This is a genomic window from Burkholderia sp. lig30 (genome assembly GCF_000687455.2).
In the GTDB taxonomy this organism is placed as follows: domain Bacteria; phylum Pseudomonadota; class Gammaproteobacteria; order Burkholderiales; family Burkholderiaceae; genus Burkholderia.
This window is the reverse complement of the sequence record NZ_JGVW01000109.1, coordinates 1-100,420: the sequence shown is the minus strand read 5'-3', so window position 1 is coordinate 100,420 and position 100,420 is coordinate 1. Positions and strand designations below refer to the sequence as shown.

Annotated in this window: 98 protein-coding genes and 2 pseudogenes; 50 read left to right on the top strand and 50 right to left on the bottom strand. The window is 65.0% G+C overall.

All coding sequences use genetic code 11. The features are described from left to right. The first annotated feature begins 135 nt into the window (after positions 1-135). Positions 136-795, top strand: coding sequence for a phosphorylase (locus LIG30_RS21935; protein ID WP_051995131.1), 660 nt, complete (start codon positions 136-138; stop codon positions 793-795). Positions 796-1,162: 367 nt separating this feature from the next. Here LIG30_RS21935 and LIG30_RS21930 read toward each other — a convergent pair whose 3' ends face one another. From LIG30_RS21930 to LIG30_RS21885, 10 genes are all read right to left on the bottom strand, one after another. Further along, on the bottom strand, positions 1,163-1,531 hold the full coding sequence (locus LIG30_RS21930) for a cupin domain-containing protein (protein WP_038715407.1): 369 nt from the start codon (positions 1,529-1,531) through the stop codon (positions 1,163-1,165). 35 nt (positions 1,532-1,566) lie between these two features. Next, on the bottom strand, positions 1,567-2,868 hold the full coding sequence (locus tag LIG30_RS21925) for an NAD(P)/FAD-dependent oxidoreductase (protein ID WP_038715406.1): 1,302 nt from the start codon (positions 2,866-2,868) through the stop codon (positions 1,567-1,569). Positions 2,869-3,063: 195 nt separating this feature from the next. Next, on the bottom strand, positions 3,064-4,290 hold the full coding sequence (locus LIG30_RS21920; protein WP_051995129.1) for a porin: 1,227 nt from the start codon (positions 4,288-4,290) through the stop codon (positions 3,064-3,066). 138 nt (positions 4,291-4,428) lie between these two features. After that, a complete protein-coding gene (locus LIG30_RS21915) occupies positions 4,429-5,877 on the bottom strand; it encodes an APC family permease (protein WP_038715402.1) in 1,449 nt (482 codons plus the stop codon). Positions 5,878-6,127: 250 nt separating this feature from the next. Then, complete coding sequence (locus LIG30_RS21910; RefSeq protein WP_038715400.1) at positions 6,128-7,069, bottom strand: helix-turn-helix domain-containing protein; 942 nt, start codon at positions 7,067-7,069, stop codon at positions 6,128-6,130. Between the two features lie 123 nt (positions 7,070-7,192). Then, entirely contained in the window at positions 7,193-8,698 is a 1,506-nt protein-coding gene (locus LIG30_RS21905) for an aldehyde dehydrogenase family protein (protein WP_038715399.1), read from the bottom strand. A gap of 161 nt (positions 8,699-8,859) precedes the next feature. Next, the gene (locus tag LIG30_RS21900; protein ID WP_051995128.1) at positions 8,860-9,300 is read right to left on the bottom strand and encodes a hypothetical protein; all 441 of its coding nucleotides are present in this window, start codon (positions 9,298-9,300) and stop codon (positions 8,860-8,862) included. 153 nt (positions 9,301-9,453) lie between these two features. Beyond that, positions 9,454-9,642, bottom strand: a complete 189-nt coding sequence (locus LIG30_RS21895; RefSeq protein WP_038715398.1) for a DUF2783 domain-containing protein — start codon at positions 9,640-9,642, stop codon at positions 9,454-9,456. Further along, positions 9,636-11,288 carry an FAD-dependent oxidoreductase gene (locus LIG30_RS21890; protein WP_038715397.1) on the bottom strand — a complete coding sequence of 551 codons (1,653 nt, stop codon included), beginning with the start codon at positions 11,286-11,288 and terminating at the stop codon, positions 9,636-9,638. Before LIG30_RS21890 ends, LIG30_RS21895 begins: the two co-directional genes overlap by 7 nt. 13 nt (positions 11,289-11,301) lie before the next feature. Next, on the bottom strand, positions 11,302-11,853 hold the full coding sequence (locus LIG30_RS21885) for a VOC family protein (protein WP_038715395.1): 552 nt from the start codon (positions 11,851-11,853) through the stop codon (positions 11,302-11,304). 177 nt (positions 11,854-12,030) lie between these two features. Between LIG30_RS21885 and LIG30_RS21880 the strand changes: the two genes are divergently transcribed. Both LIG30_RS21880 and LIG30_RS25635 read left to right on the top strand, forming a co-directional pair. Beyond that, positions 12,031-12,471, top strand: coding sequence for a MarR family winged helix-turn-helix transcriptional regulator (locus tag LIG30_RS21880; RefSeq protein WP_038715393.1), 441 nt, complete (start codon positions 12,031-12,033; stop codon positions 12,469-12,471). 330 nt (positions 12,472-12,801) lie between these two features. Continuing rightward, complete coding sequence (locus LIG30_RS25635) at positions 12,802-13,170, top strand: septal ring lytic transglycosylase RlpA family protein (protein ID WP_235510361.1); 369 nt, start codon at positions 12,802-12,804, stop codon at positions 13,168-13,170. 292 nt (positions 13,171-13,462) lie between these two features. Here LIG30_RS25635 and LIG30_RS21875 read toward each other — a convergent pair whose 3' ends face one another. Both LIG30_RS21875 and LIG30_RS21870 read right to left on the bottom strand, forming a co-directional pair. Then, positions 13,463-14,434 (bottom strand): MlaA family lipoprotein, encoded by a 972-nt coding sequence (locus LIG30_RS21875; protein WP_038715392.1) that lies wholly within the window; start codon positions 14,432-14,434, stop codon positions 13,463-13,465. Then, positions 14,427-17,060 (bottom strand): MMPL family transporter, encoded by a 2,634-nt coding sequence (locus LIG30_RS21870; RefSeq protein ID WP_038715391.1) that lies wholly within the window; start codon positions 17,058-17,060, stop codon positions 14,427-14,429. The genes LIG30_RS21875 and LIG30_RS21870 overlap by 8 nt, the downstream gene beginning before the upstream one ends. Before the next feature lie 390 nt (positions 17,061-17,450). On the opposite strand from LIG30_RS21870, the gene LIG30_RS21865 reads away from it, so the two are divergent. Beyond that, positions 17,451-18,059 (top strand): MlaC/ttg2D family ABC transporter substrate-binding protein, encoded by a 609-nt coding sequence (locus LIG30_RS21865; protein WP_038715389.1) that lies wholly within the window; start codon positions 17,451-17,453, stop codon positions 18,057-18,059. 65 nt (positions 18,060-18,124) lie between these two features. Here LIG30_RS21865 and LIG30_RS21860 read toward each other — a convergent pair whose 3' ends face one another. Beyond that, positions 18,125-18,772 carry a response regulator gene (locus LIG30_RS21860; RefSeq protein ID WP_038715388.1) on the bottom strand — a complete coding sequence of 216 codons (648 nt, stop codon included), beginning with the start codon at positions 18,770-18,772 and terminating at the stop codon, positions 18,125-18,127. Positions 18,773-18,789: 17 nt separating this feature from the next. Continuing rightward, positions 18,790-20,172, bottom strand: a complete 1,383-nt coding sequence (locus tag LIG30_RS21855; RefSeq protein WP_038715386.1) for a cache domain-containing protein — start codon at positions 20,170-20,172, stop codon at positions 18,790-18,792. Between the two features lie 604 nt (positions 20,173-20,776). Here LIG30_RS21855 and LIG30_RS21850 point away from each other — a divergent pair. The 9 genes from LIG30_RS21850 to LIG30_RS21810 all read left to right on the top strand — a co-directional run bounded on the left by LIG30_RS21850 (position 20,777) and on the right by LIG30_RS21810 (position 32,281). Then, complete coding sequence (locus LIG30_RS21850) at positions 20,777-22,180, top strand: undecaprenyl-phosphate glucose phosphotransferase (protein WP_152986186.1); 1,404 nt, start codon at positions 20,777-20,779, stop codon at positions 22,178-22,180. A gap of 207 nt (positions 22,181-22,387) precedes the next feature. Then, on the top strand, positions 22,388-23,434 hold the full coding sequence (locus LIG30_RS21845; protein ID WP_038715431.1) for a polysaccharide biosynthesis/export family protein: 1,047 nt from the start codon (positions 22,388-22,390) through the stop codon (positions 23,432-23,434). Positions 23,435-23,481: 47 nt separating this feature from the next. Further along, a complete protein-coding gene (locus LIG30_RS21840) occupies positions 23,482-23,919 on the top strand; it encodes a low molecular weight protein-tyrosine-phosphatase (RefSeq protein ID WP_038715384.1) in 438 nt (145 codons plus the stop codon). A gap of 10 nt (positions 23,920-23,929) precedes the next feature. After that, the gene (locus tag LIG30_RS21835) at positions 23,930-26,215 is read left to right on the top strand and encodes a polysaccharide biosynthesis tyrosine autokinase (RefSeq protein WP_038715429.1); all 2,286 of its coding nucleotides are present in this window, start codon (positions 23,930-23,932) and stop codon (positions 26,213-26,215) included. After that, on the top strand, positions 26,212-27,273 hold the full coding sequence (locus LIG30_RS21830) for a glycosyltransferase family 4 protein (protein WP_038715382.1): 1,062 nt from the start codon (positions 26,212-26,214) through the stop codon (positions 27,271-27,273). The genes LIG30_RS21835 and LIG30_RS21830 overlap by 4 nt, the downstream gene beginning before the upstream one ends. Then, positions 27,260-28,354, top strand: coding sequence for a polysaccharide pyruvyl transferase family protein (locus LIG30_RS21825; protein WP_038715381.1), 1,095 nt, complete (start codon positions 27,260-27,262; stop codon positions 28,352-28,354). Before LIG30_RS21830 ends, LIG30_RS21825 begins: the two co-directional genes overlap by 14 nt. Then, entirely contained in the window at positions 28,314-29,492 is a 1,179-nt protein-coding gene (locus LIG30_RS21820; RefSeq protein ID WP_235510360.1) for a glycosyltransferase, read from the top strand. Before LIG30_RS21825 ends, LIG30_RS21820 begins: the two co-directional genes overlap by 41 nt. Then, positions 29,480-30,769 carry a hypothetical protein gene (locus LIG30_RS21815; protein ID WP_051995126.1) on the top strand — a complete coding sequence of 430 codons (1,290 nt, stop codon included), beginning with the start codon at positions 29,480-29,482 and terminating at the stop codon, positions 30,767-30,769. The genes LIG30_RS21820 and LIG30_RS21815 overlap by 13 nt, the downstream gene beginning before the upstream one ends. 12 nt (positions 30,770-30,781) lie before the next feature. Beyond that, positions 30,782-32,281: a hypothetical protein gene (locus LIG30_RS21810; RefSeq protein WP_235510359.1), complete on the top strand. Its 1,500-nt coding sequence runs from the start codon at positions 30,782-30,784 to the stop codon at positions 32,279-32,281. Between the two features lie 93 nt (positions 32,282-32,374). Here the strand turns inward: LIG30_RS21810 and LIG30_RS21805 are convergent, their stop codons facing one another. From LIG30_RS21805 to glcD, 6 genes are all read right to left on the bottom strand, one after another. Next, positions 32,375-33,931 (bottom strand): sensor domain-containing diguanylate cyclase, encoded by a 1,557-nt coding sequence (locus tag LIG30_RS21805; protein ID WP_038715378.1) that lies wholly within the window; start codon positions 33,929-33,931, stop codon positions 32,375-32,377. A 212-nt stretch (positions 33,932-34,143) separates the two neighbouring features. Further along, positions 34,144-36,318, bottom strand: a complete 2,175-nt coding sequence (locus tag LIG30_RS21800) for a malate synthase G (RefSeq protein WP_038715377.1) — start codon at positions 36,316-36,318, stop codon at positions 34,144-34,146. 40 nt (positions 36,319-36,358) lie between these two features. After that, positions 36,359-36,763 carry a heme-binding protein gene (locus LIG30_RS21795; RefSeq protein ID WP_038715375.1) on the bottom strand — a complete coding sequence of 135 codons (405 nt, stop codon included), beginning with the start codon at positions 36,761-36,763 and terminating at the stop codon, positions 36,359-36,361. A 16-nt stretch (positions 36,764-36,779) separates the two neighbouring features. After that, complete coding sequence (gene glcF / locus LIG30_RS21790) at positions 36,780-38,000, bottom strand: glycolate oxidase subunit GlcF (protein WP_038715373.1); 1,221 nt, start codon at positions 37,998-38,000, stop codon at positions 36,780-36,782. Between the two features lie 13 nt (positions 38,001-38,013). Next, the gene (gene glcE / locus LIG30_RS21785) at positions 38,014-39,081 is read right to left on the bottom strand and encodes a glycolate oxidase subunit GlcE (protein ID WP_038715371.1); all 1,068 of its coding nucleotides are present in this window, start codon (positions 39,079-39,081) and stop codon (positions 38,014-38,016) included. Continuing rightward, positions 39,081-40,580: a glycolate oxidase subunit GlcD gene (glcD, locus tag LIG30_RS21780; RefSeq protein ID WP_038715369.1), complete on the bottom strand. Its 1,500-nt coding sequence runs from the start codon at positions 40,578-40,580 to the stop codon at positions 39,081-39,083. The genes glcE and glcD overlap by 1 nt, the downstream gene beginning before the upstream one ends. Before the next feature lie 218 nt (positions 40,581-40,798). Here glcD and glcC point away from each other — a divergent pair, with 218 nt between their 5' ends. After that, a complete protein-coding gene (gene glcC, locus LIG30_RS21775) occupies positions 40,799-41,569 on the top strand; it encodes a transcriptional regulator GlcC (protein WP_038715368.1) in 771 nt (256 codons plus the stop codon). 154 nt (positions 41,570-41,723) lie between these two features. Here the strand turns inward: glcC and LIG30_RS25630 are convergent. Beyond that, positions 41,724-42,436, bottom strand: a pseudogene (locus tag LIG30_RS25630) (IS5 family transposase). A gap of 241 nt (positions 42,437-42,677) precedes the next feature. Then, positions 42,678-43,172: a hypothetical protein gene (locus tag LIG30_RS21770; protein ID WP_051995125.1), complete on the bottom strand. Its 495-nt coding sequence runs from the start codon at positions 43,170-43,172 to the stop codon at positions 42,678-42,680. Between the two features lie 716 nt (positions 43,173-43,888). On the opposite strand from LIG30_RS21770, the gene LIG30_RS25625 reads away from it, so the two are divergent. After that, positions 43,889-44,641: a LuxR family transcriptional regulator gene (locus tag LIG30_RS25625; protein ID WP_152986185.1), complete on the top strand. Its 753-nt coding sequence runs from the start codon at positions 43,889-43,891 to the stop codon at positions 44,639-44,641. 49 nt (positions 44,642-44,690) lie between these two features. After that, positions 44,691-45,206, top strand: a complete 516-nt coding sequence (locus LIG30_RS21765) for a 3-hydroxyacyl-ACP dehydratase FabZ family protein (protein ID WP_051995123.1) — start codon at positions 44,691-44,693, stop codon at positions 45,204-45,206. 84 nt (positions 45,207-45,290) lie between these two features. Here the strand turns inward: LIG30_RS21765 and fabF are convergent, their stop codons facing one another. After that, positions 45,291-46,532 carry a beta-ketoacyl-ACP synthase II gene (fabF, locus tag LIG30_RS21760; RefSeq protein WP_038715366.1) on the bottom strand — a complete coding sequence of 414 codons (1,242 nt, stop codon included), beginning with the start codon at positions 46,530-46,532 and terminating at the stop codon, positions 45,291-45,293. 239 nt (positions 46,533-46,771) lie between these two features. On the opposite strand from fabF, the gene LIG30_RS21755 reads away from it, so the two are divergent. The 12 genes from LIG30_RS21755 to fabD all read left to right on the top strand — a co-directional run bounded on the left by LIG30_RS21755 (position 46,772) and on the right by fabD (position 57,067). Further along, a complete protein-coding gene (locus LIG30_RS21755) occupies positions 46,772-47,293 on the top strand; it encodes a 3-hydroxyacyl-ACP dehydratase FabZ family protein (RefSeq protein ID WP_083494131.1) in 522 nt (173 codons plus the stop codon). Then, a complete protein-coding gene (locus LIG30_RS21750) occupies positions 47,286-48,584 on the top strand; it encodes a beta-ketoacyl-[acyl-carrier-protein] synthase family protein (protein ID WP_326973057.1) in 1,299 nt (432 codons plus the stop codon). The genes LIG30_RS21755 and LIG30_RS21750 overlap by 8 nt, the downstream gene beginning before the upstream one ends. Continuing rightward, positions 48,539-49,321 (top strand): SDR family oxidoreductase, encoded by a 783-nt coding sequence (locus LIG30_RS21745; protein ID WP_152986184.1) that lies wholly within the window; start codon positions 48,539-48,541, stop codon positions 49,319-49,321. Before LIG30_RS21750 ends, LIG30_RS21745 begins: the two co-directional genes overlap by 46 nt. Continuing rightward, the gene (locus LIG30_RS21740) at positions 49,275-50,159 is read left to right on the top strand and encodes an SDR family oxidoreductase (RefSeq protein WP_083494130.1); all 885 of its coding nucleotides are present in this window, start codon (positions 49,275-49,277) and stop codon (positions 50,157-50,159) included. Before LIG30_RS21745 ends, LIG30_RS21740 begins: the two co-directional genes overlap by 47 nt. 11 nt (positions 50,160-50,170) lie before the next feature. After that, a complete protein-coding gene (locus LIG30_RS21735) occupies positions 50,171-50,431 on the top strand; it encodes a phosphopantetheine-binding protein (RefSeq protein WP_038715358.1) in 261 nt (86 codons plus the stop codon). 42 nt (positions 50,432-50,473) lie between these two features. Continuing rightward, the gene (locus tag LIG30_RS21730) at positions 50,474-51,367 is read left to right on the top strand and encodes a diiron oxygenase (RefSeq protein WP_038715356.1); all 894 of its coding nucleotides are present in this window, start codon (positions 50,474-50,476) and stop codon (positions 51,365-51,367) included. A 102-nt stretch (positions 51,368-51,469) separates the two neighbouring features. Then, positions 51,470-52,051, top strand: a complete 582-nt coding sequence (locus LIG30_RS21725; RefSeq protein WP_160326718.1) for a methyltransferase family protein — start codon at positions 51,470-51,472, stop codon at positions 52,049-52,051. Between the two features lie 2 nt (positions 52,052-52,053). Continuing rightward, positions 52,054-53,034, top strand: a complete 981-nt coding sequence (locus LIG30_RS21720) for a 3-oxoacyl-[acyl-carrier-protein] synthase III C-terminal domain-containing protein (protein ID WP_038715353.1) — start codon at positions 52,054-52,056, stop codon at positions 53,032-53,034. A 24-nt stretch (positions 53,035-53,058) separates the two neighbouring features. Beyond that, positions 53,059-54,204 (top strand): SDR family oxidoreductase, encoded by a 1,146-nt coding sequence (locus LIG30_RS21715; RefSeq protein WP_083494129.1) that lies wholly within the window; start codon positions 53,059-53,061, stop codon positions 54,202-54,204. 3 nt (positions 54,205-54,207) lie between these two features. Then, on the top strand, positions 54,208-54,468 hold the full coding sequence (locus LIG30_RS21710; RefSeq protein WP_038715350.1) for an acyl carrier protein: 261 nt from the start codon (positions 54,208-54,210) through the stop codon (positions 54,466-54,468). Between the two features lie 58 nt (positions 54,469-54,526). Continuing rightward, the gene (locus LIG30_RS21705) at positions 54,527-56,167 is read left to right on the top strand and encodes an amino acid adenylation domain-containing protein (protein ID WP_038715348.1); all 1,641 of its coding nucleotides are present in this window, start codon (positions 54,527-54,529) and stop codon (positions 56,165-56,167) included. A 45-nt stretch (positions 56,168-56,212) separates the two neighbouring features. Then, on the top strand, positions 56,213-57,067 hold the full coding sequence (gene fabD / locus LIG30_RS21700) for an ACP S-malonyltransferase (RefSeq protein ID WP_038715346.1): 855 nt from the start codon (positions 56,213-56,215) through the stop codon (positions 57,065-57,067). Here fabD and LIG30_RS25620 read toward each other — a convergent pair. Then, positions 56,968-57,819 carry a 4'-phosphopantetheinyl transferase family protein gene (locus LIG30_RS25620; protein WP_083494128.1) on the bottom strand — a complete coding sequence of 284 codons (852 nt, stop codon included), beginning with the start codon at positions 57,817-57,819 and terminating at the stop codon, positions 56,968-56,970. The genes fabD and LIG30_RS25620 overlap by 100 nt on opposite strands. Before the next feature lie 298 nt (positions 57,820-58,117). Here LIG30_RS25620 and LIG30_RS21695 point away from each other — a divergent pair, with 298 nt between their 5' ends. Continuing rightward, positions 58,118-58,432, top strand: a complete 315-nt coding sequence (locus tag LIG30_RS21695) for a helix-turn-helix domain-containing protein (RefSeq protein ID WP_083494133.1) — start codon at positions 58,118-58,120, stop codon at positions 58,430-58,432. Between the two features lie 240 nt (positions 58,433-58,672). Here the strand turns inward: LIG30_RS21695 and LIG30_RS21690 are convergent, their stop codons facing one another. Then, a complete protein-coding gene (locus tag LIG30_RS21690; protein ID WP_038715344.1) occupies positions 58,673-60,031 on the bottom strand; it encodes an aspartate aminotransferase family protein in 1,359 nt (452 codons plus the stop codon). A 352-nt stretch (positions 60,032-60,383) separates the two neighbouring features. Further along, positions 60,384-61,034: a glycine zipper 2TM domain-containing protein gene (locus LIG30_RS21685; protein WP_038715343.1), complete on the bottom strand. Its 651-nt coding sequence runs from the start codon at positions 61,032-61,034 to the stop codon at positions 60,384-60,386. 372 nt (positions 61,035-61,406) lie between these two features. Between LIG30_RS21685 and LIG30_RS21680 the strand changes: the two genes are divergently transcribed. From LIG30_RS21680 to LIG30_RS25615, 4 genes and pseudogenes are all read left to right on the top strand, one after another. After that, positions 61,407-61,754 (top strand): DUF4148 domain-containing protein, encoded by a 348-nt coding sequence (locus LIG30_RS21680; protein WP_038715341.1) that lies wholly within the window; start codon positions 61,407-61,409, stop codon positions 61,752-61,754. Positions 61,755-62,236: 482 nt separating this feature from the next. Next, on the top strand, positions 62,237-63,004 hold the full coding sequence (locus LIG30_RS21675; RefSeq protein WP_038715339.1) for an SDR family oxidoreductase: 768 nt from the start codon (positions 62,237-62,239) through the stop codon (positions 63,002-63,004). A gap of 126 nt (positions 63,005-63,130) precedes the next feature. Continuing rightward, positions 63,131-63,583 (top strand): hypothetical protein, encoded by a 453-nt coding sequence (locus LIG30_RS21670; RefSeq protein WP_038715338.1) that lies wholly within the window; start codon positions 63,131-63,133, stop codon positions 63,581-63,583. A 52-nt stretch (positions 63,584-63,635) separates the two neighbouring features. Next, a pseudogene (locus LIG30_RS25615) lies at positions 63,636-63,877 on the top strand (IS256 family transposase); the annotation flags it as partial. Between the two features lie 21 nt (positions 63,878-63,898). Here the strand turns inward: LIG30_RS25615 and LIG30_RS21665 are convergent. From LIG30_RS21665 to LIG30_RS21630, 8 genes are all read right to left on the bottom strand, one after another. Then, on the bottom strand, positions 63,899-64,990 hold the full coding sequence (locus LIG30_RS21665; RefSeq protein ID WP_152986183.1) for an iron-containing redox enzyme family protein: 1,092 nt from the start codon (positions 64,988-64,990) through the stop codon (positions 63,899-63,901). Positions 64,991-65,125: 135 nt separating this feature from the next. Further along, positions 65,126-65,692, bottom strand: a complete 567-nt coding sequence (locus LIG30_RS21660) for a TetR/AcrR family transcriptional regulator (RefSeq protein WP_038715336.1) — start codon at positions 65,690-65,692, stop codon at positions 65,126-65,128. A gap of 469 nt (positions 65,693-66,161) precedes the next feature. Further along, a complete protein-coding gene (locus LIG30_RS21655; RefSeq protein WP_038715334.1) occupies positions 66,162-66,425 on the bottom strand; it encodes a hypothetical protein in 264 nt (87 codons plus the stop codon). Further along, positions 66,415-67,164: a DNA/RNA non-specific endonuclease gene (locus LIG30_RS21650; RefSeq protein ID WP_038715332.1), complete on the bottom strand. Its 750-nt coding sequence runs from the start codon at positions 67,162-67,164 to the stop codon at positions 66,415-66,417. Before LIG30_RS21650 ends, LIG30_RS21655 begins: the two co-directional genes overlap by 11 nt. A 140-nt stretch (positions 67,165-67,304) precedes the next feature. Next, on the bottom strand, positions 67,305-67,982 hold the full coding sequence (locus tag LIG30_RS21645) for a DUF2894 domain-containing protein (RefSeq protein WP_038715416.1): 678 nt from the start codon (positions 67,980-67,982) through the stop codon (positions 67,305-67,307). Next, positions 67,975-68,622, bottom strand: a complete 648-nt coding sequence (locus tag LIG30_RS21640) for an OmpA family protein (RefSeq protein WP_038715330.1) — start codon at positions 68,620-68,622, stop codon at positions 67,975-67,977. Before LIG30_RS21640 ends, LIG30_RS21645 begins: the two co-directional genes overlap by 8 nt. A 4-nt stretch (positions 68,623-68,626) precedes the next feature. Continuing rightward, positions 68,627-71,302, bottom strand: coding sequence for a DUF802 domain-containing protein (locus LIG30_RS21635; RefSeq protein WP_038715329.1), 2,676 nt, complete (start codon positions 71,300-71,302; stop codon positions 68,627-68,629). 10 nt (positions 71,303-71,312) lie between these two features. Then, positions 71,313-72,272, bottom strand: a complete 960-nt coding sequence (locus tag LIG30_RS21630) for a DUF3348 domain-containing protein (RefSeq protein WP_235510357.1) — start codon at positions 72,270-72,272, stop codon at positions 71,313-71,315. Between the two features lie 76 nt (positions 72,273-72,348). Here LIG30_RS21630 and LIG30_RS21625 point away from each other — a divergent pair, with 76 nt between their 5' ends. Then, positions 72,349-73,053, top strand: coding sequence for a YceH family protein (locus LIG30_RS21625; protein ID WP_038715325.1), 705 nt, complete (start codon positions 72,349-72,351; stop codon positions 73,051-73,053). 134 nt (positions 73,054-73,187) lie between these two features. Further along, positions 73,188-74,318 carry a 3-deoxy-7-phosphoheptulonate synthase gene (locus LIG30_RS21620; RefSeq protein WP_038715324.1) on the top strand — a complete coding sequence of 377 codons (1,131 nt, stop codon included), beginning with the start codon at positions 73,188-73,190 and terminating at the stop codon, positions 74,316-74,318. Between the two features lie 18 nt (positions 74,319-74,336). Here the strand turns inward: LIG30_RS21620 and LIG30_RS21615 are convergent, their stop codons facing one another. Beyond that, complete coding sequence (locus LIG30_RS21615; protein ID WP_038715322.1) at positions 74,337-75,068, bottom strand: YoaK family protein; 732 nt, start codon at positions 75,066-75,068, stop codon at positions 74,337-74,339. Positions 75,069-75,290: 222 nt separating this feature from the next. Here LIG30_RS21615 and LIG30_RS21610 point away from each other — a divergent pair, with 222 nt between their 5' ends. The 3 genes from LIG30_RS21610 to LIG30_RS21600 all read left to right on the top strand — a co-directional run bounded on the left by LIG30_RS21610 (position 75,291) and on the right by LIG30_RS21600 (position 78,756). After that, a complete protein-coding gene (locus LIG30_RS21610; protein ID WP_038715414.1) occupies positions 75,291-76,112 on the top strand; it encodes a cytochrome c in 822 nt (273 codons plus the stop codon). A gap of 346 nt (positions 76,113-76,458) precedes the next feature. Continuing rightward, positions 76,459-78,537 carry a carbon starvation CstA family protein gene (locus LIG30_RS21605; RefSeq protein WP_038715320.1) on the top strand — a complete coding sequence of 693 codons (2,079 nt, stop codon included), beginning with the start codon at positions 76,459-76,461 and terminating at the stop codon, positions 78,535-78,537. A 12-nt stretch (positions 78,538-78,549) separates the two neighbouring features. Next, positions 78,550-78,756 carry a YbdD/YjiX family protein gene (locus LIG30_RS21600; protein ID WP_038715319.1) on the top strand — a complete coding sequence of 69 codons (207 nt, stop codon included), beginning with the start codon at positions 78,550-78,552 and terminating at the stop codon, positions 78,754-78,756. 85 nt (positions 78,757-78,841) lie between these two features. On the opposite strand, the gene LIG30_RS21595 is transcribed toward LIG30_RS21600, so the two are convergent. Further along, entirely contained in the window at positions 78,842-79,195 is a 354-nt protein-coding gene (locus LIG30_RS21595) for a DOPA 4,5-dioxygenase family protein (RefSeq protein WP_038715317.1), read from the bottom strand. A gap of 53 nt (positions 79,196-79,248) precedes the next feature. Between LIG30_RS21595 and LIG30_RS27480 the strand changes: the two genes are divergently transcribed. Beyond that, positions 79,249-79,371, top strand: coding sequence for a hypothetical protein (locus tag LIG30_RS27480; protein ID WP_268760723.1), 123 nt, complete (start codon positions 79,249-79,251; stop codon positions 79,369-79,371). Between the two features lie 47 nt (positions 79,372-79,418). Here LIG30_RS27480 and hpnH read toward each other — a convergent pair whose 3' ends face one another. Next, positions 79,419-80,579, bottom strand: a complete 1,161-nt coding sequence (gene hpnH, locus LIG30_RS21590; RefSeq protein ID WP_038715316.1) for an adenosyl-hopene transferase HpnH — start codon at positions 80,577-80,579, stop codon at positions 79,419-79,421. 12 nt (positions 80,580-80,591) lie between these two features. Beyond that, the gene (ispH, locus tag LIG30_RS21585) at positions 80,592-81,533 is read right to left on the bottom strand and encodes a 4-hydroxy-3-methylbut-2-enyl diphosphate reductase (protein WP_038715313.1); all 942 of its coding nucleotides are present in this window, start codon (positions 81,531-81,533) and stop codon (positions 80,592-80,594) included. A 443-nt stretch (positions 81,534-81,976) separates the two neighbouring features. On the opposite strand from ispH, the gene LIG30_RS21580 reads away from it, so the two are divergent. Next, positions 81,977-83,167: a glycosyltransferase gene (locus tag LIG30_RS21580; RefSeq protein ID WP_038715312.1), complete on the top strand. Its 1,191-nt coding sequence runs from the start codon at positions 81,977-81,979 to the stop codon at positions 83,165-83,167. Between the two features lie 216 nt (positions 83,168-83,383). On the opposite strand, the gene LIG30_RS21575 is transcribed toward LIG30_RS21580, so the two are convergent. From LIG30_RS21575 to LIG30_RS21565, 3 genes are all read right to left on the bottom strand, one after another. Beyond that, positions 83,384-83,908, bottom strand: coding sequence for an SRPBCC family protein (locus tag LIG30_RS21575; RefSeq protein WP_038715310.1), 525 nt, complete (start codon positions 83,906-83,908; stop codon positions 83,384-83,386). Further along, positions 83,901-84,185, bottom strand: coding sequence for an ArsR/SmtB family transcription factor (locus LIG30_RS21570; protein ID WP_200929717.1), 285 nt, complete (start codon positions 84,183-84,185; stop codon positions 83,901-83,903). The genes LIG30_RS21575 and LIG30_RS21570 overlap by 8 nt, the downstream gene beginning before the upstream one ends. A 184-nt stretch (positions 84,186-84,369) precedes the next feature. Further along, entirely contained in the window at positions 84,370-85,416 is a 1,047-nt protein-coding gene (locus LIG30_RS21565) for a phage tail protein (protein WP_235510356.1), read from the bottom strand. Positions 85,417-85,425: 9 nt separating this feature from the next. On the opposite strand from LIG30_RS21565, the gene LIG30_RS27365 reads away from it, so the two are divergent. Next, positions 85,426-85,662 carry a hypothetical protein gene (locus tag LIG30_RS27365; protein WP_235510355.1) on the top strand — a complete coding sequence of 79 codons (237 nt, stop codon included), beginning with the start codon at positions 85,426-85,428 and terminating at the stop codon, positions 85,660-85,662. A 92-nt stretch (positions 85,663-85,754) separates the two neighbouring features. On the opposite strand, the gene hpnA is transcribed toward LIG30_RS27365, so the two are convergent. Then, a complete protein-coding gene (hpnA, locus tag LIG30_RS21560; protein WP_038715307.1) occupies positions 85,755-86,762 on the bottom strand; it encodes a hopanoid-associated sugar epimerase in 1,008 nt (335 codons plus the stop codon). Between the two features lie 145 nt (positions 86,763-86,907). Here hpnA and LIG30_RS21555 point away from each other — a divergent pair, with 145 nt between their 5' ends. Both LIG30_RS21555 and rarD read left to right on the top strand, forming a co-directional pair. After that, positions 86,908-87,204 (top strand): acylphosphatase, encoded by a 297-nt coding sequence (locus LIG30_RS21555; protein ID WP_038715305.1) that lies wholly within the window; start codon positions 86,908-86,910, stop codon positions 87,202-87,204. 7 nt (positions 87,205-87,211) lie between these two features. After that, positions 87,212-88,108, top strand: a complete 897-nt coding sequence (rarD, locus tag LIG30_RS21550; protein WP_038715303.1) for an EamA family transporter RarD — start codon at positions 87,212-87,214, stop codon at positions 88,106-88,108. Positions 88,109-88,137: 29 nt separating this feature from the next. Here the strand turns inward: rarD and LIG30_RS21545 are convergent, their stop codons facing one another. The 4 genes from LIG30_RS21545 to LIG30_RS21530 all read right to left on the bottom strand — a co-directional run bounded on the left by LIG30_RS21545 (position 88,138) and on the right by LIG30_RS21530 (position 90,592). Next, on the bottom strand, positions 88,138-88,344 hold the full coding sequence (locus LIG30_RS21545) for a hypothetical protein (protein ID WP_038715301.1): 207 nt from the start codon (positions 88,342-88,344) through the stop codon (positions 88,138-88,140). Positions 88,345-88,591: 247 nt separating this feature from the next. Further along, on the bottom strand, positions 88,592-89,584 hold the full coding sequence (locus LIG30_RS21540; RefSeq protein WP_051995120.1) for a DedA family protein/thiosulfate sulfurtransferase GlpE: 993 nt from the start codon (positions 89,582-89,584) through the stop codon (positions 88,592-88,594). A gap of 133 nt (positions 89,585-89,717) precedes the next feature. Continuing rightward, entirely contained in the window at positions 89,718-89,987 is a 270-nt protein-coding gene (locus tag LIG30_RS21535; RefSeq protein WP_038715300.1) for a hypothetical protein, read from the bottom strand. A gap of 257 nt (positions 89,988-90,244) precedes the next feature. After that, the gene (locus LIG30_RS21530; protein ID WP_038715298.1) at positions 90,245-90,592 is read right to left on the bottom strand and encodes a hypothetical protein; all 348 of its coding nucleotides are present in this window, start codon (positions 90,590-90,592) and stop codon (positions 90,245-90,247) included. Between the two features lie 167 nt (positions 90,593-90,759). Here LIG30_RS21530 and LIG30_RS21525 point away from each other — a divergent pair, with 167 nt between their 5' ends. Beyond that, positions 90,760-91,035: a hypothetical protein gene (locus LIG30_RS21525; protein WP_152986182.1), complete on the top strand. Its 276-nt coding sequence runs from the start codon at positions 90,760-90,762 to the stop codon at positions 91,033-91,035. On the opposite strand, the gene LIG30_RS21520 is transcribed toward LIG30_RS21525, so the two are convergent. Continuing rightward, a complete protein-coding gene (locus LIG30_RS21520; protein WP_038715296.1) occupies positions 91,016-91,504 on the bottom strand; it encodes a hypothetical protein in 489 nt (162 codons plus the stop codon). The two genes, LIG30_RS21525 and LIG30_RS21520, sit on opposite strands and share 20 nt — an antisense overlap. 126 nt (positions 91,505-91,630) lie before the next feature. Then, positions 91,631-91,993 carry a hypothetical protein gene (locus tag LIG30_RS21515; protein WP_038715293.1) on the bottom strand — a complete coding sequence of 121 codons (363 nt, stop codon included), beginning with the start codon at positions 91,991-91,993 and terminating at the stop codon, positions 91,631-91,633. Positions 91,994-92,191: 198 nt separating this feature from the next. On the opposite strand from LIG30_RS21515, the gene LIG30_RS26620 reads away from it, so the two are divergent. The 3 genes from LIG30_RS26620 to LIG30_RS21505 all read left to right on the top strand — a co-directional run bounded on the left by LIG30_RS26620 (position 92,192) and on the right by LIG30_RS21505 (position 94,813). Beyond that, positions 92,192-92,446, top strand: coding sequence for a hypothetical protein (locus LIG30_RS26620; RefSeq protein ID WP_152986181.1), 255 nt, complete (start codon positions 92,192-92,194; stop codon positions 92,444-92,446). A 132-nt stretch (positions 92,447-92,578) separates the two neighbouring features. After that, on the top strand, positions 92,579-94,333 hold the full coding sequence (locus LIG30_RS27560; protein WP_038715291.1) for a methyl-accepting chemotaxis protein: 1,755 nt from the start codon (positions 92,579-92,581) through the stop codon (positions 94,331-94,333). Between the two features lie 39 nt (positions 94,334-94,372). Further along, positions 94,373-94,813, top strand: a complete 441-nt coding sequence (locus LIG30_RS21505; protein WP_038715289.1) for an MCP four helix bundle domain-containing protein — start codon at positions 94,373-94,375, stop codon at positions 94,811-94,813. Here LIG30_RS21505 and LIG30_RS21500 read toward each other — a convergent pair. Both LIG30_RS21500 and LIG30_RS21495 read right to left on the bottom strand, forming a co-directional pair. After that, entirely contained in the window at positions 94,771-95,916 is a 1,146-nt protein-coding gene (locus tag LIG30_RS21500) for a GGDEF domain-containing protein (protein ID WP_038715287.1), read from the bottom strand. The genes LIG30_RS21505 and LIG30_RS21500 overlap by 43 nt on opposite strands. Before the next feature lie 345 nt (positions 95,917-96,261). Next, positions 96,262-97,665: a GntP family permease gene (locus LIG30_RS21495; protein ID WP_038715286.1), complete on the bottom strand. Its 1,404-nt coding sequence runs from the start codon at positions 97,663-97,665 to the stop codon at positions 96,262-96,264. Positions 97,666-97,986: 321 nt separating this feature from the next. On the opposite strand from LIG30_RS21495, the gene LIG30_RS21490 reads away from it, so the two are divergent. The 3 genes from LIG30_RS21490 (at position 97,987) to LIG30_RS21480 (ending at position 100,318) form a co-directional block, all read left to right on the top strand. Continuing rightward, positions 97,987-99,444 carry a sigma-54 interaction domain-containing protein gene (locus tag LIG30_RS21490; RefSeq protein WP_038715283.1) on the top strand — a complete coding sequence of 486 codons (1,458 nt, stop codon included), beginning with the start codon at positions 97,987-97,989 and terminating at the stop codon, positions 99,442-99,444. 188 nt (positions 99,445-99,632) lie between these two features. Next, on the top strand, positions 99,633-99,920 hold the full coding sequence (locus tag LIG30_RS21485; RefSeq protein WP_200929715.1) for a hypothetical protein: 288 nt from the start codon (positions 99,633-99,635) through the stop codon (positions 99,918-99,920). 104 nt (positions 99,921-100,024) lie between these two features. After that, positions 100,025-100,318 (top strand): H-NS histone family protein, encoded by a 294-nt coding sequence (locus LIG30_RS21480; protein WP_038715282.1) that lies wholly within the window; start codon positions 100,025-100,027, stop codon positions 100,316-100,318. Positions 100,319-100,420: the final 102 nt, after the last annotated feature.

Below are 100,420 nucleotides of genomic sequence, written 5' to 3'. Positions count from 1 at the left end.
CGCAAGTTCTTCCCGCTGTGGGCGTTGGCGCGCTATCGCAACCTGAAGCGCGCGAATTCGACGCGCGTGACGGTCGGGATCTGACGCGTGGTGCAGACGCTCAACGGCACGCTGCCCGTCATTGCGGTGACGGGCATGGCGTTCGAAGCACGCATCGCGCGGGGCGAAGGCGTCGAGGCGGTTTTTGCGGCGCGGGCGGATCGTCTGGAGCGGGCGTTGTCCGAGGCGACGGCGCGTGGTTGCGCGGGCATCGTGAGCTTTGGCACGGCGGGTGGTCTTGCGCCGGATCTCGCGCCGGGTGCGCTGGTGATTGCCGATGCGATCGACGGGCCGTTCGGGCGCGTACCGACTGATGCTGCGTGGAGCGCGCGGCTCGCTGCCGCGCTGCACGGTACGCCGGTAGAGGCGCGCGTGACGCGCGGCGTGATGGCGGCGGTGGGTGCGCCGGTGGTCAGCGCGCAGGAAAAGGACGTGCTGTTTCGCACCAGGGGCGCGCTGGCCGTCGATATGGAGTCGCATATTGCTGCGGCGTTTGCGGCGGCGCGTGGCGTGCCGTTTGCGGTGTGCCGCGCGATCGTCGATCCGGCGTGGCGGACCCTGCCGCGCGCGGCGACGGCGGGGCTGCGGGATGACGGCAGTACGGCGATCCTGCCGATTCTGCGTGAGTTGATCAAAGAGCCGTCGCAACTGGGGCCGCTGCTGCAGGTGGCCGGCGATGCGCGCGCGGCGCGTACGACGCTCGTTCAGGCGCGGCATGCGTTCGAACGTGCGGGGGCGTTGCGGGTCGCGGCGTAGTGTTTTCTCCCCTCCCCCGCTGATCTTCGGGAACGGCGAAAGCCGTCCTGGCCTGTTGGCATCCCGGCGATGCCGTTTCTACCGGCGGCCGCGAAGTTCGTGCCGGTTTCGGCTGAAACCGGGCTGGTTGCCGCCTCGGCGATTCTCGATCGGTTGAATCCGGAAAGTCCGGAAAGTCAGGCGGACGTCCATCTGGCAGGCTGTTGAAAAACGTTTTCGAAGGATGTCCGTATGCCGAATTTTATGGTGACCTATACGTTGCCCATGTCGCGATGGCGCGCATTCGGATGATTTCAAGAAATCCGAAATATTCGGCGTGCATACATCGCAACGTCTTCCAACACCCTGCCAGACATCCGTTCTCGTCTTAAGCGAATGCCAGGTAGTGCTTTACGACACCGTTATCGGGCACTTCCCAAACGGTGGACGTTCCCTTCGTCACAAACCATGAATCGCCGGCCTTGAAAGTCCGGGCTTCGCCGGTGGACTCATCGGTGATCTTCACCTCGCCATTGACGATCGTTGCCTGCTCGCTGAACGGATAGACGAGCCTGAACTTGCCCTTCGACGCGCCAAAGTAGCCTGCCGAAACGGGGTCCGTCGGTGCTCCATGCGTGAGCTTGCCGTACGCCTGTACATCGCCGTCGCTGAGAATCTGGCTTCCCAACGCGCTGACGCTTCCCCAGGCGTCGAGTTCCGAAATGGACGTGCCGAGCTTGATTGCAGTGAGACCCATAGAGATATTCTCCTTAAAGCATCGTGAATGAAAATTCACCGCCGCCCGTGCCAGTAGCCGGACGTCTGGTGCATGACTTTTCCGAGCGTGACAAGCACGTTCCTGTACTTGTCCTTGCCCTGAATGCTGGCCCGCGGGATCGAACTCACCAGCCGGTAACGCTCCGAGCCGCCCAGAATGCCCTCCGCGAGAATCTTGCAAATGATCTGGCTCGGCGTCACGCCAAAGCCGGAATAACCCTGCACGAAAAATACGTTCGGGCGGTCGGCCAGCGTGCCGATCTGCGGAAAAAGGTTAAGGGTTGACGCCATCGGCCCGCCCCAGGCCAGATCGATCCTGACGTTCTCGAGATAGGGGAAAACTTCGACCATCAGGCGCCGGTTCCACTCTTTCAGATCGCCCGGAATGTGCTCGACCAGGGACGTCGACGAACCGAACAGCAGCCGGTTCTCGTTCGTCACCCGGTAGTAATTGATGACCGGCCGAATATCGCTATACGCGCCGCGAATCGGGCTGATGCGCCTGATCAACTCGTCGCTCAACGGCTCGGTCATCGAGTTGAATGCGTACACGTTGATCGTGCTGCGATGCAGTTCAGGCTCGATATTGTTGTTGAAGCCATCGCATGCCCATACCAGCTTCCTGGCCGTCACACTGCCTTTTGCCGTGCGCACGCGGATGCGCTCGCCGTAGGCGATCTCCAGCGCGGGGCTGTATTCGAAGATGCGGACGCCATAGATCTCCGACACGGCCTTCGCTTCTCCGAGCAACAGGTTGAGCGAGTGAACGTGTCCTCCGCCCATATGCAGCAGGCCGGCGTGATAGACCTCCGAGCCGATGATCTGCCGGACGTCATTTCCTTCGACGTAGCGGATCTCATGCGGCGACCCGAGGGACTTGAAGTCCTTCTCCCAGCTACGCAGCGTCTTCGCCTGACGCGCGTTGTACGCCATGTAGCCGTAGCCACTGCAGAAGTCGGCATCGATGTTGTACTTCGCGATCCGCTCGCGCATGATCTGCGGCCCGAGGTCGCTGAGCGCAAAGATCGCCCGCACGCCGTCGTCGCCCACATCTTTCTTGATCGCGTCCAGGTCGTGCCCGATGCCGGCCATCACCTGCCCGCCATTGCGACCGGTGCCGCCGTATCCGAGGTAGCGCGCCTCGAGGACCACCACGTCCGTCACGCCGTTTTCCGCAAGCTCCAGCGCGGTGTGGATTCCCGAGAATCCGCCGCCGATGACGACCACGTCGGCCTGCACGTCGTTCTCGAGGGAAGGAAAGCTCAAATCGTATTTCTTCGTGGCCGTGTAGTACGTAGCCGTTTCATCTGCATGCATCGTCGTTCCTTTGTCTCCGGTTGCAACCGAGGCTGATGGCGCTGCCGCAGGGGGCGCTCGGAGTCGGGTGTTGACCGGTTGCCGTACTTTCATTCTGGATCTGCCGATTTGTTTGGGTGAGCACAAATCGGCAAAGGCACGCCGGGCTGGCCTGACCGTCGTCCGTCCGTTCGGCAGGCGCATGGCTCATCGGCGTCAGAAATTCACTCTGACGCCCGCGAGGACCGCGAGCTGGCGGTCCGAGTTGCTGTTCACCAGATTGGGAATCTGCGCATAGTTGGCGCTCGCGCTGCCCGACGCGTTGGTGCCCAAGCCGGTCCCGCCCGCTTGCTGCGCGATGGCGACGGCATACAGCGCCGTGCGCTTCGACAACTGGTAGTTGGTCCCGAGGTTCACCTGATGGAAGTGCGTGGAACTCCCGCCGCCGGGCTTCGCGTTGTTGAAGATGTACGCGACACCGAGATTCCAGAACGGCGTGACCGCGTAGTTCAGGTTGACTTCAGCGATGTCGAACGACACGTCCTGTCCGCCGGGCGACGCCGCGCTCGCGAAGTACTGGCTGCCTTCCAGCCGGGTATGCGTGTACACGGCGGCCACGGTCGCATCCCCCAATACGATCGAACCGCCCGCGCCGTATGCCTTGATCGTGCGTGCGTTTTGCAGCTGGCAGTAGCTGGCCACGGCGTTGGCGCAGGAAAAGTCGCCGATATAGCCATCGGCGCCACCCAGCGCGGCGTTGAATGGATCGTTGAGCGTCATGTAGCCCACGCTGATCGATACGGGGCCGCGTGCGTAGCCGCCGGCCACGGCATAGCCGCGCCGCGCGGAGAAGTTGCCGGCCTGGCCGCCGAGGCTGAACGTGCCGCCGAAGGTGAAGCCGTTGAAATCCACGCTCGTGAACTTCACCGCGTTGTTCATGTTGAAGGCTTCGTTCAGGTTGTCCACGTCGCCGAAGTGCGAGCCGTACAGCGTCGCCCAGTTATTGCTCGATGCATAGACACCCAGGAAGTCGGAGTACGAATCGTATTGGCGGCCGAGTCCCAGCGTACCGATGCGCTCGTCGCGCAAGCCGACCCATGCCTGCCGGCTGAAGAGCGCGCCGCTTTGCAGCATCGAGCCGGTTCCCGTCAGGAACTGATTTTCCAGAGAGAAGGTCGCCTTCAGCGGGCCGCCGAGGTCTTCGGTTCCGGTCAGTCCCCAACGCGACGGGACGAGGTTGCCGCCACTCATCTGCACCGCATGGCCGCTTGTGATGGAGCCGTCTGCCTGGGTGACCTGTTGATTCGTCGAATAGACGACCCCCGCATCGACGGTTCCATAGAACGTCAGGCTGCTTTGGGCATCGGCGTGATTCGTCCATGCGCCGCATAGCGCCAGCGCTGTAGCCATCCAGGTCGACTTGATTGCTTGAGTGTTTTTCATGAATGTGTGTTTCGATCGACGTGCGTCGCCCCGCGCGGTCATGCGGAGCATGCTGCGCAACGTGTGTTCATTAAGGAAGAGTGCGTTCGCGGAAGAACGCGGAGTCAACAGCTAAGCGTGCGTCGCGTAGCGTTCTGATCAGAGGCGCGAGCTTCCGAGGCGCTCGTAGCAGGCCTGGTCGCGTCGCTTGAGACTTCGCGCCGCGATGACGCCCGCGATGGCGAAGATCGGCAACAGCGCTGTCAGCGAATACGACAGCGTGGCGCCCGCTCCCGTCAGCAGCGGGAAGTTCGCGATGGCGAGAACCAGCACGGTGGCAAGCGCGAGACCCGACACGACCGGAAACACGGCCACGCGCAATGCGCTTTCCTTGCTGGAGGGCAGGCGCTTGAAGAACAGGAAGACCGCCGCGGAGGACAGCACCATCAGCGCGATGATGCACAGCGTGGCGACATTGGTGAGCCAGGAAAAGAGCGTCAGCACCGGATCGGCGCGCATGACGATGAACGCGGTCACGACGATCAATGCCACGGCCGATTGCACGAGCGATCCGATGTGCGGGCTGCTGTGCAGCGGATGGGTACGGCCCAGCGTCGTCGGCAGCAGCCCTTCTCGGCCGCTCGCGAAGAAATAGCGCGACGCCGAATTGTGAAACGCGAGCAGGCCGGCATAGACGCTCGTGATGAAGAGCACGCTCATGGCATTGGTCAGCGCATGGTTCGCGTAATGATCCGACAGCGAATAGAGGAACGTCGTCGGATCGGCGAGCGCGGTCAGCGTTTTGACGATGTCGTCCACGCCGGCGCCGACGATCATGCACCAGACCGAGAAGCAATAGAACGCGCCGATCAGCAGCACCGAGATGTACGTGGCGAGCGGCACCGTGCGCTGCGGGTCTTTGGCTTCCTCGCTATAGATCGTCGTGGCCTCGAAGCCGATGAAGGTCGCGAAGCAGAACAGGAAGCCGATGGCGGGCGTTCCGCTCATGAACGTGTGCGGTGTGAAAGACGCCAGATTGACGCCGTGCGCGCCACCGCTGTGGAGGATCGCGATATCGAGCACCAGCACGACGACGTACTCGCCGATGACGAGCAGCGACAGCACCTTCGCGGAAAGATCGATCTGCCGGTAGCCAAGCACGGCGATGCTCGCGAGTGCCGCAAGCGAATAGACCCACCAGGGCGCGCCGATACCGAAATGGGATGACCCGAAGCCCGCCGCGACCGCGCCGAACATGCCGTACAGGCCGATTTGCATCGTGTTGTACCCGAGCAGGGCGAGCAGCGCCGCCGCGCCACCCGCCGTTCCGCCCAGGCCACGCGCGGTGAACGCATAGAAGCCGCCTGCGTTGGTGACGTGACGCGCCATTGCGGTATAGCCGGCCGCGAAGAGCAGCAGGATCACGACGGTCGCGATGAGCAACGAAGGCGTGCCTGCACCATTGCCGAGCATGATGCCGATCGGAAAGCCGCCGGCGATCGCCACGAGCGGGCCCGCCGCCGAAATGACGAAGAAGACGATGAACCCCAGTCCCAGCGCGCCTTTGCGCAGCTCGGTCGAGGGTGTAGGTTCCATAGCGACGCTCATTGGTTCTCTCCAGGTGGTCAGGCATGGGTTGACCCGCATCGGTGAGCGCTCATGCGATTCACGTGCGGTCATGTGTTGCTGGAGAATTTAGAAAACCAAAATACGCCACCGGCAGCACAAATTGGCAATGCGCAAGCGCGTTAGGGTTTTTGCCTAGGCAATGCATGGGTTCGTCGCGACATCGCGTGAGCGAAACAACGCAGGACGGTCCCCAAAGGGTGTGAATCGAAAGGATGGCGAAAGGTCTGTCTCAGAACCGGCGCTGTGTCTGCGACGGAAGCTCGCCGAAGAGGTCGCGGTATTCGCGGGCGAAGTAGCTCAAATGCGAGAAGCCGTAACGCGCGGCGGCATCGCCGATGAGCAGTTCTTCCGCACTGGTGGAGCGCAGCAGGCGACGCACCGCGTTCAGCCGCATCGCACGCAGATATTCGACGGGCGTGACGTTCGCGACTCGCTGAAAGCTGGTTTGCAAGGTCCGGCGGCTGCACCGCAACGCACGGCACAGATCGAGCGCGGTGACGGGCTCGGGCGCATTCTCGCTGGCGATGCGTTCGCAACGCCGGACGATATCGCTGTAGGTGGCGTGAGTCAGGTCGCGCTTCGACACCCCGCTCGCGCTTTCGAGCAGGCCGAGCAGCACGCCCAGCACTTCGTCCTGAAAGAGTTTGACCGATGCGGGATGCGTGAGCGCGGCAGGATTGGCTTCGGCCGCGTCGAGGACGGGAACGAGCCGCTGCTGCAGCACTTGCGCGGCATCGTCGGAGACCGGCAGAACGTTGCGCTTCCACTGCCGCGCCACATCGTCCCCAACGGTAACCGCAACCAGTTCGTTCATCTGTTCGACGGGCAGGCTCACGCCGGCATAGTGCATCGCTTCCGGCGTATAGAAGCGAAACTCCTCGCCGGGGCTCAGCAGCATCAGCGCGAATCCGTTGATCCTTTGCCCCTGGAAGGTGCCGGCGAGCGGAGCCGAAAGCGGCACGGCGATCGACGCGTAGCCGGCAGGAGACACCCCCGCCTGCACGATGCGCCGATTGGTCGACTCGCGAAAAAAATGAAACGCCGACGACGTGGCCTCGACGACCTTGCTTTCGAATCGGCCGGGCGTCATCTGCCGGTAGACCTGCTCCCAGCCGCTGACGGCAAGCGAATGGTCGTGCACATCGACGAGCGAGCTGACTTTGAAGTCCATCGCCTCCTCTCCTTGATGTTGCTATCTTAAAGCAGGAGCATGCTGTCGGATCGCTCGTCAAAAATACGCGTCATTGCCTGCGTGGGCGCTTGCTGCCGGACACGCCACGTCGTCTGCGCATGCTCAATGCGCGATGCAGACGGACTTCGTTTCGGTACAGGCTTCGACCGCGTACTTGCCGAACTCGCGACCGATGCCCGACTGCTTGTATCCGCCAAAGGGCATCGAAGGGTCGAGCGGCACGTGACAGTTCACCCACACGGTGCCCGCCTCGATCTTCTGGGTGAGATTCATCGCCGCGCGCAAGTCGTTCGTCCAGAGGCTCGCGGCGAGCCCGTAGGGGGAGTCGTTGGCGAGCCGCAAGGCCTCTTGCGGATCGTCGAACGGGACGAGCGCCAGCACCGGTCCGAACACTTCCTCGCGGACGATCGCGGCGTCGGCGGGAACGTCCGCGATCACCGTGGGCCGCACATAGTACCCGGGCCGGTCCACGGGCGTGCCGCCCGCGAGAAAGCGCAAGCCATCCGCCTTCGCCCGCGCGATATGCGCTTCGACGCACGCCCGATGATGCGAAGAAACCAGCGGATTGATCTGGGCGGCAGGATCGATGCCCGGGCCGAGGGTCATGGAACGCGCGATATCGGCGAGCCCGTCGGCGATCTGCCGGTATTTGCTGCGATGCACGTAGATGCGCGAAACCGCGGCGCAGACCTGCCCCTGATTCAGGAAGCCGCCCGCCAGCGCGCCTTGCACGGCCTGGTCGACGTCCACGTCGGCCAGCATGATCGCCGGATTCTTGCCGCCGAGCTCCAGCGAGAAACGGGTCATGTTCTGCAGGGCGGCGGCGCCGATCAACTTTCCTGTCGGCGTCGAGCCGGTGAACGTGATTTTCGCGATGCCGGGATGCGATGCTAGCGCCGCACCGCATTCCCGGCCGCCCGTCACGACATTGAAGACGCCCGCGGGCACGCCGGCTTCCGTGGCGAGTTCCGCGAGGCGAAGCGCCGTCAGCGGCGTCTCCGGCGACGGCTTGATGACGATGGTGCAGCCTGCCGCGAGCGCGGGAATCAGCTTCCATACGGCGATCATCAACGGGAAGTTCCACGGCACGATGCCGGCCACCACGCCCACCGGTTCCTTGCGCGTGAAGGCCGTATAACGCGCGCCCGGCGGGAACGGAATCGACACGTCGAGCGTTTCACCGGTGATCTTCGTCGCCCAGCCGGCCATGTAGCGCACGTATTCCACCGTCGCGCCGACTTCGATGGCGCGTGCGATGTTGATCGACTTGCCCTGGTTGAGCGTTTCCAGTTGCGCCAGCTCTTCGGCATGGGTCTCGATCACGTCCGCAAGACGCAGAAGAATGCGCTCGCGGTCGGCGGGACGCAGGCCGCTCCAGACGCGGTTGTCGAACGCTTCACGTGCGTTCGACACCGCGCGATCGACGTCGGCGGCGTCTGCGTCGGGCACGGTCGTCAATACTTCGGCGGTCGAAGGATCGAAGACGTCGAGCCGCCGCGTGGAATGCGCCGGACACGACGCGCCGTTGATGAACAGACCGGGTTCCCGTCCGAGAAATGCGCGGACGCGCGCGTCGATGACGATCTTCGTCTCATTAGTCGCTGTCATGTTTTCTGTCTCGCCTGGTTCGTGACCGGACCGGTGGATGCGCGCAAACCGCGCGTGGCCCGGCTCCTTCGGGCGACTTTAGGCGCGGCGGTTCGGGAGCGTTAGCGCAAATCGGCAGCGGCTGGTGATACGCGGGTAAACGTTCATGATCGGCCGCACCGCTATCGATCTGTTCGCGAACCAAATACGCAATGCTCGAACGGCTGGCCCTTCCGGAAAAAACGCTCCTGCATGAGCGCGGCCTCGGCGGCGTTGATCAGCATGAGCATCGCGAAGCGCTCGCCGTCGGCATGCGCGACGATGGCGAAGCTTCGCGGATCGAAGCCCTGATTGAAACGCGGATCGCTCGTGACGATGTCCTCGTCGTCATGCAAGCCTTTGCAGCGTGCGTCGTCGACGATATTCCAGCTCTGCGGCAATCGCAGCAGCACATCGGAAACGTCTTCCTCGCGAGAAATGACGCTCGCGCACGTATGCATGCGACGCTGAAACCATCCCGGTGCGCCGGCCGGCTCGACGGGCATCGCGGCCAGTGCAAACAGCAACATGCCAGAGTCGGCTGTGTCCGATTCGAGATTCGCAACGGTCAGGAAGTCGATCATGCTGAATAGCTCCTCCAGGGGCCGCGCGCGACGACGCGGCTTACGATGAAGAAAGCTTAGGTGCCGGGCGCCATGAGCCGATAGCATGAATCGGCAAGAAAAGCACATCGCCCCGCGCGGACCTCGGCGTCGCGCGGGGCCGCCGGACACGGTCTATAGATTGGACCGGGCGACCTCGAGTGCCTCGCGCAGGATGTTTCGATCGACGATCTGGTTGGCGAGTATGAGCAACAGCTTTGCGTTCATCAATTCGGCCTGTGCCTCGCTGAGATCGCGCTGAGCCGCGATCAGCTCCTCGTAAAATGCATCGGGTTCGGCCAGATTCAGTTCGTGGTTCAGCATCGCTCGTACTCCGCTTCAGGTTGACGGGCGAGGCAGCGCCCAATGGCCGCCTCTATTTTCTCGACATCGAACTCGCGCCACCGTGCAGCGACATATTGATCCGGGCGGATCAGGTAAACGGTGCCGGGACGTGCGTCGTAGCGCTGCGCGACGAGTCCTTCGGCATCGACGATGTCAGCCGCCGAACCCGGTTGACCAATGTTCAGCACCTTCACGGATGCACCCGATGCGGCAATCTGGCCGGGCGTGGCGGCCGCTCCGAACGTCAGGACCGTAAAGCCATCGCCGAGCTGGTTGAGCAGCCATTCCGTGCGGCCGTTGCGCAGGACGGGCGCGTCGGCGCAATTCGTGCCCGGACGCATCGTCCTTGCGAACGCCGACTCGTCGGGTGTGTTCAACGGGGACTCCACATAGGGTGTAGGCGTGGACAGCCGGCCGCTATTGACGAGTGCCCGCGCAAACGGTTCGGTTTCCGCAAGCGACAGGACTGCGTCGCGAAGCACGCGGCTCGTGCGGCTTTTGGGCGTGATGAAATCGGTCGATCGCGTCGAGTTGCGCAGATTGTCGTCGGCGGCAAATGCACGCTCGGCGTGGTAGCTGTCGATCAGCGCTTCAGGCGCGCGCCCATCGAGCACCAGCTTGAGCTTCCAGACGAGATTGTCGATATCCTGCACACCGGTATTGGCACCGCGGGCACCGAATGGCGAGACCTGGTGCGCGGCGTCACCGGCAAACAGCACGCGTCCGTAACGGAAGTTATCGATGCGGCGGCACGCAAACTGATAGACCGACACCCACTCGAGTTCGAAGTCCACGCCCTTGCCGAGCATGGCCTGGATTCTCGGGATGACGTTTTCCGGCTTCTTTTCCTCGGCAGGGTCGGCATCCCAGCCGAGCTGGAAATCGATGCGCCAGACGTTATCCGACTGCTTGTGCAGCAGCACGCTCTGCCCGCGATGGAACGGCGGGTCGAACCAGAACCAGCGCTCGGTCGGGAACTCGGCGTTCATGACCACGTCGGCGATGAGGAAGCGATCCTGGAAGAACTGTCCCGTGAACCCCGCGCCCAGCATCTTGCGGGTGTCGCTGTTCGCGCCGTCGCAGGCGATGACCCAGTCCGCTTCCATCTTGAAGATGCCGTCCGGCGTCTCGACGTTCAATGTCGCGTGATCCGGGCCCTGTGAAAGGCTGACGAGCTTGTGCTTCCAGCGCAGATCGACGAGCGGATGCTTGTCGCATGCATCGACCATGTATTCTTCAAGGTAGTACTGCTGAAGATTGATCATGGCCGGCATCTTGTGTCTGGGCTCGGGCAGCAGGTCGAACGCGTAGACCGGCTTGTCCTCGAAAAAAACCCGTCCGACCTTCCAGCTCACACCTTTCTCGACCATGCGTTCGCCGACGCCCAGTCGATCCCAGACCTCGAGCGCGCGCTTCGCATAGCAGACTGCACGGGAACCGATGCTCACGGTGTTGTTGTCGTCGAGCACGACGGCGGGGATGCCGCGCGCGGCGCAATCGAGCGCGGCCGTGAGGCCGATGGGCCCGGCGCCGACGATGACGACCGGGTGTCGCTTGACGGTGCCTTCCTTTTGCTCGGCGGACTGGCGGTAGACAAACTCGGGATACGTGTAGGTCTTCAACATGGGGCGTCTCCGCTCAGTCCTGATGGGCACGCGTTGCGAGCTCGCCTGCATGCATCCAGGCTGCATGCTTGGGCGCGCGTTTGGTTTGCGACCACTCTTCGAGCATCACCCATTTCACGTCGTCGAGCCGCTTCATCTGCTCAGCCGTGGCGCAATCCGCGGCCAGCTCGACCCGGTGGCCGTTGGGGTCGAAAAAGTAGATCGACTTGAAGATCGTGTGGTCGGTCACGCCGACCACCTTGATGCCCGCCGCCGTCAGGCGCGCCTTCGTTTCGACGAGCGTCGCTTCGCTGTCGACTTTGAACGCGATGTGCTGGACCCAGTCGGGCGTGTTGCTGTCGCGCCCCATCGGAGGCGAATTCGGGATCTCGAAGAAGGCCAGCACGTTGCCGCCGCCGGCATCGAGGAACACGTGCATGTAGGGATCGGACGCCTTCGTTGACGGAACGCGGTCTTCAGCGATAGCGAGCACGAACTCCATGTTGAGGTGCTTGCGATACCATTCGACGGTTTCCTTGGCATCTTTGCAGCGGTACGCGACGTGATGGATACGTTCGATTTTCACCGGGCTTCTCCTTGGGGATGGTGGGTGCCAGTTAGTAACTATGGTTACGAAGTGGATGTGTGAAGAGTAGAGCGTCGGCTCACGGATGGTCATCGGTGAAATCCCGTACTGAGCTGATCTATGTCAAGTTTTTGAGGCGTGGCGTCGAGTGCCAATAACATCTGTTACGATAAAGACATGAACCTGCTGAAGTTCTTCCCCTATCGCGTCGCCAGGCTTGCGGATGCCGTCAGCCGTGCGGTCGCACCGGTGTACGCGGAGCGTTTCGGCTTGTCGCGCGACGAGTGGCGCGTGCTGGCGGCGCTCGCCGAAGAGAACCAGATGAAGACGACGGATCTGATCGCGCACACCACGCTCGACAAGATGCAGGTGAGCCGCGCATTGGCGCGCATGGAGAGTGCGGCGCTGATCGAGCGCGCCCCGGACCCGGAAGACGGGCGTGCGCGCATCGTGCGCCCGACGGGCGCTGCGCGAAAGCTCTATCAGAAGATCGTGCCGATGGTTCAGGCGCGGGAGGCTTTTCTGCTTGAAGCGCTTACGCCGCAAGAGCGCGAGGTGCTGCTTGGCGCGATGGACAAGGTCATGGAACGTGCGCTGCAGTTGGAGCGGCAGGGGTGATGGGTGAGGTACTGGCGGATATCGACTGCGGATTCAACCCGTCGATGCAATACACTTGAAGCTGCATGGCAGCAAGGCGTGTTGCAATGAAATCAGGGTCGGACTGACAGGCCCACTGCACGAGACCTAAAAAATTGTCACGATGTTATGTTGCCCGGGCGCGCGGCTTGCGTGAGCTTTTTGGGACGTCAAAGCCACACCTCATTAACTGACATGTGCTCTATGGTGCTATCACTCCGCTATTTGGGAGTTTTGGGAATCTGCGCTTTGTTCGCGGCTTGCGGACAGATTGCACCCGAACATGCTGCGTGCAGGGTTGATTCCTGTCGCATGCGACACGATGTGCTGCAATCCGGCGAGGCGTCATGGTATTCGGCAACGTTCCAGGGGCATCTGACCGCGAACGGAGAACGCTATGATGGCGGCGCATTAACGGCTGCCCATCGAACATTGCCGCTCGGCAGCTATGTGCGCGTCAGTTCGTTGGCAACAGGAAAGTCGGTCGTCGTGCGTATCAACGATCGCGGACCCTACATCAAACGCCGAATTATCGATCTCTCTTATGCCGCGGCGAAGACCTTGGGTTTGACGGACGCACGGTCGATGCATGTGCGCATTGAACGTGTAGAGAGCACCGCGAACGCACAGACGGAGTCGGACGACGGCGGAATCTTGATGACGGGAAACGGCAGTCGGTAAAAAACACGCGGGACGTCAACGGGTTGACTCCGCAGTGTAGAACGGACGTCCGAGTGTCCAGCCGGGGCGATTCGCACATGGCTTGAGATGGCCGAACGAGGACATCAACGGTCACTCGGCGTGATCAAGCACCCGCAACGGTTCGTTCTGAACCTGGCGGTATCCCCCGGCAATCCGCGACGAACCAGAAAAAAACCCGACCGGCATTCAAGCCGATCGGGTCTTTCGCGTCTGGCCGGCTTACCGGCCGCCATCGCATAACGCAGCGCGTCTCAAGCGCAGCATCCGCGCATCAATTCGCAGCCGGGCTGCTGGCCGGCATCGCAGGAGCCGCATCCGTGGCACTGGCCGCAGCAGGCACCGCGGCCGAAGGCGTTTCACTCGCCGGCACGCCCGGCACAGCACTCGCCCCCCCGCTCGCCGGCACCGCCACTCCCGACGCCCCCGCCGGCATCGAAGCCCCCGGCGCTCCCGCACCCGGATCCTCATTTTTCGGTGCCCCCGGCACCGTCGGCGCATTCTCCTGCCCCGGCGCGCCATCCACATCCCCCGGATCGCCATAATTCGGCAGCGTGCTCGGCGCTTCCTCACCCTTGTACGTCAGCGACTTGCGCTGCTGCATATACGCGTCCCGCACGAACGAATACTTGTCGAGCGCCGCCTGCTGTAACAGATCCGTCGCACCCAGCAGATCCGACCGCGCGCTCACGAACTGCACGATATACATCGGATTGCGCGCAGCCGGCTCGATGTAGTTCAGCAGGTTGAAGCGCACATCGACCGCGCGCCCGACGCCGTCACGGAACGAGCTCGGCCCGAAGATCGGCAGCACGAGATACGGACCCGACGGCACCCCCCAGCGCGCGAGCGTCAGCCCGAAGTCCTGATGGTGCTTCGGCAGCCCCGCAGGCGTTGCGATATCGAACAGCCCCGCCACCCCGAACAGCGAGTTCATTGCCATCCGCATCACGTCCTGGGTTGCATCGGTGATGCGCAACTGCAGCAGGTTGTTCGCGATGTTGCCGAGATCGGCAATGTTCGAGAAGAAGTTGCTGATCGCCGTGCGGATCGGCGACGGCGTGACCTTCTGATACCCCTTCGCGATCGGCACCGCGATGTTCGTGTCGATCGTGTCGTTGACCGTGAATACCACACGGTTCATTGGCTCGAGCGGATCGTCCGCGCTGCGGTTAGGGCCGGTCGCGCAGCCGCTCAGCATGACGCCGGCAGCGAGCGTCGCCGCAATCATTCGCACTTTATTCATTGCTTCCCTGCAATTGTTTTTTTGCGCGCTTCGCGCGCGGTTTGCCCATCAGCACCGGCTGGAACACCACGGCGCCGACCAGCGTGCACGACAGCGCAAGCGCAAGCAGCTTGCCCATGCTGGCGGTACCCGGATGGTGCGACAGCCACAGGCTGCCGAATGCTGTGGCGGTAGTCGCGGCGCTGAACAGCACCGCATGCGTAAGACTCGAATGCAGCAGGCCGGTCTGCCCGGCTCGCCATGCCATCACGAAGTACACCTTGAACGCCACGCCGACGCCGAGCATCAGCGGCAGCGCGATGATGTTGGCGAAGTTGAGCGGCATGCCGAGCACGACGCTCATCTCCAGCGTCACGAGCGCGGAGACGAGCAGTGGCACCAGCGTGCGCAGCACGTCGCCGAAGCGGCGCAGCGTGATCCACAGCAGGATCGTGATCGACAGGATCGACCAGGCGGCCGCATGCAGGAACGCACTGATGATCGTGTCGGCCGAATGCAGGATCGAGATCGGCCCGCCGATCGTGCCCGGCTCCGCCGCCTTTACCGCCTTCGCGAAGCGGCGCAGCATCGTGTCGTCGTTCGGATCGACGCCCGCCGGAATCTTCGGCGAGATCTGCACGAGCGCCTGGCCGTTCGGCGCGACCCAGTCGCGCACGAGCTGCGGTGGCAGCGTGTCGCGCGTGATGTCCTGCGGCTGGAGCAGCGTCGCGAGCTGGTTGAGCGCGATGCGCAGCGGCTCGGAGAACGCGCGTTCGGCGCGGTCGCGCGTCGCGCTGTCGGCGGCGGCGAGCTTCTTCAGCGACGCGGACAGGTGCTCGGCGGCAGCCGCGCCGGGGCCGGGGTAATCCTCGGCCGCGTAGCCGAGCAGGTCGGCCACGCGTTTGAGCGCGGCGACGCGCTGCACGTCGCTGGCGGGCGGCGCGGCAGGCTGGGTCAGCGCGGGCAGCAGGTCGGTCGCGGCTGCCGCGATCGACGCGCGCTTGGCCGCCTGATCGGCCGGGATGAAGGTCGACAGCGTCGTCGTGCGGCCGACCTCGGGCAGCGCGTCGAGGCGCTTCGCGGCCGCGTCGGCTGCGGTGAGCGACGGCGCAAGCATCGTGACGTCGTTGATCGATGCCTCGGGCGAGTCCTTCAGCGCGAGCAGCGTCGCCATCGATTCGCTGTGCGGGTCCTTCAGGTGCAGCGGGTTGAAGTCGAAGCGCAGGAACGTCAGCAGCGGCGTCGCGCCGAGCACGACGGCGATCGTGCCGATCAGGATCGGCGTGCGGTGCCGGTCGAGAAAATCGTCGACGGGCGCGAGGCGCGGGAAGCCCGGCGTCGTCGATTCGCCCGGCGGCGCGAACAGGCGCAGCAGCGCGGGCATCAGCGTGACCGTGGTCGTCAGCGCGACGAACATCCCGACGCCCGCGATCAGGCCCAGCTCGGAGACGCCGCGATACGCGGTGGGCAGGAACGAGAAGAAGCTGGCGGAGACGGCGGCGGTGGCGAGCGTGAGCGGCATGCCCATCGCGTGCGCGGCGCCGATCAGCGCGTGGTCGATGCGCGGGTCGCGAAAGCGCTCCTCGCGGTATTTCACGCCGTACTGGATCGCGAAGTCGACGCCGAGGCCGACGAACAGCACCATGAACGCGACCGAGATCATGTTGAACGAGCCGACCATCATCAGGCCGAGCGCGGCCGTCACGACGAGGCCGACCGTGAGCGTGACGAGCACCGACGCGATCATCCGCTTGGAGCGCAGCGCGAGCCACAGGATCACGAGCACGACGACCATCGTCGCGATGCCGTTAACCGCAGCGCCGTCCTGCACCGACGCGAACTCCTCGTCGGCGAGCGGCTGCTCGCCGGTCAGGTGCACCACCGCGCCGAAGCGCTTGTCGAGGTCGAGCGTGCGCGCGGTTTCGCGGATCGTCCGGGTCGTCTCTTCGCCTGCCCTGAGCGCGCCGTAGTTGATGACGGGCTGAACGGTGACGAACGCGCGCGCCGGCTGGCGGGCCGCGTCGCTGTCGACGAGCCCGCGCCACGAGAACGCGGCGGGCTTGCCGGCCAGCACGTCGTCGACGGTCGCGGCGCTGCGCGACAGCAGCCTGGCCATGCCGGGCAGCTTCACCTGCCCGGACTGCAGCGGCAGGCCGAGCGTCGTCGACAGCGTGGTGGCGAGCCCGGTCAGGCTCGGGTTCTTCGCCAGCTCGTTGATGAGGGGGCGGGCGCTCGCGAGCTGCGCGGTGGTGCTCGCGGCTTCCTCCGGCGACAGGAACAGCAGGCCGTTGCGCTCAAAGAACGGCCCGCCGCCCGGCTCGGCCACCTGGCCGATGCGTCCGGCCCTGGCCTGTTCCTCGAGGCCGGCCGTCAGCGCATGCGCCGCGGCGGTCGCGAACTCGGGCGCGGGCGCCTCGACGACCGCGAGGATCGTGCCGTTGCGTTGCGGAAACGCGCGGTCGATCGCGTCGCCGAGCGCCGCCCATTCCGGATCGGCATCGACGAGCTTGCTGATGTCCGTGTTGATTTTGAAATGATGCGCGACGTAGACGCCGCTGAACGCGGCGATGACGAGCGACAACACGACGACCAGAATCGGGCGTCGTACCGACCACGCAACGAGTCGAACGATAAGATGAGTCACCATGGGACGGCGGAGTGGGGTACGAAAGGGCAAAGTGTCCAAGTATACCGGCGCATCGAACCGTCAGTCGCCTTCATGGGGCTGTTTAGGGCTGTTACCGGCTGCGAAGGTTATTTGCTGGCTAATGCAAGAATCCTGCCTGGCCAGGCACGACGCTCGCCGGCGCCGCGCCCGGCCGCATTGCGCGGGAAGCACGTTCTGAGTTAGTGTGCGTTCACTTCCGATGCGCGGCGGTCCGCTTGCGTGCGCTGGCCGGGCACCGTGACAATGACGAAGCGGCGCCAGAGGTAACAGTCGATCACGATGCGGCATCCTGTCATCAGGCCCGGTATACTGGGTCAGACCGGTCGGTGCGCCGCGCCGGCCATCTTTCCTTACGAGTGCGATATCCGTATGAAACGTCATCTGTTTGCTTTCCTCGCCGCGGCCACCGTGTCCGCCACGGTGTCGATTTCCGCTTATGCGCAGAGCGCGCCGGTCGACGTGGTCCGGAACGCGGTCGAGGGTACCGTCAATGCGATGAAGGCCGATCCGGTCGCGCGCACCGGCGACATGGCGAAGGTCACGCAGGTCGTCCAGAGCCACTTCCTGCCCGCGACGAATTTCGAGCGCACGACGCGCATCGCCGTCGGTGACGCCTGGAAGCAGGCGACGCCGCAACAGCAGGAGGAGCTGTACAAGCAGTTCAAGCTGCTGATGACGCGCACCTACGCCGCGTCGCTCGCGCAGCTCGGCAGCCAGGACGCGAAGTTCTCGTTCAAGCCGGGCGCTCCGGCCGGCACGGATGCGCTCGTCGAGTCGACGGTGACGACGCCGGGCGACAGCCAGTCGGTCGGCTACCGGCTCGGCAAGGTCGGCAGCGACTGGAAGATCTACGACATCGACATGTCCGGCGCGTGGCTGATCCAGGTCTATCAGGGGCAGTTCAAGGCCCAGCTCGCGCAGGGCGGCATCGACGGCCTGATCGCCTTCCTGACCAAGCACAACGCACGCACGAACTGACCGCCACGGCGGCGTGCGGTGCAAGAAGGGGCGCGATTCGCGCCCCTTTTTTATCGTCCACACGGTCAGCGCCGCCGATGCTCGACCGCGAACTTGATCATCTCGGCCTGTCCCTCGATGCCGAGCTTGCGCTTCAGGTTCAGCCGGTGGGTCTCGACGGTGCGTACCGACAGGCCGGTCTGATGCGCGATCTGCTTGCTCGACAGCCCTTCGGCGAGCGCGTCGAGGATGTCGCGCTCGCGCGGCGTCAGGCGTTCGAGCGGCGACGCGGCCGCGCTCGCGTGGATCATCCGGGCCGCGAGTCCTTCGCTGAAGAACGTCTGGCCAGCGAGCACCGCGCCGATCGCACGGACGATCTCGCTCGCGGGGGAGTCTTTCAGCAGATAGCCGCTCGCGCCCGCCCGCACTGCCTGCGTCACGTATTCGATGTTGTCGTGCATCGACAGCATCAGCACCCGGATGCCCGGAAAGCGCTCATGAAAAATCCCGGCCAGCGCGATGCCGTTCATCCCGTTCATGCCGACGTCCATCAGCGCGAGATCGGGATCGAGCGCCTCGGCGAGCGCCAGCGCCTCGTCGGCATTGCCGGCCTCGCCGACGACGCCCAGGTCGGCGGCTTCGAGCCGCATCCGCAGGCCGTCGCGCACGAGCGGATGGTCGTCGACGAGCAGGAGCCGGGCAGCGGGCCGCGCGGCGGTGTCTGGAGCGGTCATGGGCGAGGGGCCTCCTGTCAGTCGGATGAAGTCAGCGGGACGCGCGCGGCGACCAGCGTGTGGCCGGCCTGCGACGCGATCGTCAGCGCGCCGCCGAGCGCGTCGAGGCGCTCGCGCATGTTGCGCAGGCCGATGCCGTCGCGTGCGTCGGTCTGCGTGCGTTCGGCGTCGAAGCCGCAACCATTGTCGGCGATGGTCAGCGTCACCGCATGCGCGGCGACGTCCAGCGTGACGGCGGCGCGCGATGCGTGCGCGTGGCGCAGGATGTTGCTCAGCGCTTCCTGTGCGATCCGGAACAGCGCGGTGTTGACCGCGGCCGGCAACGGCCGCATGCCGCCGTGCGCGACCTGCGTGTAGCCGATCTCGATGCCGGTTTCGGTGCTCAGCTCGCGCACCAGCTGCTCGAGCGCGGCCGCGAGGCCGAGATCGTCGAGCATCGCCGGGCGCAGCGCGTGCGAGATGCGGCGCACCTCGCGCAGCGTGTCGCCGAGCCGCCCGATGCCGGACGCGAGCGCCTGCTCCGCTTCGGGCATGCGCGCGGTGCCGCGCTCGAAGCGCGCGAGCGCGGACTCGAGCATCAGTTTCGCCGACACCATCATCTGGCTGATGCCGTCGTGCAGCTCGCGCGACAGCCGCGCGCGCTCCTGTTCCTGCGATTCCACCACGCGCTGCGCGAGCCGCTTGAGCTTCGCGTCGGCGCTGCGCGATTCGCTGACGTTCAGCACCAGCGCGCACACGGCGATCGCGGCCGCGCCGGCCAGCGCAATCGCGGTGAGCCACGCCATCGTGCGGTCGATGTTCGCCGATGCGCGCGCGTCGATGCGCTGCAACGCGGTGTCGACGTCGTCGAGATAGATGCCGGTGCCGAGCATCCAGCCCCAGCGCTCCAGCGCGACGACGTAGCCGAGCTTCGGCGCGAGGTGGCCGGTGGACGGGCGCTGCCACATGTAGCGCACGTAGCCGCCGCCGTGCGACGCGGCGGCGATCAGCTGCTGGATCGTCAGGCCGCCTTGCGGGTCGCGCATCGCCCAGTAGTTGTGGCCGACGCGCGCCGGCTCGCGCGGATGCATCAGTGCGTTGCCGTGCAGGTCGTACACGAAGAAATAGCCGTCCGGCCCGAAATCCATCTTCTGCAGCATCGCCAGCGCCTGCATGCGCAGCAGCGCGTCGTCGCGCGCGTTGCGGCCGCTCGCTTCGTAGAGCGGGGTGATCGCGCTGGTCGCGAGATCGACGTAATGCCTGAGCTCGATTTCCTTGCTCGACAGGTACGCGGCCTGGATCGTCGCGTGCTGGGTGCGCGCGAGCGACGTCGCCTGCTGGCGCACGCCGATGCCGATGCCTGCGATCGCGACGAGAAAGGGCACGATCGCCAGAAGGAAGATCTTCGCTTTGAGTTTCATGATGGCCTTGGCCGGCCGCGATCACGTGCGTCGGCCGGGACGCGGGCGGGGCCGGCGCACGTGCCGCTCGCCGGAGCGCCCAGGCGGTATTGTCCGCGATTTTGCGCGCGCGAGGGCCTCGAGCGTTATGCCGACGCATTCGGCGGCATGCAGCAGGACGTCGCGTTCTGCTCGCTGCAGCCCGGCGCGCAGTAACCCCATTCCTCTCCGTCTCGACGCCGCCTCTCGCAGACGGCGCTTCCCGTTCCGCGCGGCCGGCAAGCACAAGCTGCATCACGTCTTCATCGCCCGACTCGACGCGCATCGACCCGCCGGTCGATTTCATGATTCACGTCGAAGCGGCGTAAGCCGCTATTGGGGCGCGTCCGCTGCGCCTGCTTCCCGATTGCGATTCGTCTCAGGTTATTGCGACGAATTAGTCCTTGTCCTATCCAATTTCGTCGCATGACCCATCTTCGTCTCATGGTTCCAGGATCAAGCGACTCATAAACTCGTCTTTCTTGCCAACTGTCATTTTTAAATCGCCATGTCAGGTCCGGGTCCCCACGACACACATGCAGTTTCTCCGTGCTGCAAGAACCGGAATGACCGGAGTTCAAACCGAATGAATAGAGATATGCAGCGCAAGCGGATAACAGGCAGCACACGCGCCGTATGCGCGATCGACACCTTTCTTATCGTCGTCATTGCGGGAATCGTGCATCAGGGTTCGCTGTGGAATCTCGCTGCACTCCGAATCGAATGGCTGCTGATCGGCGTCAGTGCGCTGATCGCAGCATTCGCGCTGCGGCTCGCCGGAATCGGACTCGAAGGCCGCACGCGACCGGCGACGCGCTACGCGTTGCGAACTGTCGCACTCTGGTTTGTCGTGCAAGGATTCGTACTGCTGAAAATGATTGCGCTGACAACCGTCACGGCCACGCTGCTCACATGGTTCTTCGTCTGGACGATCGGCGTCGCGATCGTGCTCGCCGTGTTCCGGGCCGGACTGAGCATCGCCCACCGCCGCAGCCTGCATGCGCCGGGCACGCCGTCCCGTGTCGCGATCGTCGGCGGCGGCGACTCGATCGAACGTCTCACGGAATCGATCGGCACGGCTGGCGCGTCGCGTTACCGGTTCGTCGGCGCCTATTGCACGACCGGCCACGCGATCAGGCGCGATGCCGGCACCTTCGTCGCCACCGATCTTGCGTCGTTCGCCGCCTTTGCCCGCGCCGAGTACGCGGACGAAATCTGGATCGCGCTGCCGCTCGACGACGACGCCACGATCTCCCGCGTGATCGACGAGTTCCGCAACGATTTCGTCGAGCTGCGGTTGATGCCCGACGTCAGCAAGCACGCGCTGTTCGGCAGTCACGTCGAGGACATTCTCGGCGAACCGGCGATCTCGCTGGCTGCGCCGCCGTTGTCGCGCGGTGCGCGGGTCGCAAAGGCGATCTTCGATCGCGTGTTCGCCGCCGTGGTCCTGATCGTGCTGATGCCGCTGCTGCTCGTGGTCGCCGCGGCCGTCAAGCTGACGTCGCCGGGCTCCGTGCTGTTCACGCAGAAGCGGCGCGGCGCGGACGGCCACACGTTCGACATCTACAAGTTCCGCACGATGCGCGCGCACGTCGAGCAACCCGGCACGGTCGCCCAGGCCACGCGCAACGATCCGCGCGTGACGAAGGTCGGCGCGTTCCTGCGCCGCACGAGCCTCGACGAGCTGCCGCAGTTCGTCAACGTGCTGTTCGGCGACATGTCGGTCGTCGGCCCGCGCCCGCATGCGGTGGAACACGACGCGCAATACCGCACGCTCGTCGACGGCTACATCCACCGTTACCGGATCAAACCCGGCATCACGGGCTGGGCGCAGGTCAACGGGCTGCGCGGCGCGACCGAACGGCTCGAAAGCATGCAGTCGCGCGTCGAGTACGACCTGTACTACCTGCGCAACTGGTCGTTCGCGCTCGATTTGCGAATCATCGGCGCGACGGTGTTGCACGGATTCGGTCACCAGAACGCTTACTGAGCGACCCATGTGCGTCGCCCCGGCGCCCCCCACGTACGAATAGGCCAACCCTTGAAATTCTCGCTCTCCCGTTCCCTTGACCGCCGTCGCCATCCCGCGGCTGCGAGCGCGCCGTCGCCGTCGCCTTCGCCCGGCGCCGTGCGCGCATGCGTCGCCGTGCTTTGCTGCGCGGTGTTGTCGGGCTGCGCGTTCGCACCGGGGATGAAGATGCCCGACACGGCCAGCCTGCAGGTGTCAAGCGGCGACGCGCACACGCCGGCCACGGCGGCGCCGGTGTCGATCTCCGAAATCGACGCGACGCTGATCCGCCAGTTGAAGGCCGACGAGCGCAGCGCCGCCGCGACCCAGGCCGGCGCGCTGCTCGGCCGCTCCACCGCCTATACGCTCGGCGCGGGCGACGTGCTGCAGGTCACCGTCTGGGACCACCCAGAACTGGCCGTCGCGCAAGGCCCGGCGCAGCAGACGAACACGCGCCCGTCCGACCCGCCGCAGGGGTTCGTGATCGACGACGCGGGCAACGTGCAGGTGCCCTATGCCGGCAACGTGCCGGTCGCCGGCCTGACGATCGACGGCGCGCGTCAGGCGATCACGGCCGCGCTCGCGCGCTATTTCGTCGCGCCGAAGGTCACGGTGCGCGTCGCGTCGTTCCGCGCGAAGCAGATTCATGTCGACGGCGAAGTCCGCACGCCCGGCACCGTGCCGGTCAACGACGTGCCGCTGACGCTTCATGAAGCCGTAGGCCGCGCGGGCGGCTTCACGTCGGAGGCCGACCAGAGCCGCCTCGTGCTGGTGCGCGGCGGCGTGTCGTATCCGCTCGACCTGCCCGGCATGCTGGCGCGCAACGTGAATCCCTCCAGCCTGCTGCTGCGCGACGGCGACCTGCTGCGCGTGGCGCCGCGCGAGGAAAACGGCGTGTACGTGATGGGCGAAGTGGCCCGGCCGATCACCGCGCTGCCGCTGCGCACGGGCCGGCTGACGTTGAGCGACGCGCTGTCGCAGGCCGGCAGCTTCAACAGCGCGAGCGCGAATGCCTCGCAGCTTTACGTCATCCGTGGCGCGACGAGCGATGCGCCGCGCGTGTTCCACCTCGATGCGCGCTCGCCCGTCGCGATGGTGCTGGCCAACCAGTTCGACCTGCAGCCGAAGGATGTCGTCTATGTGGACAGCAACAGCCTCGTGCGCTTCAGCCGCGTGCTGAACCTGCTGCTGCCGGCGATCAATGCCGGCCTGACGGGCGCGATCGTCACGAAATGACCGGGGAACGTCGCCATCGCCATCGCACAAGAGAAACCGGAGGAAACATGATTCGCAGCGTTCTCGTCGTCTGCACCGGAAACATCTGCCGCAGCCCGATCGGCGAGGGGCTGCTGCGGTGGCGACTGCCCGGTGTCGCGGTCGCGTCGGCCGGCACGTCGGCGCTCGTCGGGGAGCCGGCGGACGCACTCGCCATCGCCGTGTCGGCCGACGCCGGGATCGACCTCTCCGCGCACCGCGCGCAGCAGCTCACCGCGGCGCTGATTCGCGGCGCGGACATCGTGCTGACGATGGAGGCCAGCCAGAAGCGCGCGATCGTCGAGCGCTATCCGTTTGCGCTGGGGCGCGTGTTCCCGCTCGACAAGCAATGCGGCATGGATGTGCCGGATCCGTACATGAAGCCCGTCGATGCGTTCAGGCAGGCCTATTCCCAGATCGAACGCGGCGTGAACGCGTGGGTGCCGAAGATCGAGGCATTGAGATGAGTGTTGAATGATGAACAGAATTTTCATGAACCGGGCATCGGGCCCGTTACCCGAAACAGACCGGGGCGACGCGCCGGAACTCGTGCGGCATGTCGACCTGGTGCTGACGAACCGCTGGCTGGTGGCCGGCGTCACCGCGATCGTGTTTGCCGCCGGCGCCGCGTATGCGTTGCTGGCGCGGCCGGTGTACGAATCGAACCTGCTGATCCAGGTCGAAGACAACACGGGCTCGGCCGACTCCCTGCTCGGCAGCGTGTCGTCGCTCTTCGACGCGAAGATGCAGGCGGCGGCCGAGATCGAGATCCTCAAGTCGAGAATGGTCGTCGGCCATGCCGTCGAGAACCTGCGTCTGTATATCGACGCGACGCCGAAGCGCTTCCCGTTGGTCGGCAAGGCGATCGCCGCGCGCGCGCACGGCCTGTCCCGTCCCGGGTTGTTCGGATTCGGCGGATACGGCTGGGGCGCCGAGTCGGTCGACATCGGCACGTTCGACGTCCCGAAGGCCTTCGAGGGCGAAACGTTCGAACTGACGGCGCTGCCAGACGGCCGCTTCCGGCTGGAAAACGGCGACCTCGACCGGCCGATCGAAGGCGCGCTCGGGCAGTTGGTCGAATCGACGCAGGCCGGCGGCACGTTCCGGATCCGTGTGGACGCGCTCCATGCGCGGCCGGGCGCGGCGTTCCGCGTGGAGCGTCATTCCGCGCTCAAGGTGCTGCAGAAGCTGCAGAAGCACCTGAACGTGTCGGAGATCCGCAAGCAGAGCAACGTCATCAACGTGTCGCTGAAGGGTGAGGACCCGGACGCGGTCGCGAACATCCTCAATACGATCGGCACCGCGTACGTGGCCCAGAACGTCAAGCGCAAATCGGCCGAAGCCGAGAAGTCGCTCGCGTTTCTCGAGAACGTCGCGCCGCAACTGAAGCAGAACCTGGAACAGGCCGAAGCGAAATACAACGCGATGCGCCGCAAGCGCGGCACCTTCAACCTCGGCATCGAGGCGCAGGCCTACCTGCAGGACAGCATCGCCACGCAGGCGACGCTGCTGACGTTGCAGCAAAAGTACGCGGAAGCCTCGACCCGGTTCACGGCCGGCCACCCCGAGATGCAGGCGCTCGACCGGCAGATCGGCGGCGCGAAGCAGAAGATCGACGGGCTGGCGGGGCGCCTGCGCGCGTTTCCCGATATCGAGCAGGACGAACTGCGGCTGCGACGCGACGTCGAGGTCGGCAACGAGATGTACGTCGGCGTGCTGAACAACATCCAGCAGCTCAAGCTGGTGTCGGCCGGGAAGGTCGGCAACGTTCGCGAGGTGGACAACGCGCCCGTTCCGGAAGAGCCGGTCGAGCCGCGCCGGGCGCTGATCCTGGCGCTGTCCGCCATTCTCGGCATGATGCTGGGCGTCACGGCGGCCGTTGCGCGCGAATCGCTGTTCGGCGGCGTCACCGATGCGGACGACATCGAGCGCCGCACCGGACTGGCCGTCTACGGCACGATCCCCGATTCGGCGGCGCAGCGCGCTGCCGCGGCTTTGGCCGCCCGGCGCGGGTACATCCCGTCGCTGCTCGCCGACGAGAACCCGCACGACCCTTCCATCGAGAGCCTGAAAAGCCTGCGCACGGCACTCAGCCTGGCTCTGCTCGATGCGGACAACAACCGCGTGCTGTTGACCGGGCCGAGCCCCGGTGTCGGCAAGTCGTTCGTGTCGGCCAACCTGGCGGCCGTCATGGCCGCCGCCGGTCAGCGCGTGCTGCTGGTCGATGCCGACATGCGGCGCGGTCACCTGAACGAATCCTTCGATGTGCCCGGCTCGCCGGGGCTGTCGGACGTGCTGACGGGCCGCGTGTCGCTGCGCGGCGCCACGCACCGCGTATCGGAAGGACTGGACGTCATGCCGACGGGCACCCCGTCGCCGCGCACGTCGGAGCTGTTGCTGGGCGAACCGACGCTCCGCCTGCTCGACGAGATGAGCGCCGCCTACGACGTCGTGATCATCGATACGCCGCCGGTGCTCGCGGTATCGGACGCCAGCATCCTGGCGCCGCACTGCGCGACGGCCTTCCTCGTGACGCGATCCAGGCAGACGACGATCGGCGAGATCGCCGAATCGTCGAAGCAGCTGAATCGGCTCTCGCCGGGCTTGCTCGGCGTGCTCTTCAACGGCGTCGATACGCGCGCCTTCGGCTATCGCTCCCGATACGGCGCGTATCGATATGCACCGTACGGCTCCATCGAAGCGAACGGCGACACGCAGGCAGCCGCCGGCCGCCGGTCGCGCGCGCGGCGGGAGGCGTCATGAAGATCGTGCACGTCGTGGAAACCTGGGTAGGCGGCATCGCCACCTACGTCGGCGCGCTGGCCCGCGAGCAGATCGCGATGGGCAATGACGTCCTGCTGATCTGCGATCCCGACAAGATGTCCGGCGCGACCGGCGTGGAGGGACTGACGCTGATCGGATACCGGTCGAGCCGGCATCCGGCGCGCATCGCCCGCGTCGCGCGCGAGATCCGCGCGCTGCTGAAGGCCGTCGGCCCCGACGTGATCCATTGCCACAGCACGTTCCCCGGCGTGTACGTGCGCCTGCTCCGGCATCGCCGCGCGAAGGTCCTGTACACGCCGCATGCGTGGGCGTTCCTGAAGCAGGACGTCGGCACCGTGACGCGGCTGGGCTATGCGCTGACGGAGCGCCTGCTGGCGCGCCGGTGCGACCGGATCGTCTGCATGTCGCTGGACGAACTGCGGGCGGCGCGCAAGTACCGGCTGCCGATGTCGAAGGTCGACCTCGTCTATACGGGCATCGCCGGCGACGACACCAGGGCCGTCCTCGACCGACCGTCCGGCAGCGCGACGATCCGCGTCGGCTACTTCGGCCGTCTCGACTACCAGAAGGGTTTCGACATCGTGCTCGATGCGATGCCGGCGCTGAAGCCGGGCATCGAGATCAACGTGTACGGCGTGGCCGTGCGCGGCGGTGTCGAGACGGGCCGGACCGACGATCCGCGGATCGTCTACCACGGCTGGGTCGACGCCGCGGCGACGAAAGCCGCGATGCAGGCGATGGACGTCGTGATCGTGCCGTCCCGCTGGGAAGGGCTCGCGCTGGTGCCGATCGAGGCGATGCGTGCCGGCAAGGTGCTTGTCGTCTCCGGCGAAAGCTCGCTGCCCGAGCAGGTGATCCACGGCTACAACGGAATCATCCTGACCGAGCTCACCGGGCCATGCCTGGCCGACAACCTGAACCGCCTGACGGTCGACAACTGCCGGCGCATGGGCGACAACGCGCGGCACGTGTTCGACCAGACCTTCAGGCAGGAGCATTTCCTGAAATCGTTGATGCGGATCTATGAACAAGCCTGACGTTTATCTGTTGCACGCGTACAGCTCGCGAAACAGCGGCGACGGCCTGCTGGTCAAGCTGAGCCTGAAGGCGATCCGCGCCGCCGGCATCGACGGCGTCGTCACGATCGTCTGCGTCGATCCGGCATCGTTCCACGGCTATCTCGACGACGCGAACGTCCGCCTCTGGTCGCTGGCCCGGTTCTGCGCCGAATCGGTCCGCCGCTTCGGCCGCGCGCGGCCGGCGCTGTTCTTCGGCGTGGGCGGCGGCTACCTGCGTGGGTCCAGCGGCATGGAAGGCTGGAAATCGCTGATCGCGCACGGCAGCCAGCTGGCCTGCACCGCTTTGCGGCGCTCGAAGCGGTCGATCTATCTGCCGCAGAGCATCGGTCCGCTGACGTCGCTGCCCGGCACGCTGCTGGCGGCGCTGGTCCGACGTTGCGTCGACGTCGTGTTCCTGCGCGACGACCAGAGCGTCGACGAGCTCGCGCATCCTCACGGCATCCGCACGGGCGATCTCGTCGTGCTCGAGATCGCCCGGAAGCCGCACGGCAAGCCGGAGGCGACGCGATGCGCCGGGCAGGCCCGCCCGATCCGGTTCGTGTTCCGCGACCTGAAGGGCAAGCCGTATCGCGACGACTATGTCGTCAATCTGCGGTGCCTCGAGAAGCAGTTGCCGGAAGCGGGATTCGCGCTGCAAAGCAGCGGCCGCGGCAACGGCGACGACACGTTCTATCGCGACACGTTCGGCGTCGGACAGGTCGACGACCTGGCGACGCTCGTCGCGCGCGAGCGCCCCGTGGTCGTCTCCGTCCGGCTGCACGGCAGCCTCGAAAGCGTGCTGGCCGGCGTGCCGAGCATTCATATCGCCTATGAGCGAAAAGGCCAGGCCGCCTACGACGACCTCGGCCTGTCGCGCTACGTCGTGCATGCGAGCGACTTCGACGCGGACCGCGTCGCCGCGCTCGCGCGCGAGATCGCGGAGGACGACAGCGCGTACTGGCACGCGCTGCGCGCGGAAGGCGCGGGTCGCTATAACGAGATGGTGAAAAGGATTCGTCATGAAATCGAGCAGTTCGATCACCTTTGTGATGGACGGTAATTTTTCGCGGGTCGGCCGCGAAATCTACAGTCCCCATATGGGCCACGAGAAGTTCGCGGGCCGGTTCGCGCCGCATTTCGACGCGGTGCGGATCGTCGCGCGTGCGTTTCCGAAAGCGCGGCCGATCGGCTCGCTCGTGACCGGGCCGCACACGTCGTTCGTCGATCTCGGCGCGATTCGCGGCGCGCGCCGTTGGCTGCTGAGCTTGCCGGGCACGACGGCGCGGCTGTACCGCGCCATCCGGAGTGCGCAAACGCTGATGATCCGCTTTCCGGGCAACGTGGCGACGCTCGCCCTGTTGCTGTGCTGGATCACGCGCAAGCCGTTCTCGGCCGAGATCGTGGCCGACCCGGAGGATTACTTCAGCAAGGGGGCATCGAATCATCCGCTGCGCAACGTCGCGAAATGGCTCCATTGCCGCTCGACCGCATTCGCCGCACGGCGTGCGCAAAGCGTGCGATACGTGACGGATACCTATCTGCAGGCGAAGTATCCGCCGCGTACGCGCGCCGCTTCGTTCGGCTTCAGCGACGCGTTCCTGCCGGACCGGCTCTTCGACGCACGCGATCCCGATGCACTCGCGCGCCCCGGGGCGTTGCGGCTGGTCAACGTGTCGATGATGCATAACCGGAGCAAGGGGCATGTGGCACTGCTCGAGGCAGTGTCGCGCCTGAAGCGAAAGAACGTGGCCGTCGTGCTGACGCTCGTCGGCGACGGCGCGTTGCGCGCGGAGCTGGAGGCGCTCGCGCACACGCTGGGCATCGCGAACGCGGTCGTATTTCGCGGGCAGGTGTCGTCGGAAACAGCCTGCGCGACGGTCGCGGAACACGACCTGTTCGTGCTGCCGTCGCTGCAGGAAGGCATGCCGCGCGCGATGCTGGAAGCGATGGCGGTCGGTACGCCCGTGCTCGGCACGAGCGTGGGCGGGATCCCGGAAGTACTGCCGGCGAGCGACCTGATCCGGGCCGGCTCGGTCGACGCGCTTGAGGCCGCGATCGAAGCGATCGCGCGCGACCCGTCGCAGCTCGTCGACATGAGCGCCCGGCAGCGCGCGAAGGTCGCCGGTTTCTCTTATTCGGCGTTGCAGGAAAAGTACGACGCGTACTGCCGCTACCTGGTCGAACGATGCGCCGCCTGAACGCCGACCTGATCCATGTCGTCGCCAGCGCCGGATTGCCGGCGCTGGTGAACTTCGCCGTGGCGGCGCTGGCGCTGCATCTCTTCGACCCCGTCCTGGTCGGCCGCTCGTATGCGTTGCTGGCGCTGTTCTACGTCGCCATCGACGTCTTCAATTTCGGTTCCGCGCGCGTCCATACGATCGATCGCGTCCGGGCGCGGTTTCCGAGCCTGCTTCCGCTTGACGCCGTCAGCGCGATCGGCTCGACCGTACTGTTCTGCGCGACCTGCGCGCTGCTGGGCCGGACCGGCTCGATCGCGCTGCCGAACCAGCCCGCGATGCTCATGATCGCGCCCGTGTGTTACGGGCTGTCGCATTTCGCGCTCGGGTTCTTCAGGATGACGGGGCGCAACGGCGTGGTGCTGGCGATCTCGACGCTATCGGCATTTTCGCGCCTGGCCGTGATCGCGTTGCTCGCCGAATTCGAGGGCTGGCGCAGCCATTTTCCCGATCTGTTGCTGCTGGTGGAGGCCGCGTATGGCGCGATGTTGCTGTCAGCCTACCTGTGGCTGACACGCCGGGACACGGCCGGTCGCGAACCGGGCCGCCGTCCGGCAAACGGGCGCGGCGGGCTGGGCTGGTATCGCGACTTCATTGCGCAGGCGCGCGGCGAAGTGCTGAGCAGTTGGTACGCGAACGCGGTGCTGTCAAGCGCCAAGCACCTGGATGTCCTGATCGTTTCCGCTGTGGCCGGGCCCGCCGGCGCCGCGTTGTATCGCGTCGCCAAGGGTTTCAACAATCTGGCTTTCAACTTCGGGCAGTCGTTTTCGCTGGCGATCAGCGGCAATGGCGGACGGATATTGCGGCTGATCGGCGGAGCCGGGTTCGGACGCAAGCTCGCGGCGGGCCTGTTGACGGGCTGGGTCGGCCTGGCCGTCGCGGCGTACGCGTTGCTGGAAATCCGGCTGTTTCCGGTTCAATCGCCGGGGAGCCGCTCCCATCAGTTTGCATTCGTGTTCGCCGTGCTGCTGGGCGCCTGCCTGGTGTTTCTCTGCCGGATCCTGTCGCTGTGGCTGTATGCGCGAAGCAGGCGGGCCTTCGTGAAGATGGCGTCGTTCGAGGCGGCCCTCACGCTTGTGTTGGTCGCGGCGCTCGGCTGGAAGTTCGGCGCCTATGGCGCGATCTGCGGCGTCGGTGCGGCGGCGTTCGTCATCCTGACGTCGTCGTGGGTGCTGCTGACGCGTCACGCAGCACCTTCCGTATCGCTGCCGGCAACGGGCCGGGCCGGCGAGCACTGAACGGGAGATTCCATGAAACGACGATCCTTCATCACGACGACGGTCGCGGCCGCACCGGCCACGGGCGAGCTGCGTCGCGCGCGCCGAAAAGGCGGCAACCGGAGCGTGGTCGGAACGACGTTCGTCGTCGGCGCGCTGGCCGCGATCGTCGTGACGCTCCTGTTGACCGAGCGCATGCATGGCGTGCTGCTGTTGCTGAACGGCTCGCTGCTGCTGGCGATCGCCGGCATACGGCCGTGGAACCCGACCGTACGCTGGTTCCGGATCTTCCTGTTCTTCATTCTCGGCGTGTTTCCGCTGTGGCAACTGCTGGCCGGAGACGAGATCTATCTCCGGCTGTTGCCGCAGGACAGCCTGGCCGTCGCGCTCTGGTATGGCCTGAGCCTCGCCGGCGTGCTGGTCGTCAAGCTGACGCTCGATGCGTACGCAAGCCGCCTGCGCGAACCCGAATGGCAATTCGAACCGGGTGTACGCGCCGGCGGCCTCGCGTATCTGTTCGCGCTGCTGTCCCTCGGTGCGCTGGCGTTCATCTACGTCAAGCTGGGCGGCTACGCACGGATCGCCGAGCTGTACGACATGCGCGTCGAGCAAACCGGCACCGACAACGACCCGTTTCGCGGGTTGGGGGTGATCCAGGCGCTGGCCAACACGGCGCCGCTCTGGGTATTCGTCTGCCTGACGATGCGCCGCCGCCGCAGTACGTTGCTTACCGTCGTGGCCTTCGTTCAGCTCGGCGTGCTGGGCTGGCTCTCCTCGGGCATCGCAGGGAACCGCCAGGGCATCGTCTTCGTGCTGGTGTTCGCGCTGTTCGTCCATCACGACTTCGTCGCGCGGATCGGCCCGCGCACGATCAGGACCGCCGGCATCGGCGTGGCGCTGGTCGGCCTGCTGCTGATGCCGTTGAAACTCGGCCTCGGCTACGACGACGTCGCGAATCTGTCGCAACGGTTTGCCGAGCAGCGCGATCTCGAGTTGAGCATGGGGCCGGTCAGCGCGTTCCTGTTTCGCGATCTGTCGCGCTTCGACGTGCAGACGCTCGCGATCGACGCGGTCACGCAGCCGGGTTACGCCTATCCGATGGGACGCAGCTTCGTCGGCGCGGTCGCATCGATCGTTCCGAGTGCGCTGTGGAGCGATCGACCCGATACGTTCGCGCTGGAAAAATCAGAGATCGTTCGCGACCTCGAACGCACCGCGCTCGACAAGACGACGCTGTTGTTCGGCATGCCGGGAGAATTCATGGTGAACTTCGGCATCGCGGGATTCGTGCTGGCGTTCGCGATTCCGGCCATGCTGCTCGTCGTGCGGAACAACGTCGGAACGCGCGCCCGCAAGTGGCTGCCGCTGCGGGCCGTCATGTGGCCGCTGCCGTTCCTGTTCTTTCTGTTCGACTCGAACGTGATCGTGTACTACACGGTGCGCTGGATCCTGCTGTTCGGCGTGCCGATGGCGTTCGTGCTGAAATGGCCGCGACGAGCGCGAAGCACCGCCGAGACCGGACGCTTGCGTTAATCGACATGCACAAGGCGCGGCCCGACCCGATACCCGGACACCCCTCATGGGTGCGCGCGCGGCGGTAACGGGCGGCGGCCCGCGCCGGCGGCGTCAGGCGCGCCGCCGCTCGCGGTGCGTGGCGGCCTGCACCACCACCTTGTTGCGGCCGCTCGCCTTCGCGCGATACAGCGCATCGTCGGCGAGCTTCAATGCCGCCTGCACGCCGTTTTCCCATTCGGGATAGCAGGTCGTCACGCCGATGCTGACGGTCATGCGCCCGTAGTCGCTCGTGGCGTGCCGGATGCCGAGCCCGTAGATGCTCGCGCGAATCGTCTCCGCGATCGCCGCCGCGCCGTCCGGCGTCTGATCCGGGACGATCACGACGAATTCCTCGCCGCCGTAGCGCGCCGCATAGTCGGCCGGGCGGCGCAGGCAGCCGGCGATGCAGCGCCCGACCGCCGCGAGCGCGTCGTCGCCGGCCTGGTGGCCTTGCGTGTCGTTGTACGCCTTGAAATGATCGATGTCGACGAACAGCAGCGACAGCGCGTGCCGCGAGCGGGCGGCGCGGCGCCATTCGCGTTCGAGCGTGTCGTCGAGCATGCGGCGGTTGCCGAGGCCGGTGAGGCCGTCAGTGCGCGCGAGCGCCTCCAGTTCCGTTTCCGCGCGATGGCGCTTGCGCAGCTGCACGTCGAGCAGCAGCGACAGCCCGACGAAGCCGAGCGCCAGCAGCGCCATCGCCGAGCCGATCGGGATCGCGCGGTCGTACCACGCGGCGTAGATGTCCGATTCGGCCTCGGCGACCATGATGATCAGCGGCAGGTTGTCCAGATGCCGGAACACGTACAGACGCCGAACGCCGTCGATCGACGCGGTGTCGAAGAAGCTGCCTTCGGACGCGCTCATGAAGTGCCGGAACGTGCTGGCCCGGCTGATGTCGCGCCCGACGATCTTCGGGTCGTAAGGCTGGCGCATCACCATCAGGCCGTTCGTCTCGATCAGCGAGATCGCGCCTTGCTTGCCGAGCGACAGGCGCGCGAACAGGTCCTGGAAGTATTCGAGCTTGATCGCCATCACCGCGACGCCGCCGAACGATCCGTCGGGCCGCGTGATGCGGCGGCTGAGCGCGAGGCTCGGCGCGCCGTCGCGCATCCGCGAGTGGTACGGGGCGCTCACGTAGAGGCCGGCGTTCGGGTTGTCGCGCTGGACGGTGAAGAACGTGTGATCGGCGAAATTGACGGCCTGCGGCACGTCGTGCCCGCCGTCGACCACGATGTTGCCTTGCGCGTCGAGCGCGTGGATGCTGCCCAGGTATTTGGCCGTCGTCGCGCGATCGAACAGCATCTGGCGGCGCAGCGACATCGGCAGCCTGGCGATGTCGGGCTGGTTTTGCCCGTCGACGACGGCCTGCAGCGACAGCGAGCAGATCTCGAAATTGCGCTCGATGTCCCATTCGGCCATCAGCGCGAGGTTCTGCAACGTGGTGCGCGCGCGTTCGCGGGCATCGATCCGGCCTTGATAGAGCACGATGCCGCACAGCAGCAACAGGATCATCGCGAGCAGGAGGCCGGCATGGAAAATCAGGTAGGGGGCGAATAGCCGATGCACGCACGCGATCACGCGGCTCGTGACGCCAGGTTCGCTGGGCGCTGCGTATTCGGTCTCTGCCATGTTCCGAAGATCGGTTGGCATCGTCGATGCGCGCGATGGGCGCCCCGGGACGATGCGTTTGTTCGTGTGATGCGGCAGGCTTCGCGGGCAGTATAGCGCGCGCATTCGCACGCGGGAGAAATATTGCGGGACGCAAATCGATAAAAAAACGGGTGGCCGCGAGGCCACCCGTTTCATCGCGACGCGCACGCTTTCGCGCGCGCATCCGCCGTTCAGTGCGCGCGCTGATGCGCCTTGAAGGCCAGCCGGAACTGATGCAGCAGCGGCTCGGTATAACCGCTCGGTTGCGCGGTGCCCTGCAGCGCGAGCGCGCAGGCCGCCTTGAACGCATACGACGTGTCGTAACCGGGCGCCATCGGCAGGTAGTTCGGGTCGCCCGCGTTCTGCTCGTCGACCACGCGCGCCATCCGCTTGAACACGCCGATCACGAAGTCCTCGGCGATCACGCCGTGGCGCAGCCAGTTCGCGATGTGCTGGCTCGAGATCCGCAGCGTCGCGCGGTCTTCCATCAGGCCGACGTTGTTGATGTCGGGCACCTTCGAGCAGCCGACGCCCTGTTCGACCCAGCGCACCACGTAGCCGAGGATGCCTTGCGCGTTGTTCTCGACTTCGCGCAGGATCTCGTCGTCGCTCCAGTTCGCGCGCTCGACCACCGGCACGGTCAGCAGCCCGTCGAGCAGCGCGTTGCGCTCGGCCGCGTAGTCGATCTTCTCGAGCGCCTGTTGCACGGCCTGCACGTCGACTTCGTGGTAGTGCAGCGCGTGCAGCGTCGCCGCGGTCGGCGACGGCACCCATGCGGTGTTCGCGCCCGCGCGCGGATGCGCGATCTTCTGTTCGAGCATCGCGTGCATCAGGTCCGGCATCGCCCACATGCCCTTGCCGATCTGCGCGCGGCCGCGCAGCCCGGCCGACAGGCCGGCGAGCACGTTGCTGCGCTCGTACGCGGTAATCCACGCCGACGACTTCATGTCGCCCTTGCGGATCATCGGGCCGGCTTCCATCGCGGTGTGCATCTCGTCGCCGGTGCGGTCGAGGAAGCCGGTATTGATGAACGCGACGCGCGCGGCCGCCGCGGCGATGCATGCGGACAGGTTCACGCTGGTACGGCGCTCCTCGTCCATGATGCCCATCTTGATCGTATGGCGCGGCAGGCCGAGCAGGTCCTCGATGCGGCCGAACAGCGTGTCGGCGAACGCGACTTCCTCCGGGCCGTGCATCTTCGGCTTGACGATGTAGATCGAGCCCGTGCGCGAGTTGCGCTTCGCCTTCAGGTCGTGCAGCGAACACAGCGTCGTGACGACGCCGTCGAGGATGCCTTCCGGAATCTCGTTGCCGTCGCGGTCGAGCACCGCGCCGTTGGTCATCAGGTGGCCGACGTTGCGCACGAACAGCAGCGAGCGGCCGTGCAGCGTCAGCGTCGAGCCGTCCGGCGCGTGGTATTCGCGGTCGGCGTTCAGGCGGCGCGTGAAGGTCTTGCCGCCCTTCGCGACTTCTTCCACCAGCGTGCCCTGCATCAGCCCGAGCCAGTTGCGATAGAGCTGTACCTTGTCCTCGGCGTCGACGGCGGCGACCGAGTCCTCGCAGTCGATGATCGTGCTGACTGCGGCCTCGAGCACGACGTCCTTCACGTTCGCGAGGTCGGTGCGGCCGATCGGCGTCGACGCGTCGATCTGGATCTCGATGTGCAGGCCGTTGTGCCGGAGCAGGATCGCCGACGGCGCGTCGGCCGCGCCCTGGAAGCCGGCGAACTGCGCGGGCTGCGCGAGGCGTGCGACGCCCTGGGCGGTCTCGACGGCGAGCTGGCCGTCCTGCACGCGGTAGCGCAGCGCGTCGCGGTGCGACGCGCCGGCCAGCGGCGCTGCGCGGTCGAGCACGTCGCGCGCGTAGTCGATCACGCGCTGGCCGCGCACCGGGTTGTAGGCTGCGGTGCGCTCGGCGCCGTCGTCCTCCGGCAGCGCGTCGGTGCCGTACAGTGCGTCGTACAGGCTGCCCCAGCGCGCGTTCGCGGCGTTCAGCGCGTAGCGCGGGTTCGACAGCGGCACCACCAGCTGCGGGCCGGCCTGCTCGGCGATCTCGCGGTCGACGTTGGCGGTCGTCACCGCGACGCTCGCCGGCATCGGCGCCAGATAGCCGATCTTCTCGAGGAACGCGCGGTACGCGGCCATGTCGCGCACCGGCCCCGGATGCGCGCGGTGCCACGCGTCGAGTTCGTGCTGCAGGCGGTCGCGCTCGGCGAGCAGCGCGCGGTTGCGCGGCGCGAGATCGTGCACCAGCGCCGAGAAGCCGCGCCAGAACGCAGCCTGGTCGACGCCCGTGCCCGGCAGCGCCTCGTTTTCGATGAACTGGCTGAGCGCGTCGGCGACTTGCAGCCCGTCATGGTCGATCATCGTGGGATCCTCCCGTATGAAGAAAATCGGTGTGCGCGCATCACGCCGCGACGCTTTCGGCGCCGGCCCGGGCGATCTGCGCATCCTGCTCGGACTTTACGCCGGACACGCCGATCGCGCCCGCGATCTGGCCGCCGGCCGTCACTGGCACGCCGCCTTCGAGCATCCCGGCGAGCGGTGCGCTGAGGAAGGCGGTGCGGCCAGCGTTGATCATATCCTCATATCCCTTCGTTTCGCGGCGGCCGAGTGCCGCGCTGCGCGCCTTTTCCTGGGCGATGTAGGCGCTGGCCGGCGCTGCGCCGTCCAGGCGCGCGAGCGCGAGCGGATGGCCGCCGTCGTCGACGACGGCGATCGTGACCACCCAGCCGTGGCGTTCGGCTTCGGCGCGCGCGGCGGCGACGATGCGGTCGACTTCGATGCTGCCGAGCGCGGGTTTGGTTTGCATGACGGGTTCCTCCGGGTCAGGTGACGAGCTGGCTGTCGACCAGCTCGATCCAGTGACGCACGGGCGTGCGGCCCGCGCTGTTCAGATGGGTCTGGCAGCCGACGTTCGCGGTGACGATCAGCTCGGGGCGCGCGGCTTCGAGCGCGGCGAGCCGTTCGTCGCGCAGGCGCGTCGCGATTGCCGGCTGAGTCAGCGAATAGGTGCCCGCCGAGCCGCAGCACAGGTGCGAATCGGCCACGCTCGCGAGATCGAAGCCGAGCCGCTGCAGCACCGCCTCGACCGCGCCGCCGAGGCGCTGTGCGTGCTGCAGCGTGCACGGGCAATGGAATGCGACGCGGCGCGGGATCTGCGCGGCCAGCGCGTCGAGCGGCTCGGCCGCGATCACTTCGACGAGATCGCGCGCGAGCGCGCTGACGCGGCGCGCCTTGTCCGCATAGGCGGGGTCGAAGCGCAGCAGGTCGCCGTATTCCTTGACGAACGCGCCGCAGCCGCTCGCCGTCAGCACGATCGCCTCGGCGCCCGCGTCGATCGCGGGCCACCATGCGTCGATGTTGCGGCGCGCCCGCGCGAGGCCGGCCTCGTGCGCGTTCAGGTGATAGTCGGTCGCGCCGCAGCAGCCGGCCTGCGGCGCCGGCGTCACGCCGATGCCGAGCCGGTCGAGCACGCGCGCGGCGGCGGCGTTGGTGTTCGGCGACAACGACGGCTGCACGCAGCCTTCGAGCATCAGCACGCGCCGCGCATGGCGCACGGGCGGCCGCGGCGCGGCGGCGGGCGCGGCCGCCGGGATCTTGCGCCGCACGGCGCCGGGCAGCAGCGGCCGCAGCGCGCGACCCGCCATCAGCAGCGCGGCGAAGGTCGCCGGGCGCGGCACCACGTGGCGCAGGCCGGCGCGCAACAAGCGCTCGCGCGCCGGGCGCTTCGCACGCTTGTCGGCCTCGGCGCGACCGATGTCGAGCAGCGCGTGATAGCGCACGCCCGACGGGCACGTCGTTTCGCAGTTGCGGCAGCCCAGGCAGCGGTCGAGGTGCGCGCGGGTCGTGTCGCCCACCGGCTCGCCTTCGAGCATCTGCTTGATCAGGTAAATCCGGCCGCGCGGCCCGTCGAGCTCGTTGCCGAGCACCTGGTAGGTCGGGCAGGTCGCATTGCAGAAGCCGCAATGCACGCACGCGCGCAGGATCGCTTCCGCCTCGTCGGCCCGGGCGAGGTTCCGGCTCGCTTCGCTGAGATTGGTTTGCATCGGCGTGTTCGCGTCAGAAGTCGGCGTAAAGCCGGCCGGGATTGAAAATCGCGTGCGGATCGAGCTGCGCCTTCAACTGCCGGTGCACGCGCAGCAGCGCGGGCGGCAGCGGATGGAACGGCGTGTCCGTCACGCCGGGCGTGAAGCAGGTCGCATGGCCGCCCCATTGCGCGGCGAGCGCGCGCAGCGCAGCAGGCTCCGCGTCACTCTTCAGCCAGCGCTGCGCGCCGCCCCAGTCGACGAGCGCGGCGCCGGGGAGCGCATCGGCGGGTGCCGCCGCCGGCAGCGACAGGCGCCACAGCGGGCGTGGATCGGCGAAGAACGGCAGGCGCAGGTCGCGCAGCTGCGCCCAGAATGCGCCGTCCATCTCGTCGCCGCCGATCGCGCGGCGTGCGGCGCGCACCGAGCCCGTGCCGCCTTCCAGGCGCACGCGCAGCACGCCGTCCGCATGGCATGCGCCCGCGAGCGGCAGTCCGGCGCGGCGCCACGCGGCTACTTGCGCCAGCGCGTTCGACTCGTCCAGCGCGAGCGCCAGGTCGACACAGGCGCGCGGCTTCGGCAGCACCTTCAGCGACACTTCCGTCACGAGGCCGAGGCAGCCGTAGCTGCCCGTGAGCAGGCGCGACACGTCATAGCCCGCGACGTTCTTCATCACCTCGCCGCCGAAGCGCAGGTGCTTCGCATGCCCGGTCAGCACGCGGCAGCCGAGCACGAAGTCGCGCACCGCGCCGGCCCACGGGCGGCGCGGCCCGGACAGCGCCGTCGCGACCATCCCGCCGACGGTCGCCGCGCCGCCGAACGTCGGCGGCTCGCACGGCAGCATCTGCCCGGCCGCATCGAGCGCCGCTTCCAGCTCGGCGAGCGGTGTGCCGGCGCGGGCCGTGACGACGAGTTCGGTCGGGTCGTAGCTGACGATGCCGCGGTGTCCGTGCGTGTCGATCGCCGGTGCGTCCACCGTGCGCCCGAGGCCGGCCTTGGTGTCGCCGCCGCGAATCCGCAGCGGCTGCCGCGCGCGGATCGCCCGCTCCACCTGCCCGATCAGCGCGGCGCTGTCGTCCATCGATTCGAATTCGCGTCGCATCAGAATCGCTCCAGTTCGGGAAACGGCAACTGGCCGTGGTGGACGTGCATCGCGCCGAACTCGGCGCAGCGATGCAGCGTCGGGATGTTCTTGCCCGGATTGAGCAGGCGCGCCGGATCGAACGCCGCCTTGACCGCATGGAAGAACGTGATCTCGTCCGCGTTGAACTGCACGCACATCTGGTTGATCTTTTCGCGGCCGACGCCATGCTCGCCGGTGATGCTGCCGCCCACCGCGACGCACAGCGCGAGAATCCGTCCGCCGAGCGCCTCGGCGCGTTCCAGCTCGCCGGAGCGGTTCGCGTCGAACAGGATCAGCGGGTGCATGTTGCCGTCGCCCGCATGAAACACGTTCGCGACCGGCAGCCCGTATTCGGCGGACAGCGCCGCGATGCCTTCGAGCACGCGCGGCAGCTCGCGGCGCGGGATCGTGCCGTCCATGCAGTAGTAGTCGGGCGACAGGCGGCCGACCGCGGGGAACGCATTCTTGCGCCCGGCCCAGAAGCGCTGGCGCTCGGCCTCGTCGCGCGCGACGCGGATCTCGCTCGCGCCCGCGTCGCGCAGCAGCGCCTCGACGCGCGTCGCATCCTCGTCGACGTCGGACGCGGCGCCGTCGAGCTCGCACAGCAGGATCGCCTGCGCGTCGACCGGATAGCCCGCGTGGATGAAATCCTCGGCGGCGCGGATCGCGAGGTTGTCCATCATTTCGAGGCCGCCCGGGATGACGCCCGCGCCGATGATCGCCGCCACCGCGGCGCCCGCCCGGCCGACGTCGTCGAAGCTCGCCATCAGCACCTTCACGCTCTGCGGCTTCGGCAGCAGCTTCACCGTGACTTCGACGACGATCCCGAGCATGCCTTCCGAGCCGGTGAACAGCGCGAGCAGGTCGAAGCCGGGGCTGTCGAGCGCGTCGGCGCCGAGCGTCAGGCGTTCGCCGTCGATCGTCAGGATCTCGACCTTGAGGACGTTGTGCACCGTCAGCCCGTATTTCAGGCAATGCACGCCGCCCGCGTTTTCCGCGACATTGCCGCCGATCGAGCAGGCGATCTGCGACGACGGGTCGGGCGCGTAGTACAGCCCGTACGGCGCGGCGGCCTGCGAGATCGCGAGATTGCGCACGCCCGGCTGCACGCGGGCGATGCCGGCGTCCGGATCGATCTCGATGATCCGGTTGAACTTCGCCATCACGAGCAGGATGCCTTTTTCGAGGGGCATCGCGCCGCCCGACAGGCCGGTGCCCGCGCCGCGCGCGACGACGGGCACGCGATGCGCCGATGCGACGCGCAGCACCGCGCGCACCTCGTCGATCGTGGCGGGCAGCGCGACGACGAGCGGCACCGTCCGGTACGCGGACAGGCCGTCGCATTCGAATGGCTTCAGCGCCTCGGGCTCGTGCAGCACGTCGAGGCCGGGCGCCGCTGCGCGCAGCGCGGCGGCGATCGCGTGCCGGTCGACGGACGGCAGCGGCCCGTCGATCTGTTCGTCGTAGTCGAAACTCATTGGGATGTCTCCGCCAGGTCTTGAATCGTGCGATGCGCGGATCGCCGAACGTCCCGCATTCTTGTGGGCGGGCGCGTGCCTGTCCAGATCCCGAATGCGTGGTCATACCAGTTTTTACTAGAAGGGCTTTTCGGTGTGTATGGCGTTGCCATTAAACCCAACAACGACAAGGGTTTATGGGACAATCCGCCCTATCGCCAAAAAGTGGTCATACCAGTATGGAAATGCAGGATCGGGAGCCGCCGGCGCGGTACGTCGCGGACGTCGTGGCCGAGCGCATCGAGAAGCTGATCGTCGACGGCGTGCTGAAGGCGGGGCAGGCGCTGCCGTCCGAGCGGCGCCTGACCGAGAAGCTCGGCGTGTCGCGCACGGCGGTGCGCGAGGGGATGAAGCTGCTGCGTGCGCGGGGCATCATCGAGACGACGCACGGCAAGGGCTCATTCGTCGCGAGCCTGACCCCGCAGCGAGCGGTCACGCCGATGATGCATCTGCTCGGCTCGCAGCCGCGCACGCTTTTCGATCTGTTCGAGGTGCGCGGGATGCTGGAGGCCGAAGCAGCGCGCCTCGCGGCGTTGCGCGGCACGCCGGCCGATTTCATCCTGATCACGCGGCGATATGAAGAGATGACCGCGCCCGACGCGCAGGATCTCGATACGGCCGCGCGTGCGAAGCTCGACCACGCGTTCCACCTCGCGATCTGCGAAGCGTCGCACAACCCGGTGCTGGTCAACACGCTGCAGTCGCTCACCGATCTGCTGCTGAGCTCGGTGTTCGCGTCGGTCAATAACCTGTATCACCGCGAGCCGATGAAAAAGCAGATCGACCGCCAGCACGCACGGCTCTACAACGCCGTGACCGGCCGGCTGCCGGAGCAGGCGCGCAAGGCGGCCAGCGAGCACATCCGTCAGTGCGTCGACTATCTGCGCGAGATCGAGCAGGAGGAGCAGCGGCTCGTGCGCTCGACGCTCAGGCTCGAAGGGTGGCGGTGAGTGGCGGCATGATTCGATATCCAGATGAATGTGCGGTGGAATCGCGAGGCTGAGGAATAAGTAGTGTCGCGCGCGTGGATAGACTCCGCCAATTTGGCAATCGGACAAATCCGATTTTTGGTGTGTTGTTTTTATTTCGTTAAATTTAGAGTATCTAACACAAGTCATCGACGAAGCGAGAGCAGAAGCTGGCAGCAGCCAGTGAAAGCCAGGGAAGATGAATATCCAGCCGTCGCTCAAAGCGAATGCGCAGCTTGCCGAAGCCGGCAAACCACGCATGGGTGCGCTCGATAACCCATCGGTGCTTTGCCCAAGCGCCCCTTGCTCTCCACACCTCGTCGAGCGATGATGCCTCGCTGCCTCAGGTATTGCCGGCACCGGCTGAAGTCATATCCCTCATCGGCGTGCAGCTTGCCCGGTCGTTTACGCGGCCGCCCATTCAAGTTCGGCACGGCCGGGATTGCATCAATCGTCCGCTCGAACGCCACTGAGTCATGCCGATTGGCACCTGTCACGGTCAGCGCCAGCGGAACGCCTCGGGCATCTACGATGAGGTGTCGCTTGCTTCCGAGCTTGCCACGGTCTGTTGGGTTCGGCCCGGTTTCCCTGCCCCCCGGGGCTGGGCACGCTGGCTCCATCGATGCTGGCCCGTTCTCAATCGTTCTGGTCATATGCACGCAGCTTCGTCTACATGGGCAGATGCAATTTTTCCCATGGAATACCCGTGTGCAGAACGTACAGAATTCCGTTCAGGGCCGTGCGACCATCAACTGAACGGCGACGCCCGCCTTTCGGTGACGACACAAATACCGGAATCAACGGCTCCAACGCCGCCCACAACTCGTTTCTGACTTTTCTTCTCGCCATGCACCGAACGATACGTCTGGTTCACCGCCTCATCCAGTTGTGTTAGCGGCTCTTAGTCCGGTCGGAAGTGGTGGTTTCCGGTCACAATAATGCTCGTTCCAGGAAACAGTTTGAGAGCTGCTCGGCGAGGCAATGTCGCCAAGGGTTTCTGATTGAAGGGACCCGGCCACTGACGTCGATGGCGATGACAAAAAAGAGGAACTCGTTTTGTAGTGGGTTCCGCCGTGGCGACAGGCCAGCATTACGGATTGCCGTATTGCCAGGTGTTGCAGTAGATCTCGCCATCAGCCTGCCAGCCGAACTGCACCTGAACGGCTTGCTCTGCCGTCGCGGCGGTAGTGGAGGTCGGCACGTCGGTGAACGACGTGTTGAACGTGAACGGAGACGGCGTGTTGCCAGTACCTGCTCCCCACACGGTCGCACCGTAGGTTGCGGCCGGTATGCTGGTCTGGGCCGCGCCGAGCGAATTGATCGAAGACCGGAAATTCGGATAGAGCGAGCCAGCCGAAGTCATCCAGTCGAGCGTGGCCGGCGTGCGTGATGGACTTTGTGTACCGGAGCCACCCAGCGTCAGATAGTTCGCGATCACATTGTTACCGAGTGTCTGCCACGCCAAGGTGCCGCTTGCCGCAGCCGCGTAGTTGTGAGCGATGTTCATCGGGTCCGAACGGATCTCGGTGCCGGTCGTGTCATACAGCTTGACCGTATAGACTCCGAAATTCTGAATTGCCGACACGTCTTGCGATGACGGCGTGTATTCCGGCAGATTGTTCGGCGAGAATGATGCCGTACTGCCCGAAACCCGTGCCCAAGCCCACTTGTAGGCATGTGGACATGCCGCCGTCGACTCGATTGCCCGTGTTCGTAAGCGGCGCGGTAAGCGTACCGATGGGGTCTGGATGTCGAGACCCGACTCGTAGTGCGCGTTGGTGGCATCCGCTGAATCCGCGCACTGGACACACATAGGCGAACAGAGGGCGAAGAGGCCGGCGAAAAAGGAGCCGACATTCTGCCTTCAGGACGCCGGTGCTGATATATGTCATGCGCTGAAAATCTTATCCAGAAAATAGTAGGTTGGATTCTTAATTTTTTGAGAAATCAAAGGCGCCCTGCGTAAGGTGCTATATGGAAACCTGTCAGAGTGAACAGGTTTTCATTTAATTGATATTGATGTTATTCTGTATTTCCCGATGGGTATTGTTTTTTATTTCGGTGTGGCGTTTGAGGCTGCGCGAAAATGCGAGCTGCTCGGTTTCATGGGTTTTACTTTAGACTTGTCAAGCGGCTCATTGGTGATTCCGCTAACAAAGCGAAATTTCGATTTTCCCAGGTGAGGTTTTTTGTGAGCCTGAGCGTTGATTTAGGCAACACTTCGTCGCCGCGGTTAACAAGATTTATTGATCAATCAAATTTATAATTCGTGGCATTATATTGGTATATCGATATATTGATGTGTCAGTTGATGTTTTAATTAATATCGTGCTTTCGATGGATGAGGTCGAAAATTTGAATGCAATGCTTGAGTTGCTCGAATGCAAAAATATGAGCGAATGGTCGGCATCCATGTTCAAGTTGGCTCGTCAGTATGGATTTCCTTTCGTTTATTTCGGTATAAAATCATCGAGGGCTGTATCGTGCCGATCGGCCTTTGTTCAAACCAATTTCTCGACAGCGTGGCGCCACCTGTATGACAGGTGTTATTACGAAATCGATCCGATCGCACTGCACTGTCACCGCCATGTGCATCCGCTGCTGTGGGATGAAACGACATTCGCCTCCGATCGGCAGCGGGAATTCTATGAAGAGGGCAGCCGGTACGGACTTCGATCGGGTATCGGCTATCCGATTTACGGGCCGCAGGGGCAGGCTGGCATACTTTGCTTCGCCTCGGATGGCCCCCCTCGCGAGGATGTGCGGATTCGTGCCTCGTTGTCATTGCTTCGCGATTTCGCATGCGAATCGTATTTCAACGTCTCCCGTATCGAAGAGACTGGAGGGCCTGTCACCGCTCTGACGCCGCGCGAACTCGAATGCCTGAGATGGGTGACGGCAGGAAAGACGAGCTGGGAGATGTCGCGAATTCTTTCATGCTCGGAGGCGACGATCAATTTCCATGTCTACAACGTGACCAGGAAGTTCGGCGTGCAAACGCGTGCGCAAGCCGTGATTCGCGCCATTTCCGAAGGCTTGGTCGCACCTCTTTGAACCTCCGCCCAAACGCGCTGCCGCGCGGGGGCATAAAGGGATATTTCCGATGGAATTCAACACCTTGTCACAGGCGAAGCGTGCCGACGAAACGGGCGCGGTCGTTTGCGACCGGGCTGCGATCGAATGGCTCTTGCAGCATCGCGATCACGCACTGTTCCTGCACACGGCGACTGTGCAAGGGTGGCATGTGAACGCGCAGGCTTGCTGGGATGCCGCTCACCCGCATCTGCAAGGGCACTTCCCGGGACTTCCCATTGTTCCAGGCGTGTTCTTGGTCGAGGCTGCGGCTCAAGCGGTTGGAGTGGTGCTTGGCACGGTTTCGAAGGAGGAGGGCGGCGATGAAGTGCCTGAGCAGATGCCAGTGCTCGCGGGCCTCAAGGCATGTCGTTTGCATCAATCAGTGCGGCCGGGAGAAATGGTCTGGTTCGACGTCGACGTGCGGCCCGTGATGGAAGGAAAGTACTACGAGGCGACGGCCATCGCGCGGGACGCTGGCGGCATCAAAATTTTAAACGTCGAATTGAATGTCGCGATGGTGTCGCGCAGCCTGGCCGTCGCTTAGGAATCGGCTGGTGGGCTGGTGCGATGGGCATTGCGCGTCTAGTCTTTCAACACTACCTTGACTATGTTTGCAGAAGCGGCTGCATCACCTGAGCCGGCGGAACACCAGCGTTCCATTCGTGCCGCCGAAGCCGAACGAATTTGAGAGCGCGACGTCGATCGGCATGTGCCGGGCGGTGACTGGCACGTAGTCGAGGTCGCATTCCGGGTCGGGTTGGGTCAGGTTAGCGGTGGGCGGCGCGACTTGGTGATGTATGGCGAGCGAGGTGTAGACGGCCTCGATGCCGCCCGCTGCGGCTAGCAGGTGCCCCGTCACCGATTTCGTCGAACTGATCGCGAGGCCCTTGGCGTGCGTACCGAAGGCAGCCTTCAACGCGGCAGTTTCAGCAAGATCGCCAAGCGGCGTCGATGTGCCATGCGCATTGACGTATTGCACGCTATCTGCTGTGACGCCCGCATTGCGCAAGGCATTGAGCATGCAGCGCGCCGCGCCCTCTCCGTTTTCCGACGGGCTAGTGATATGGAATGCGTCTCCGCTCAGGCCGAATCCGGCCAGTTCCGCGTAAATCCGGGCGCCGCGCCGGCGCGCGTGCTCCAGTTCTTCGAGCACGACGATGCCCGCACCTTCACCCAGCACGAAGCCGTCGCGCTCGGCGTCCCAGGGGCGGCTCGCCGTTTCGGGGTCGTCGTTGCGCGTCGATAGCGCCTTGGCCCGGCCAAACCCCGCGAGGCTGCTCTCTGTAATGGCCGCTTCCGCGGCGCCAGCGATCATTACGTCGGCATCGCCATACTCGATCAGCCGGGCGGCGTCGCCGATCGCATGCGTCGCCGTCGAGCACGCTGTCGCCATGGCGAGGTTAGGCCCCTTGAGCCCGTACAGGATCGAGAGATGGCCCGCGACCATATTGATGATGGACGACGGCACGTAGAACGGTGACACCCGACGCGGCCCCTTGTCCTTCATCGTGAAGGCGGTATCGACGATGGTCTGGACGCCGCCGATTCCCGAGCCGACGTGAACACCGATCCGGTGGGCGTTCGCATCGGTCACGTTGAGGCCGCTGTCGGCGAATGCCTCCATGCCGGCCACGACGCCGAGCTGAATGAAGCGGTCCATATGACGGACCTCTTTTTCGGAAATGAAGTGGGTAGCGTCGAACCCCTTGATCTCGCCTGCGATTTGCGCCGGAAAATCCGTCGTATCGAAAAAAGTGACCCGGCCGATCCCACTGCGGCCAGCAACAACATTCAACCAATTTTCCTCGACGCCGATTCCGACCGGAGAAATGGCACCAAGACCGGTGACAACGACTCTTCGTTTGTTCATCTTTTTCCTATTTGATATCGCATGGAAACGTCATGTTTTCGAAAATAGCTGATTGCCTCCATGCACGCGATCCTGAGATTGAAGTTGCGTCGGTAATCCAGACGGACTCGCTCCCAAGCATCTGTGCACCATTCCGTCAGCCGATTATGGTGTGGCTTTCGGCCTCCGTGTACTGGTATTTTTTATAGGTTTTCCGTGTTGGGCGCAGTGTTAGAGTTTTGCGAAATAGAAAATAAGGAATGAGAGTGCTGAGAGAATTTCTTGATAATTGGATTAAAGAAAGTCGAGAGGTTTTGGTAAACCAGCCAATTGAAATACGGGTGGATATAAAAGACCTTCTGCCGCATCGGGGAAATATGCTGCTAATCAGCGGCTTGACGCATATTTCCCATGATCGAACTGCGATTGCGGCGACAATGTCCATCGATCACGACGACCCCGTATTCGAAGGACATTTTCCGGGCGATCCCGTTTATCCGGGTGTACTCCTCGTGGAAGCGATTGCCCAGGCCGGCGTTTGCCTCGTGAAAATCGCTTCGCACAACACTGTCACTGAGGCGAGTGCAGCCGGCGCGCGAGTGAGGGCAATCAAAGTGCTGTACGCCGAATTCACCGGAGAGGTGAAGCCCGGCGAGATGGTGAATATCGAAGTGAAGACATTCGAGGTGTCGCCATTCCTGTCTGTTTTCGGTGGCCGAATCGTGGGGAGTGACGGCGCGGTGCGGACTACTGTGATCGTGGAGGTGTACGTTGGTGAGTGAGCGTGACGAAATCGTGATAACGGGAATGTCGATCAACACGCCACTCGGCGACACGCTGGACGGCTTCATCGATGCGATGTACGACGGCAAGTCCGCGCTTTCTAACTGGCATTCGATCGACGCTTCGCGAATCTATTCGAAGATCGGCGCGGACCTGGGCGCCTACGATCTCGAGGCGAAGTTGCAATCGCTTGAGGGGCGGATTCCCGGCGACGTCTGGCGGCGCCTGCGCAAGCTGCATGTCAAGCTGCCGTGGAGCACCAAGATCACGACGACGCTGTCCGTGGACGCCTGCGCCGATGCGGGCCTGTTCGAGCGCAAGATGGACCCCGCGCGTATCGGCGTGATCGTCTCGGGACACAACATCAACGTCAACTATGATTTCGACAATCGAACGCAATTCGATCGCGAGCCCGACTACATCGATTCGCTGTACGGTCTGCAGACGCTCGACACCGACCATGCGGCGGCGGTTTCGGAGGTGCTGGGCATCTATGGCCCCGTCTATACGATCGGCGCGGCGTGCGCGAGCGGAAACGTCGCTGTGCGCAACGCCATCGACGAACTCAAGCATCATGGCCTCGAGACGGTGATTGTCGTCGGCCCCGTGTTCGACTGGTCGCCGGTCATGCTGCACGGCATGGCGCTGCTCGGCGCGATCTCCTTCGACGGGTTCGTCGATTCGCCGCATCGGGCAAGCCGCCCGTACGACATGCGGCGCGAAGGATTCGTCCCAGCGCACGGGGGCGGGGCGCTCGTCCTGGAGAAGCGTCAGGCGGCGAGGTCCGCCGGCCAGACTTACTACGCGCAGGTTTTGGCGGCGGAGGCGACCTCGTCGGCCAGTCATTTGCCGACGCCGTCGGCCGAATGGCAAGCCGAAGCGATGCGCCGGGCGCTCGGCTCCGCGCAGATCGAGCCCTTCTTAATCGACTACGTGAGCGCGCACGCCACCTCGACACCGCAAGGCGACCTCAGCGAGTTACGGGCCATCCAGAACGTATTCGGGGAGCACGCGCGCAATCTGCATATCAATGCGCCCAAGAGCCTGCTCGGGCACACGTGCTGGTCGGCGCCGGTCGTCGAGCTTGTGGCGGCGGTGCTGCAGATGCAGCGCGGCAAGATACATAGGACGATCAACGTCGACGAACTCGATCCGCGGGTGACGCTCGACGTGACCGCGAACGCGAACCGTGAACTGGAGATCCGCTATTTGATGAAGAACTCCTTCGGCTTCGGCGGCATCAATTGCGTTTCGATCTTGAAAGCACCGGAAACGGAGGAAAAGCGATGATCTTCGTCATTACCGGCGGCTCCCGTGGCATTGGCGCCGAGATCGTCGCACAGGCGGTCGCCGCCGGGCACAGCGTCGCGTTTACGTACAACACGAACGAGGCGGCGGCGCAGCGCATCGTTGAGCATGCCCGCTCGATTCACGCGGATGCCGCATGCAAGGCGTATCCGCTCGACGTGCGCGACTCCGCCGCGGTGGATGCGTTCGCCGACAGTGTGCTGCGCGACTTCGGCACGGTCGACGTCGTGGTCTCGAACGCAGGGGTGAATCGCAACGCGCTGCTGATGTCGATGTCGGACGAGGAGTGGTCCGACGTGCTGGAGGTTAATCTCACGGGAGCGTTCCATGTGGCGCGTGCGTTCGTGCCAGCGATGCTTGAGAAGCGCTTCGGCCGCTTCGTGTTCCTGTCCTCGCTGAGCCGGGACGGCCTGTCGGGGCAGGCGAACTACGCGGCCACGAAAGCCGGGCTCCTCGGGCTGTCGCGTACCATCGCGAAGGAATACGGCAAGCGTGGCATCACGAGCAACGTTGTCGCGCCGGGCATGATCGATACCGACATGTCGCGCGAAAACATGTCCGATGTGCACGGCAGATTCTGGGAAGCCCATAGCACGCTGCGCCGCGTCGGCAGCGCCGCCGAGGTGGCCTCCGCAGTCATGTTTTTCGCGCAGCCCGAGGCGGCATACATCAATGGAACCTGCCTGCCGGTCACTTCCGCGCTGGACTGGGTACCCTGAGAGGGCTGTGATGAAGACCTTGGTCGATTACGACAATCAAGCCGTCGTCGTGACGGGCGCGACGCGCGGCATCGGGCTGGAAACGGCGCTGGCCTTCGCGGCCGAAGGCGCACGTTGCTATCTGACGTTTCATCTCGGCAGCGCCGATCTGGACGAGGTGTACCGGCGCTTCGAGGCTATCGGTGCGTTGCGGCCGTGCATCATTCAGTGCAACGCGGCGAACGAAGAGCAGACGCAGGCGCTGTTCGACGCCATCAGGGTGGAGCACGACCAGGTTGCGGCATGGATTTCGAACGTTTCGGTCGCGCAACTCGTGCCCGACTTCGAGAGCTATTACAAGCGGGCGCTGTTCCAGTCGATCGAATCGAGCGCATGGCCGCTCTACGGCGGCATCAAGCGGATCAAGCGGACCTTCGGCGCCTATCCAAAGTACGCGATTGGTATGTCGAGCGCCGGGGCGGGGCAGTACCTGCATAACTACGACTTCATGTCGGCGTCCAAGAGCGTCCTCGAAACACTGTGCCGGTACGCGAACTACCGGCTGTACGACGAGGATATCCGCATCAACGTGGTGCGAGCGGGCATGGTCAAGTCGGAGTCGATGCGCCTCACGTTCGGCGACGCGTTCGCCGACAAGGCGCGCGAGTTCGAGCTCGACCGCTACTACCTCGACCCGCGCGCCGTGGCTAGCGCGATCCTCGGCCTGTGCAGCGGATACATGGATGCGGTGCGCGGCGAAGTGATTTCCGTCGACAAGGGATTCCACTTCTTCGACACATTCATGAGGATTTACTCGGATCAGCAGCGCGAGGTAGCTGACCGTTCAATTTCAACCTAAGGAGCAACCAGATGGCTGATGTTCAAGAAATCCGCGAAATCATTGTCGGCTTCGTCAAGCGCACGCTGCCCGAACTGAAGTACCAGGAGATCGACACGCGCCAGTCGATGAAAGAGCTGGGCGCGACGAGCATCGACATACTCGAAGTCGTCTCAGCCAGCATGCGCAAGCTCAACGTGCAGGTTCCGCGCGACAAGCTGGGCCAACTCAAATGCCTCGACGACCTGATCAATCTGCTGGCGCAGATCGTCGACGAGAAGGTCACGGAGTAATCGTCTGGCGCTGCGCAATCGGCAAATCGGGAATACACGCATATGGATACGCTAGAGGATTGGCAAGCCAGACTGAACGACGTGGCCACGCGGCTTTCTGTAATTTCGCTTAGTCCCGGCAAGGGATTGCATCAGCCGTTTACGCGCGTCACATATCAGGCGGAGCTGGACAGGAGTCGTCCTCAGTTTCCGGAGGAACTCCTGAGTCTTTACCACCACCCCATTTATGCCAGCCTGAGCGCCGAGCAGAAATGGACGCTGGGGCTGCTGGAGACAGTCAACTTCTTTTCCATCAACATACACGGTGAAAGAAAGCTTGTGCAGGGCTTGGAGGAACGGCTCTACGTGCCGTCGAGATTCGGTGGCTCGTGGGATATTGGCAACTACCTGCAGCATTTCATTCACGAAGAAAACGCCCACACGCACATGCTCGCGGGTTATTGCTATCGCTACGGTGATGGAGTGATGAAGGACTACGCCATTCAGGTGGAAGAGCCCAGACTGAGCGACGTCGGGACCGAACTGCTGTTCTTTGGCCGCGTCTTCGTCCTGGAAATGTTCCTCGACTACCTGAATACCGGTGCGATGCGCGATGAGCGGCTCGATGTCACGGTCCGGCAGATTCATCGCTTTCACCACGACGAAGAAGCGCGTCACATGGCGTTCGACCGCGAAGTGATCGAGTTCTGCGTCAAGCGGCTGGAAGCGGCGGGCCTTCGCGACGAGATGAAGCTGATCGCGAAGCTTCTGGACGACTATGGCCGGGTTGCGGTGAAGAGCCTCTATTCGCCTGTCGTCTATAAGAAGATCGGCATCAAGAATCCGACGGCAGTTGCGCAAGAAGCGCAGACCATTCCGCGGCGAATCGAAATTGAGAATGCTTGGCGTGCGAACGCACGCGCATTCTTGGACAAGATGAGGCTTGCCGTCCACTGACGCCGCAAGGCCGTCAACCGCTGAGCAGGCCTGCATTATGATTGAAAGATCATTTCATATTTCATAGTTATCCTAACAGGCATAAAAATGATTACCATATTCATGGCGGTAGCGCTCGTCGTGTTTGCAGTATTCGTCTTCTACGTTTTCGATATTCGCCACAAGAAAGGCATGAAGCCGCTCATCACCGGGCCGTGGATTTCTATTATGAAGCTGCTTTCCCTGACGATGTTGGTCCTATACGCGTACCTGCTCATCACGCTGAAGGCGATCGAATGGTTCGATATCGTCGCGCTCGTGGTTACCGCAGCCGGAGCCTCCCTTGTCATGGCCGCCAAGCTGACTCTCGGCCGCTACCATACTTGGGCGGGCTATCACCTACCCGAGACAACCATCGTTAACCACGGAATTTATTCGCGCCTGCGTCATCCGCTCTACACCGGGACGATCCTGTTCGAGATCGGCGCGTTCTTCGTGATTTTCCCGAGCATGTCGATCTACCCGGAATACGTGTCATACACCATCGCCAGCATTTTCGCCTACATGATCTGCTTCAACATCTACTTGGCAACCTGCGAGTCCAAGGCGATGAAGCAGAAATTCGATAAGCAGTTCGATGACTACAAGGCACGGGTGCGGGCGTTCATTCCGATCAACAAGTCTTCGAACGTGGCGGGGCGATAAGCATGTCGACCATCGATCAATCGAACGCGTTCGGTATCCATGCCATCGAGTATTTGGTACCGCCGATTCGCCATTCAGTGCGCGAGTTGCACGACAAGGGGCTGCTGATCAGTACGCCCGAGGCCATGGAAGAACTGGGCTTCGAGTACGGCCTCATGTGGGACCGTCCCGCTACGGCGGCCGCCGCCGAAGTGGTCGGCCGCGTGCTCAAGCAAGCGAATATAGATCCCGCGGATGTCGATCTCCTCATCAATGCCACCGCGATCTCGGAGAGTTCGCTCGTGCCGCCGAACTACTCGGCACCGACGACCAACGAGAACCGGCATCTGCAGCAGTTCATGAATTCCAGCGCACGAATCCAGGATGAGCTAGGCCTCGTGAACGCGAAGACGATGGGCTTGAGCGAAGTCAGCTGCTCGTCGCTCATGACGGCGATCTGGACCGCTCGTGCGCTGATGATCGAGGAACGCAAGGACATCGCCGTGTGTGTGAACGTCGACAAGTTTCCCGATGGTTACAAGCGGGAAGTGGTCTACAACGTCGTCAGCGATTCGGCATGCGCCGTCGTCGTCAAGCGCGGCGAGACGCGCAACCGAATCGTCACGTACGAGGCGATGACGCGCGGCTACTACTGGGACAGCGATCGCCGCCAGAACGAGATGATGGCGTCGTACTTCACTACCGGAAGCCGAATCGTCCAGAAGACGTTGAAGAATGCGGCCATGAAGCTAGACGACATCTCGCTGATGATTCCGCACAACGTTAGCTTGCGCAGCTGGCAGATTCTGAGCGACTTGATCGGCTATCCGATCGAGCACGTGTACACCGGCAACATCGCACAGATGGGTCATTCGATCGCCGCCGACAACTTCATCAACCTCAAGGATGCGGCGGCCGAAGGGCGTCTGTCCGAAGGCGACCTGACGATGCTCTACACGTTTGGGCTCGGCGCGCATTGGGGCTGCATGATTCTTGAGGCTTAAGGCATTTAGGGCAAGGGGTACCGCATGTTATTTGTTACGGGAATTACAGGAGCCTTCGGAGTTGAGATCCTCCGCATCCTGTTGCGCGATTACAAGGACAAGGAGGTCGTCGCGCTGATTCGCGCGAGCGATCCGCAAAAGCTCGTGGAGCGATGGACCAGGCTCCTTGCGATCGCGTCGGATGGCGAAGTGAAGCCCGAGGACGTGCCGGCCTTCACGCCGCTCGCCGGCGACATCACGAAGCCGCACTTAGGCCTGTCCGTCGCGCAGGTGCAGTCATTGTGCGACGGCGTCGAGGAGATCATTCACAGCGCGGCGACCGTCGACTTCGACGAGCCGCTCGACAGCAGCCGCATCATCAACGTCGAGGGCACGCGCAACGTTCTTCGTCTTGCAACCGATTGCGCGCGTCTGCGGAAATTCGCACATGTCAGTACGCTCTATGTGGCGGGACGGCGCAGCGGCGACATCTTCGAGCACGAGCTGGAGCACAGCGAGGGGTTCGTCACGATGGGCTATGAGGAGTCGAAGTACGAAGCCGAACTGCTGATTCGCCAGTACATGTCGCGCCTGCCGATTACGGTTTATCGGATGTCGCTGCTGATGGGGTGTTTGCGCGATGGCTATGTGAACGACTATGGGGCGATACACCGCTACCTGATGTTCATGTACCGGGGCATCGCGCCATGCTTCCCGGGCATCTCGAGCTGTCCGCTGGATTTTCTGCCATACGACTACTCTGCCGAATGCTTCATGACACTGTTCGGTGAGCACTTCAAGGGCGGGGATACATACCAGATCAGTGCCGGGGAAAGATCTCCCACGACGGAGCGCTGGCTCGAGTTAACGGCACAAACCTACGCGAAGCATTCGGCGTCGTGGCGAAAAGGATCGTACAACTCTCCGGACATCGTCACGTGGCCGACCTACCAGCTCTACAAAAAGACGATCTTGACGATCGAGAACATGGAGTTCATGAAGGTCGTCCGGATACTCGACAGCTGCGCGGAGGAATGCTTCTGCCCGAAGGTGTTCAAGCGCGACAAGCTGAACGCCGCGCTCGGCGTGGACATGGACACCGTTCCCGACTACGAAGGCTACTATCCTCGAATTCTCGACCATTGCATCGAGATGAACTGGGGGCTGTCGCCAAAATTTGTAAAGGCCTGAGTCATGGAAAACGGCATTGCAGAAAAGAACGCGTTCGTCGCGAAGGTGATCGGTATCCTGGAGCACATCATGGCGCACAAAGAACTGGACATTCACATTGAGCCGGACACGCCGTTGTTCGATTCTAGGATCCTGGATTCCGTCACCTTCGTCGAGTTCATCACGGCGCTCGAGGTCGAACTGGACGTGAGCGTGCCGGACCAGAAGATGTCGACGCAATTCTTCGCGACGCCCGCGCATATCGGCGAGCACTTCGGCAACTGAGCGCGCGGCGATTTCTGCGCCGGTTGCCGGCGCATCAACGAGAGACGGATGACGGCCCATGAGCTGCAACGTAGAAACGATATGCCACGCTATGCACGCGGGCTTTTTCGAGCGCGCGGCGGCGAGTCCCGCGAGCATCGCGCTGGACTTCGGGGATCGGACCTTCAGTTATGGCGACATGCGAAGTCTCGCGCTGAGCATCGCTGGCGCCGTCGAGGCCTGCGGTGCGGATGGCGCCGACTCGCCGTGGGTCGGCATGCTGGCCGGCAAAAGGCTTCACGGCTATGCGGCCATGTTGGGCATCCTAGCCGCCCGCAAGGGCTACATGCCATTGTCCTGCTCGGCGCCGGGACTTCGGCTTGCCGACATGATCGAGCGCAGCGGCACGTCGCTGGTCTTTGCCGACGAGGAAGGCCTGCGTGCGTTGCCCGCAATGCTTGCGCACACGGGGCGGCGATTGACCGTTCTTGTCGATGTTGCCGAAGAAAGCGCGGCGGTGCAAGTCGAAGCCTTGGAGGAAGCCTGGCCATCGCATGTTTTCAGACGGGTGGCGCCCGAAACGATGGCGAGCGAATCGCTCTCGCTGGAGATTCATCGCGATACGCCGGCTTATTTGCTGTTCACGTCTGGCAGTACGGGGCGTCCTAAAGGCGTGATGGTGAGCCACGGCAACGTGCGCCACTTTCTCGATGCGATAGCGGACCGGTATGCATTCACGGTGGCCGACCGCTTTTCGCAGAACTTCGATTTCACGTTCGATCTGTCAGTGTTCGACGTCTTCGCGTGTCTGGAGGTGGGGGGCTGCATCTGCGTACCTTCCGGTGGCGATAAGGTATTGCCTGCGCGCTATATCAACCGCTCGCGTCTGACGGTGTGGTTTTCCGTTCCATCCGCCGTGACGGCGATGCAGGCGGCGCGACAACTGAAGCCGGGCGCCTTCGGCGGCCTGCGATACAGCTTTTTCTGCGGCGAGGCGCTGATCGTCCAGGCCGCGCGCGTATGGCAGGCGGCGGCGCCGGCCGGGAAGCTTGTCAACCTGTACGGCCCGACTGAGGCCACGGTCTGCTGCACCGAGTATGCGTGGAGCACCGAAGACCGGGCGCTTGCCGACGAGCAGGTCGTGCCGATTGGCAACGTGTTCCGAGGGCTTCACGCAAGCGTGAGGGACGAGAACGGGGTGGCTGTCGCCGGCGAGGAAATTGGCGAGTTATGCATCGGCGGGCCGCAAGTGGCGCTGGGCTATCTCGACTCGCCTGAGGAGAACGCAAAGCGCTTCGTCGAAGACGCATCGAGCGGCCAACGTTTCTATCGAACAGGTGACCGGGCGGTCTTCGATGCGCGCGGCTGCCTGCGTTTCGTCGGACGCGTCGATCATCAGGTGAAGGTCAGAGGCTATCGAATCGAGTTGGGAGAAGTCGAGCAGGCGCTGCGTGCCTGCAGCGCCGATGCGAACGCTGTGGCCGTGCCATGGCCGCCGCAAGCGCCGCACGAACGCCTCATCGCAGTGTGCGAGGCCAAGGTGCACGATGAGCGCGAAGGCCAGCGCTTGATAGGCGAGCTGCGGCAACGGCTACCCGACTATATGCTGCCTGATGAAGTCGTCTTCATGGAGCGGTTCCCGTTGAACGGCAACGGCAAGATTGATCGGCGTGCCGTGGCGCAAGCGCTGGTGGACCGGCTGAGTCAGCCGGCCGGTTGACGAGGGGGCGCCGCGTGCGGCCGGTTCACGTAACGAGAAAAACGTATGTCCGTATTCATGTTTCCCGGCCAGGGCTCGCAAAAGAAGGGTATGGGGGGCGAGCTATTCGCGCGGTTTCCGGGTGAAGCCGCCGTGGCGAGCCGTATCGTAGGCTACTCGATGGAGGCACTGTGCCAGGCCGACACGGAGGGCAAGCTCGACAACACGCGCTACACGCAGCCGGCGCTTTTCACGGTCAACGCATTGCACTACTTGGCGATGCAAGAGGAGGGCGTCTCGAAGCCGCGATACTTTATCGGCCATAGCCTTGGCGAGTACAACGCGCTGCATGCCGCCGGCGCGATCGACTTTGCCACTGGCGTCGAGTTGACGATGCTGCGCGGCTGTCTCATGAGTGAGGCGCGAAAGGGCGGCATGGCGGCGGTATTGGGCATCGGCGAGCAGGACATCCGTGCCGGGTTGCGCGAGGCACAGCTCGATCGCGTCTACGTCGCCAATCTCAACGCGCCGACGCAAACGGTGATTTCGGGCGAGACAGCCCAATTACACGTCGCGTTGCAGTGGCTGGCGGACCGCTTTGGCGCGGCGTGCGTGGAACTCAATGTGAGCGGCGCATTTCATTCGCCCTTGATGGAAGAGGCACGCGTCGAGTTCGGCAAGCGATTGGCGACGGTGGCGTTTCGCGACCCCACCACACCGGTCATTGCTAATATCGGAGCAAGGCCGTATGCCGCAGACGGCGTTCGAGCATGTCTGGAGCAGCAACTGACGGCTCCCGTGCGGTGGACCGACACGATTCGTTATTTGCTCGATCGAGGCGAAACGGAATTCATCGAGGTCGGCCCAGGTCGGGTACTGACACAACTTCTTGAGCGGATCAGGCGCAGTGCGCACGTGTAGCTCGATTCGACATTTAAGCCACCTAGAAATTCTGGGGCGACCCGATGCATCGCAATTTCCACCTCGGTGTCCGCATCGATTCCAATGGCAAGTGCAAGCATCGCTTCGTCGGCTACCGGCGTACTCAGGAAGCGCCATCCGTCCGGATGCGCTTCCGCTTCGGCATGAAATGCAATGCCCGACGCATCGGACAGATCGAAAGACATGGACGACAAAGGTATGGATAGCCCCATCCCTTTGGCCTTAACATAGGCCTCCTTCAGCGTCCAATAGGCGTAAAAGTTCCGACTCAGGTCGGCCTCGGGCGTCGCCGCGAGCCGTTCGGATTCGCTGTGTGCAAAGAAGCCGCGCGCCATTGCGAGAAAGTCTCTTTCTTGCGCGACGTTTTCGACATCGATTCCAATTTCTACCAGTTCCGAGATCACGCAGGCGGTGAGGCCCTTCGTGTGAGAGACGTTGAAATGCAGGTGGCTATACGCTAGCGGCGATTCGACGAATGGACGCCCAAATGCGTTGCAGCCGAAGCGCCACTGATCGGGTGCGACGTGCGTGCGGGCGCACAGCAACATGCGTAGAAACGCCTTGGACCGTATGAACAGATTCTTTTCGCTGGTGATCAGAATTCGTTGTGCGGCTTCTTGTTCTGCTTTGCTCAGCAGATCCAGATAGGGGGTGACCGGAGCCAGTGAATGCGGAGGCGTCTGCAACAGCCACACGTCGGCCCGATAGAGGGGTGAAGTTCGCAGGGACATTGAGGCGCAATTATTCTCTTCTACCGCTCTCGTTTTTCAGGGAAGTATGTCAAGGCTTTCCGTTTATTTTCATCTGTTTTATTCAATCACTCCTAACGCCCGATTTCCAGATTCCGCCGCCCATCTCACTAGGCAACGTTTGATCATTGCAACGAGCCCCGACGGCATTAAGGATGGTGATGCTGCGGACGTGCGTTGTTTTTTGAGGGATTCAACGTCACTTGCCGAGAAGAGGGTAACACTTCGCAAGCGATTTGTTAGTCTACCTGATTGGGCGGATCGTTTGTTCTTGCCCTATATCCGGCATGTGACGAAGCCGGGAGCGAATCTGTTCGCGGAACTCGGCTTCGCGCCCGAAGAGGCGCGGCAATATCAAGCCGAATCGCAGGCGCTCATCAATCAGACGGCGACGCTCAAGGAGCAGCTCATGGGCGAGCTTGCCTCGTGGATCGAGGTTCACCATCTCAAGCAAGCGGAGGCTGCGGAGATATTGCACGTGACGCGGCCTCGCGTGTCGGACGTGGTGAACAAGAAGACGAGCAAGTTCACGATTGACTCGTTGGTGGACATGCTGGCTCGCATTGGCACGCCGGTCAAAGTCGTGGTGGGCTGAACGCTGCTGCGCAAAACGTTATGCAACAACGAATGCCGCCGCTTCGTTAGCCCGCCACCGAAGCGGTGACGATTGGCGACGGTTGTAAATGAGCACTGCGGCCGTATCGATTGCAGCCGATGCGGCCAGTGCTTCTTCAGAGGGACTCTCCTGTCAACGCGCGGATGTGGCCTTCACCCTGCCGAACGGCTCACCGCTCCCGAGCGGCCGGCGAGCACGTTCACGCACGGCATTGCCGCATCACATCAGCTCACCAAGACACGCATCGAATTGCTTGACCAGCAGATCCACATCCGCCGCCGTGGTTTCCGGGCACACGAGCATCATGTTGTGGAACGGCGTGATCAGCACGCCGCGATTGAGCAGGTACAGATGGACGATATGTTCGAGCTCGCTGTCGAGTTGCTGGCCCGCGATCGTGCCGTTGCGCGGCGGCGTGGGCGAGAACTGAAACTCCGTGCGCGCGCCGATTCGCGTCACGCACCACGGCAGCCCATGTTCGGCGATCGCCCGTTCCAGCCCCGATGAGAGACGCGCGGCCAGCTCGAACATGTGCGCGTAGGCCGCGTCGGTCATCACGTCGGCGAGCGTCGCGCGCATCGCATGCATCGCGAGCATGTTCGCGGTGAGCGTCGTGCCGATGCCGGAGTGACCGGGCGGCGCGTTCAGCTTTGCCTGTTTCGCGCGTTCGGCGAATTCGGCGCTGAAACCATAGACTGCGCACGGCACGCCGCCGCCGATCGGCTTGCCGACGATCAGCAGATCCGGTTCGAGACCATGCGCGACCGCGTACCCGCCCGGGCCGCTGCTGATCGTGTGCGTCTCGTCGATTGCGAGCAGCGTGCCGTAACGGCGCGTGAGCGCGCGTGCCTCGCGCCAGAAGCCGGGATCGGGCAGCACCATGCCGATGTTCGTCATCGCCGGTTCCGCCAGCACGCACGCTACGTCCCCAGTCTTCAGCGCCGCTTCGAGCGCGTCCAGGTCGTTGAACTCGACGACGCGCGTGTACGCGAGCAAGTCGTGCGCCTGGCCGAGCAGGCTGTCGCGCTGCACCGCGCGGCCATCGACCAGATCGACGAACACGTCGTCGACCGTGCCGTGATAACAGCCGTTGAAGACGACGATCGTCCTGCGTCCCGTCGCCGCGCGCGCCCAGCGCAGCACGAAGCGGTTCGCGTCGCTCGCGCTCAGCGCGAATTGCCAGAAGGGCAGCTTGAAGCGCCGCGCCAGTTCGGCGGCGACCCAGGCCGCGTCTCCGCTCGGCAGCATCGTCGTGTAGCCGCGCGTCGCCTGTTCGGCAAGCGCGCGGGCGACAGGCTCCGGCGCGTGGCCGAACATCGCGCCCGTATCGCCGAGACAGAAATCGGCATAGCGATGGCCATCGACGTCGGTGAAGTGCGCGCCGCGCGCGTAATCGACGTACAGCGAGAACGGCGTCGACCAGTCCTGCATCCAGTGCAACGGGACACCGAAGAGCAAATGCTCGGCCGCTTCCGCCGACAACGCGCGGGATTTCGGCATCGCTTCGGTGAAGGCACGGCGCTCGCGGTCGAACAGCGCGCGGGCGCGGGTGAGGTCGACTCCGTGTCGGATCTGCAATTGACGCTCCTCGAACTGGGTTGTTGGATGACGCTATCGCGAGCTTGTCATATTCCAGGTGCAGGGTCGATTCCGACGAAATAACGAGGAGAGCGTGCCGGCGGAGGCGAGTTTGTGCGCATAAAGATTCCGATGTGGCGGCGGCTGTCTCGATGCGTCGTGCCGATGTGAGCGAGTGCTCACATCAATCGTGTGCGTTGTGGGGAAGGGGGAGTGGAGGGGCGAATGCGACACCGAAACGCCGGCGACGGCGTTTCAGTCGTTGCGCGACGAGCGGCGGGAGATGACGCCGGCCGATGCCGTGCCGCGCGCCAAGCGCTAGCCGCCCGGCCACCGCGGCGCGCGATGCGCATCAATAGCGCGACAACTGGCTGCCGTCGATCCGCACGCGGTCGCCCGGATGCAGATCGCCCGGCGTTTGCACGTCGAACGCGCGCATCGAGCCGTCGCCGACCTGCACGTCGACGCGATAGCTGTTCGGCTGGCCCATCTGCTGGCCGAGCTGGTTGCCCGCGTAGGCGCCGCCGAGCGCGCCGATGACCGTCGCCGCATCGCGGCCGTGACCGCGGCCGATCTGGTTGCCGAGCACGCCGCCGACCAGCGCGCCGACGACGGTGCCGGCCATGCCGGACGGGCTCGTTGCGTTGCCGATCGGCCGGATGTTCGTGACCGTGCCGTACTGCATGCCGTTCGGCGTGCCGTATTGGCCGCCGTTCTGCGAGTCGTATTGCTGCGGATAGGCGGGGGCGGCGTTCGACGGATACGTAGGCGCTGTATTTGCCGGATAAGCAGGCGCGCTATTGGACGGATAGGCGGGCTGGACGTAACCCGGCTGCGCATAGGCCGGCTGCGCATAGCCCGGCGCCGCATACTGCGGTTGCCCCGGATAGCCCGATTGCGCGCCGTACGGGCCATATCCCGGTGCGACGCACGCGGTCAACGGCAGCGCCGCGACGGCGACAAGAGCGGTGAACAGTACGGTCTTCGTGGAGGGCATGCGCATCGTCGTATTTCCTGCATCGGCTTCGCGTTCGCGGCGGGGATGATGGGGTAGGGTGCGAACGGGCGTGAGTATAAGGAAAGCCGGCATGCGCGTCCGAGGCGCTAGCGTAACAACGTGTAAAGTCTGTTGCCGCGTAAATCCGGCGGCGCGTTCCAGCGGTGCGACCGTGTCAGCGCGGCGCGATCGTGCCGTTGCGGTGCGTCCCATGCCGATCCGGCGGCATCGGGTTCGCCGATGGATTTTTCAGGGATTCGGGAACAATGTCTTCCCCGTACCGCCGTTACTCTTATGCAGGTGCTTACCTAGAATTCAGTCATCGGTTACGGACAAGGTGCTCGTAACCGGACCACACAAAATATCGAGGTAAGCATCATGAAGAACCTGATTCAAGCCGTTGTCGTTGCCGCTGCGCTTGCAGCCCCGGTTGCCGTGTTTGCGCAGAACACCGCGCCGATGACCCGCGCGCAAGTTCGCGCTGAACTGGTCGAACTGGAAAAGGCGGGCTATAACCCGGCCGTGCGCGACGACGCCTCTTACCCGGACGCCATTGCGGCTGCGACCGCACGCGTCGCGCAACAACGTGAGGCTGCAGCCCGCGCGCAAGGTGCCGACAACAGCGGGTACGGCGCCGACGCGCAAGGCGCATCGGCATCCGGCTCGCGTGTGCAGATGCGTCCGGCGAGCCAGGACGAAATGAAGTCGCTGTATCGCGGTCATTAAGCTGTACCGCGCAAGGCCCGGGGTTCGTGACCGGGCCGACTGATGTCATCCCGTGCGCGCGTTCTGCGCGCATCGCATTCGAAGCCGGCTCGCCGCCGCGATGATTTGCGGTGGCGAGCCGGCGCGCTATCCGTTACCTCCGTCACCAGACACTGGTGACTTCGCCTAGCCTTCACGGCTAGGCGCTTTTTCCCGTCTGCTTGTCATTTGCGTGCGGTGTGGGGCGCTTGCCGGTTCAATAGCGGCCGGACTGCGCTGTCATCGTCTCGTTCCACGAAGCCCCGAATGCCCCGCACGCCGGCGCTGGACATCTGCCTGCGCGTCGCTTAGCCTGCAATCGGCTCGTTGGCCGCAGTGGCTGTCATTTTCCAATACGCTGATGCATCGTGCTGCCGCGGGCTGCTTCCTGGCGCGCTTATCGGGCCCCGCCGCGTCGGCCTCGCGTGCCGCGTCGTTCAATCTCCGCTATTTCTCGACTCGATATGGGCACTTCGATTTCTTCCGCGCCGGAAATTCGCGCAATCGTCACCGGACACACGCGCGGACTCGGCGCCGCACTTGCCGAGCAACTGCTGCGGCAGGACATCGCCGTGCTCGGGGTGTCGCGCAGCCGGCATCGTTCGCTCGGCGGACAGGCCGGCGGGCGCTTTGACGAGGTCGAGCTGGATCTGTCGGATTCGTCGCGCGTGGCAGCGTGGCTGGCCGGCGATGCGTTGCGTCGCTTTGTCGATGGGGCGAGGTGCGTGCTGCTGTTCAACAATGCGGGCACGGTGGAGCCGATCGGGCCGCTCGAGACGCAGGATCCGGGTATGGTCGCGCGTGCGGTCAGCCTGAATGTCGCGACGCCGATGATGCTGTCGAGTGCGATCGCCAGGGCCGTGGCCGATGGCGCGGAATGCCGGATCGTGCATGTTTCCAGCGGGGCGGCGCGCAATGCGTATGCGGGCTGGAGCGTGTATTGCGCGACGAAGGCGGCGCTCGATCATCACGCGCGGGCGGTTGCGCTGGATGCGAACCGCGCGTTGCGAATGTGCAGTGTCGCGCCGGGCGTGGTCGATACGGGGATGCAGGCGACGATTCGCGCCAGCAGCAAGGAGAATTTCCCGTCGCGCGAGCGGTTTGAACACCTCAAGGAGAGCGGGGGGCTGACGACGCCGGAGGAGGCGGCGCGGAAGTTGATTGGCTATGCGCTGAGCGAGGCATTTGGGGCGGTGCCTACGGCGGATGTGCGGGACGTGTCGGTGGGGTGAGGCGGGCGTAACTGCCTGATCAGGCGCGCGGCGATCCGCGAACATTTGCGGTGTCGGGCTCAAGGATTCCTGCATACCTGCCGTAATCGCGAGAACTGACTTCACCGTGGCCCGCCCGCTATCCACATGAAACCCTTGCTTACAGCCGGACGAACGAAACGCGATCTTTTGCCCTTGCCGTCCGCCGATCGCGACCGTATCTCGCTGGAATGCTACGGGGCGCTTTGTACGCTCCGATCCGGACTAGGTACGCCGGACACGATCGCGGCGCTGACGAACTGTCTCGTGACGGTCCATTTCATGATGGCGGCTGGTGTGGGCGCCGCGCCGGAGAGCCGATCGGTATTCGCCGCGGCGCAGGAAGCGATCAACGAATGCGATCCGGTTGCGATCGCGGCAGGACAGTGCGGGGCTGCAAAGCCGGAAGCCGCAGACGCGATCGGCGCGTTGATCGCGCTGTACGAGCGCCAGCTGCGCGTCGCGCCGCGCGCGGTCGTGGCTGAGGTGGTGGGCCGGGTGGCGGCGTATTGGGGCGCCGCCGGGGGCGCCTCGGGCTCGCCTCAGCGTATGGCGGCGTGAGCCGGGTCGTGTGAAGGTCAAGGCCCGGCCAGATCGAAAGCCGTACGGCCATGTGCCACGCAAACGTAACGTAGAAACGACGGTAGAGCTGGCATGGGATTGACTGGACCCGGAGCTGATCAAGGCGCTGGTGCCCGGGACATTGGACTGGGCGGCGATCAACGAGCAACTTGCCGCGCACAGGAAAGTAATCTCTGAGCGCGCGCCGGGCGGCGGGCCAACACGTCATCTCGGCTACGAGAAGGGAAAGCCAAGCCGGCGGGCAGCACGAATCACCGCAGCGGTAACCCCAGGTTCGGCTTGCTGGCCGTTATATCAGCCCGTTACCGCGCGGAGTTTGTGCAGCAGCTGATCGTAATAGCTTTGGCAACTGGACATCCGCAACATGGCGCCGAGCGTGATTTCCGTGCCCACATGCGGCGCTCGCCGGACGATCGGTGCGATCACATTGTCCAGCCATCCATCGCCGTGAACGATGTCGATCTCGACGTGTTCGGAATAGTACGCAGGCACGGGCATGCCGAGGCGACGGCATCCGGCAACGAGCTTGGTATAGGAGGCGGGATCGATGAGTTCCGTTGCGGCCATCAGGCCCAGTGCCTTGTGCTGATGCTTGCGTCCGACGCACAGCGCCACAAACAGATTGTGCCCCGCCAGGCCTTCCCAGGCCAGGCTCAACCCGTATCGCCATTGAGCGGACACGGCATGCCTGGCGAGAATTTCCTCGAACATCGCCACATGGGCTGATTGCGGATCGCCGCGCCCTGCTTCATCCCAGAGGTTTTGCGCGAGTTCGGCCTTGGCGGTGCCGTGGCTGCCGACGAGACAAAATGCCAGGAGATCGAAAAAGCGCGTATTGAGCTGGGCGTCGCTTTCGAAGAACACGGCGAGCTGAGCGGACGTCGCTTCCTGCTCCAGAAAATCGAACAACGGATGCTGCGCGCCCGGATGCTCGAGGCAAATCTTCTTCAGATCGCCGATGAAATTATTTTGCGACAGGATGGGCGGTGAAAGTTGCGCTTTCTCACGTTCGAGCCACCAATCCTGGAGCCGTTCGCGAAGCCAGACCACGACCGGGTCGAACTGAAAAAATGCGCGACGATCGTTTGCTCCGGCAAAGTGAACCTGCTGAAGCAGAAACAGCGCGTAATGAATATCCAGCATTGTTTCAGAACAATGCTGATCCGTGAGTTTGCGAAGTTGCGCTTCTACGACGTTCTGAATCGCGGAAAGAGACTCGATGATCGTGCTGACCGACTCGCCACGATGCGGCTTGTCGAACAACGACTTCACCGCATGGGTCAGCGGCATCGGACTGCCGGCCGCCGGTGAGGCGGCCGGACTCATTCGCGCGAAAACATGACCGTTGTGTGGATTGCCGTCAAGCGCAACTTCAACTTCGTACACGTCTTTTTTTCCTTATTGGATTTTGGCCGTCGATTAGCCTTGCGCAAGGCTATCGAGTTTCGGAATGGCTTGGACGATATTTATACAGAACGGTCTGTCTTCAGTCAAGTTCATCAAGAATGCCGGCCGCCGCGGTTATGCGTCGATGCCGTTCGCCTGAAGCAGCATTCGGGCAATCGACCACGCCTCGTCTGCGGCATGACGGTTTCCGAGAACCTGCGCGTTAACGATGGCACCGTCGAGCAAAATGACGCATCGCGCGGCAAATTTTTGCGCCTGATCAGTCGGCATGACGTCCGTCGCCAACTGACCGATGAATTCGACGAGGCTGCGCTTCTGTTTCGTCGCTACGGCCACGATATCCACATCCAGGTCGTGATATTCGGCGGTCGCCGCAATGAACATGCAACCCGTGAAGTCGCTGTCCTTGAACCACTGCGTGTGCCATTCGAACACCGCGCGAATTCTTGCCATTGCAGAGCGCTTTGGCTTAACAAAATTCGCAAGCGAAGTAAACGCATCTTCCGCCCGACGTTCGAGTACCGCGATCATCATGTCCTTCTTCGATGGGAAGTACTTATAGAAGGTCATCTTTGAAACAGCGGATTCCTCAATGATCCGGTCGACGCCAACGGCATGGTATCCGTTGCACGCGAAGAGTCTGGTCGCCGCAATGAGGATGCTCTCTTTTTTTTCGCTCATGGCCTTTGCTATGCCTGTTGGGTCTTGACGGGCGCTATTCTACATTTCGCGGTCGGGCATAGGATTGTCGGGACCATCGTGTTTCTGCCGTTGGCAGATTTTCATGTGCTGCCGTCGTCGTACGGAGAGATCGGGGGGCATTCTGGCCCTTGGTCTTGTTCATGCGACGTTCATGTACGTGCTTTTGTACGGGGCATTTCAGCGAGCGAAGATCTAGAGTATCGTTGTCCTAAGCTTCGTCTGCCCGCTGGTCGCCGTGATAGTAGGTTTTCTGGCCTACGGCAAGACACTCAGCATGCTTCAGCCCGGTGGCGCGATTCTCATCGTCACGGCAGCGAGCGCCTACGCGTCCGGACGCTCCATGCGTTGTCTCGTCAAACGACAGGCAGGGCGCCCTCTTCAGCGCCCGCGTACCGCGGATATGAATTTCGAGCCTCGCTTCACATCCGCGGTGTCTGCCTTCAACCCGTCACGCAAACGGATTCTTGACCGTCCCCGTCGGCGCGGGCGGCTCCTCGCTGATATGCTCCGGAAGCGAAGGATCATGCTGAAGCGCTTCGACGATGCTCGTGATCGCGTGCTGCAGCGCAAGCGCCGCCTCGAGCCCGACCTTGTCGCGCGTGACCTCCAGCGTCCCTGAAAGCACCACACGCTCCAGGTCGTTCGTCACGGTGAAATCGTCGCCGTGGATATTCAGGATGCAAGAATCATCCGCAAACGCCTTAAACTCCATTCAGACCTCCAATACGGGTATCTTTCAACGATTCCGGAATGCCGGGGAAGCGCAATCCGCTTTGCGCCTCGAGCTCATGCACGGTCGCAACGTCATAGTGGTTGGCGGCCGTGTTGTTCACCACGATCGCAAACGCGAGCCGCTTCTCCGGAACATAGACTACCTTGAAAATCTGGGTCGGGACGATCACGCCCGTTTCCCCGATCGTCTGCAGATCGGCCCCTTTGAACATCGGCCCCGTGACGACGTAAGTGTCCTCGGCGTTCATGCCGATGCGACGAACGGCTTCCTCGATATGCGCCCACAGACGGCGATTGTTGGTCGGGTTCTGCGGGATCATGTTCGCGAGCGAAAAGGACTCGGCCATCGCCTGATCGTTCCAGCGGTCGCCCGCCGGGCTCATGTGTCCTCGATCATAGCCGCTCTTGCGGTAGTCCGAGAGCCGTGCGCCCTCGCCGTCGGGCAGGCGGCGTTCTTCGAAAAAGCGATTGGTGCGGACTTCGCCCTTGGCGGCGGCCAGGTGATCGCGCGTCAGGTGTTCCGCGGACCACAGCGGGCCATGCGTGATTCCCGAATGCAGCACCTCGAAATCCGAATAGCAAAGTAGACGCGCTTTCGCGGCCATCTTGGCATTGACCAGAACGGGCGGCTCGCCTTGCGGGCTGAACTGGGAACAGTTGTCTGATGCGAATGCGTGCGTCGCGAGTGCCAACAGCACGCCTGCGAAATATTTCCGCATGGATTGGGCATTGAGTGGATGGGCGCCAGAGTATACGGGAGGCGATGCTCCGCTGTCGCGCGCGCCATGCGATTTTGGGGGTGTCGCCCCGGCCGGTCGAAAGCGGCTGACGACACCGACGCGCAAGCCCGGCGAGCGGGCTAACGCGCCTTGCTCCGCGTCACCTTCCTGCCGCTCTTCGCGCGAGGCCCATCCTTCCCCGCCGCGACGTCGCCGTTGCCGTTGCCGAATTGCTCGAGCCACGACAAGGTATCCACATACGACAGGAACTGCTTGAGATACTCGGGCGACAGCTCCCGCATCAGGGACAGCGACCGATGCACGAGGCTGCTCGAATTGAGCGGGCCGGCATTCCTCGGCGCCTGACCGAGCGACTGGCGAAGCTGCTTTTCCGCACGGACCCTCGACCAGGTTTCCCTGAAGTAATCGAGCATCTCCGGTTCGGGCGACGGTGCGGTCCCGGGCGCGGCCTGACTCACGCGGACGCTCCCGCCTGTCGGCGCACGGCTCGTGATGTAATCGACGAGTCCCGAGAGCGCGCCGCGGGCAGGCTGATCCGCCGGCAACGCCATACCGTCCGCATCGCGAACACGGCCCTCAACCTCGCCCGCGGCGTCGGCGCGCGCGATATCCGCCGCATAGTTCGCCATCAACCTGGACAGCCGCTCATCGAGAATGCGCCGCGCCTCGCCGCCGTGACCGGCCGCGCGCCGATCCAGCGCATCGATGAAACGAAACCGGACCGGGTCCATGCGATCGGCGCCGCGTTCGCGCCACGCGTCGATCACGGCCCGCGCGCGTGTCTCGCCGTTACTCACGGCGCCCACCGCTGGAAGCGGTCGATCGCGGAACAGGTGCGATCTCCACGCGCCGGTTCCTGGCTCGCCCTTCGTTATCGGCATTGGAACTCACCGGCTGCTCCGAGCCGAACGCGGCCGCAAATACCGACGCAGCGGGAATGCCCTCGTCGACGAACGCGCGCGTCACCGTCAACGCGCGCTGGGCCGACAGCTCCCAGTTGTCGGCAAAGCGGTGATTGCTCGAGCGCACCTGCTGGTCGTCCGCGAAGCCGCTCACCATCAGGATCTCGTCACGCGCCTTCAGGTAGGCGGACAGCGGTCCCGCCAGGCTCTTCAGCAACGCCCGCCCTTCGGGCTGCAACTGATCGGAGTTCAGCGCGAACAGCACGCTGCCGCTGATGCCGATGCGTCCGTTGACGAGCGTCACCCGTCCCGCCGCCAGCGGCCCCGCCAGCGCCTGCTCCAGCGTCTTGCGCTGCTGCGCTTCCGCCTGCCGCTCTTTGACCGCTTCCTGGAGCCGGGTCGAGAGTTCCAGTTGCGTGCCGATGACGCCGACCAGAATCAGCACGAAGGCGCCCAGCAGCACCGACATCAGGTCGCCGAATGCGGCCCAGATCGGCGCAGTGCTCTCAACGTCGCCGTCGATTTCCTCGCGCATGGGCTTATGCTCCGGCGGATGCCCGCTGGTCGGCGAGCTGTTGCAGGTCTTCGACGATCTGCTTCTGCGACATCATGCTCAGATCGATGACTTCCCGAGCCTGCGCGACGTAGTACGCGAGCTGTTCGTCGCTGCGCGCAAGGGATTTGTCGAGCGCGGCTTCGATGCGCTGCAGTTGGGTCATCAGCATGTCGTTGGACTGGCCGAACGACTGCACGGCCAGCCCGAATGCGTCGCCGAGGCTCGCGACCTCGACGGCGCTCGCGGTGACCTGCGCCGCCACCGCGTCCAGCTTTTCGGTTTCCGCATCGACCTTGTCGTTGAAGCGGGTGCCGACACGATCCAGCAGATCCGCCGACGTCGCGACGAGCGCATCGACCGCGCCTCGCTGCTCGGTGGACGCATGGTTGACCGCGTCGAGCAGGGTCTCCAGCGTTGCCAGCAGGCGGCTGCGCTCGTCCAGCATCGCGGTGTCGCGAACCATGCTGTCGGAGAGCCGCTGGCGCAGCTCGGCGATGACTTCCGCCGCGGCCTTCGGCGCCTCCGATGCCGCTTGCACGAGGCGCGAGATCTCGGTGATCGTATCGCTGGCGTGCGCCTGCGTGTGCGCGGTGATGTCGTGTGCGGTGCGGGCCAGCGCGTCGCAGATTTCCTGCTGGCGCGTGGCGGTGTTCGCGGTCGTCGCTTCCCATTCCTTGCTCAACGTGGCGGCCATCGACGCGACGGTCTCGGTCCACGCGGTCAAGCGCTGCTGGTCGCGCGACGCCAGTTCGGCCTGCAGGTCCGCGTGCGATTGGCGCAGTTCGGCGACGAGCTCGGCGGCGGCCTTCGGCGCTTCCGACGCGGTCTGCACAAGCCGCGAGATCTCGGTGATCGTGTCGCTGGCGTGTGTCTGCGTCTGCGCGGCGATGTCGCGCGCGGTGCGGGCCAGCGCGTCGCAGATTGCCTGCTGGCGCGTGGCGGTGCTCGCGCCCGTCGCTTCCCATTCCTTGCTCAGCGTGGCGGCCATCGACGTGACGGTCTCGGTCCATGCGGTCAAGCGTTGCTGGTCGCGCGATGCCAGTTCCGCCTGCAGGTCTGCGTGCGACTGGCGCAGATCGGCGACGAGCTCGGCGGCGGCCTTCGGCGCTTCCGATGCGGTTTGCACGAGGCGCGAGATCTCGGTGATCGTGTCGCTGGCGTGTGTCTGCGTCTGCGCGGCGATGTCATGTGCGGTCCGGGCCAGCGTGTCGCAGATTGCCTGCTGGCGCGCGGCCGCGTTTGCGCCGATGACTTCCCATTCCTTGTTCAGCGAGGCGGTCATCGAGCCGACCGCCTCGGTCCATGCGGCCAGCCGCTGCTGGTCGCGCGACGCCAGTTCCGCCTGCAGGTCCGCGTGCGACTGACTCACGGTGCGCAGCAGCGATGCGGCGTGCTGTTCGAAGGTCGCCGCGGCTGCCGCGAGCGCGTGCTCGTTGCGGCCCGCCAGTTTGTCGCTGGCTTGCTCTTGCCGCGACAACGCGTCGTTCCACGCGTCCGATACGCCGCGTTCCGCTGCTTCGAGCCGTGCCGAGACGCCCTCGAGCAGGTTGGCCGAGCGTTGCTCGAAGGTTTCGGTGAACCGGTCCAGCGCGGTGCGCAGGTGCCCGGAAAGCGCCTCGCTCGATTGCCGGTGCTCGGCCAGTGCGTCCTTCCAGATGCCCGACACGGTCGTGGTCGTCGCGGCGAAGCCGGTCGACAGTCCGTCGAGCTGCTGCTGCACCGCATGCGTGACCGAATCGTGCAACGCGGCCGTCTCGCGCGAAAGCCCCGCCATCGTGGCTTCCATGACCGGCTGAAGCGCGGCGCCGGCGGCGCGCGCGCTTTCGGCGGCGCTCTCGTTCAACGACTGTCCCACGGACGTCGCGAGGCGGTTGCACGCGGCCTCCGCCTTGTCGAAGAACACTTGCTGGCTGGCGATCTGCCGCGCGTTCGCCGCGATGCTCTGCTGCTCGATCGCCGTCATCATCGTCTGCAGCCGATCGACCAGCGCGGGCATCACGTCGGCCTGCCGCTGCAGCAGCCTGAAGGTTTCTTCGCGTTGATGGCGCTGCGAGTGGCTGCGCAACGTCGTCGCGATCTTCACGTCGAGTTGCTGCGCCGCGTGGAGCCGCTCACGGCGGCACAGCGCGGACAGCAGGCCGAGCATCGCGGAAGTGGCCACGCCCGCGATCGAGGTGCCGAACGCGAACCCGAGCCCCTTGATCGGCGCGGCCAGCGAAGCGCGGATCGCGTTCAGGTCGGTCGCACTTTCCAGCGCGGCGCCGGTTCCCTTGAGGGTGGCGACCATGCCGAGCAGCGTGCCGAGCATGCCCAGCAGCACCAGCAGGCCGACCAGGTAGGGCGTCAGCGCCGGTCCCGGCAGCGCCGCGCGCTCGCCCTCGACGCGCGCGCGCACCGCGCTGCGCAGGCTCGGGTGCAACGGGTCGAGCCACGCGCCGAGCACGGGCGGCGGCTCGGACAGGCCCGCGACGGCGTGCGCAAGCGTGGACGTGGCCTGCCGGTAGCGCCGCAGTTCGAGCGCGCCCGTCACGTAGCACGCGCCAATCAACAGCGTGACGGCCGCAGCGAGCGGGTTCGAGCCGGCATAACCGGCGGCGATCCAGCACACGGCGGCCAGACCAGCCCCAAAAACTACAAGATCAATGCGAAATCTGGACATAGCGTCTTCGTTAGCTGGTGCGAATGGCCGCGAGCAACCCTTCGATCGTTTGAAACCGGACATCGAGCTCGGCGAGCAACACGCTCTGCATATCCTTGCGGAACACGTTCAGCCATGCGCCGGGCGTGACCGGTGCGCCCTCCGGCGCGTCGGCATCCGCGAGCCTCTGCCGTTCGGCGTCGCGCAAGCGCGCGAAGTGCGCGCCGAGCAGCGCGGGCACGCCGGCCAGCAGGCTCCGTTCGCGCGCGCCGAGCACGCGCTCCATCACGGCATCCACGGTCGCGAGCCGCGCCATGCGGGGCGCTCTGGCGGCCAGCATGACCCGCAGGCGGCCGCGCAGATTGCCGATCTCCGTTTCCATCGTCTGCTGCACGGACAGATAGTGCTGACGGAACACCGGGTAATCGTCCGCCGTATCCATCGGCGCCTGCCGTGCGGGCGCATGCGCGCGCGTGCCGCGCCGGTCGGCGGCGGACGCGCTGTCGCCGGTGATCGCATTCCGCAACGAAACGCGAACGCGGGCGCACAGGCTCTCCGCGTCGCCGACCGACGCGTGGGCGACGGCGGCGACGGCCGGCGGATTGCCGCTCAGCACCGTGGACAGCGCGATCGCGTCGGTCCAGCCGAGCCATTGGCTCAACCGGTCCGACAGCGATTGCCTGGGTTCGGAAACGTCGGCGTCCGCAACGCGCGCGATCAGGCGAATGAGGGTCGGGGCACTCAAGGCCGGGCGCTGGGGGGCTTGCACCATACCGCAAGAGTCGAAAAAAGGCAGCAGTTTACACGTCGGCGAGGCCGGGATTGTCAGAACTCGAAAAGGGGCCGGGCAGCGGCGTGTTTCGGCATCGCACGCGCACGCCGTTCCGAGGCGTGCGGTTCGGCCGCCGTGCCGGTCCGGCGGCCTTCCGGCGACGCGCATGCCGGGAGGCACCGGGCGGCGATCATCGCACGCCGCGACACCGGCTATCATATGGGCCATCCGCCGAGCCTCACCGGCAGGCCCGCGATCCGCTCATCGATATACGCAGCACATTGTGCCGTCACACATGAACACTACTCCGGACGCTCCTTCGTACTCATCCATCCGTGCCCTCACCGCGCTCGAGGCCCGCATCCTCGGCGTGCTGGTGGAAAAGCAGCACACGGTTCCGGATACCTATCCGCTTTCGCTCAACGCGCTGACTGCCGGCTGCAACCAGAAGACCGCGCGCGCGCCGGTGATGAACGTCACCGAGGACGAGGTGCTGACCGCGATCGACAGCCTGAAGCATCTTAGCCTCGCGATGGAAGGCAGCAGCAGCCGCGTGCCGCGCTTCGAGCACAACATGACCCGCGTGCTCGGCATTCCGAGCCAGGCGGCGGCGCTGCTGACGATCCTGCTTCTGCGCGGCCCGCAGACCGCCGCGGAGTTGCGACTGAATACGGCGCGCCTGCATGGCTTCGCCGACATCTCGTCGGTCGAGGCGTTTCTGGACGAGCTCGCCGCGCGCCAGCCGTCGCTCGTCGTCAAGCTGCCGCGCGCGGCGGGCGCGCGGGAAAACCGCTGGATGCATCTGCTGTGCGGCGAGGTCGCCGTGAGCGAGGAGGCGGCGGGTGATGCCGATGCGGCGTCGGTTCCGCCCTCCGAGTTCGAAGCGCTGAAAGCCGAGCAGAAGCGGATGGCCGACGAGTTGACCCGGCTTCAGGCGCTCGTCGAGCGCATGGCATCCGAACTGGGTATCCCGGTCGATCAGTTCACGCGCCCGTCCTGATCGCGCGCGTCGTCGCTCGCCGGCGCGTCGCGCCGGCACATCTGACGCCGCTCAGCCTTCCCGCACGGTTCCCGCGCTGCGACGACAACGCGGGTGCCATAATTCGGGTTGTCATGAATGCCCGGGAGGCCCAGATGAAAAACCTCGACAATCCATCACACGATCGCGAGGTAGGCGTCGCCGACGCGACCCAGGACACGACGCGCATCGACGACGTTCGCATCGGCGCGGTCCGTCCGCTCATTTCCCCTGCGCTGCTGCAGGACGAGATGCCGGTGCCGTCCGACGTCCAGACCCTCGTCGAAGCCACGCGCGCGGCGATCGGCGGCATCCTGCACGGCCGGGACGACCGGCTGGTCGTGGTCGTCGGGCCGTGCTCGATCCATGACCACAACCAGGCGCTCGACTATGCGCGGCGCCTCAAGGTGGCGGCCGACGCGCTGAAGGACGACTTGCTGATCGTCATGCGCGTCTATTTCGAAAAACCGCGCACGACGGTCGGCTGGAAGGGCTACATCAACGATCCGCGGCTCGACGGCAGCTTCCGTATCAACGAAGGCCTGCGCTGCGCGCGACAGCTGCTGCTCGACGTCAACGCGCTGGGCTTGCCGGCCGGCACCGAGTTTCTCGACCTGCTGAGCCCGCAATACATCGCGGACCTGATCGCGTGGGGCGCGATCGGCGCGCGCACCACCGAAAGCCAGAGCCACCGCCAGCTCGCGTCGGGCCTGAGCTGCCCGATCGGATTCAAGAACGGTACCGACGGCGGCGTCCAGGTCGCGTCGGACGCGATCATCGCGGCGCGCGCGAGCCACGCGTTCATGGGCATGACCAAGATGGGGATGGCCGCGATCTTCGAGACGCGCGGCAACGACGACGCGCACGTGATCCTGCGCGGCGGCAAGAACGGCCCGAACTACGACGCCGCGAGCATCGAAGCGAGTTGCGCGGTGCTGCGCGCGGCAGGGCTGCGCGAGCAGGTCATGGTCGATTGCTCGCATGCCAATTCGAACAAGTCGCACGAGCGCCAGATCGACGTCGCGCAGGATCTGGCGCGGCAACTGGCGCAGGGCGAGCATCGCATCGTCGGCGTGATGATCGAAAGCAACCTCGAAGCGGGCCGCCAGGATCTCAAGCCGGGCGTGCCGTTGCAGTACGGGGTGTCGATCACCGATGCCTGCCTGAGCTGGCCGCAAACCGAGCCGGTGCTCGACGTGCTCGCCGAGGCGGTGCGCCACCGTCGCGTGTACTCGCGCAACGCGTGAGACGCGGCGATGGCGTCGTCATTTTCCGACGCCATCGCCACCGCCTTCCGTGCGAGGCGACAGGAGGCTGGGGAGGGCGAGCACGATCAGCAGGATGGCGGCGGCAAACAGCAGGCCCGGGCCGATGATCTTGTCTGCGACGACCCCCAGCACGCCGCCCGCGCAAAACGATAGCACCGTGAAGCCATGCAGGCGTAGCCGCTCGATGAGCGTTTTCCTTTCCGGGTGGGCTTCGCCCTGAAGCGTGCGCGCCGCCAGCAGTCCTATTCCTATGCCGATATCCGTCGACATGCCGGACACGTGTGTCGTTCTGACCTGCGCATTCGAAATGCGCGTGACGACCGCGTTCTGAAACCCCATGACGATGCTGAGGCCCAGCACCAGGACCGTACTGTGGTTGTGGTGCAGGATGTCGATGACGCCGAGCAGCGCCAGCATCAACGCTTCGGACAGGATGCTCCACGCGTAGATCCGGTTGATGCCGCGCCGCAGCCCGTAGTCCACCAGCGCCGCCGCGAGCGCGGCGCCGAAAATGAACGCGACCGGCAGCAGCAGGTAGGCGGCGCCCTGGACCATGTCGCCCAACGCGATCTTGTCGGCGCCTGCCGACACGTTGCCCGTCATGTTGGCGGCGAAGAAGCCAAGCGAATAGAACCCGGCGGAGTTCAGTGCGCCGGCGACGAATGCGAGGCTGCACGCCAGGCGGCGATCGAGACTGGCCGAGCGGTTCTGGCCGAAGTGGAGGAGCATGGGCGACGCGCGTTATCGGGACCGTTTCAACAGAGGCGTTCGTCAGTATGCCGCAGGCGCGGAAATCGCAGCGTTGCGATCGGCTCGCGGGGGGCCGGCACCGAATCGGCGTCGTATTCGAGCGGCGCTCCCATACGACTTTGCGTCCGGACCCGCGTGCTACGATGCGCGTCACGCTGCAGCCGGCAGCGGTCAAGCCGATTCGGAAGGACGCCAATGAACATGAATCGTCGACGGGTGCCGATGCTCGCATTGGCCGCTGCGTTGCTGTTCTCCGCACCGATCATGGCGGCCGAGCTGATCGTGAACCTCGGCCATGAAAAGACGCTGACGACCGAAGAATTGCTGGCCCGGCCCGACGTCCGCACGATAGACGTGCCGGGCGACGTTTCCTACCGGCGCACCATGACTTACCGGGCGGTGCCGTTGCGCGCGCTTCTGGGCGGCAACGGGCTGCCGGACGGCGAGGACCTTCAGGTCGTTGCCCGGGACGGTTTCGTCACGACCGTGCCGGCGGCCCTGGTCTTCAACGACGGCACGCAACGCGCGGTGCCGTATCTCGCGATCGAGACGCCCGGCAAGCCGTGGCCGAAAACGCCTGCGGGTCAGGCGATCGGCCCGTTTTATCTCGTGTGGCTCGATCCGGCGGCCGCGGGCGTGCTGAGCGAGCAATGGCCGTTTCAGGTCGCGTCGATACGCGCCGTGCCGGCGCGCAAGGATCGCTGGCATCAACTGTCGGTCGGCGACGATGTCCCGGCCGCGTCGCCGATACGGCGGGGCGGCACGCTCTTCGCGACGCAATGCATGGTCTGCCACCGCATGAACGGCATCGGCGACGCATCGCTCGGCCCCGATCTGAATCAGCCGCACAATCCGACCGAATATTTCCAGCCCTGGGCATTGCGGGCGTTGATCCGGCGTCCGGATACGGTCCGCGCATGGCCCGACATGAAGATGCACGGCTTCGAGCCGGCGGTGATGAGCGACGCCGATCTCGATGCGATCATCGACTACCTGAAATACATGTCCGCGCGTCGTCGATAGACGACGGGGTATCGATGGCTGTGGTCAGGGCCGGCACGAAGCGTATGCATCGCGCGGCGGCAAACGTCGATCGCCCGGCCGTAGAAGCGTCACGCGGAAACAGGATCGGTGGTGAAACAGTCTCCTTGCGTCAAGGAGACGACTCACGGCGCCGCTCGTCGTTCGCACTTCGTACGTAATATTACGTAGGCCCGGATACGTAGTTATCCGCTTGTAAGAGTGCCCCGGAACGCGGAATACTACGTTTCCACCGCATCGCCCATAGCGAGGCCGATGCACGACGCCTTGCCGTCACAGGAGCGCGGTCATGCAACCGCGCAAAATCAATAAATAGACAGGAGACGCCATGAATCGGGCTTCCAGTTACTTGATCTGGATTGCGGTCGCGCTGTTGGGTGCGTTCGCGTTCGGCACGATCGCGCTCGCGCACGGCGAGCGGGTCAGTGCACTCTGGATCGTGATCGCCGCCGTTTGCGTATATCTGATCGCGTATCGCTTCTACAGCCGTTTCATCGCCAGCAAGGTGATGCAGCTCGACGGCCTGCGGATGACGCCCGCCGTGCGGCACAACGACGGCCTCGACTACGTGCCGACCAACAAGTACGTGCTGTTCGGCCACCACTTCGCCGCGATCGCCGGCGCAGGGCCGCTCGTCGGCCCGGTGCTCGCCGCGCAGATGGGCTACACGCCCGGCATGCTGTGGATCCTGGCAGGCGTCGTGTTCGCCGGCGCGGTGCAGGATTTCATGGTGCTGTTCATCTCGACGCGCCGCGACGGCCGCTCGCTCGGCGATCTCGTCAAGATGGAGCTGGGCACGGTGCCCGGCGTGATCGCGCTGTTCGGCGCGTTCCTGATCATGGTGATCATCCTCGCGGTGCTCGCGCTGATCGTCGTGAAGGCGCTGACCAACTCGCCGTGGGGCACGTTCACCGTCGCCGCGACGATTCCGATCGCGCTGTTCATGGGCGTCTACACGCGCTACATCCGTCCGGGCCGCATCGGCGAAGTGTCGATCATCGGCTTCATCGGCCTGATGGCGGCAATCGCGTTCGGCCAGAACGTGCACGACTCGGCGACGCTCGCCGCGTGGTTCACGTTCAGCGGCACGCAGCTCACCTGGATCCTGATCGGCTACGGCTTCGTCGCGTCGGTGCTGCCGGTGTGGCTGCTGCTCGCGCCGCGCGACTACCTGTCGACGTTCCTGAAGATCGGCACGATCGTCGGCCTGGCGATCGGCATCCTGATCGTCGCGCCGGAACTGAAGATGCCTGCGCTGACGAAGTTCGTCGACGGCACCGGCCCGGTGTGGTCGGGCAACCTGTTCCCGTTCCTGTTCATCACGATCGCATGCGGCGCGGTGTCGGGCTTCCACGCGCTGATCGCGTCGGGCACGACACCGAAGCTGCTCGATAACGAAACCAACGCGCGCTTCATCGGTTACGGCGCGATGCTGATGGAATCGTTCGTCGCGATCATGGCGCTCGTGGCGGCCTGCGTGATCGAGCCGGGCATCTACTTCGCGATGAACGCGCCGGCCGCCGTGCTCGGCACGACGCCGGACGCGGTCGCGCACACCGTCACGCAATGGGGCTTCATGCTGACGCCGGACATGCTGACGCAAACGGCGAAGGCCGTCGGCGAGACGACGATCGTCGCGCGCGCCGGCGGCGCGCCGACCCTCGCGGTGGGCATGGCGCAGATCCTGCACCAGGTGATCGGCGGCGAGGCGATGATGGCGTTCTGGTATCACTTCGCGATCCTGTTTGAGGCGCTGTTCATCCTGACGGCAGTCGATGCGGGCACGCGCGCGGGCCGCTTCATGCTGCAGGATCTGCTCGGCACGTTCCATCCGGCGCTCAAGCGCACCGAATCGCTGCCGGCGAACCTGACCGCGACGGGCCTGTGCGTGGCCGCGTGGGGCTACTTCCTGTATCAGGGTGTGGTCGATCCGCTCGGCGGCATCAACACGCTCTGGCCGCTGTTCGGCATTTCGAACCAGATGCTGGCGGCGATCGCGCTGGTGCTCGGCACGGTCGTGCTGTTCAAGATGAAGCGCGAGCGGTTCGCGTGGGTGACGCTCGTGCCGACCGTGTGGCTGCTGATCTGCACGCTGACGGCGGGCTGGCAGAAGATGTTCGACGCGAATCCGAAGGTCAGCTTCATGGCGCATGCGGCGAAGCTGCAGGCCGCCGTGGACGAAGGCAAGGTGCTCGCGCCGGCGAAGTCGATCGCGCAGATGAAGCGCATCATCTTCAACGACTATATCGACGCCGCGCTCGCCGGGCTGTTCATCTTCGTCGTGGTGAGCATCGCGATCTATGGCGCGCTCGCCGTGGTGCGCGCACGCCGCGAGGCCAAGCCGACGGTGCGCGAGACGCCGTACGAGACGCTGCCGGCCGCGCAGGCGCTCGGCAGCGGGCGTTAAGGGGAGGCCGCGATGTTCAGCGATCTGGGAAGCGATCTGCGCAGCGCAGGGCGCTATCTGGGGCAGGCGTTGCGGCTGATGGTCGGCCTGCCCGACTACGATACCTACGTCGCGCACATGCGCGAGACGCACCCGGACCGGCCGGTGATGACGTACGAGGAGTTCTTCCGCGAGCGTCAGAATGCACGGTACGGATCGGGGGCGGGGAAGTGCTGCTGAGCGGGTGAAGCGGCGCTGATGAAGCAAAAAAGGCGTCATGGCTTGCGGGCCATGACGCCTTTGTCTTTGAAGCGCGGCACGCGCGTCATCCCCCGAGCGCCGCCAGATTCAACGCATACGACTTCCCGATCCACACCGCCGCATCGCGATGATCCCGCAGCGCATCCCCCGTATTCGGATGCACGAACACGTCGAGCGCGCCGTGGTTCAGCACGAGCCACGGCACGATCTCGGCGAATCGCGCGGGCTCGAACGCGATCTGGTACGACCACGCCGGATGCGGCCCGACGAGGCGCTCGTGAAAGCGGCCGAGCGCCACGCTCGCGCCGAAGCGTTGCCCGATCGTTTCCCGAAGCGCCCATGCGGCGTCGCGGCTGTCGGCGTCGAAGTAGACGTGCGCGTGCCAGCTTTCGATGGCATTGATGTCGGCTGAAGGCATGGAGGGACTCGAAAAGAATGCGAACGCGCGCGCCGCCGCACGCGGCGCCTGCGATGAACGGCCATTATCCCGCCGCCCGGCAATCCGCGCTGCGCGCGCGGCCGCCGCCGCCCGGAAAAGCAAAAGGCGCCATGAACCGGATTCATGGCGCCTTTTTCGATGACCGTCAGGCCTGACGGTGCGCGACGACGCGGGCGTCAGGCCCGCGCCATGCCGTGCAGGCTTACGCCGCCGCTGCCGGCTTGGCCGGCTTCTGCAGCTTGCCCTTGCCGGCGCGCTGGATTTCCTCGAGCTTGATCTCGACGTGACGCGAGAACACGTACTCGGCCGGACGTTGCTTGTCCATCGGGACGTCGGGCGCGAACGGGCCTTCCGTCTTGATGCCGCCCATGCTGACGCGCAGCGCCTTCAGCGGGTTCGAGATGGTGTCCATCACCGCCGTCGCCTCGAAGCCGCAGTGGACCATGCAGTCCGCGCACTTCTCGTAGTTGCCGACGCCGTAGTTGTCCCATTCGGTCGTTTCCATCAGCTCCTTGAAGGTCTTCACGTAACCTTCGCCGACCAGGTAGCACGGCTTTTGCCAGCCGAACACCGTGCGCGCCGGGTTGCCCCACGGCGTGCACTTGTAGCTGCGGTTGCCTGCCAGGAAGTCGAGGAACAGCGTCGACTGGCTGAACGACCAGCGCTTGCCGCCTTCGCCGCGCCGGAAGATGTCGCGGAACAGGTTCTTCGTCTTCTCGCGGTTCAGGAAGTGCTGCTGGTCCGGCGCGCGCTCATACGCATAGCCCGGCGACACGGTGATGCCGTCGACGCCGATCGGCTTCAGCGTATCGAAGAACTTCGCGACGCGCTCGGGGATCGCGTCGTTGAACAGCGTGCAGTTGATGTTCACGCGGAAGCCGCGGCGCTTCGCTTCCTTGATCGCCTCGACTGCCTTGTCGTAGACGCCGTCCTGCGACACGGAGTGATCGTGCATCTCCTTGTCGCCGTCGAGGTGGACCGACCAGACGAAGTACGGGCTCGGCTCGTACTCGTCCATCTTCTTTTCCATCAGCAGCGCGTTCGTGCACAGATAGACGAACTTCTTGCGCTTCATGATGCCGCGGACGATCTCCGGCATCTCCTTGTGCAGCAGCGGCTCGCCGCCCGCGATCGACACGATGGGCGCGCCGCATTCGTCGACGGCCTGCAGGCACTCTTCGACGGACAGGCGCTGGTTCAGGATCGGATCCGGATAATCGATCTTGCCGCAGCCGTTACAGGCGAGGTTGCAGCGGAACAGCGGCTCGAGCATCAGCGCGAGCGGATAGCGTTTGTTGCCGGACAGGTGTTGGCGCACGATGTACGCGCCGACACGGGCTTGCTGGAGCAGCGGAATAGACAAGGGATGTCCTCCTTAAACTTCGCGGGCGACAGCTTGCATGAGCTTCGCCGGCAGCTTGAATTCGACTTTTTCTTCACGGCCCGCCATCGTCGTGACCTCGACGGGCCCCAGCGCGCGCAGCGCGCCGATCACATCCTCGACCATCTCCTCGGGGGCGGACGCGCCCGCGGTCAGGCCGACCGTCTGCGCGTTCGCGAACCACTCGGCCTTCACTTCCGAGCCGTCGGCGACGAGATAGCTCGGCACGCCGCTTTCGGTGCCGATCTCGCGCAGGCGGTTCGAGTTCGAGCTGTTGGTCGCGCCGACGACGAGCAGCACGTCGACCTGCGCGCTCAGCTCGCGCACCGCGGCCTGGCGGTTCTGCGTCGCGTAGCAGATGTCGCGCGTGTCCGGCCCGACGATGTCGGTGAACTTGCGCGTCAGCGCCTCGATGATGCCGCGCGTGTCGTCGACCGACAGCGTCGTCTGCGTGACGTACGCGACGGGCGTGTCGACCGGCAGCGTCAGCGTGTCCACCTCGGCCTCGCTCTGGACGAGGATCACCTCGCCCGGAATCTGGCCGACCGTGCCTTCGACTTCCGGATGGCCCGCGTGGCCGATCAGGATCAGCCGGCGGCCGGCCGCGACGTACTGGCGGCCCTGCACGTGCACTTTCGTGACGAGCGGGCAGGTCGCGTCGAGCACGTCGAGACCGCGTGCTTCCGCATCGCGCTCGACCGTCTGGGCGACACCGTGCGCGCTGAAGATCGCGACAGCGCCGTGAGGCACCTCGTCGAGTTCTTCAACGAATCGCGCCCCTTTATCACGCAGGTTTTCGACCACATGCCGGTTGTGGACGATTTCATGACGCACGTAAACCGGCGCGCCGTGCTGTTGCAGCGCGCGATCGACAATCTCGATGGCACGGACAACCCCCGCACAAAAGCCGCGGGGCTGGGCAAGGATGACTCGCATATCTGAGCGAACTCCGACGACTGACGCGGGGTTCGAGAGAGCCGGCAGGCCGGCCCGATCGCCCCAACTTAGATGTTATGAATGCAGGAACGACCCGGCATCCCAAATTTAATCGCGCATTTTAACCCTATCGGGTCAACCGTGCTTCGATGCCCCTGCAATCGTGTTGCAATCCGCGCAACTCGCCGGTGTCGGCGCCCATGTGCGCGGAACCCAGTAAACTAGACGGTTTTGCAGACTTCCTTTCGGTTGCCTGACGGTCGAGCACATCTCAAGGCCTACTCGATGATCATCGATTCTTACGCGCATTGCCCCGCGCCGCACGCGCGCCGGACCGCCGGCGCCGCACCGCGCGCCCCGTACCAGACCCTTGTTGCCGTCCCGGCACCCTCTGCGGGCCGTCCGGCCGTCGGCCGCCGCGCCGTGCGGCAGGAGGGGCGGCAATGATGCTCGCGGTCGTTTTTCTGCTGTCGTGCCTGTCGCTGCTGATCTGGATTGTATTGCTGGCGGGCCGGGGCGGCTTCTGGCGCGCGCAGCCCGCGCGGCCGCTGCCGCCGGAGGCGCGCGGCACCGCGGCGGCCGACGGCTGGCCGGCCGTGGTGGCGGTCGTGCCGGCCCGCAATGAAGCCGACGTGATCGCCGAGGCCGCGACCTCGCTGCTCGAACAGGATTACCCGGGCGAATTTCATCTGATCATTGTCGACGACCACAGCACCGACGGCACCGCCGATGCCGCACGCGCCGCGGCGCTTGCGATCGGCCGCGCCGACCGCCTGACGGTGCTCGGCGCGAAGCCGCTGCCGGCCGGCTGGTCGGGCAAGGTCTGGGCGCAGTCGCAGGGGATCGCGGCGGTGCGTACGCTCGGGCTGCCGGCCGACTATCTGCTGCTGACCGATGCGGACATCGGCCATCCGGCCGACGCCGTGACCCAGCTCGTCACCCGCGCGCAGGCCGAAGGCCGAGATCTCGTGTCGCTGATGGTGCGGCTGCGATGCGACTCGTTCTGGGAAAAGGCGATGATTCCCGCGTTCGTGTTTTTCTTCGCGAAGCTCTATCCGTTCTCGTGGATCAACAACCCGCGCAACAAGACGGCCGGCGCGGCGGGCGGCTGCATGCTCGTGAAGCGTACCGCGCTGGAAGAGGCGGGCGGCATCGAGTCGATCCGCGGCGCGCTGATCGACGATTGCAGCCTCGCCGCGCAGATCAAGCATCGCGGCGACGGGCGCCACCCGATCCGTCTCGACCTGGCGGACCGCAGCGTGTCGCTGCGCCCGTACGACAGCTGGCGCGACATCTGGAACATGATTGCCCGCACGGCCTTCACGCAGCTGCACTATTCGTCGTGGCTGCTGGCCGGCACGCTGCTCGGCATGACGATCATCTATCTGGTGCCGCCGGTCGCGTCGCTCGTCTACGGCGCGCGCGCCTGGCCGGCGTGGCTCGCGTGGGCGTCGATGTGCACCGCCTACGCGCCGATGCTGCGCTACTACCGGCGTTCGCCGTGGTGGGCGCCGGTGCTGCCGCTCGTCGCGCTGTTCTACGTCGGCGCGACCTTCGCGTCGGCATGGCGCTACTGGCGCGGCAAGGGCGGCCAGTGGAAGGCCCGCGTGCAGGCGCCGGTGCAGGACCGCTGAGCGTGTAGATGAACCCATCTCCCGGGAAAGTGGCTCTTGTCAGACAAGGCTCGGCGGGCGATGGGGGAAGAAAATCCCGAGAAGCAGGGCGCATATGCTGACCCGTTTCTTCCGGCAACAGGAAACGCATCGACCATTTCCGCAGGTACTCGAATGCGCTTCCATCACCAGGGATGGAAGCGCACCGTAAAGTGCGCTTCTTTCTTGTCTCTCGACTCAGCGCTCGGCTTGCTGCTGCGTGAGGTACTTGTCGAGCGCGTCCATGCTTCCGCCCCAGCCTTGAGACATGCTGGCGTGCGACGCGTCGAAGATGGCTTCTTCGGCTTCGCTGGCGTCCAGCGCGCGCCATTCGAGATGCAGTAACGTGGTGCCCCCCTCGATTTCGCTTAGCGTGGTTGTCGATAGCGTATGAAGTGGCCATAGCGCGGACATCGGATGTCGCGTCACGCCGCCTTCGGCATCACTGAACTGCACGACGACGACGATGCGCTCGGGGGGCGTCAATTCGCGGAACGTCCACTTGCCCCACATCGCCGGAGCGTCGGGCGCACTACGCGGCTTCATCGCGTAGTGAAAGACGCCACCGATACGCGCATCCACCGTGCAGTGGGACATTTCCATCCCGGGTGGGCTCATCCACGCACTCAAATGCTCGGCTTCAGTCAACGCGGCGTATACGAGTTCGCGCGGCGCAGCGAAGCGGCGCTCGATGACGAAGGGAACGGAAAGTTTGTCAGTCATGGTGGCGAGTCTTCCTGGTTCGGGTTGAGGAAACTTCGGACGTGGTCTTCGGTGCAGCCTTTCCGGGAGAGTCCCTGGCCGGCTCCTGTTGCAGTTGCTGCAGGTAGCTGTCGAGCTGGTCGAGGCGCTGCTCCCACAGGGCGCGGTACTGCAGTGCCCAGTCGGCGGCCTGCTTGAGCGGCGCAGGCGCGATGCGACAAGGGCGAAACTGGCGGTCGCGCCCCTCAGTGATGAGGCCGGCGCGTGCGAGAACGCGCAGATGCTTGCTGATGGCCATCGTCGGGGGCTCTTCCTGCAAACACAAAACCCCGGTTGCTTGACCGGGGCTTGGATACGCAATGACGTTGAGCCATCAGGGCGCGAAACCCGTGATTTTCTCAATATGCGGGCCTCTGTTTCTCAGGGTATGCGTCCTTCTGCAGCGCCCGGCGCGAACGGGGCGGCGGATCACCGCCCCGCGCTCACCGCTGCGTGAGCATCATGTACATCTGAATCACCACGTCCGGCGAGAACGTGAAAGGCACCCAGCCGTAGCCGGTATGGCGCGCGACCAGGAGGCGGTCGCCGTTCGATTGCTTCTGCACCGCCATCATCGGGTTCTTCGTCGACACGAATCGCCAGCCGCTCGGGATGCCCGTCGGCTGCTCGGGCTGCATCGACGCGCGCGCGTGCGCGAGTTCCTCGATCAACTGGCCCAACTGCTCCGGATGCAACGTGATCGACTGGCCGTTGATGGACAGCGTGATCTCGTTCTGGCTCGGGCGCGACACCTGCAGCGTCGAATTTTCCTCGGGTGCCGCGGGTGCGTCGTGTTCGGCCGCGTCGGCGGGAGCCGCCTGTGCGTGAGCGGCGGGCGCGGCTTCGGCCGGTGCCGCTTCATGGGGCGCGACGGCGATTGCCGCGTCGTCGGCGGCGGACCCAGCGGCGCCGGCGTCGACTGCCGCGGCGATTTCGACGGCCGGGGCTGCGTCGTGCGTCGCTTCGGCGCCGGACGTGGCGGGCGCATCGGCAACGGCCGCAGCGGATTCGATCGCAGAATCAGTGGTGGCGTCTGCCGGCCGGGATGCGGTGGCTTCCATTTCCGCTGTGGCGATGACGTGGCGCTGCACGACTGCTTCCGCCTCGGCGGTCGCGGTGGCGTGGCGCTGGGCGGCAGCTTCGGCCTCGACAATGGCGGCGGCGTGGCGCTGCGACGTGGCTTCCGCCTCGGCGATCGCGGTGGTATGACGCTGCGCGGCAGCTTCAGCCTCGGCGATGGCGGCGGCGTGGCGCTGCGACGTGGCTTCGGCCTCGGCAGTCGCGGTGGCATGGCGTTGCGCTGTGGCTTCGGCCTCGGCGATCGCGGCGGCATGGCGCTGCGCGGTGGCCTCGGCTTCGGCAATCGCCGTGGCGTGGCGCTGCACGATCGCTTCGGCGTCCGTGGCGGCCGCCGTGTGACGCTGGACGGCGGCCTCGGCGTCAGCGGCGGCGGCGGCATGGCGTTGTGCGGCGGCTTCCGCTTCGGCCACGGCGGCGGCATGGCGCTGCGCGGCGGCTTCCGCTTCGGCCGTGGCGGCGGCATGGCGTTGCGCGGCGGCATCCGCCTCGGTCGTGGCGATGGCGTGACGCTGCGCAGCGGCTTCAGCGTCCGCGGCTGCCGCGCGCGCGGCTTCCTCGGCTTGACGCGCCGCGTTCCCGGCGGCGTCGGCGGCGTGGATGAGTTGATCGACGCCGGCGTCGAGCGCATCGATCTGATCGTTCAGGTTCATGCGTGATATCTCTACGTAAGACCCACGATTTTACCTGCTGCGCCGATGCCGGTTCGCGCGTCGCGTGTAACAAAGTGCAGGGCGTGCCGCCCGGCGCGTCACTTCAGGTAGCCCGCCTCGCAGAACCAGTCGAGCGCGTCGCGCAGGCCCTCGCGATACGGCCGTGCGTTGTAGCCCAGCTCGCGCTCCGCCTTCGCCGACGTGAAATACATCTTGTTCTTCGACATCCGCAGCCCGTCGACGGTGACGAACGGCTCCTTCTTCGTGAACTTCGCGACCGCCTCCGCGCCGAGCGCGAGCGGATACAGCGGCCAGCGCGGCAGCGCGAGGGTCGGCGCCTTGCGGCCCGTCATCTGCGCGATGTCGGCGAGCATCGTCTGCAGCGGCAGGTTCTCGCCGCCGAGAATGTAGCGCTCGCCGATGCGGCCGCGTTCCAGCGCGAGGAAATGGCCGTTCGCGACGTCGTCGACGTGCACGAGGTTCAGGCCGGTGTCGACGAATGCCGGAATCTTGCCGAGCGCCGCCTCGACGATGATGCGGCCGGTCGGCGTCGGCTTCACGTCGCGCGGGCCGATCGGCGTCGACGGGTTGACGATCACGGCCGGCAGCCCTTCGTCGGCGATCATGCGCTCGACCGCGCGCTCGGCCAGCACCTTGCTGCGCTTGTAGACGCCGATCGCCTGGTCGGCCGTGAGCGGCGCGGTCTCGTCGGAGGCGATGCCCGCGCTCGTCACCTTCAGCGTCGCGACGCTGCTCGTGTAGACGATCCGCTCGACGCCTTCCGCGCGCGCGGCGCGCATCGTCGCGACCGCGCCTTCGAGGTTGGCGCGCTCGATCTCGTGCGGATCGGGTGCCCACAGCCGGTAGTCGGCGGCGACGTGCAGCAGGTAGCGCACGCCGCGCAGCGCGGCGCGCATCGATGCCTCGTCGCGCATGTCGCCGGTGACGATTTCCGCGTCGAGATCCGCGACGTTGGTGCGGGGGCTCGTCGGGCGCACGAGCACGCGCACTGCGTAGCCTTTCTGCTGCGCGATGCGCGCGACGGCCGAGCCGACGAAACCGGAAGCGCCGGTGACCAGAACGAGATCGCGTGAGGTGTCAGTCATGCAAGTCCTTTGGGGCACGCGCGGACCGCGCGGCAGTTGTGCGTCGTGCGAGATTGTACGTGTTCGGCGCGCGGAGGCGGCGCTGACATGCTGCGCCGCACACGTCTACAATGCCGGGCTTGAATGGGAAAGACGGGAGGCTGCGATGAGCCACGACGAACTGGACGAACGGATCGAGACCTACTACGTGCGGGTGCGCGGCATCGTGCAAGGTGTCGGCTTTCGTCATGCGACGGTGCGCGAGGCGCATGCGCTGAGGCTGCGCGGCTGGGTCGCCAATCTCGACGACGGCAGCGTCGAGGCCCTGATCCAGGGGCCGGCCGCCCAGCTCGACCGGATGCTCGCGTGGCTTCGGCACGGGCCGCCGTCGGCGCGGGTGACCGAAGTGACGTTCGAGGAGCGGCATTCGGACAAGCGCTACGAGCGTTTCCAGCAACATTGAGCGCGCGATGACGGGCTATCCGGAGACCGGGCGCGGCATCGCGCTGTCGGTGACGGCGTCGTCGCTGTTCGCGCTGATGTCGGTGTATGCGAAGCTGCTCGCGCCGCTTTCGGGGCTCGACATATTCGCGTGGCGGATTCTGTGGACCGCGCCGGGCGCGCTCGCGCTGATCGCGCTGCGCGGCCGCTGGCCGGCGCTGGTCGCGCTCGCCGGGCGCATGGTGCGCGACCGCGCGCTGTGGCTCGCGCTGCCCGTGAGCGCCGCGCTGCTCGGCGTGCAGCTCTGGCTGTTTCTCTGGGCGCCGCTGCACGGGCGGATGCTCGAGGTGTCGCTCGGCTATTTCCTGTTGCCGCTGACGATGGTGCTCGTCGGCCGCTTCCATTACCACGAACGGCTCGATCCGCTGCAATGGCTGGCGGTCGGATGCGCGGCGCTGGGCGTCGCGCACGAGGTGTGGGCGACGCGCGCGTTCGCCTGGCCGACGCTCGTCGTCGCGCTCGGGTATCCGCCGTATTTCGTGCTGCGGCGGCGAATCAACGTCGATTCGCTCGCGGCGTTCGCCGCCGAGGTCGCGCTGCTGTGTCCGGTGGCGGCGGCGATGGCCGCGACGAGCGCGACGCCGGTCAGCGCGCGCCCGTTGCTGTGGGCGGTGCTGCTGCCGGGCCTCGGCGCGCTCAGCACGGTCGCGCTCGCGAGCTATCTGAAGGCCAGCCGGATGCTGCCGATGGTGCTGTTCGGCATCCTCGGCTATGTGGAGCCGGTGCTGCTCGTCGCGGTGGCGGTGCTGCTGCTCGGCGAGACGCTGACGGCCGCGCAGCTCGCCACTTACGGGCCGATCTGGCTGGCGGTCGCGCTGACCGCCGCGCACAGCGCATTGACGCTGCGGCGCGTGCCGGTGCGCTGACGTCCGGCGGGTTCGCCGCGAGCCACGCGTCAGTGCGGCGGGCGGCTGCGTTCGCCGGGGGTGGCGGGCGCTGCTTCCTGCGTGTCGTCGTCGTCCTGCCCGGCTTCGCCTTCGGCGGGTTCCGCCAGCGTGCGATCCACGTCCGCCGCGGCTCGCGCGGCGCGCAACGCGGTGCAGCGCTGCGCGCGGCGGATATCCGCGAGCTGGCGCAGCAGCCGCGTCGTCCGGTTCTTCATCGATCTCTCCCTGTGAATGCCGCTTCTTTGTGGAGCGTTGATTCCAGTGTAGGACGGCGTTGCGCCGCCCGCAGCGGAATGCGGGCGGCCCAACGCCGCCTGAGGGAAATTACCGAGCCGGTGCCGGCGCCCGCCTGTCGATTCGTGGCGCCGAGTGCCATTGCGACGCCAAATTCGTCGCAGTCCTATCTGTCTGTCCGCGGCGCGCGCCGGCCGCTGTCGCGTGCGGGAACGATGCCTTCGGCGCTCAATCCGTTTTCAGTGCATGCATTCCGTACGCGCCGCCCGCCGGCACGCCGACGGCGAGCGACGTCAACGCGCGCCCGGTGTCGCGCCATGCGTCGAGGCCACCGCGCAGCGCGAGCGCGTCGGTGAAGCCCGCGTCGAGGAGGCGCTTGGCCATCAGCGCCGCCGATACCTCGTTCGGGCACGAGCAGTACACGACGAACTTCTGGGTCAGCGGGTAACGCGCGACGATGTCGTCGATATGGCGCTCGTCCGCGAACTGCGCGCCGGGAATCGCGAACGGGTCGAGCTTGCGGTGTTCGACGGAGCGCACGTCGAGGATGACGGGCGACGCCGCATCGGCCAGCAGCGCGTCGAGCTCGTCGACGCCGATCCGCGCGTTGGCGAGCTGGCGGATCAGCGCGCGGCGACGCATCCAGCGGACCGCCGTGTACGCGGCGAGCAGCGCGAGCACGATCAGCAGCGCCGCGCGGCCGAGCCGGCTCGCGCCGGCGAACAGCCAGTCGATCTGCCGGTGGAACGCCAGCCCCGCGATCAGCCCGCAGGCGGTCCAGAGCGCCGCGCCGAGCGCGTCGTAGCCGGCGAACGTGCGATAGCGCGTGCCGAGCGCGCCGGCCATCGGCACCGACACGAGCGACAGGCCCGGGATGAAGCGGGCGACCGCGAGCACCCGCACGCCGTAGCGGCCGAAGAACCGCTCGGTTTTTTTCACGCAACTGTCACGCGACAGCGACAGCCGGCACAGGGTTTTCAGCGTGCTGCCGCCATAACGGCGGCCTGCCGCGTACCACACGGTGTCGCCGATCAGCGCCCCGAGCACGGACAGCAGCAGCACGGTCGCGAGTTGCGCGCCGATGGCCGCCGGATGCAGCGCGACCATTGCGCCGAACAGCACGAGCGTCGGCATCGCGGGCACCGGCAGTCCGAGCGCGGCGGCGAGCACGTTGGCGAATACGAGGAGCGGCCCGTACTGGGCGACAAGGTCACGAAGCATGACGGGATACGAAGGATCGGACGCGTGTGGACGGCGTTCAGGTGGTCCGATTATCGGCCATTTTCAAGACGGCGGCGGGGCGCGACGATGACGGTGAGCCGGCGCGCGGTGCGCGGCTCACCGGCCGGGCGGGTCAGGTGGAACTGCGCGCGAGCAATGCCGCGCCATGGTTTTCCCCATGCAGCTCGGTGCCGTTCGAACGGATCGCGGCGATCAGCTCGGCGGGCGTGATTTCGTAGCGGACCTCGCGATGCACGCCGGGCTTGCGTTCGTCGATTTCGACGAGCAGCACGCTCTTGCCGTCGGCAGTGGCTTCCAGGCGCAACGAGCGCAGTTCGCGGCCGTCGGCCGGGTCGTGTTCGGTGAGCAGGGTCATAGCCCCGGATGAGCCGGTAGTGCGCATCGAACCAATCCTCGTGTCGTTTGTGCCGTAATGGCGAAGATGTCGTTGTTGCAAACAGCGTCACAGAGTTTAACGCGAACCGGCGGCAGCGACGGAGCATTTTCGTACGGCCCGAAATGAGGGCTGTACCGGCGCGGCGTCTGACGTTTCATGCCGATGATGTGGCACCCAAAAAGCCTCCGGACGGCGTTGGCGGAAGCGGTTGGGTATCGGGGAAAACGCGAGCGACAGCGCAGCCGGCGATGGCGGGAATGCCCTTATTTGTGCCGCGTTGCCTTGAGCAGGCACTCGGACAGTTTGTCGAAATGGCGCAGCGCGGCGGGCGTGAGCTCGATCTGCTTGCGCCGTGCATCGTCGGTGTCGCTCAGCATGATCCAGCCCTTGTCGCGCATCGACGTGATGCGGGCATGCAGCGTGGCGGGCGACGCGAGCTCGGGATGGTTCATCATGTCGCGCACCGAGAGGCGCTCGTTGGCGTGCGTGGCGCGCGCGATGAAATCGAGGATGCGCTCTTCGAGCGGGTCGAGCGACGGAAGGGACGGGAGGCCGCGCAGTGCATCGGCGAGCTGCAGGAATCGCAGATAGATTTCGGCTGGACGCGGCATTGCTGCGGCACTCTCCGTTCATGCAGGAATAGCGGCGGTACGAGAGCCTGTTGCGCCGGTCACGAGGCATGGCTGAGCGGGCTCGGCGCTCATTTTACGTCAACGTCTGGCTTACGTTTGCATTTCTGGCCGGTGGCGGGCACGGCCGCCGCGTTCGTCGTGTCGCTGTGGCTCAATCAGGAGATCATCACGTCTGGTTCGCGCTGCAAGGCGATACCGATCACCTCGCGCGGCGATTCGTGGCGATGTGCGTCGGCGATCTCGCAGGCGCGCTGATCGTCCTGTACGTCGCGAAGGGGCTGCTGTCGATCGCGTCGGCCCTCGGCGCTTTTGCGACGCGGCAGGCGGATCGCTATGCGAACCGGCGCCGGGCGATGCCGGACGCCGCCGGCATCGCCGATCCCGCCGGCTGTCGCGCCGGGGTTAGTTGCAGGCCTGCTTGAGCCTCGCCATCGCGCCCTGGGCGCCGGTCATCGGGATCGCCTCGGTCGTGCCGAGCATCGTCACCTTCAGCGATTTCCCGCTCTCGAGCGCCTGGTACAGGCCGCTGCGCCAGTCGGTGCCGTCGTCCTGCCAGATCCAGCCTTCGGCGTTGTTGACGAACGCCATCTTGAGCGGGTAGCGCTTGCCGTTGATCTGCAATGCGGCCGACGTGCCCGCATCGTCCATCGTCCTCGGGCCGGAGATCCGGATGAACATGCCGGACTGGCTCGGCGTGACCGAATAGCAGCCGACGTCGACGGCGAAGCTCTTGCCGACCACCGCGGCGACCTTTTCCGACGAGCCGTGCGCGAACAGCGCATCGTCCTGGTGCTGGTTCTGGTCACGGTCGAATTTCCATCCCGCGGCTTGCGTGAAGGCGGAAGCGGTCAGCGCGGCGGCAACGATCGAGATCTTGAGAAGTGTCTTCATGGAATAACGGTAAGTTGTGGTGGAACGGCGATTGAACGGCCCGAAAGGAAGCGCGCACGCCCTCTTTATGCAGGCCCGGGGCATGTCGTCACGCGGCGTGTGTCTGTCGTCACGCGTGTGTTTGCGTTATCGGCACGGCGACAGCGCGGCGGCGCCGTTGTACCGAAGCTGACCGCCGGCAAGCGTCAGCTTGATCGTTTCGGTCGACGTTGCGCCTTCGACGTTGCACGTGAAGCGTCCGGCAAAGGTGCTGGCGTCTGTGCGCACGACTTTCTTGAGCTCACAGTAGGTTTCATACTGCTGAACACCGGTCGGCGTCACGGAGACGCCGGTGTCCGTCGCGCCGGACTGCTTGTAGACCGGGCATTCGGACGGCGCCGTCCAGATTCCGCGGAACTGCGCGGGGATGGCCGGGGCAGCGAATGCCGTGCAGCAAACGGCAAGCAATGCAGACGACAAGGCGAGGTTCGTTGCGTAGCGCTTGATCATGTGATGTGTGAGGTTGAGCGTGGTCGACTCGGGGTGTTCCCCGTCAGCCGCGCTTTACCGGTCTCCTTGGGATGCTGGTGTTATAAAAAATGTAACGATGTGCGCGCAATACGCCATCGTGGTTCAAGCACCGACATTCGGGTTATCGGAGACGCGTGCGGAAACTTTAGGCTCGACAGGGCGGCCGTGCGATCGTGCATGAAGGTGTACGCGCAACCGTCTCCGCCGGCGTGGGTGCCATTCAGGGTAATCACGGATGCTGTTTTCATCAAATTGAAAGCACCCGCCATTCGCGATCTTGATCATTTCATCAATCGGTTCCCGCTTCGGCGAACCCTGCGCACGAGCGGTGTGCCGCGCGCTGCAGACGGCTTCCCCTGCGGACACTGGCCATTCCGGTGCGATACGCCGGTGGTGCGCATGCCGATCTGGATTGGCATGCGGCTTGCGTGATGTCCATGCGCAACCCGAGGCAGGACAAGATCGTGCGTCAAATGATCGATGGATTGCCACGTTAGCGGCGCCAGTCCGGTGACATGCATGCCGGCACGACCTGAATAGAAAAAGCAAGAGGAACCCCAGCGAATGAATCGCCTTGATCGCAGCTTGAAGACACGTGTTGTCCTTGCTTTCGCCATGCTTGGAACGTTGTGTTTCGTCGTTGCCGGTATCGGAATGAACGGAATCCGAAATGCCGACATTCGAGCGCGGCAGACCTATGAGCAACTCACGCTGCCCGCGCAATATATCGAGAGTTCCTACATCGCGACCTTGGTCGAGGTCATCCAGGTGATGGAGGCGATGGCCCTGTCGGATCAGGCGGAGCGCCGGCAGCGATTTGATTTCATTCGGCATCTTCAGAAATCGAGCGACGAGCAGTTCGCGCTGTTCGAGCGCAGCGACAAGGCGGATGCCATCAAGCCGCTGGCGGACGAGATCGTGCGGAATCACGAAAAATTCAGTGTGGCGCTATCGAAAGCCGTGCAGTTGTTCCAGGCCGGGAACGTGCCGGAAGCAATGACGGTGGAGACGAACGAAGTCCGTCCGTACGGCGTGAGTCTTTTTCAGAACGTGATGAAGCTCAGCGCGTTGTTGAACAGCGAATCGAAAGCGGCGCGCGAGCGTGATGCGGCGGCCTATCAGCGCATGATGACCATGATGATTTCGATGCTCGTGGTCGGCGCACTCGTGACCTGGGCATACGTGCTGGTGCAGATTAGTTCGCTCGGCCGCGGTATCGGGGGCATCCAGAAAACGCTGCAGGACGTCAATGCCTCTCTCGATCTCACCCGGCGCGTGCCGGTCGAGCACCTGGACGAGATCGGCCAGACCGCGGTCGCGTTCAACAACCTGATGGACCGTATCGGCCAGGTGCTGGCGCAGGTCCATGTCGCCGCCGACAGCGTCAGCACGGCGTCGCGGCAGATCTCGGCCGGAAATCTCGACTTGTCCGCGCGTACCGAGCAGCAAGCGGCCTCGCTCGAGGAAACCGCGGCCAGCATGACCGAACTGACGGTGACGGTGAAGCAAAACGCCGATAACGCCCGCCAGGCGAATGCGGTGGTCGTGAATGCGACCGGACTGGCAGACGCGAGCAACCGGTCCGTTCAGGAAATGGTGACGACCATGACCGAGATCAGCCGGGGCGCGGGCAGGATTTCGGAGATCATCGGCCTGATCGAAGGCATCGCGTTTCAGACCAACATCCTTGCGCTCAATGCCGCCGTGGAGGCGGCCCGCGCCGGAGAGGAGGGGCGTGGCTTCGCGGTGGTCGCGTCGGAGGTGCGAAGCCTGGCGCAGCGTTCGGCCGCGGCCGCAAAGGAAATCAAGGTGCTGATCGAGGCGTCGCTTGAGCAAGTCGAGTCGGGCTCCCGCCAGGCGACCGAGGTGGGCGATACGGTGGCGAAGGTTCAGCAGGCGATCCGGCAGGTGTTCGATCTGGCCGGCGAAATTACCGCCGCATCCGACGAGCAGAGCCGGGGCATCGAGCAGGTCGGCCAGGCGGTCGTCCAGATGGACGAGGTCACCCAGCAGAACGCGGCGCTGGTCGAGGAGGCCGCCGCCGCCGCGCAAGCGCTCGACGTGCAGGCCGGCCGGATGAAGGAGGCTGTTTCCTCGTTTACTTTTGCGCATGACGCGTCAGTGTCAGTCGTGTCGTCGACGCCAACGTTGGCGCGTACGCTGCGTGCGGACAGGGCACCGGCAGCCTTGTCCCGCACACGCGCGGCGAGCGCCTTTGTCAAAGCGCCGCGTGCGGTGGCGCCCACGGGTGCCAGCCTGCCGCGATCGGGATCTTCCGCCGAAGCCGACCTGGCGAATTCCAGTTGGGAGACCTTCTGAACGGGAGGATTCGGACTGGATGATTTCCCAATATGTACGGTGGAGTGCGATGGCGGCTCATCGCGCTTCATCAACATCGGAAACCTGAACGACGAGCTGATCGAATCCGACTGGGTCAACGCTCAGGCAGCGAACGCAATCGACAGCACGATGCGATCCAACGCACGCCGGACCCTGGAATTGATCGTCACCAGCGAGCAGGACCGCAAAGACCAGGTCTTCCGCAAAATCGCGGAGAACAAGGATCGGGTCAACGGCAACGTGCAGACCCTCGAAAAGCTCATTCGCGCGCAGCAAGGCAAGACGCTCCTGAGCCAGCTCAAGCAGGCGCGCGCGCAATACGTCGAGTCCTTCACGAAGGTCGGGCAGATGGACGAAGTCACGCAGCAAAACGCGGCATGGGTGGAGGAGGCCGCGCCTCACGCGGGCAGGCGCGCTCACGCGGCCACGCGGTTGCGGCCCGAATGCTTCGCCGTATAGAGGTTCGCGTCTGCCTGCGCGTACAGCTGTTCGTAGCCCTGGCTGGCGGCAAGGACGGCGACGCCGCAGCTGATCGTATAGCGGCACGTCCCTTGCGCGGTGATGACCGGCGTCTGTTCGACGGCGTGCCGCAGCCGTTCCGCGATCCGCAGCGCTTCCTTGAGCGATAGCTCGGGCACGAACACCGCGAACTCCTCGCCGCCGATCCGGCCGACCGTCGCGTCGCCGCGCAGGTTCGCCTGGACCACCGCGCCGAATTCCCGCAGGACCGTGTCGCCGCCGGCGTGCCCGTACGTATCGTTGATCGACTTGAAGTGGTCGATGTCGATCAGGATCAGCGCCGCCAGGCCGGCGGCGTGGGCCGGCTGGGACGGGAAATGACGTTCGACACGATGTTCGAACGCGCGGCGGGACATCGTGCCCGTCAGGAAGTCGCGGTCCGCCGCATGGCGAGCCTCGGCGAGCAGCGCATCATGCACGAGCATGATCGACGCCATCGACAGCATCGGCAGCGTGGCCGCCGCGACGATCATCAGCACGACGTTGCCCTTCGACATGAACAGCAGCTCGCCTGTGCGAGCGTCGAGCGGCAGGAAATAGACGGCGCGCGCGACATGGACCAGCAAAGAGCCGATGGCGATCGCGGCGGACAGATCGTGCAACCGCGCGGATTGCGGCCGGGCGGGCCGCGTCAGCAGCCGTTCGGCCGCCAGCGCGAGCAGCACGCCCGAATAGCACGAGATCAGCAACACCCGGGCCGGGATGTGGTCGACGACGAAGATGTAATACACGAACCCTGCGCAGACGCCGGCTGCGAGCGGCGCGACGATCGGCCAGTTCGGCCGCTTGCCGACGAAACGGCTGCAGCCGGCGTAGTACAGCGCGGTCGCGGCCATCAGCAGGATGTTGGGCAACAGGATCGCGATCGCGTCCGGCAGCAGGTGGCGGAACAGCAGCAGCGGCAGCGCGACGGCCAGCAGCACGTTCGACCAGATCCAGTCGGCGATTCCGGGCACGTTCGAGCCGCGCAGCGATGCCAGCAGCACCGTGATGATCAGGCTCGTCAGCGAGGGAATCAGGATCGTGATCGCCGGTGTCAGCATGGACGGCCTGTCTGGGGCTGCGGGTTCGGGTAGGGCGGACGGCGGTCGCCGGTGCGGATCGCCGGCAGGCGGCGCGCGCGGGAAAGGCGATTCGATCACGACGCCGTGACGTGCGTGTGGATGGTGCGGGTGGCCCTCGCTGGAACAGGACGCGAACGCGTCGCCGCCCGGTATTGTGAAGGATCTTCGACGGAATTTCAGCGTTGCGATGATTGGCCGCAACCGCCTTGGCCGGGCGTTGGGCCAGCGAAGCCTGATGACGGTCCAAGTGGCATTGCCCACCAAAGCCTGACGGCGACGACAGACTTTGGCGGCTGTCTCATCTCATGCGCCGAACGGCGCGCGTCACACGAGCCCGGTCGCGTAATACACGGCGATCACGAAGAACACCGCCAGCGTCTTGATCGCGGTCACGGCGAAGATGTCGCGATACGATTCGCGGTGCGTGAGCCCCGTGACCGCGAGCAGCGTGATCACCGCGCCGTTGTGCGGCAGCGTGTCCATGCCGCCGCTGGCCATCGCGACGACCCGGTGCAGCACGTCCATCGGAATGTTGGCCGCCTGCGCGCCCTTGACGAACAGGTCCGACATCGCGGCGAGCGCGATGCTCATGCCGCCCGACGCCGAGCCGGTGATGCCCGCCAGCGAGCTGACCGACACCGCCGCGTTGACGAGCGGGTTCGGGATGCTCTTGAGCGCGTCGCCGACGACGAGAAAGCCCGGCAGCGCGGCGATCACGCCGCCGAAGCCATACTCCGACGCGGTGTTCATCGCGGCGAGCAGCGCGCCGCCGACCGCCGCTTTGGAGCCGGCGGCAAAACGATCGCTGACGCGGCGGAACGCCGTGGCGACGACGAGCAGGATGCCGAGCAGCAGCGCGGCCTCGACCGACCAGATCGCGACGACGGTCTTGATCGACGTCGTCACCGGCGTATGCACGCCGGGCAGCACGTCGGGCGCGACCGTATACGACGCGGCGCCGTACCAGACCGGAATCAGCTTGGTGAGCGCGAAGTTCGCGACGCCGACCAGGATCAGCGGCGAGATCGCGAGCAGCGGATGGGGCAGCGACGCCGTCTCGACGCGCTCCGGCTCGTTCAGGAGCGATGTGCCGTAGCCTTCGCCCCTGGCCATCGCGGCGCGGCGGCGCCATTCGAGGTACGTCAGGCCGACGGCCACGATGAACACCGAGCCGATCGTGCCGAGCGCGGGCGCGGCCCACGCGGTCGTCTTGAAGAACGTGCTCGGGATGATGTTCTGGATCTGCGGCGTGCCGGGCAGCGAATCCATCGTGAACGAGAACGCGCCGAGCGCGATCGCGCCGGGCATCAGCCGCTTCGGAATGTTGCTCTGGCGGTACAGCTCGGCCGCGAACGGATACACGGCGAACACGACGACGAACAGCGACACGCCGCCGTAGGTGAGCAGCGCGCACACCGCGACGATCACCGCATTGGCGCGCGATCGGCCGATGTAGCGGATTGCCGCATGGACGATCGCCTCGGAGAAGCCGGACAGTTCGATCACCTTGCCGAACACGGCGCCGAGCATAAACACCGGGAAATACAGTTTGACGAAGCCGACCATCTTCTCCATGAAGATGCCGGAGAACACCGGCGCGACCGCGGCCGGATCGGTCATGAGCACCGCGCCGAGCGCGGCGATGGGCGCGAACAGGATCACGCTGTAGCCGCGGTATGCGGCGAACATCAGGAACGCCAGCGCGGCGAGGACGATCACGAATGACAAGAGAGTCTCCTATTGCTTTGGTTGTCGTTCGGCCGCGTGCGGCATGCCGCGCCGCGGGCCGGCTCACGTTCGTGCAGGTTTCGTGCCATCGGCCGGAGTGCGCCGCCGGACGCGTGTCCGCCGGTGGCCGGCGGGCCAGCGCCGGTCAATTGTCAGTCGATTCTACAGAAAACGTCTCGTTCGGGAGACGAAATGTTCGGACGGAAAACTCGAATTGGCATCCTGACCGTTTATTGACGGGGCATTGCCGGATGTCTCGGGAATGAGATAATCGTCCCGCTTTGGAGACGGCGCATCACGACAAGCGGAGACGACGACACCATGATGAACGACTGGGCCGGCTTGCCCGTCGATTACGGCGACATCCTGCGGCGTGCCGCCGAATCGCTGTTCAGGACATTTGAGGATTCGAGCGCCGGCACGCTGATCGTCGATCGCGACGCGCGCATCGTGTGGATGAACGAGCGCTATGCCGCGCGCTTCGGCCTCGCCGACCCGCAGCAGGCGATCGGTCTCGACTGCGAGGCCGTGATTCCGCACAGCCTGATGCGCGAGGTCGTGGCGACGGGGCAGCCGATCCTGCTCGACATCATGGAGACGGGCCGCGAGCCGCTCGTCGTGACCCGCCTGCCGCTGAAGAACGAGGCGGGCGAGACGGTTGGCGCGATCGGCTTCGCGCTGTTCGATCAACTGAAGACCCTCACGCCGATTTTTTCGCGCTACCTGCAGGTCCAGCAGGAGCTGATCGCGACGCAGCGTTCGCTCGCGCAGGCGCGCCGCGCGAAATACACGTTCGCAAGCTTCGTCGGCACCAGCGCGGCGAGCCTCGAGACCAAGCGGCAGGCGCGCCGCGCGGCGCGGGTCGATTCGCCGGTGCTGCTGCTCGGCGAGACCGGCACGGGCAAGGAACTGCTGGCGCACGCGATTCATGCGGCGTCGCCGCGGGCGCTCAAGCCGCTCGTGACCGTCAACGTCGCGGCGATCCCCGACGCGCTGCTCGAAACGGAATTCTTCGGCGCGGCGCCGGGCGCGTACACCGGCGCCGATCGCCGGGGACGGGTCGGCAAGTTCGAGCTGGCCGACGGCGGCACGCTGTTTCTCGACGAAATCGGCGACATGCCGCTGCCGCTGCAGGGCAAGCTGCTGCGCGTGCTGCAGGACAAGGAGTTCGAGCCGCTCGGATCGAACCGCATCGTGCGTGCCGACGTGCGGATCATCGCGGCGACGTCGGCCGACCTGCCGGCGCTCGTCGCGGCGGGGCGCTTCCGTGCCGATCTCTATTACCGCCTCAACGTGCTGACGATCCACGCGCCGCCATTGCGCGAGCGCGCGTCCGACATCGCGGCGCTGGTTTACGCGACGCTCGAGGAGCTGGCCGCGCAGCACGGCCATGCCGCGCATTGCGAACTGACCGACGACGCGCTGCGAATGCTGTGCGCGTATCCGTGGCCGGGCAACGTGCGCGAGCTGCGGAACACGCTCGAGCGGGCGCTGATGCTGTCCGACCGCGCGGTGATCGACGCGCGCGCGCTCGCGCCGTTTCTTGGGCCGTCGCGCGCGTCGCCCGACGGCACGCCGGCGGTATCGCGGGCGCCGGCGCCCGTGGAGCCGGACGTGCCCGCCGTGCCGTATGCGGACGCGTTCGCGGCCTGGGAACGGCGATTCCTGACCGACGCGCTCGCCGCGTGCAACGGCAAGGTGACGGCCGCGGCGGCGCGCGTCGGCATTGGCCGCGCAACCTTCTACAAGAAACTCGCGGCGCTCGGCATCGACGGGTAATGCCGCGCGGCAGTGCGGTGCGCGCTGGCGGCGCTGCCTGACGTCGCGCAGGGATTCGTGCGTATTGCAGACGATCCGCGCCGGCCGCACGCGCATCCGCGGTGGACGCCGGGCCGGGATGATTGACGTGTGCGCGCGCATGCATGGCATACTCCGGACGTTTTGAAAAACGATTGACGGAAAGAACAATGAAACACATCCTTGCGTCGGTCTGTCGGCAGCACGGCGCGTTGTTGCGAAGGGCGGGGTTGATTGCTTTAATGGCGGGACTCGGCGGATGCGGCGGAAGTGCGCCGCTGTTCACTTCGGACGGGCGTCCGACCACGCTTGTGCAGTGTACGAGCGGCGATTCCTGGGACAATTGCATGGACGTCGCGCGCGCCACCTGCAATGGCGATTTCGACGAGATTCGGCGAACGGTCGACAGCGGCGTGCGTAGCCTGCTTTTCGCATGCACGAGCAAGCGTGGAAATTGATGCCGTCATCGTAAAAGGCGATGGCGCTGAATCGTAAATGGCACTTTTCCATTCGCGCCGAGTCAACTATCTTTTATAAATAAATCACAGGGAGTCCCATCGATATGGCGACCTACAGGCAACTCACAGCGCAACTCGAAAAACTGCAGCAGAAGATCGATAAGGAACGCGAAAAGGCGGTAACCGATGCGATTGCCGAGATCAGGGCGAAAATCGAGGAATTCGACATTACGCCGGAAGAGCTCGGTTTTCGTCCTGCGGCCGCGGTGGCTGCCACGCCCAAGCGTCCGTTGCCGCCGAAGTATCTGAACCCGAAGACCGGCGAGACGTGGAGCGGCCGAGGCCGCGCGCCGGCGTGGCTCGGCAAGAATCGCGCGCGTTTCCTGATCAAGGACTGATTCCCGTAAAGTCTCACCTCCGATGCGCTGACTGACGGTGCGAACGGCCAGGCGGCCGTCGCACCGTTTTGTTTTTGTGCGCATCCGGAACGCCCGGATTGC

What these genes read in the sequence shown, in the direction of transcription:
- LIG30_RS21935 (WP_051995131.1), top strand. Translation starts at nt 136, where the DNA reads ATGGCGTTCGAAGCACGCATCGCGCGGGGCGAAGGCGTCGAGGCGGTT.
- LIG30_RS21930 (WP_038715407.1), bottom strand. Translation starts at nt 1,531, where the DNA reads ATGGGTCTCACTGCAATCAAGCTCGGCACGTCCATTTCGGAACTCGAC.
- LIG30_RS21925 (WP_038715406.1), bottom strand. Translation starts at nt 2,868, where the DNA reads ATGCATGCAGATGAAACGGCTACGTACTACACGGCCACGAAGAAATAC.
- LIG30_RS21920 (WP_051995129.1), bottom strand. Translation starts at nt 4,290, where the DNA reads ATGAAAAACACTCAAGCAATCAAGTCGACCTGGATGGCTACAGCGCTG.
- LIG30_RS21915 (WP_038715402.1), bottom strand. Translation starts at nt 5,877, where the DNA reads ATGAGCGTCGCTATGGAACCTACACCCTCGACCGAGCTGCGCAAAGGC.
- LIG30_RS21910 (WP_038715400.1), bottom strand. Translation starts at nt 7,069, where the DNA reads ATGGACTTCAAAGTCAGCTCGCTCGTCGATGTGCACGACCATTCGCTT.
- LIG30_RS21905 (WP_038715399.1), bottom strand. Translation starts at nt 8,698, where the DNA reads ATGACAGCGACTAATGAGACGAAGATCGTCATCGACGCGCGCGTCCGC.
- LIG30_RS21900 (WP_051995128.1), bottom strand. Translation starts at nt 9,300, where the DNA reads ATGATCGACTTCCTGACCGTTGCGAATCTCGAATCGGACACAGCCGAC.
- LIG30_RS21895 (WP_038715398.1), bottom strand. Translation starts at nt 9,642, where the DNA reads ATGCTGAACCACGAACTGAATCTGGCCGAACCCGATGCATTTTACGAG.
- LIG30_RS21890 (WP_038715397.1), bottom strand. Translation starts at nt 11,288, where the DNA reads ATGTTGAAGACCTACACGTATCCCGAGTTTGTCTACCGCCAGTCCGCC.
- LIG30_RS21880 (WP_038715393.1), top strand. Translation starts at nt 12,031, where the DNA reads ATGAACCTGCTGAAGTTCTTCCCCTATCGCGTCGCCAGGCTTGCGGAT.
- LIG30_RS25635 (WP_235510361.1), top strand. Translation starts at nt 12,802, where the DNA reads ATGCGACACGATGTGCTGCAATCCGGCGAGGCGTCATGGTATTCGGCA.
- LIG30_RS21875 (WP_038715392.1), bottom strand. Translation starts at nt 14,434, where the DNA reads ATGAATAAAGTGCGAATGATTGCGGCGACGCTCGCTGCCGGCGTCATG.
- LIG30_RS21870 (WP_038715391.1), bottom strand. Translation starts at nt 17,060, where the DNA reads ATGGTGACTCATCTTATCGTTCGACTCGTTGCGTGGTCGGTACGACGC.
- LIG30_RS21865 (WP_038715389.1), top strand. Translation starts at nt 17,451, where the DNA reads ATGAAACGTCATCTGTTTGCTTTCCTCGCCGCGGCCACCGTGTCCGCC.
- LIG30_RS21860 (WP_038715388.1), bottom strand. Translation starts at nt 18,772, where the DNA reads ATGACCGCTCCAGACACCGCCGCGCGGCCCGCTGCCCGGCTCCTGCTC.
- LIG30_RS21855 (WP_038715386.1), bottom strand. Translation starts at nt 20,172, where the DNA reads ATGAAACTCAAAGCGAAGATCTTCCTTCTGGCGATCGTGCCCTTTCTC.
- LIG30_RS21850 (WP_152986186.1), top strand. Translation starts at nt 20,777, where the DNA reads ATGAATAGAGATATGCAGCGCAAGCGGATAACAGGCAGCACACGCGCC.
- LIG30_RS21845 (WP_038715431.1), top strand. Translation starts at nt 22,388, where the DNA reads ATGCCCGACACGGCCAGCCTGCAGGTGTCAAGCGGCGACGCGCACACG.
- LIG30_RS21840 (WP_038715384.1), top strand. Translation starts at nt 23,482, where the DNA reads ATGATTCGCAGCGTTCTCGTCGTCTGCACCGGAAACATCTGCCGCAGC.
- LIG30_RS21835 (WP_038715429.1), top strand. Translation starts at nt 23,930, where the DNA reads ATGAACAGAATTTTCATGAACCGGGCATCGGGCCCGTTACCCGAAACA.
- LIG30_RS21830 (WP_038715382.1), top strand. Translation starts at nt 26,212, where the DNA reads ATGAAGATCGTGCACGTCGTGGAAACCTGGGTAGGCGGCATCGCCACC.
- LIG30_RS21825 (WP_038715381.1), top strand. Translation starts at nt 27,260, where the DNA reads ATGAACAAGCCTGACGTTTATCTGTTGCACGCGTACAGCTCGCGAAAC.
- LIG30_RS21820 (WP_235510360.1), top strand. Translation starts at nt 28,314, where the DNA reads ATGAAATCGAGCAGTTCGATCACCTTTGTGATGGACGGTAATTTTTCG.
- LIG30_RS21815 (WP_051995126.1), top strand. Translation starts at nt 29,480, where the DNA reads ATGCGCCGCCTGAACGCCGACCTGATCCATGTCGTCGCCAGCGCCGGA.
- LIG30_RS21810 (WP_235510359.1), top strand. Translation starts at nt 30,782, where the DNA reads ATGAAACGACGATCCTTCATCACGACGACGGTCGCGGCCGCACCGGCC.
- LIG30_RS21805 (WP_038715378.1), bottom strand. Translation starts at nt 33,931, where the DNA reads ATGGCAGAGACCGAATACGCAGCGCCCAGCGAACCTGGCGTCACGAGC.
- LIG30_RS21800 (WP_038715377.1), bottom strand. Translation starts at nt 36,318, where the DNA reads ATGATCGACCATGACGGGCTGCAAGTCGCCGACGCGCTCAGCCAGTTC.
- LIG30_RS21795 (WP_038715375.1), bottom strand. Translation starts at nt 36,763, where the DNA reads ATGCAAACCAAACCCGCGCTCGGCAGCATCGAAGTCGACCGCATCGTC.
- glcF (WP_038715373.1), bottom strand. Translation starts at nt 38,000, where the DNA reads ATGCAAACCAATCTCAGCGAAGCGAGCCGGAACCTCGCCCGGGCCGAC.
- glcE (WP_038715371.1), bottom strand. Translation starts at nt 39,081, where the DNA reads ATGCGACGCGAATTCGAATCGATGGACGACAGCGCCGCGCTGATCGGG.
- glcD (WP_038715369.1), bottom strand. Translation starts at nt 40,580, where the DNA reads ATGAGTTTCGACTACGACGAACAGATCGACGGGCCGCTGCCGTCCGTC.
- glcC (WP_038715368.1), top strand. Translation starts at nt 40,799, where the DNA reads ATGGAAATGCAGGATCGGGAGCCGCCGGCGCGGTACGTCGCGGACGTC.
- LIG30_RS21765 (WP_051995123.1), top strand. Translation starts at nt 44,691, where the DNA reads ATGGAATTCAACACCTTGTCACAGGCGAAGCGTGCCGACGAAACGGGC.
- fabF (WP_038715366.1), bottom strand. Translation starts at nt 46,532, where the DNA reads ATGAACAAACGAAGAGTCGTTGTCACCGGTCTTGGTGCCATTTCTCCG.
- LIG30_RS21755 (WP_083494131.1), top strand. Translation starts at nt 46,772, where the DNA reads ATGAGAGTGCTGAGAGAATTTCTTGATAATTGGATTAAAGAAAGTCGA.
- LIG30_RS21740 (WP_083494130.1), top strand. Translation starts at nt 49,275, where the DNA reads ATGGAACCTGCCTGCCGGTCACTTCCGCGCTGGACTGGGTACCCTGAG.
- LIG30_RS21735 (WP_038715358.1), top strand. Translation starts at nt 50,171, where the DNA reads ATGGCTGATGTTCAAGAAATCCGCGAAATCATTGTCGGCTTCGTCAAG.
- LIG30_RS21730 (WP_038715356.1), top strand. Translation starts at nt 50,474, where the DNA reads ATGGATACGCTAGAGGATTGGCAAGCCAGACTGAACGACGTGGCCACG.
- LIG30_RS21725 (WP_160326718.1), top strand. Translation starts at nt 51,470, where the DNA reads ATGGCGGTAGCGCTCGTCGTGTTTGCAGTATTCGTCTTCTACGTTTTC.
- LIG30_RS21720 (WP_038715353.1), top strand. Translation starts at nt 52,054, where the DNA reads ATGTCGACCATCGATCAATCGAACGCGTTCGGTATCCATGCCATCGAG.
- LIG30_RS21715 (WP_083494129.1), top strand. Translation starts at nt 53,059, where the DNA reads ATGTTATTTGTTACGGGAATTACAGGAGCCTTCGGAGTTGAGATCCTC.
- LIG30_RS21710 (WP_038715350.1), top strand. Translation starts at nt 54,208, where the DNA reads ATGGAAAACGGCATTGCAGAAAAGAACGCGTTCGTCGCGAAGGTGATC.
- LIG30_RS21705 (WP_038715348.1), top strand. Translation starts at nt 54,527, where the DNA reads ATGAGCTGCAACGTAGAAACGATATGCCACGCTATGCACGCGGGCTTT.
- fabD (WP_038715346.1), top strand. Translation starts at nt 56,213, where the DNA reads ATGTCCGTATTCATGTTTCCCGGCCAGGGCTCGCAAAAGAAGGGTATG.
- LIG30_RS25620 (WP_083494128.1), bottom strand. Translation starts at nt 57,819, where the DNA reads ATGTCCCTGCGAACTTCACCCCTCTATCGGGCCGACGTGTGGCTGTTG.
- LIG30_RS21685 (WP_038715343.1), bottom strand. Translation starts at nt 61,034, where the DNA reads ATGCGCATGCCCTCCACGAAGACCGTACTGTTCACCGCTCTTGTCGCC.
- LIG30_RS21680 (WP_038715341.1), top strand. Translation starts at nt 61,407, where the DNA reads ATGAAGAACCTGATTCAAGCCGTTGTCGTTGCCGCTGCGCTTGCAGCC.
- LIG30_RS21675 (WP_038715339.1), top strand. Translation starts at nt 62,237, where the DNA reads ATGGGCACTTCGATTTCTTCCGCGCCGGAAATTCGCGCAATCGTCACC.
- LIG30_RS21670 (WP_038715338.1), top strand. Translation starts at nt 63,131, where the DNA reads ATGAAACCCTTGCTTACAGCCGGACGAACGAAACGCGATCTTTTGCCC.
- LIG30_RS21660 (WP_038715336.1), bottom strand. Translation starts at nt 65,692, where the DNA reads ATGAGCGAAAAAAAAGAGAGCATCCTCATTGCGGCGACCAGACTCTTC.
- LIG30_RS21655 (WP_038715334.1), bottom strand. Translation starts at nt 66,425, where the DNA reads ATGGAGTTTAAGGCGTTTGCGGATGATTCTTGCATCCTGAATATCCAC.
- LIG30_RS21650 (WP_038715332.1), bottom strand. Translation starts at nt 67,164, where the DNA reads ATGCGGAAATATTTCGCAGGCGTGCTGTTGGCACTCGCGACGCACGCA.
- LIG30_RS21640 (WP_038715330.1), bottom strand. Translation starts at nt 68,622, where the DNA reads ATGCGCGAGGAAATCGACGGCGACGTTGAGAGCACTGCGCCGATCTGG.
- LIG30_RS21635 (WP_038715329.1), bottom strand. Translation starts at nt 71,302, where the DNA reads ATGTCCAGATTTCGCATTGATCTTGTAGTTTTTGGGGCTGGTCTGGCC.
- LIG30_RS21630 (WP_235510357.1), bottom strand. Translation starts at nt 72,272, where the DNA reads ATGATAGCCGGTGTCGCGGCGTGCGATGATCGCCGCCCGGTGCCTCCC.
- LIG30_RS21625 (WP_038715325.1), top strand. Translation starts at nt 72,349, where the DNA reads ATGAACACTACTCCGGACGCTCCTTCGTACTCATCCATCCGTGCCCTC.
- LIG30_RS21620 (WP_038715324.1), top strand. Translation starts at nt 73,188, where the DNA reads ATGAAAAACCTCGACAATCCATCACACGATCGCGAGGTAGGCGTCGCC.
- LIG30_RS21615 (WP_038715322.1), bottom strand. Translation starts at nt 75,068, where the DNA reads ATGCTCCTCCACTTCGGCCAGAACCGCTCGGCCAGTCTCGATCGCCGC.
- LIG30_RS21610 (WP_038715414.1), top strand. Translation starts at nt 75,291, where the DNA reads ATGAATCGTCGACGGGTGCCGATGCTCGCATTGGCCGCTGCGTTGCTG.
- LIG30_RS21605 (WP_038715320.1), top strand. Translation starts at nt 76,459, where the DNA reads ATGAATCGGGCTTCCAGTTACTTGATCTGGATTGCGGTCGCGCTGTTG.
- LIG30_RS21600 (WP_038715319.1), top strand. Translation starts at nt 78,550, where the DNA reads ATGTTCAGCGATCTGGGAAGCGATCTGCGCAGCGCAGGGCGCTATCTG.
- LIG30_RS21595 (WP_038715317.1), bottom strand. Translation starts at nt 79,195, where the DNA reads ATGCCTTCAGCCGACATCAATGCCATCGAAAGCTGGCACGCGCACGTC.
- LIG30_RS27480 (WP_268760723.1), top strand. Translation starts at nt 79,249, where the DNA reads ATGAACGGCCATTATCCCGCCGCCCGGCAATCCGCGCTGCGCGCGCGG.
- ispH (WP_038715313.1), bottom strand. Translation starts at nt 81,533, where the DNA reads ATGCGAGTCATCCTTGCCCAGCCCCGCGGCTTTTGTGCGGGGGTTGTC.
- LIG30_RS21580 (WP_038715312.1), top strand. Translation starts at nt 81,977, where the DNA reads ATGATGCTCGCGGTCGTTTTTCTGCTGTCGTGCCTGTCGCTGCTGATC.
- LIG30_RS21575 (WP_038715310.1), bottom strand. Translation starts at nt 83,908, where the DNA reads ATGACTGACAAACTTTCCGTTCCCTTCGTCATCGAGCGCCGCTTCGCT.
- LIG30_RS21570 (WP_200929717.1), bottom strand. Translation starts at nt 84,185, where the DNA reads ATGGCCATCAGCAAGCATCTGCGCGTTCTCGCACGCGCCGGCCTCATC.
- LIG30_RS27365 (WP_235510355.1), top strand. Translation starts at nt 85,426, where the DNA reads ATGGCGCTGCGCGGCGGCTTCCGCTTCGGCCGTGGCGGCGGCATGGCG.
- hpnA (WP_038715307.1), bottom strand. Translation starts at nt 86,762, where the DNA reads ATGACTGACACCTCACGCGATCTCGTTCTGGTCACCGGCGCTTCCGGT.
- LIG30_RS21555 (WP_038715305.1), top strand. Translation starts at nt 86,908, where the DNA reads ATGAGCCACGACGAACTGGACGAACGGATCGAGACCTACTACGTGCGG.
- rarD (WP_038715303.1), top strand. Translation starts at nt 87,212, where the DNA reads ATGACGGGCTATCCGGAGACCGGGCGCGGCATCGCGCTGTCGGTGACG.
- LIG30_RS21545 (WP_038715301.1), bottom strand. Translation starts at nt 88,344, where the DNA reads ATGAAGAACCGGACGACGCGGCTGCTGCGCCAGCTCGCGGATATCCGC.
- LIG30_RS21540 (WP_051995120.1), bottom strand. Translation starts at nt 89,584, where the DNA reads ATGCTTCGTGACCTTGTCGCCCAGTACGGGCCGCTCCTCGTATTCGCC.
- LIG30_RS21535 (WP_038715300.1), bottom strand. Translation starts at nt 89,987, where the DNA reads ATGCGCACTACCGGCTCATCCGGGGCTATGACCCTGCTCACCGAACAC.
- LIG30_RS21530 (WP_038715298.1), bottom strand. Translation starts at nt 90,592, where the DNA reads ATGCCGCGTCCAGCCGAAATCTATCTGCGATTCCTGCAGCTCGCCGAT.
- LIG30_RS21520 (WP_038715296.1), bottom strand. Translation starts at nt 91,504, where the DNA reads ATGAAGACACTTCTCAAGATCTCGATCGTTGCCGCCGCGCTGACCGCT.
- LIG30_RS21515 (WP_038715293.1), bottom strand. Translation starts at nt 91,993, where the DNA reads ATGATCAAGCGCTACGCAACGAACCTCGCCTTGTCGTCTGCATTGCTT.
- LIG30_RS26620 (WP_152986181.1), top strand. Translation starts at nt 92,192, where the DNA reads ATGAAGGTGTACGCGCAACCGTCTCCGCCGGCGTGGGTGCCATTCAGG.
- LIG30_RS27560 (WP_038715291.1), top strand. Translation starts at nt 92,579, where the DNA reads ATGAATCGCCTTGATCGCAGCTTGAAGACACGTGTTGTCCTTGCTTTC.
- LIG30_RS21500 (WP_038715287.1), bottom strand. Translation starts at nt 95,916, where the DNA reads ATGCTGACACCGGCGATCACGATCCTGATTCCCTCGCTGACGAGCCTG.
- LIG30_RS21490 (WP_038715283.1), top strand. Translation starts at nt 97,987, where the DNA reads ATGATGAACGACTGGGCCGGCTTGCCCGTCGATTACGGCGACATCCTG.
- LIG30_RS21485 (WP_200929715.1), top strand. Translation starts at nt 99,633, where the DNA reads ATGAAACACATCCTTGCGTCGGTCTGTCGGCAGCACGGCGCGTTGTTG.
- LIG30_RS21480 (WP_038715282.1), top strand. Translation starts at nt 100,025, where the DNA reads ATGGCGACCTACAGGCAACTCACAGCGCAACTCGAAAAACTGCAGCAG.